This window comes from Halorhabdus amylolytica (assembly GCF_004944975.1).
GTDB classification, from domain to species: Archaea; Halobacteriota; Halobacteria; order Halobacteriales; family Haloarculaceae; genus Halorhabdus; species Halorhabdus amylolytica.
The window spans coordinates 305,116-419,180 of record NZ_SPQG01000001.1; the positions used below are offsets into that span (position 1 = coordinate 305,116).

A 114,065-nucleotide genomic window follows, 5' to 3' on the forward strand; every position below is an offset into this window, starting at 1 on the left:
CGTCTTCGAACCGACCGACGACGACGCGGAGGGACAATCTCGATACGTCGTCGACGGGGATAGCGACGTCCTCGCTGCCGCCGAACAGTTCGATCGGACGCTGTCGAAACAGCTCGCCGACTGATCGACGAGCGATCGAAAGGGCCGGACCAGACTGTATTACCGCTGAATCAACGACTTTGTGTCTAGGGCGAGAACGTCGTATCGTCATGACTGCGCTCGACTCCGAACGCGAGGCCATCGAACGCGGCGAAGTCGCACCGGCCTTCGAACTCCCCGGGACCGACGGCGAGACGCACGCGCTGGCGGACCTCGACGATCACGAGGCCGTCCTGGTGGTGTTCACCTGCAATCACTGTCCGTACGCGAAGGCGAAGTTCGACCCGCTGAACGAACTGGCCGCCGACTATGACGATCTGGCCGTCGTCGGGATCAATTCCAACGATAGCGAGGAGTACCCCGACGATTCCTTCGAGAAGATGGTCGAACTCGTCGAGGACGGCACCATCGCCTACGACGCCTATCTACGAGACGAGTCCCAGGAGGTCGCCCGCGCCTACGGCGCGGTCTGTACGCCGGACCCCTTCCTGCTCGAAAACGACGATGGCGAGTTCCGCCTGGCCTATCACGGCCGCATCGACGACGCGATGAGCCCCGACGAAGAGCCCGAGACCTTCGAGATGCGCGATATCGTCGAAGACCTGCTGGCCGGCGAGGAGATTACCCGGGAGTTCCGGCCCTCGCGTGGGTGTAACATCAAGTGGAAGGACGGCAGCGTCCGACCCGAGTGAGAAAGACGGCAGCGTCCGACCCGAGTAACGGTCGATGGTAGCGTCCGACCCGAGAAACAGTCCTTAGCTCCTGACTAGCGGCCCGGACTCACGGGACAACCGTTTTCTCGCTGCCCCGCGAGTGCCAGAGCATGGCGCAGCGGCTCCCGTACGTCCTGGTCGCTTTCGCTGTCGCGAGCGTGCTCGGTGCTCTCGTGATCGGGCGGATCGACGTACCGTGGCTGGCCACCGGAAGTGAGACCCTCCTGGTCGAGGGGCTGACGGTCGTCGCGATCCTCTCCGGGGCGCTAGGCAGCTATCGGCTCGTCCTGGGCTACCTCTCCGCCCATGCGGTCGATAAACGTCGTCGCCACGACGGCCGCAACGTTCTCCGGCTTTCCTTCGGGATCATCACGACGATCGCGACGCTGGGCGCGCTGACCGATCAGTGGGTCGGCATGCTCGTCTCGCTTGGCGTCGTCGGGTTCGCGGTCACTTTCGCCCTCCAGCAGCCGCTGTTCTCGCTGATCGGCTGGTTTTACATCCTGGTCAACCGCCCCTACCAGGTCGGCGACCGGATCGCCATCGAGGACACCCGCGGCGACGTGGTCTCGATCGGCTTCTTCGTCACGGAAGTCTGGGAGATCGACGGCGACCTCGTTTCCACGAACCAGCCCTCGGGGCGGATCGTCACCGTCCCCAACAGCGTCGTCCTCTCCAGTCACGTCGTCAACTTCTACGGCGAGGGTGTCCCGTACGTCTGGAACGAGCTATCCATGCAGGTGGCTTACGAGACCGATCTCGAATTCGCGACGGGCGTGATGATCGAGGTCGCCGACGAGCACCTCGGCGAGGAGATGGCACGAGAGATCACGAACTATCGCGACCGCCTCGACGAGACGCCGGTCGAACTCGACGTGGTCGAGGAGCCGACGGTCAACGTCCGACAGGAGGAATCCTGGATCGAGTTGCGTCTCCGGTATCTCGTCCATCCGCGGCGGGGGACACGTGCTCGCAACGCGATGTACGAGACGATCCTCGAACGGTTCAACGACAATCCCGACCGTGTGGCCTTCCCGGTCAGTCGAAGTCGATAAGTCGCCGGTCATGACGACACACACCGGGCCGGTGATGAGAGGGACTGGGACGTTCACTACCGGGCGAACGTGAGGGTGATCGACGCCGTTTTGCCGTGTCTGACCACACTGGGACGTATGCCCACAGTACCGGAGTGGATCGAACAGTACGCCACCGTCGTCGGCCCGGAGCCGGACGACGTCATCAGGGAGATGGACGAGTACGCAGAGCGGGAGGGGTTCCCGACGGTCGGCCCCGCGGTCGGCGGGTGGCTCTCTGTGCTCGCCCGCATGGTCGACGCCGAGCGTGTCTTCGAGTTCGGTTCGGGGTACGGCTATTCGGCGTACTGGTTCGCTCGCGCGCTCCCGACCGACGGCGAGATCGTCCTTACCGAGATCGACGCTGACGAACTCGATCTCGCCCGGGAGTATCTCGATCGCGGCGACTTCGGGGCGACGATCCAGTACGAACACGGCGACGCCCTCGACATCGTCGAGACGTACGACGGCCCCTTCGACGTGGTACTGATCGACAACGAGAAGACCCGCTACCGGGAGGCCTTCAAGGCGGTCCGCGAGAAAATCGCACCTGGTGGGATCGTCGCCGCCGATAACGCGATCGCAGGAGGATCGATCGACGCCGACGCAGTCCGGGAACTGCTCGTGGGCGAGCGCGAGAACGCGGGCAGGGCGTCCGAAGGCATCGCCGAGTTCGTCCGGGCCGTACACGGGGATCCGCGCTTTTCGGCGTCGCTGTTGCCGGTCGGTGAGGGCGTCGTGGTGGCGACCCGGATCGAGTGAACGTGCCGGGCGACTTCGCACCGATCCCGACGCCCGGCGGTGAAGGCGTCGTGGTGGCGACCCGGGTCGGCTGAACGGGGACAACCGCGTTCCGGTCGTGGGCCGATTCTCGCCGTTGAAAACTGCAGGTCAATGACTTATATGGGCGGGCGGGAAACAGGAGGGTAACGTCCAGCCCAGCCATGAGTCTGATGATCGATATCCGGAAGCTCGCGTTGTTCAACAAGATGGCCAAGGAGGGTGGCAATACGGTCGCCGACCACCTCAGCCAGATGACGGGGATGGAGACCGAAATGGAGATCACCAAGATCAACTTCATCGACGTCCCCGACATCAAGACCCACGTAGGCGACGAGAAGCAGATCGGTATCAGCATCGAACTCCAGGAGCCACCCCACGGCCACATCCTTTTCCTGCTGAACGCCGACAGTGCCAAGGATCTCGCTCGCGGGATGATCGGCGACATGGACGGAGCCGATCCGGACCAGGAGGGGTTCACCGACATGGAGCGCTCTGCCATCCAGGAGATCGGCAACATCATGACCTCGGGGTTCATCGACGGCTGGGCGAACGTCCTCGAAACGACGATCGACATCTCGACACCGACGTTCACCTACGGTCCCGGCAGTGGCATGGTCGACGATCTGGTCGGCGATCGGGACTCCGAGATGGCGCTGATGTTCGACTCACGGGTGCAGGCACTGGACTCGAACATCGACGTGAAGGTCTACACGTTCCCGGAACTGGATGAACTCGTCGAACTGATGGGTGCGATAGACGTCTCAGCTACGAACGGTTGAATTCAGGATCCGGAACTGTCTCGCTGTAGCGCCCCAACAACGAGGAACCGTATCGTATCGAGTGGGTCGGAAAAAGACGATGTATCGAACCGTCAGAGAGCCGTGTCGACTCAGGCCGTGACGGGGGACCGGACGTCGCCGATCCGCCCGCGATCGAGGCCCTGTCGACGGAGTTGTGCCGGGGTCACGTCCACCAGGCACGGGACGACGAGATCGACGCCCAGTTCCTCGGCCGCCGTGACGATCTCTTCGGCCGGGTCGCCGTGCCGACAGTAGCCCTCGACGGCGATCCCCCGGTGCTCCCCCTCCTCGACGAGCGAGCGCAGGTGGTCCCGGCCGTCGTCCTCGAAACAGTCGATCAGTACTTCGGCGCTACTCAGGGCCGGCTCCCCGTACCGCCGGGTATCCACGACGTAGAGCGCGTGGACCGTCGCGTCCTGTCGCCGGGCGAGATCGAACGCACGTTCGATCCGTTCGGCGGCCCGGTCTGTCCCGTCCGTCGGAATCAATATATGAGGCCCCATCCCTTGTTCACCATTCGTACTGTAGGTCGCGTGGGAGCATATACTTTGCGATTATTAATAATTAAGGTTTCGTGAGACAGAGCATCCGACGGTAGACCGGATCGATAGCTCCACCAGCAGTCGATCGCTTACGCCGCAGTCAACCGGATCGTTACCGTCGTTCCGTCCTCGGTGTCGAACGCCACCGTTCCCGCGTAGGCGTCGACGATGGTCCTGACAACCCACAGACCGACCCCGGTTCCGTGTTCGAGTTGAGTGATCTCTGCCCCCTCGGCGAGGGGTGCGAGTTCGTGTTCCGGGATACCGGGGCCGTCGTCGCTTACGCTGATCTCGACGTGGCCGTCGGTCTGAATGGCGGATACCAACACTGTGCCGTCGCCGTGGACGACGGCGTTCTCGACAGTCTCACGGAGGGCGTCTGCGAGCTTGTCATCGGCGCGTACCGCGACCGCCTCCGCCAGGTCAGTCTCGATCGTCGCCTCGGGATACGTCGCTGAGACATCCGTGACAACCGCATCGACCGTCTCCCGGAGATCGACGGCGCGTTCGTCGTCCGGGTCGTGGTCGATCGCGGCCTGGAAGTCACCCAGCTTCTCGTTCATTGACGCCAGCGACGTCGCCTTCCCCGCGATCGTCTGAGCCATGGAGCCGAGGCGATCGTCGCCGAGTTCCGAGGCGAGCGCCTCGGAGTTACCCAGCAACACCTGGGCGTCGTTGCGGAGGTTGTGCCGGACGATCCGGTTGAGGACGGCGAGTTTCTGTCGTTCCCGCGCCAGCTCGCCGACTCGGATCCGCCGGACGTCGGTGACGCCGATGAGGACGTGCGCCACGGCACTCACCCCGAGTACGTTCGCGATAACCGCCGCGGGCAACGACACCGACGGACTGGCGACGGCCAACACCAGTACCAGCCCGAGGACGACGACGCCCAGGGCGTTCCAGCCGGCGACCCTGAGGACGTGTTCCGTCCGGAGCCCCTCGAAGGCGAACAGAACAGCGCCGCCAGCCACCAGGACGAGACCGACGAGGCCGCCCAGCACGACCAGCCCGAGATCGTAGATCGACGGCGAACCGGCCCGGAACGCCGCGACGACGATCGCGAAGACGGCTACCCCGGTCGCGCTCACAGAGGCACTCGCGAGAAGCCGTCTCAGATCGAAGTTCATGCGAACGGTTCGATCGGTGCCGGCAAAACGCTGGCGACGCCGACATATCCACATCTCGTCAAGCGTCGTTGAGGGATCCGTCTGAAACGGAACGGACGCGAGCTGACAGACCGGGGCGATCGATCGTCTACTCCGGAGAGTGCCAATGGATGGTGATAAAAGTCAGAAGAAGCCGATAAAACCCGAATTCTGTCATGACGAGCATCGGTAGGGTTCGGAGAGATACTTCCCACGTGTGTACTATCATAATCATTCCACAATTGACACAAGCCAAACCCTTTTGTCCGGTCCGTCCCACCTTCATATACGGCACCAACGGGGCCGTTGATATCCAATGACAGAGCACGAACTCATCTGGCGAATCGCGGGTGGTTCCGGTGACGGGATCGACTCGACGAGCCAGAACTTCGCGAAAGCCCTGATGCGGGCGGGGCTAAACGTATTTACACATCGACACTATCCCTCCCGCATTCGAGGTGGCCACACGTACGTGGAAGTACGAGCAAAAGACGAAGAAGTAACGTCCCGGGGCGACGGATACAACTTTCTGTTGTCGCTGGGCGACAGCTTCGCGCGCAACCCCGCCGAAGACGCCTACTACGGCAACGAGGAACTGAAGCCCCTCTCGGAGAACCTCGACGAACTCCGTGAGGGTGGAATCATCGTCTACGACACGGGCCTGATCGACGAGGAGGACGTCGAAGACCTGAATCTAGAGGAGCGTGCCGAGGAGAACGACTGGCACGTCTACCCGATCAACCTCCGGGAGATCGCACGCGAACACGGTCGTGACGTCATGCGGAACACGGCCGGGGTCGGCGTCACCGCCGCGTTGCTGGGGATGGATGTCTCCTATTTCGAGGAGCTCATCACCCAGAACATGTCCGGAGACATTCAGGAAGACAACCTGAAGGTCCTCGACGACGCCTTCGAGCTCGCCGAGGAGTTCGAACACACCCACGACCTGTCAGTGCCGACGGGCGAGAACGAGCAGGAACTGGGATTGATGAACGGATCGAACGCGATCGCCTACGGGGCATTAGACGCCGGGTGTCGGTTCATCGCCGGCTATCCCATGACTCCGTGGACGGAAGTGTTCACGATCATGTCCCAGCACATGTCCGAGTTCGGCGGAATCGCCGAACAGGTCGAGGACGAGATCGCCGCCGCGGCGATGGCGCTGGGCGCGAGTCACGCCGGCGTCAAAGCGATGTCCGGCTCCTCAGGCGGCGGGTTTGCCCTCATGTCAGAACCGCTCGGCCTCGCCGAGATGACCGAGACCCCGGTCGTTCTCGTCGAGGCGATGCGGGCCGGACCGTCGACGGGCATGCCGACTAAACCCGAGCAGGGTGACCTAGAGCACGTCCTGTATACGAGTCAGGGCGACTCCAACCGGGTCGTCTTCGCCCCCGCTGGCGTCAAGGAGGCTTACGAGCAGACGCGGCTGGCCTTCGAACTCGCCTATGACTACCAACTCCCGGCGATCGTGGTCTACGACCAGAAGATCGAAGGGGAACTCAGGTCGGTCCCCGTCGAATTCTTCGATCGGGAACCCGATCCAGACGTCGGGAAGGTCCTCTCCGAGGAGGAAATCAAAGAGGCAGCCCACCACGAGTCGGGCATCTTCGAACGTTTCGACCCTGACGCAGAGGATGGTGTCAGTCCGCGGACTATTCCCGGTCAGAAGGGAGGGCGCCACCTCACGTCAGGCAACGAGACCAACCCGTACGGCCATATCGACGAGGACCCGGACAACCGCGTCGCCCAGATGTCTCGCCGGATGCAGAAACTCGATCGCATCCGTGAGGACCTCGACGAGAACGAGTCGTCCAATCAGGCCTATCGCGGACCCGAGGACGCCCAGTACGGGATTATCACCTGGGGCAGCCAGCAGGGGACGGTCTTCGAGGCCGTCGACCGACTCAACGACGAGGGCCACTCGGTGAAGGCCCTCGGCGTCAGCGACCTCATGCCCTACCCCGAAGCCGAGGTCACGGAGTTCGTAGAGAGCGTCGAGGAGGCCGTCGTCGTCGAGATGAACGCAAGTGGACAGTTCAAGGGCCTCACACAGAAGGAACTCGGTCGCTTCGGCGACAAACTCTCGAGTCTCCTGAAGTACAATGGCAACCCCTTCGAGCCGGCCGAGATCGTCGAAGGCTACGAGGCCATCGTCGAAGACGAACCGGCGGTACCGGGTGATTCCACTACCTTCGTCCCAGCGGCAGGTGACTGACAATGAGTGCATTCAGCGCAATCGGCGAGGATCGCGAGATCGACCGCGAAGAGTTCACCCCTGGGATCGAGCCCCAGGCGACCTGGTGTCCCGGCTGTGGGGACTTCAGCGTCCTGAAGGCGCTGAAACAGGCTCTCCCGGAAGTCGGCCGCAACCCCGAAGAGGTTGCTGTGTTCACCGGCATCGGCTGTTCGGGCAAGCTCAACAGCTACCTCGACAGTTACGGGTTCCACACGATCCACGGTCGGTCGGTTCCGGTCGCCCGTGCGGCCAAGCTGGCCAACCCGGACCTGGAAGTGATCGCCGCCGGCGGTGACGGCGACGGCTACGGCATCGGTGGCAACCACTTCATCCACACTGCCCGGGAGAATCACGACATGACGTATGTCGTGTTTAACAACGAGATCTTCGGACTGACGAAGGGACAGACGTCTCCGACCAGTCCCAAAGGTCACAAGTCAAAGACCCAGCCCCACGGCTCCGCGAAGGACCCGATCCGGCCGCTGAGTCTCGGACTCACAGCTGGCGCCTCCTATATCGCCCGGACGGCCGCGGTCAACCCCAACCAGGCGGCGGAGATTCTGGCCGAAGCGATCGAACACGACGGGTTCGCTCACGTCGACTTCCTGACACAGTGTCCCACCTGGAACAAGGACGCCAAGTCCTACGTCCCATACACTGACGTTCAGGAATCTGACGAGTTCGACTTCGACATCACCGACCGCGAGGAGGCGGCCCAGATGATGTACGAGGTCGAGTCCAAACTCTACGAGGGCGAGGTTCTCACCGGTCGGTTCTACGTCGACGAGGATCGCCCCTCCTACACTGAAGAGAAGAAAGCCACCGGCGAGATGCCCGAGGAGCCACTCGCCGAGCGGTACTTCGACGAGGACGCCGAGTGGGAACGCAGCTACGACCTGCTCGAACACCACACCTGAGCCCAGCGCGATCGCGAGCGACAGGAAGCGGTGAGGGCTTTCACGTTCGGAAGGTATTTTTCGACGTAACGAAAAAGTAGATCCATGAGCGCCGAAGCGACGGCCGAGCGTATACTGGACGTCTTAGAGGACGACGCCCAGGCCTCTTACGCCGAGATCGCAGACCGGGTTGGTGTCTCGAAGCCGACGGTCCGGAAGTACATCAGTCAACTCGAGGACGAGGGTGTCATCGTCGGGTATTCGGCGGACGTCGACCCGAAGAAACTGCCCGGCGAGAGCATCGCAATTGTCGGGATCGACGTCGAAAGCGAGGCCTACGTCGAGATGACCCGCGCCCTCAAGGAGGTCGAAGCCATCGAATCGCTGTACACCTCAAGCGGCGATCACACGCTGATGGCCGAGGTCCGGGGGGCCGACGGTGACGCACTGGGCGATGTCATCAACGACGAGATCGAAGCCCTCGAAGGGGTCGCGGCCGTCCATCCCTCGTTCCTACAGGAACGGTTGAAGTAACGGCCACCACGACCGAGCGCCGGACGAATGGTCCAGGAAGGTCGACACGACCGAACGCCGGGCGAGTGGCCCGGGAGAGTCCACACCATCAAGTGTCGGACGAGTGGCCTGGGAGAGTCCAAACGATCGAGTGTCGGATGGGGAGTTTTTAGGTGTTGTAGTCCCGAGAAACGGGACATGCACACCCTGCTGGTGGTGGGCTGTGGGTCCCTTGGCGAGACGTTGCTCGACGCGCTGGCCGAGCATCGGGGACGAACCGTCGTCGTTCTAGAGGAGGGTGGCAAGCACCTGAAATCGGAGGGTTCAGGCCTCAAAGTAATCGAGGGAGATCCTACCGACGCCGAGGTGCTCGGGGAGATCGAGGATGTCAGATCGGTGCTCGTGGCGGACGAGGACCCGTCACAGAATCTGACGGCGGCCAGAGTCGCCCGCGAGGTCCACCCCGAGGCGTTCTTACTCGCCTATGTCGGGAGCGAGACGACGGCCGACGCGCGGGCCGCCTTGCGGGACGTTGCCGACCGGATCGTCGATCCTCGTGAGGCACTGACATCGTACCTGACTGATCGCATCGGAACCGGCGGGACCTCGATACACGAACTGCGATCAGTGCTGGCCGATGTCGAGGGAGAACTCGCGATCGTCACGCACGACAATCCCGACCCGGACGCGATCGCCAGCGCGGTCGCGCTGGAGCGTATCGCCGAGCGGATGGGCTGTCCCGCTCAGGCGTGTTACTACGGATCGATCAATCATCAGGAGAACCGTGCGATGGTCAACCTGCTCGAGTACGACCTCCGGGCGCTCGACCCGGACGAGGACATTTCGGCGTTCGGCGGGTTCGCACTGGTCGATCACGCCCGGCCGGGGATCAACGACGGCTTGCCGGAAGGGACGGACGTCGACGTGGTGATCGACCACCATCCGCCACGGGGGCCGGTGGCCGCCCGGTTTACGGACCTCCGAAGCGACGTCGGCGCGACAAGCACGCTCCTTGTGGATTACTACCGCCGGCTCGGCGTCGAGCCCGCAGGTGACGTCGCGACCGGGTTGCTGTTCGGTATCCGGGTCGACACCGACGAATTCAGTCGCGAGGTGTCGGTCGCTGACTTCGAGGCCGGCGCCTTCCTGTTGCCCGAGGCCGACGTTGGGGCCCTGGAACGCATCGAGAACCCGAACGTGAGTTCCGCCACACTGGAGACGATTGCGGAAGCGATCATCAGCCGCCAGCGCTACGGATCGGTCCTGTTGAGCGGGGTCGGTCGGATCAGCGACCGGGATACGCTCGCCCAGGCCGCTGACCGCCTGCTCAATCTCGACGGCGTCACGACCACGCTCGTCTACGGGATCAAGGATGGGACGATCTACGTCTCGGCACGCGCCCGAGGGACCGATCTCGACCTCGGCGAGGCGTTGCGGGCGGCGTTCGATCAGGTCGGAAGCGCGGGCGGGCACGCGGACATGGCCGGCGCCCAGATCGAACTCGGAGTCATGGAGTGGGTCGAGGAGGGCGAGCAGTCACTCCGGGAGATCGTCGACGGACTCGTCACCGACCGGTTCCTCGAGGTCCTCGAGATGCATCCCTCGCAAATCTCGCTGGGTGCCTACGGGACAGGGGCCGACGCCGCCGTCGATCCACCGAGCGACGACTGGCCGATGGAGGGTTCGGGCGGACCCACCGACGACGACCGGCCGACGGACGGAGCGAACGTCCGGAAGGACGATCAGTCGACCGACGAACAGGCCGACGAGACCGACGGATATGGCGACGACAGTGGGCAGGAAGACGACAGTGGACAGGAAGACGGCAGTGGGCAGGAAGACGATGATGGACGAGAAGACGACAGTGGGCAGGAAGACGATGATGGACGAGAAGACGACAGTGGGCAGGAAAACGACAGCGAGCACCGGATCGGGGGCGCCGAGCCGAACTAGGGATCAGTTGCCCTGCGGGTGAGAGACGCCGGTCGAAGTGGATCGGCACGCTGGCGTGGGATTTTTCAACCGAGACCTCTTCAGCAACGACGATGGACAGTGCTGAGGACTCGCCGACCGTCGAGGAGTACATGACCCACGAGGTCGCGACGGTCGCTCCCGAGGACACGGTCAAAGCGGTAGCCAGACGGATCCGAGAGAGCGGCGATCACAGCGGCTTTCCGGTCTGTACCGACGGAGAGGTCCGTGGGTTCGTGAGTGCGAGTGATCTCTTACTCGCCGAGGAGACTGCGTCGATCGAGGACGTGATGTCCACCGACCTGATGGTCGCCCACCCCGAAATGGACGTCGACGACGCCGCCCGCGTCATCCTCCGGTCGGGCATCCAGCGGTTGCCAGTCGTCGACGATGATGGAGCGCTCGTGGGAATCATCACAAACACGGACGTTCTCCGGAGCCAGATCGAACGCGCGACGCCCGACAAGGTCGAACAGCTGATGGAGACCATCGAAGCGGTCCACGGCGTCGATGTCACCCAGGAGCGCCGGGTGGTTTCCCTCAATAAACTCACGCCGACCCAGACGAAGGTCTACGGCGACGAACTCGAAGGACGGATGTACGAGATCGAACGTGGACTCGCCGAACCGCTGGTCGTCATCGACAACGCCGGCGACCTCCTGCTTGCAGACGGCCATCACCGGACCACTGCCGCCTCGGAACTCGGTATCGAGGAGATGGAAGCGTACGTTATCGTCGTCGACGAATCGATCGACCTCGAGATGGAGAAGACGGCCATCGAGGAGGACTTAGAGTCGATCGAGGACATCACGATCGTCGACTACGCCCGCCACCCGCTGGTGGAGACGACCGAGCGACTCCAGGACGACGAATAATCCCACGCTGACGTCTCCGACCCCCGATACCAGGGAATCTCGCCTCTTTGGCCACGTTCATATTGGCGAGCGTACACGTGTTGGCCGTGAGTTTAACATGAACGAAGATGATGATCCAGTACTGGAAGCCCGGTTGCCGGACCAGGAGTACTATCGCCCGCCAGCGAAGTTCGTCGGGCAGGCCAACGTCACCGACCCCGCTGTCTACGAGCGTTTCGAGGCGTTCCCGGAGGGGTTCACGGAGTACGGCGAAGTGCTCACCTGGGAGGACCGCTGGGACGAGGTGTTCGACGGGAGCGATCCGCCCTTTTTCGAGTGGTTCGCCGGTGGTACGCTGAACGCCTCTGTCAACTGCGTGGACCGACACCTCGAGGAACGCAAGAACCAGGCCGCCCTGATCTGGGAAGGGGAAGGCGGAACGCAACGGACGATCACCTACCAGGACCTCCATCGACGGATCAACGAGATGGCAGCCACCCTCAGGGAGGTCGGTGTCTCCGAGGACGACGTGGTCACGCTGCACCTTCCGATGGTCCCGGCATTGCCGATCACGATGCTCGCATGTGCCCGTATCGGGGCCGTCCACTCGGTCGTGTTCGCGGGTTTCTCGGCACACGCCCTGGCCGACCGCCTCGAAGACGCTGACAGCGACGTCCTCGTGACGATCGACGGCTACTACCGTCGGGGGGAGTGGCTCGATCACAAGGAGAAGGCCGACGAGGCACTCGAAGAGTCTGGAACGGACGTCGAGACGACGCTGCTGTGGTCGCGACACGACGAACTCCACGAAGGCGTCGAACTCACCGGCGAGGACCCCTACGTCCTCGTCGACGACGTCCTCGCCGAGAAACGCGGCGCGCACGTCGAACCCGTCGCTCGCGACGCCGAGGACCCCCTGTTTCTGATGTACACTTCGGGGACGACGGGAAAACCCAAGGGCTGTCAGCACCGGACCGGGGGATACCTGGCCTACGCCGCGGGCACCTCGAAGTACGTCCTGGACATCGAGCCGACGGACACCTACTGGTGTGCGGCCGACATCGGGTGGATCACCGGCCACTCCTACATCGTCTATGGCCCGCTCGCCCTGGGCACGACCAGCGTCATGTACGAGGGTACCCCGGACTACCCCGATCGATCGCGGCTCTGGGAGATCGCCGAACGCTACGACGTCGACATCTTCCACACCTCGCCGACGGCGATCCGGCAATTCATGAAGTGGGGCGAGCAACACCTCGCCGGCCACGACTTCGACTTCCGGCACCTCACGACGGTTGGCGAGCCGATACAGCCCGAAGCCTGGCAGTGGTACTACGATCACGTCGGCGACGGTGATGCGGTTATCGTCGACACGTGGTGGCAGACCGAGACCGGGGGCCATCTCATCACGAACCTGCCCGCACTCGAGGACATGAAACCGGGCAGCGCGGGCCGACCCTGTCCGGGGATCGAACCCGCACTCTACGAGGACGACGGCACGCCGATCGAGCCCGAAAGCGGCCGGGCGGGCAACCTCGTGATCGAACGGCCGTGGCCGGGAATGCTCCAGACAGTCTACGGCGACGACGAACGGTTCATCGCCGAGTACTGGCAGCGCTTCTCCGAGACTGACAGCGACGACTGGCACGACTGGGTGTACGAGACCGGCGACGGTGCCGTCCACGCTCAGGACGGCTACTACCGGGTCCTGGGCCGGCTGGATGACGTGATGAACGTCTCGGGCCACCGCCTCGGGACGATGGAACTGGAAAGCGCTGTGGCGGAGGTCGAGGCGGTCGCGGAGACCGCCGTGGTCGCCCGCGAGGACGTCGAGCGCGGCCACGTCCCCGACGTCTACGTCGTGCTCAGAGAGGGCATCGAGGAGAGCGAGGACGTCCGCCGGCAGGTGATCGAGTCCGTCGAAGACGAGATCGGCGCGTTCGCCCGCCCCGATCGCGTACTGTTCGTCTCGGATCTGCCCAAGACCCGCTCCGGGAAGATCATGCGCCGCGTGCTCGAAAACATCTCCAACAGCGAGGATCTGGGCGACACGACGACGCTTCGAGACCCCTCGGTCCCCGACCGGATCCGCCAGCAGGTCCAGACGAACGGCGGCGAGTCACCGCGATCGTAGGGGCGACTCGACACGCGATCGAGGCTCACTCGCCACCCGGTTCGTGCGTGTCGAAACGCGCGGCGACATAGGAAACGGCGACCACCAACACGCCGACGGCGAGGCCGACCGTGACCATCCCGTAGACGGCCATACCGAACGCCGAGGCCGGTAACGGGAAGACGCCGAACAGGACGGGATCGACAACGTCCGGCCGCGTAGCACCCAGGATCGTACCCATCAAGCCCGCGATGGCGACCACGACGAGGTAGACGACCAGGACGACCCGTCGCCCACGGATTGCGGTGGTGACTGACACACCCAACCCTTCGTGCCGGAGCCGATTAGGCTTTTCATCCCGCGCTCGAAGAACACGTATGGAAGAGAAGGAACTGCTACTGGCGGCACTGGTCGCGATCGTACTGATGATGGGGATCGCCGCCTTCGTGCTGGTTCTCGGTTGAGAAGCGAGTCAAAAACAACCCGGCCGCGGTGGTCGACGACTACTGGTCGGCTTCCGCCTCGCCGCCGTCAGCCATCGCTTCTTCCTCGCCGCCGTCCGGCAGCGCGAGGCGGTCGGCGTTCCAGCCGAACTCACGGGTGAACAGCCCGTCGTTCTTGAGGTCCCAGGGGTCTTCGTCAGTGAGCGTCGGTGCTTCCAGCCAGGACTGGACGACGTTCCAGACGAATATGATCTGACCGATCAGGAGGATGACAGCCCCGACCGTCGCAGCCTGGTGGAGCAGCGTGATCGCGTCCAGCGGTGCGACGGCAGGATCGAACTCGTAGCTCGCGTATCGGCGTGGCATCTCCATGTACCCGAGCAACAGCATGGCGAAGAAGGTCACGTTGGTGCCGATCATCGACAGCCAGAAGTGCCACTTCGCCAGCGTGCGCTGGTACATCTTCCCGGTGAAGATGGGGAACCAGTAGTAGATGCCCGCGAACACCGCGAAGGCGATCGCGCCCATGATGATGTAGTGGAAGTGCCCGACGACGTAGTAGGTGTCGTGGAGGACGAGATCGACGGGGATCGAGGCCAGGAAGACCCCGGTCACGCCGCCGATGATGAAGTTCGAGACGAACCCGATGCAAAACAGCATCGGGGCCGCGAGTTTGATCCGGCCGTTCCACATGGTGGTGATCCAGTTGAACGTTTTCACGGCGCTGGGGACGGCGATCGCTAAAGAGACCGCCATGAACGAGGCCCGGAGACGCGGGTCGATCCCCGTCGAGAACATGTGGTGGGCCCAGACGCCGAAGGAGAGGACGCCGATGGCAAGCGTCGAGTAGACGACGAACTTGAAGCCAAAGAGCTTCCGTCCGGCGAAACGGGGGAGAATGTAACTGACCAGTCCCATCGGCGGGAGCACGAGGATGTACACCTCCGGATGGCCGAAGAACCAAAAGAGGTGTTGCCAGAGGATCGTACCGCCACCCTCACCGACCGCATAGAACAGCGTCCCGAGGTTCCGGTCCAGCAACAGCATGACGATCGCACTCCCGAGAAGCGGGAACGCGAAGAGGATAATCCCTGACTGGGTGAGCATCGTCCAGGAGAAGATGTCCAGGTTCGCCCAGTTGACGTCCTCACCGCGCTCGGTGAAGATTGTCACGATGAAGTTGATCGCCCCCATCGTCGCCGAGACGCCCGTCAGATGAAGCCCGAGCAACATGAGGTCCGCGCCGAGGTGGGCCTGTTCGACCGACAGGGGCGTGTACATCGTCCAGCTGGTCTGTGACGGGGCGATCCCCGGAATGAGGAAGCCGCCCCAAATGAGGAGCGCGCCGGGGGGCAACAGCCAGAAGGCGATCGCGTTGATCCGGGGGAATGCCATGTCGTCGGCGCCGATCAACAGCGGAATGAAGTAGTTACCAAAGGCCGCAATGATCGGCGTCCCGAACAGAAACAGCATGGTGATCCCGTGGCTCGTCAGGAAGGCATTGTATAGCTGGGGACTGATGACGTCGGAAGCCGGCGTCAACAGTTCAAACCGCATGACCATCACCATGAGGCCGCCGACTGCCAGCGATATCAGCGCGAAGACGCCGTACAGAATACCGATGTCCTTGTGATCGACGGTCGTAAGCCACCTGATCACGCCCGAGGGCTTCTCTCGGTGACCGTAGCCGCTCTCCTCGCCGACGGCGACGGCGCCGCCTGCCAGGGCCGTGTACCGCCGCCAGTCCTCGATCCGGGTGAGTAATGCGGCCACCCCGACGAGGACGAGCCCCATCAGCACCGTCAGCGCGAGCTGCTGTCCTGCCATGGGGAATTCTCCGGGAGGTTCCTACTAAAAGGGTGCGTTGTCGGCACCATTCTCTTATGGTCCCTTCCCCCGATAGCGGGGGTTATTTAGGTTCTAGCGAGGGAAGAACGAAAGCACTCGACCGAGAAGACAACAGAGGCCACTGGAGGGACTTAGACCGTGCGACAGGGACACATCCACTCGCCGAGGGCAGTCACTCCCGGGTCTCGGGCAGCACGCCCGGCGGTTCCTCGGGTTCGCCGTCGCGTTCGGCGTTGGCGACAGCCCGCCCCGCGTAGTAGGTGAGGACGGCGAGCAGGACGATCATCGAGCCGACGATCGCAAGCTGGAGGCCCGACGCCACGGGGTCGAAGCCGAAGGGACTGGCGAGGACGAAGGCGGCGAAAAAGAACACGAGGATGCCCAGGGGGATGACGTTGACCAGGAGATCGAGCAGCGTCTCGTGATCGAGCGGACCGATTTCCATGGTTGGCCGTTCGCCACAAACCGTAAATAGGCTGTTGAAACCGGAAATCGGGCCGACTCGCCGGTAGAGAACCGGCCGAACCGACTACGAGGAAACCACTTCGACATCATTCCAACAGATAGCCAACCAGACCGACGACAAGGAGAATCACACCAGCCCCGGCGATCGCGAGGCCACGGCCGACGATCCCACCGGGGTCACTCACGACCGCAAGGACGTCAAGCGTCGTCGGATCGACCTGCGTCCCGACGACCGCGATTCCGAGGACGGCGAAGGCGACGCCGAGACCCGCGAGCGGACGCCAGACGTCGGTGGCATAGTCCGATTCACGCAGGATCCCCGCCACGCTACCCGCCAGCAGCAACAACCCGCCGACTGCGACGGGATAGAGTCCGACGAAGATCCCGAGTTCCGAGAGGGCGAACCCGAGGGCGACGAAGACCGGCCACGGACTGGCACGGCGGTACCCTCCGGCGGCATCAACCTGCTCGCTCATGGGAGAGAATTGGGCCGGAGCCCGGAAAGGTCCATCGGAGCCGGTGGTCTCTCCGTCAACTATGGGCAACGAGGTAGCGAGCGGCCGGGAGGGGCGTCCTTCGATCGCGGGCGCAAAGTATATGCCGTGCATACGACTTGTTCAGGACAATGACCACACGCGCTATCGAGCGGGTCGACCAGTGGGAGACGCGCTCGTTCGGCGGCGGCTATCGGGGCCTGCAGGAACTCACAGGACAGGACTTCTCCGGCGTCGTCCGCTCGCCGGCCGGCACGCTCTGTATGCTCAACGGCACCGTCATCGGTGTCCTCAATGGGACCATCGAGGATTTCGAGGCCGCCGACGGGACGGCATACGAGGCACCGACGGCAGCGCTCCCACTGTTGATCGTGATGCAGGACCGCGGCGACGAGGTACGGGCGAAGTACTACACGGAGGAGACGCCGCTGTCGAAGGTCGACTCGACGCTCTCGGACGGCGGCTTTACCGGCTACATCGAACTCTCCGAGAATGTTCTCAGCGGGGACTACTACGTTGTTTATCACAGTGGTCGATCGATGAGCGTCGCCTTCGTCGGCAACAGCGGGCAGTTGCTGAGCGACGAGGAGGCCTTCGAGCGGGCCGATGACGAGGTGGGGATTTACAAAGTCCGGGCCGTCGACATCGACCCGATCGAGATCCCGGACTCCGAACCGCAAGCCACGGCAGCGTCGGACGCAAGCGACGTCACCGGCCAAGATCACTCGACCACGACGGCCGACGGGACGACGACGGATTCCGCCGAGGAACCGGCCGACAACGCCACCGAGAAGCGACCTGCGGACACGGACGAACCGACGACAGAGGCGACCCAACCGGACGCCGGGGAGTCCCATGGCGCAGCGACGAACGATACGGCGGTGGCCGAACCCGACGCCGACGAGGGAGCGGTTGCTGCGGAAGAAACCACCCCGGAGTCGACCGATGAACCCGATGGAGAGGCGACGGCCGACGAGGGACATCGGGACGCAACCGAACAGACAACCGCATCGACGAGCCACGGATCGGAGGCCAAGAGGGCCGCTACCCGGGAACGCGAAGGTGCCGACACCGCCAGGAGCGACGGCCCCGCGACCGCCGGGACGACGACCACACGGAAAGAGACCGAACGCACCGGGGAAAAGACAGGGAAACGGAAGTCGGCGGCAGAAGGTGTCGCCGGGACGGAGGAACGATCGCGCGAGCGTGATCGATCAGGGACCGGAGTGACAGTCGACGAAAAGGAAGTCGACTCGGCGGAACGCGAGCGGGAACCGACCGCGGACCGCCGTCCGGAGCCGTCGACGGGCGACCGGTCGACGGAATCCCAGACAGTGGGCGGATCGGCCCAAGGATCGGAGACGGGGAGTGCAGCCGACCTCGAGACACGGACGATTCCCTCGCTCGATCCGGACCGGACCCGGACCGAATCCACGGACCGGCCGTCGGGCCCGGCGACGGCCGCAGCGACGCAATCAGTGTCCCGATCGAAGTCGAAACCGAGTGATGAACCCCGTCCACGGAGTTCGGGGGCCGATGGGTCGACGGAGACGTCCCGCGAACGGGCGGACACCGGATCGACGACCGAACCACCCGGGGCAGAACCCGCAGCGACGGAAGATACGCCGACCCGGACGGAAGATTCGGATCGCGTGAACGCGACCGATGAGACCGACGACCGAGTTCGGGAACTAGAGGAGACGATCGACGAACGCGAGGAACGGATCGACGACCTCGAGACCCACCTGGAAAGTGTCCGAGAAGAATGCGAGGAGATCGCCGCCGAACGCGACGATATCAGGGCCGAACGCGACGAACTCATCGACGAGCGTGATGAACTAAAGGCGGAACTAGAACGGGTCCGCGAGGAACTGGCCGACCTCAGAGAGCAACGCGACTCGTTACAGACCCGGCTCGAAGATGTCGACGCTGACGGTGTCGCGGCCGAGACGCGACTCAGTCGGACGGAGGCGATGGACGGGACCGACCTGTTCGTCCGGTACGACTCGAAAGGCGAACCAACACTGAAGACGGCCCACGACAGTGGGGCGAGTCGGTCCGACGTCAACGCGAACCTCAACGTCGAGTACCACACTCAGTTCGAAGCCGACGGCGCGGTCGTCGCCGGCCAGCCCTTCGATGCGTTCCTCCAGGACACCCTCGAGTTCCGGTTCGTCTCCTGGCTCCTTCGCCAGTTACCCTTCGAGATCCGCGACACCGGCCACCACAAGGCCCTCTCGGATCTCTACGACGCCCTCCCGCGTATCGATCGGGCCGAACTCAACGGAGAGGCCACCGTCGAGTACACTGAAGAAGGCCAGACAAAGCGTACACAGGAGGCCTTCGACGTCGTGTTGCGTGACCGGATGGGCAACCCGCTCGTCGTCGCGAACTTCAACGACACTCGCGAGGCCGCCACCGAGGACGACATGCGTTCGCTCGTCACCTCGGCCACTCGGGTCGGAGAATCCAACGATTCGCTGGCCGGGGCGATGTACGTCACCGCGAGTTTCTTCGAACCGGCGGCTCTCGAAACCGCCTCCGAGTCGACCGGCGGCGGCCTTCTCAGCCGCGACAAGCGCGAGAGCTACGTCAAGGTCTCGCGCAAGCGGGGGTACCACCTGTGTCTCGTCGAGGCGCGTGACGAGCAGTTCCACATGGCTGTCCCTGAACTGTGAACTACCGCAAAAGCAGTCGACCTCAGCCCTCGATCTCCGCCGCGTCGTCGATCTTCATCCCCTCGAGCTTCTCGATAGTGTGATCGACCTTCTCGTCCAGATCGTCGACGAACTCCTCGGTCTCCTCGGTCGTGATCGCCCCCTGGCTCGAAGGCTCGATCAGGTTCTCCTCCTCCAGCACCCGCAGGGAGTACCGTACCTTGTGATGGGGGTATCCCGTCTCGTTCGACATCTTTACGATCCCGATAGGTTCGTTCTCGATAACCATCCGCAGAACTTGCAGATGTCGCTCCAGCATGTCCACTTCTTTCTCTAGCCTGTCTATCATGGCACGTGTTAACTTGTGTTCGGAGGTTTTAAAGGTTGTTGTCCGTCCGCGAAATATAGCAGTTCATTGTACACTGACCGGGAATATAACCCTTGCCATAGAGTGACTATCAGAGGAACATCCTCCTGGGGCGGTCGCCGAATTGGGGACCGTAATCTGTTTATCGGGGTGGGAGAAACTGGCGAACGATGACCGTTACGATCGTAGGGTCACAACTCGGCGACGAGGGCAAAGGCCGGGTCGTCGACCTCTACAGCGACGAGGCCGATGTCGTCGTCCGGTACCAGGGCGGCGACAACGCCGGTCACACGGTGTGTCACGACGGGGAGGAATACAAGCTCTCGTTGGTGCCAAGCGGCGCGATCAGAGGGAAGGTCGGCGTCCTCGGGAACGGGTGTGTAATCAACCCGCGGACGCTGTTCGACGAACTCGAGATGCTCCGCGACCGGGGACTGGACCCCGACGTCCGCGTCGCTCAGCGCGCCCACGTGATCATGCCGTTCCATCGCGTGCTCGACGGCATCGAAGAGGACGTCAAGAGCGAGGACGACCAGGAAGTCGGCACTACGGGCCGCGGGATCGGTCCGACCTACGAAGACAAGGCCGGCCGCCGTGGCGTCAGGATCGGCGATCTGCTTGATCCCGACGTTCTGCGCGAGCGACTGGAGTACATCGCCCCACAGAAGCGGGCCGTCGTCGAGGAGGTCTACGGACTCGATCCCGACGCACTCGAGGAGTATCCCGACGCTTTCGACGTGGATGCCCTCTTCGAGGAGTTCCGCGAGTACGGCCGCCGCATCGAACGCGAGGACATGGCGGTCAACGCCGGCGCGTACCTCAGCGACGCGCGCGAGGCCGGCAAGCGTCTCATGCTCGAAGGTGCCCAGGGGACGATCATCGACATCGATCACGGTAACTACCCCTTCGTCACCTCCTCGAATCCGACCGCGGGCGGGGCAACGGTCGGCACCGGTCTCTCGCCCGGCGTCATCGGCGGCGGCGAGGTCATCGGTATCGTCAAAGCCTACCTTACGCGAGTCGGCAGCGGTCCACTCCCGACGGAACTGGGCGGCGTTCCCGGCGACACGCCGGGTTACGACGGAGACCCCGAGAATCCACGGACTGAAAGCGAGGAACTCGCGACGGAGATCCGCGAAGCGGGCGACGAGTACGGCACCGTCACCGGCCGGCCGCGCCGGGTCGGCTGGCTCGACATGCCGATGCTTCGCCATGCCGCCCGTGCCAGCGGGTTCACCGGACTCGCCGTCAACCACGTCGACACCCTCGCGGGGCTTGACGAGCTCGAGGTCGCCAAGGCCTACGAACTCGACGGCGAGCGCTTGGAAACCATGCCCCCGACCACCGAGCGATGGGCCGACTGCGAGCCCGTCTTCCGGACCTTCGACGGCTGGAAGGAGCAAGACTGGGAAGCGATCGCCGAGGACGGGTACGACGCACTGCCGGCCGAGGCCCGTGCCTACCTGGAGTACGTCAGCGACGATCTCGATATCCCGATCTACGCGATCGGCGTCGGGCCATCGCGTGAGGACACGATCGTCTGCGAACGCCCATACTGATCGCCGGCGGAGCAGTCAGTTGTCGCTGTCCGGCCCGATCTCTCCGGATTCGATCATCGCTTCGAACGGATTGTCCTCGATAGTGAGGGGGAAGTCCACCCGCCCGCGCCGCCGGACGGACTCGTAGCCGCCGAAGATGATCTCCGCCGTGTTCAGCCCGTTGCGTGCCCGGAGTTCCGACTCCCGATCGCCCCCGAGCGCCTCGATCACGTCGTCGATCGCCCGCTGGTGGTAAACCGAGCCGTACTGGTACTCGTCGGACCCGGCGTCGTGGAGTCCTTCGCCGTCGATGTCGATCGTCTCCCAGGTCGCCGTGCCGGCCCGCCTGACCTCCAGCATGGGCCCGTCGTCGCTGTCGATCCGGATCTCGCCGTCGTCGCCGACGACGTGGAACGCGCCGCCGGCGAGTCCGTCGCCCTCGCCGGTGGCCATGATTGCTTGCACGCCGGTGTCGTACTCCCACTGGGCGAACATCTGGTTCTCCTGGTGCATGCCAAAGCGCAGGTCTTCCTCACGGTAGTCCAGTTGGGCGATCACCCACTCGGCCCGGGGTTCGCCAGCGATCATGCCCGCGAGGTCGATCGCGTGGGCTCCGGTGTCGTAGAAGTCTCCCCAGGAGATCTCGATACGCCGGAGATCACCGATCGCTCCGTCCGCGACGAGTTCTGTGGCGGAACGGAACGGCCGACCGAAGCGACGCATCCGGTGGAAGGTTAGCTGGGCGTCGGCACGCCAGGCCTCCTGGGCCATTCGCTGGGCGCCGGCCCACGTTGCGGCCATGGGCTTCTCGCAGTGGATCGCCTCGACGCCGCGGCGTGCGGCGGCCGCGACGAGATCCGTGTGGACTTCCGGAGGGACCGTGATAGAAACCACGTCGGGTTCGATCGCCTCGAACATCTCGACCGCGTCCGTAAAACGGGCGTCAGTGGGTAGCTCGAACCGATCACCGAACGTTTCGACGCGCTCGGAAACGAGGTCGGCAGCGGCGAGAAGTCGACAATCTTCGCGGCGCTCGTAAGCTTCGGCGTGACGATAGGCCATCGCGAAACTCTCGACAGTCGGGTTCTCGGGATCCGGGCCGGTGCCGACGATGGCGACATCGTATGGACTCATGGTATATCGGACAGAGAAGCGCCTGCGGTATTGGACTACCGGTCACCCCAGGTTGAGGGTGACGGAAACGGCCGTTGCCGAGCGGCACGCTTTTGCCGCGGGGGAATCAGGATTGGGGTATGCAGGAGGATCTGATGGACATCATCTGCTGTCCGCTGGACAAACACGACCTCGAACTCGACGTCGAGGAGCGCGAGGACGGCGAGATCGTCACGGGAACGCTTACGTGTACCGAGTGTGGCGAGACCTACCCGATCGAAGACGGTATCCCCAACCTCCTCCCGCCGGACATGCGCGAAGACGCTCCGGCCTGAAGCTTTTTCAACATTCCCTGCGGACAGTCAGATGTGCCCAGTCCGCTCCCCGTTCACGTCAACCGCGAGGAACTGCACGATCTGGCGGTTCCGGAGAGTTACGAGACGGTGGGGAGCTTCGAGATCAGGCTGATAAACCACGGCGAGCCCTCACACGTCCACCTCCACCTCGACGATTCACTGTCCTCGGTCGCTGCGATCGAGGCGACCAACCACTACGTCGACGGCGAGAGCCAACGCCGCGTGAGCGTAAATGTTCGTGAAGGGGCGTCGATCCGCGGGAAACTCAAGGTTGCTGTCGGGTACGGCGCGACGACGCGGTACGTTGACGTGGATATCAGCAAGCCGATCGAGACGACCCAATCGGTCGAGGTTGACGAGTCCCTGTCCCAGCCCCAGCCGAAGGAACCGGAAGAGTCCGGTGGGCCCCTCGAGAAAAGCCCGGCCCTGCCAGTGTTGTCACTCGCGGCCCTGGCGCTGTTGCTCGCTGTCAGCGCGGCCCTGCTGTTTCGACAGTTCGTCGTCGCGCTCGGTGCCTCGGTCGTATTCCTCGGCGTCGCGATCGCGCTGTACGCCCTCGTCGGTGATTGAGGGGACCGAGCGGCAAACTCGATTACGAGTCCTCGCCACGCTCGGTCGCCGGCAACTCCCCGTCTTCGAAGCGTTTCGCTCGCAAGTATCGCGCCCGATAGCGGTTGGCACCCTCGTCGAGGTCGGCCTCCCGAATCTCCTCGACGCGACCCTCGGCGACAGCATCGACGAGGTCATCGAGCTGTGCCTTCTCGCTGGGCGTCAACTCGAATTCGAAGGTCCGGGATCCCTCACGCTCCAGCTCGGTCCACTCCCTGGCGGCGGCGACGAACAGCGAACACGGCTCCCGACAGGGAAACACCCCCTCGCCACGAGGCACGTCAAGTTCCGTTTCCCCGTCCTCGTCCCACTCGCGACGCTTGAGACACTGTGAGTCGACACAACAGGCCTCGGCGGCCCACTCGAGTGCCTCGACGGGCAACTCGGAGACCGACCGGTAGCGACCAGTCTGTCTCTCTGCTGCCTCCCGATAGTGGGTCACGTCGAGGTCACCTTCCCGTTCGCGGTACCAGTTCTCGATCGTCGCCGGGTAGAAGGCCCCGACGACCTCAACAAGTGCGTCGGGTTCGAGCGCCGGGAACACCCAGCCCGTCCGTAGCGTGGGCGCGGTTCGCAACGGTCGGTACCGATCGCGGTCGTCACGTCTGGCGATCGCATCGACATCGTCAGGATCGTCGTAGGTCTGGAGGTCACTGACCGGGACGTCCCGGTCGTCGATGTGTCGGACCTGGTATCGGCGCTGGTCCTCGTCGGTCAGCATCGTCGTGATCAGCAATTCCCCCCACGTCCGGGCGATGCCGTCGACGAGGGCGTCGTAGCGATCCGGGACTGTGGCCCGGTCGGCGTCGTCAGTCGCGCCTTCGAGCCACCTGAGGAACGTACGTTCTGCGGGTCGCTGAGGGGCGGTCTCCCGCCAGTAGTACCAGTTCGTGACGTAGGGGACGAAGGCGTCGGGGACGACGTCGGGAGAATCATCGTCGACAGTCGTCTCCGCACCCTCGACCACGAGGTGGAGGTTCCCGTCGGAGAGACGGGCCGTCAAGCCGTCGTACTCGACGCCCTCACCCGCCGCCTCGCGCAGGGCCGCCACTGGCTCGCGCTCCATACCCGGTCGTGGGCGGCCGGCGGATAAAGCCCACCGCCACCGGCAGTTCGAACCCGGATCGAGGACAGGGAACTCGTCTGTGATCACCCGTGACGGTCTGATACTCTCTCAGACGTGATGGGGGCATCGTCACCTCGCTCGCGTAGCTGTTCGAGGGTGTCACCGACATCTGCGCCAGCGTCGACCGCGCGCTCGACGACGACCTCTGCGAGGAGAGATTCGGTTCCGACGGCGCCCGAGTACCAGATCCGGTGGCCATCGACGCTCGCCGGCGTCCCCCACCCGGTGCGGTAATCGTCGGTCAACCCCATGTCCTCGGGGATGTCCTCCTGGGTGTGATAGCCATCGGCGATAAAGAGGGGGACGACGACGATGTCTCGCGGGTCCCGCCCGCTCGAGTGGCCAGAGGCACTACGCACCTCGCCGTCCTCGCTGGCGAAATAGTCGGTGACGTCGTCGACTTCCGGTTCCTCGTCCATGAACAGCGCCTGGACCTCGTCGAAGCGCCCCCGGGCGCGGATCCGATCGGCGTGATACTCGACCGCCTTCGCCGAGTTTTCGTTACGCTCGGTGCCGTGACCGACGACAGCCAGTCCGACGCCGTCGCCCACGTCAGGATTACCCGTGACCGACTCGGCACGGCGGACGATCACGTCGCTCATCGCGTCGTGGGTCCCCACGGGCCCGCAGTAGTGGACGGTCTGACCGGTGTCGGCGGCAGAAAGGGTGGCCGAGACGGCACTGGTACCGTCGGAATCCCACCCGTCCCAGTCCTCAAGGCGGAACTCCCGGGGGATGACCTGCTCGGTGAAGTAGCCCTCGCTGACGAACAGCGGGACGAGGTATACCTCCTCGGACGAGACGGTCCGAAGCGCCTCCCGGAAGTGGGGCTGTTCCTTCCAGAACGCCGTCCGCACCGTGTCGAAGGCACCGGTCTCCCGGATCCGCCGGGCGTGTTCATGAGCCGGGCGGCTCGACTCGGGATTGAGGTGCGAGCCGTGAGAAACGACGACCAGGGCAGGCATGGTCGCGCTTTGGCCCAGCGTCGCCTTAGCCGTTGGCCTACTGGGGATTTATGCGACCGCCGAACACACGCGGGGATATGACCCTCGCGGAACAGGCACGGGAGGCGGTTCGGGCCCGGCCGTTCGTCCACGAGGCGCTACGGGCCGGTGTGATCAACTACTCCGCGGCTGCTCGGATGCTCGATGTCGGCGAGGAAGAACCGGTCGCCGCGGCACTCCGACGCTACGCCGCCGAACTGTCCGAGCGTGATATGCCGGCGCGCTCGGCCCGAGTGACGATACAAAGCGGCGTCGGTCGGACCGACGACCCGGAGGAACGCCTGCTGGCCGTCGGCGACGCGGCGTTCGCCTCCGGCGATGGACCGCTGACGGCCGTCCTCGTAAACGGCGACGTCGACGCGTGGCTGTTGACCCACGCGCTCGCCCGCCTGGACGCCGAGGACATCACCGTCGAGGCCGCTGGCGTCGCCGACGGGAGTCTCCTCGTGGTGGTCGAACGCCGGGACGGTCCCCGGACCGTCCAGTTCCTCGAAGAACTCGTTTAGCCAGCCCAACCCCCCAGGACAGCGCGGAGTCAGTCGACTCGTGACCGCGCGATCGGGGAACCACGTCGTTCGATCCGACGGATTGAAACGCTCGCCGCCGAACCTTCAGCCAATGACCCTGCGCGTGACGAACACGCTTTCGGGCGAAAAGGAGGTTTTCGAGCCACAGGACCCCGATGCCGTCACACTGTATTACTGTGGCCTGACGACCTCCGACCCGCCCCACCTGGGCCACGCCCGCGGGTGGGTCCACGTCGACGTCATGCACCGCTGGCTTTCGTGGCTGGGCTACGACGTCCACCACGTCGAGAACTTCACCGATGTCAACGAGAAGATCGTCGCCCGGGTCGGCGAGGACGGGGACAGCGAAGCCGATGTCGCCCGATCCTACATCCAGGACGTCATCAGGGACATGCGATCGCTGAACCTGAAACGCGCCGAGGTCTACCCCCGCGTCTCCGAGCACGTCCCCGAGATCATCGACCTCGTCGAGACGCTGATCGACCGGGGGTACGCCTACGAGGCAAACGGCTCGGTCTATTTCGACGTGACCGAGTTCGACGAGTACGGCGAGCTATCGAACCAGACCGTCGAGGAACTCGACGCCCAGGGTGATCCCGAGGAGCGCGGCGAGAAGCGCCATCCCCAGGACTTCGCCCTCTGGAAGGCCGACGGCGTCGACCCCGTGGACATCGAGGAACACCGCCATCCGGAGGCTGCGCCCGCCGAGGAGGCCTGCGAAACGGCCCAGACGTGGGATTCACCGTGGGGGGAAGGACGGCCAGGCTGGCACATCGAGTGCTCGGCGATGAGCATGACTCACCTCGATGAGACCTTAGACATCCACGTCGGCGGCCAGGACCTGGTCTTCCCCCACCACGAGAACGAGGTCGCCCAGAGCGAGGCTGCAACGGGCGAAACCTTCGCCAACCACTGGCTACACGTCGGTCTCCTGGAGACCAAAGCGGAGAAGATGTCTTCCTCGCTTGGCAACTTCGCCACCGTCGAGGAGGCCATCGCCGAACACGGCCTCGGCGTCGTCCGGACCTTCCTGCTGTCGACGGCCTATCACAGCCGGGCGACCTACAGCGAGGAGACGCTGGCCGAGGCCGAAGAGCGATTCGATCGGCTGCAGCGTGGTTACGAGCGCGCGGTCGAAGCCGCCGACAGCGTCGACGCGGCGACGAAAGTCGCGGACGACGATCTGCGGGAAGCTGTCGAAGACACGCACAGGGCCGTTCCCGAAGCGATGAACGACGACTTCAATACCCGCGAGGCGCTGGCCGCGCTCTTGGAACTGACAAACGCGGTCAACCGACACGTCGACGAGCGGGACGCCTACGACTATCGCGGGCTCCGGCGGGCGATCGAGGCCTACGAGGAGTTCGCCGTCGACGTGCTGGGCCTGCCGCTGGGTGGGGATGGGGGCGACGGCGGCGACGTCCGCTTGGCCGAGGAACTCGTCGAACTCGTTCTGGACGTCCGCGAGTCAGAACGCGAGGCCGGCAACTACGAGCGCGCCGACGAACTGCGCGACGAACTCGACACGCTGGGTGTCGACGTCGAAGATAGCGACGACGGACCGACGTATCGGTTGCCCTGAGGACAAATCGACGAGGCCCAAGCGCTCCGTAAATCAACAGGAGAGTCCCTTCCAGATCTCTTCTCCCAGTGCGAGAGTTCCGAGCAAGAGAACCGTTATCGTCCCATTGGAGATGAGGACAGCCGAACCAAAGGCGACGATCGCCACCATGGGAACGAGCACAAAGACGAGTCCAGTGATGGCGAGACGCGTTCCAGGCCCAAAGAACTGCGCTCCCGAGTCTGCGGGTGACTCACTGATTTCGACGCCCGCACGTCGAATATTGGCGAGTATTTCGGGAAGGTTCTCTCTCGATACGATAACCGATGACGGCGTCGTGAATCGGTCAACGAGTCCTGAGCGTCCACCGCTGACGCGGATGAGCGCTACGTCCCCGAACGAGTGAACGGAGGCAGAGACAACTGCATTCAGCTGTATCGTGAATTCCCGCCGACCGACAATCCCCGAGTCATCACCCTGGACAGCCCTGAGGATTCGCGTCGTGGAGTCCATTTCGACATGAGTTGTTGTGTACTGATAATAGCCAATGCTCCAGAGGGAAAGCGTCAGGAAGCCACAGAGCGGGATGATACCCGCAGCGAGCTGTGGTTCGATCGCGAATGCACCGAGAAGGATCGCAATCGGCAACACAGCGAAGAGCAACACCCACGACAGCACAGCGGGATACGCCGTGGCGAGCGCCAATCGCGTTGGCAATCCGAAGATCCCACGCAGATCGACGTCAGACACAGCCCTGACAGAGTCCGGCACCTCTTTTCGAGAGGACATCGTTATCGGAGATTCCCTCTCTTGGCAGCATTTATTCGGTACCTAGACATTATTTTGCAGTGAACTACCCTACCCTACTCGCTCACGGCTTTGGCCGTTCGCTCCTTGAGGGCAGGGCTTCCTGCTTCCACGACGCGCTTTGCAGACACCGAATTGGTGTCCGTAGGGAGCGCAGTCTCCACAGGCATTGATTCGGAGTGAACCACTCCTAAATCTTCAAGACCACGGGAAAGGATGTTCCATGCCGCGTTCGCGTCTCTGTCCGCTTCAAACCCACAGGAGGGACAGGAGTGTTCGCGCACCCACAATGGTTTGTCCGTCTTGACACCACAGGAGGCACACTCTTTCGTCGTGTCTTTCGGGTCAACCGCAACGAAATGCGTTCCTTCCTGTTCGCACTTGTATTCGAGCATTTGGAGGAACGTTCCCCACGCCGCACCTGCGCGGTTCCGCGAGTTGCCCGGCAGTTCAACCAGTCCCTTCGCGTCCAAGTCTTCCACAGCCACCAAGTGGTACTCGGTGGCGTAGTAATTCGACAACTTGTGGAGAAAATCACGACGCTTCCGCTTCAATTCGGCGTGGCGTTCAGCCACGACTTGCTGTTGTTTCACCCAATTCGCAGAGCCGTGTTCTTTCCGTGAAAGGTTGCGTTGAGCGCGTTCTACCCGCTCGCTCTCGTCGGACAGGTCAAGCGAGGCGACCGCCGTGCCGTCAGTGTCGTGAGCGTACTTGAGAACCCCTACGTCGATTCCGACGCATTTCTCGGGATTCGCTGGTTTCTCCGGCGTGGTTTCGTCCATGTCGATGCCGAAGGTAGCGAACCATTCGCCCGTGGCTTCTTGTTTGACCGTGACTTGTTTGATGGTCGCATTCTCGGGTAGATCTCGGGGGAGGTGAATCGGTATCTCACCGAGTTTGCTCAACCACAGGACAGGCCGACCACTCGTATTCTTGAGTTCGAAGCCGGACTGATTGTAGGTGAGCGACCGATACTCCCGAGGCGGTTTCCACTTGAGCATTCCTACGGCGCGTCCGTTCTCTTTCTGTGCTTTCAGCGTTGCGAGGTTGTCGTAGACGCGCTTGACGACCATCTGCAACACTTTCGAGTGAATGCCGTTCAGGTCATCCCACCACTCTTTGAGGTCGGGGAGCGTGTCCTGTACCTTGTAGCGAGCAGGAATCTCATCTCCCTCGTTGAGTTTGTAGAGGACGTGGTTGTACAGTTGCCTACAAGTATCGACGTGGTGGTGACGCGTCTCGGTGAGGGCTCCCGGTGGGTCGAGTCGATACTTGTAGTTGTAGTGCATCTATGACTCTCGTTGTTCGATAAGTTCGTCCAGTTTCTCTTGGACGAACGAAGAGAGACTCAAGTGGTTCTCCTGAATCCACTCCTCTTGGTCGTCACGGATGGAGATGTTCTTTCGCGTTGCCACACCATAATTTACACAAGTTGTGGAAATAAGGTTTGTGATTGGCGTGGGCCTGTGGGCCGGTCGTTGAAGGGTATATGTGAAATGATGACGGCGCTGTATCCCCTCCCTACTGCGTCCCCAGAAATCAAAGATTTCTGGTGTGCGAACGAGAGCTTCGCTCTCGTCAACGCTACTCGGTCGCTTCGCTCCCTGCGTTGCTCCTTGAGGAAGGGGACTTAGCGCCTTATTCCAGTTAATTGTGGGCAAAGTGTGACTCGACTGCACGATTATTCCTGTGATGGACACTCTGTGTGACCCAGTATCGATAATAATTCATACGAAGGAGAGTTTGATCCGGCTTAGGCTCTTAGTGTATACAAATAAGACTCGTTGACCAAAGATTAGCCCCGCTCAGGTCGGATAGTTACGCGATCAAAAGTGCCGTATCAAGTCCTAAGTGACATTACTCCAAAAACGAGAGATGATCGGCCTAATGATAAACCTGGCTTGGACGTGTGGGGCCGGCAACTACGAGCGCGCCGACGAACTGGCGGCGCTGGGTGTCGAGGTCGAGGATAGCGACGACGGGCCGACGTATCGACTACCTGAACAGTCTGAGTTGACATTACATCGTCTTCACGGAACTCGTTCTCAGTGACACGGTCGTATTCGGATCGTGTCACGACCGCCGGTAATAGATACACAGCGCGTGCAGCACGACAACTTACGCAAATCGAATCGGTAGTGGCACAATGGGGACGGTTGCTCCGACCCTCAAGCAATTTTGATGGTCCCTCTGAGAGCAGAATATTCTTGTAGTTCGGCTACTACGTTTTGAATGAATACGGGAGCAGGTCAACACCACGGTTCCGTGGTGCGTGGCCTGGGAAGGGCAGTGAGGTAGTGGCTCACGCCTGTTGACTCCCCAGTTGGTTTCTGGTGTCAATAACGTACTGAGAGACGTCTTCATCGTCAATACGGTTCTCGACAAGCGTCTCAAATTGTCGCTGTGACGAGACTCCTGCTGGGACGACTTCTTTGATCGCCTCGACGGCCATGAGTGCCCGCTGGCCGCGATTTGGTAACCCCCAAGCTGCTCGCGCTCGGATCGGTATCTCAGTTTGTCTGAAGAACCCGCAAATATCACCGACATCCAGGTCTGTCGATTTTTGTAGCCAGGGCTCAGCACCGGCATTGAGCAGTTCCTTCACGATATGGACGGACTGTTCTCTGTCGATGAATGAGGCGCTTACAACAGTCGGTATCCTCTCTTCGTGTATCCCGGTTTCGTCGATTGCAATTACCGACTCAAACGCCTGTCCCGGTGCTGTCGTCCCGGATAATTTGACAGGCGCGACCACAGTATATGCCGATGGGGCTCCAGTATAAACCTTTTACTCTGGAGGTGTTGTAGTCGGTCGCTATCTAGAGGGTCAGAGGGGTGCCTAACTGTGGCTCCTCAAGCCACGATACCACGGCGAAGAAGCGGTAGAGATCAGCAGGGGGAAATGAATTGTGGGCTGCTGTTGTGATGGACTCGCGCTCCATCTCTTGCACACGCAACAGCCACAATATCAGCTTCCCAATATGACGTTAGCGCGTCGATTTGGGACCTCAAAGGAACAGTTGGATCGCAACCACCACGCCGAGCGCGACGCCGAACAGAACGAACACGACGTTCTCCAGGTCGGGCGACCCGGCTTCGACTTCGGCCGAGAGGTCGAGCCACCCCTCCTCGTCTTCGCCGTCCTCGCCCTCTTCTAAGTCTTCGAGCGAGAACCGCCAGCCGTCATCGTCCTCAACCTCATCGACAGCATCCTCTTGCTCGGGGGAGCCCGCGGGCCTCTCGCCAGCCTGCTTGGCGTTGTCCTCGTCACCGATCTCTCCCACGTCATAACTCCACTCGTCGTCCTCGGACATACCAGAGATAGTCGGTCAGTCGGTTAAAGTGCTGTGCGTGTTCAGCGGATCTTCGATCCGAGCGGTGCGTCTTCCTGGGTCGTCAGCAGGTCGGCCTCCTCGCCAGCGGCCAACACCATCCCATTGGACTCGTAGCCGAACAGTTCGGCCTTCTCCATGTTCGCCAGCAGGACGACGCGGGTATCCGGAAGGGTCTCCACGTCGTGGAGTTGCTTGATCCCGGCGACGACCTGTCGGGTCTCCAATCCGATGTCGACCTCCAGGCGAACGAGGTCGTCGCTGTCCTCGATCGGTTCCGCTTCGACGATCTCGCCGACGCGAATGTCCAGTTCCTGGAAATCGTCGAAGTCGATCCGTTCCTCGGCGAGCGGTTCGAGATCCATATCGGCCCCCTCGCTCTGGGTGGACTCGTCGCTTTCGGTTTCGGTCTCACCCTCGTCGTCGGCTGTCGCTTCTGCAACCCGCTGTTCGAGTTTCTCGTTGAGTTCCGTGACGCGTTCTTCGGGGATCTTCTCGAAGAGTTCGGTCGGCTCGCCGAACTCGGCAGGCGGGTCTTCAAGGGCAGCCTCAACTGTCACGTCTGCCACTGAATCGTCCTCCCCGAGTTGATCCCAGAGCCGACCGGCCGTCCCCGGCGTGACGGGTTGGGCAAGTACGGCAACGGCCTTGGCGATCTGGACGCAATCTCGGATTACCGGCGCGGCCTCCTCGTCGTCTAAATTCCAGGGTTCGTTGCGCTGGATGTATTCGTTGCCGAAGCTTGCGAGATCGACTGCCGCCTGGGTGGCCTTTCGGATCGAGTAGTCGTTGACGCCGGCCTCGAAGGCCGTGACTGCTTCCTCAATGCGATCCTCGACTTCCGTCGAGAGGGCCACATCGGGCGTCCCCTCGTAATTCCGGTAGGCAAAGAGCAGCGACCGGTAGGCGAAGTTCCCGACTGTCCCGACGAGTTCACCGTTGACCCGCTCGCGGAAGCGATCCCACGAGAAGTCGATGTCGTCCTGAAAGCCCCCAACGGTCGTCAGATAATACCGCAGGAGGTCGGGGTGAAAGCCCTCGTCAAGGTACTCCCGCGCCCAGATCGCGCGATTGCGGCTCGTCGAGAAGGCGTCGCCGTCCAGACTCATGAACCCACTGGCGACCACAGCCCGGGGTTCGTTGTAGTCGGCGACGTGTAACATGGCGGGCCAAAAAATCGTGTGGTGCTGGATGATGTCCCGCCCGATGACGTGGATGATCTCGCCACTGTCGGGGCCGGCAGGCTCGTCGGCTTTCCAGGCTCCCTCCCAGTCGTAGGTCTCGGAACCGACCCGCTCTGTATACTGCTTGGTCGAGGCGATGTACTCGATCGGCGCGTCGACCCAGACGTAGAGGACGAGATCATCGCTGTCCTCGTCGTCGCCCGGATAGTCGAAGCCCCAGTCCAGGTCCCGGGTGATACACCAGTCCTGTAGGCCCTCCTCGATCCACTGGCGGGGCTGATTCCGGGCGTTCGGCGTCCCCTCCAGTCGATCGAGGAATTCGGAGAGGTAATCGGCGAGTTTCGAGACGGTGAAGAACTTGTGGGTGCGCTCGCGGTACTCCGCGGGGTTGCCCGAAATCTTCGAGACGGGATCCTCGATCTCGCCGGGTTCGAGGTGGCGGCCACAACCCTCGTCGCACTCGTCGCCCCGCGCCGTCTCGCCGCAGTAGGGACAGGTTCCCTCGACGTAGCGATCCGGGAGTGGCTGGTCCTCGGCGGGATCCCAGGCGACCTTGATCTGCTGTTCCTCGACGTAGCCCTCGCGCTCGAGGGCTTCGACGATCTCGTGGGTCAACTCGCGGTTGGTCTCCTGGTGGGTATGGCCGTAGTTGTCGAAGTCGACGGAAAAGCGCGGGAACGTCTCCTCGTACTGCTCGTGGTACTCCAGGGCGAACGCTTCGGGATCGATCCCATCCTGGATCGCCTGGACAGCGATCGGCGTCCCGTGCATGTCCGATCCGGAGACGAACGCGGTCTGCTGGCCGAGTTTCTCCAGAGCACGGGTCAATACGTCGCCACCGACGTACGTCCGCAGGTGGCCGATGTGCAGGTCCCCGTTGGCATAGGGCAACCCGCAGGTCACGACTGCGGGATTCTCGGTCGGGAACTCTTCGTGGCTCATGCTACGGTTTACCGTCAGTGGATTCATTAACGCGATGGTTTGGGCTCATTGTCGGCGAGGTTGAGTTCCGCGAGCGATCGGTTGACGATGCCGACGACGACCAGGTTATCCCGGGTCGCGCCGCCCGAGGAAGTCAGGGAGTAGAGTACGAGTCCATCGCGGCGATAGAAATCCACCCAGTGTTACAAACGGGAAACTCACGTAGAGGGCAAAAACGTTGCTCAGTCCGAGACACTGACGCCGCCGAAGGCGGCGAACCCGGTCACGACCAGATCTATCTCGTCATGGTCGCGGTCGCGTCGCTTGCGCTCGTCCTCAACCGCGCCGAAGACCGGCAGGACGTCCATCCGGACGTTCCACTCCGGCGGAACGGTGATCTCACACCCGCCGAAGAGGGCGGTCGTGTTGATCGTCGCCGGTCGATCCTCGATGTCCGCCTCCCGGAGGTCGAGGCTGACACCGCCAAACAGCGCCGTCAGGTCCGCCCCCTCGAAGGCTGCCGTCGTCGAGCGTTGCTCACTGCCCCCGAAGACCCCGACGGAGCTGATGAAGGCGTCGGCGACCCCCCGGGAGTGCGAGCGGAAGTGGCCGACGATGATCGAGATTCCGAACGCGACGACGAACAGCGGCCAGAACTGCGTGACTTGCTCGGCCGCGAGGTAGTCGAGTGTGAGCAGTTGCCAGGCGACGGCCACGACGACGACGGCGATCGGCCCGAAGAGGTTGGGGAAGTCACTGACGACCAGTGCATACAACCCCAGCAGGACGAACAGTGACGGGACGTACTGAAGCAGGATATCGGCGTCGTAGGCGTCGGTCGTCTCGGCCAGCAACGCGAGGCCGACGACGATCAGGATCGCCCCGAGGACGACCTGACTCTGAGGGTTCGACGGTTCATGGCGTCCCCGTCATCCGGCGAAGATATAAATGTATCTCGTCGAAAACGTCACGACCAATCGGCCGACGTGACGGCGCTTCGAGCGGATCCAGGCCGACGCACCGCTCCAAGGAGAATCCCTATGAGAACCGACGACCGCCCGGGGTTCACGGCGACAACGGCGAGGCCGACGCACCGCCCCAAGGAGAAGGCCTCTCAGAACAGCACGAACGCACCGCCCAAGACGCCGATCGTCACGAGGAGGCGGCCGACGCTGCCCGCGAAGGTCGCCGCCGCGAACTTGAGGTAGTTCTCTTCGAGAATGGTAAAGGCGTAAATCGAGATCGTATCGGGGAAGAAAGGAACCGACAGGGCCAGCGCGAGACCGACGTACCCGTACTGTCGGGCGAGTTGGACCGTCTTGCGCTCGGACCACTCGACGACGTCGAACCGGGACTGCTTGATCCGGCGGATAAGCGGGCCGTACTCCTTGGCCTCCTGGCCGATGTGAAACGCGAAGACGCTCCCGACGGCCTTGCCGAACCCGCTGACGAAGACGATTACCGCGAGCGTCAGATCGTACGGTAATCCCAACTGCATCTGCCCGGCGGGAGCGAGGACGACCTCACTCGGCAGGGGGAGGACGAACGCGATCAGGAACGAATAGATCGCGATGATGACCAGTCCGAGCGGACCTCTCGCGTGGCGGACCGAGTCCTCGAGGACGGTGTAGAGCCACGCCAGCAAGTCCCCAACGGCGCCGAGCAGATCGTGGATTGGACCCAGCAGGCCGAGAGCGATGTCGGCAAGCGGGGCGAGCGTGAGGGCGGCGATCACGGCAAACATTCCGAGCAGGGGGTCCTAAACTTTCATGTTTCGTCCTCGACGCTGTAACCAGTCCCTCTCGGAACGGCTCGGTCCGTATTCAGTACCAGTCGAGGTCGGCGACGAACGACCGCAGCATCGAACGCGTAACGTGGGGCATACAGACGATGCGCATCTCGCCCGAACCCGTCTTGGTGACGCGCCATCCCCGGTCGCGTAGCTGGGTGACCAGTTCCAGCGAGACGTCGGCCGCGATCAACGGCAGTTCCGGCCCGACGACGCGATACCCCCGTTCGCCGAGGCGCTCGGCCAGCCAGCGGGCGTTGCCCATCGAAGTGTGATACTGTTCTCGGTATCCCGCCGGCCACAGCGCCTCCATCGCCGCGACGGCGCTCGCGACGCCGGCCCCGCTGCGGGTTCCCGTCAGCGTGAACTGCGATTCGGACTCGAGATAGGGCGTGTCGATCGTCAATTCGTCCAGGTAGTCGGTCGAGCGAGCGAGAAAGCCACCGGCCGGGACCGCCGCCTGTCCGGCCTTGTGCGGGTCAATCGTCATCGTGTCGACTGCGGCGTCGCCGAAATCCCACTCGAAGTCGGCAAAGGGCAGGAAAAAGCCGCCGAATGCGGCGTCGACGTGCATGAGTGCGTCGGCGTCTTCCGCCAGGTCCGCCAACGCGGGGATCGGATCGACGTGGCCGTACTCGGTCGTCCCGGCGACGCCGACGACACCGACCGTGTCATGGTCGACGGCGTCGGCCATAGCGTCGACGTCAGCCCGATAGTCGGTCGTCCTGGCCTGCCGGACGTCGACGCCAAGCATCTCGGCTGCCTTCCGGAAGCTGAAGTGGGCGCTCTCGGGGACGACGATGTTCGGATCGTCCGTCTCGGCGCGGTTACGCGCGATGCGGACGGCCTGGATGTTCGCCTCGGTACCGCCGCTGGTGATGTACCCGGCCGGGTCGTCCAACCCGGCGACCTCGCCGAGCAACGAGACGGCCTCGCGTTCGAGGTCGGCGACGGTCTGGTACGTTCCCGGATCGCCGGGGTTGGTCGCGAGGAAGCGTTCGGCCGCCTCGCGAGCCGCGGGATGTGGGACGGTACACATAGAGGAGAGGACGCGATCGAATTCCTGCGGCTCGGCCCGCTGCATACCTACCTGTAGTGGACTGTCCGGTTTATCGGTTCCGCTCGTTCGGACGAACGTGACAACAGAAGACTCGTTCGTCGTTCAGGCCTCGATGATCTCGCCGTCCTCCGGATCCGGGACGGCGATCTCGCCACTCATCGTCGTCTTCGCCTGCCCGCCGACGCGGATCCCGTCCCCGGTTCGAACGCGAACGCGTCCCGGCCGGTCGAGAAAGTCACCCTGTTCACACCGGTATTCCGTCCCCTCAACCCCGCTGAAGCGTCGGAGGTACGCGCCGACGGCGCCACTGGCGGTCCCCGTCACCGGATCCTCGTTGACGCCCAGCGAAGGAGCGAACAGCCGACCGTGGACGGTCGACTCGCGATCCAGCGTGTCGAACGTGAACGCGTAGAGGCCGACTGCGCCCTCGGCCGCACAGAGGTCCTCGATCGCGCCGAGATCCGGCGTCACGTCCCCCAGCTGTTCGAAGTAGTTGACGGGGACGATCAGGAACGGCATGCCGGTCGAGGCACGCGCGACGGGGAGGTCCTCACCGACGCCCGCGAAGGCAGTCTCGGTCAGTCCGAGCACGTCCGTGAGTTCGTCGTAGCCGACGTCGACTGCACTCACTGACGGTTTGGACCCTTCGAGCCAGACCGTCCCGTCGGATTCGACTTCGACGGTCACATCACCGGACCCGGTCTCGATCGTGTACTCCCCAGCATCGACGACCGCCCGCTCGAACAGGCGGGCGTAGGCGGCCACCGTTGCGTGGCCACAGAGGTCGACCTCCTGCTCGGGCGTGAAGTACCGCAATTGCCGATCGGTGTCCTCGCTCTCCCGGACGAAGACCGTCTCGCTGGCGCCGAGTTCCGCGGCGATCGCCCGCATCTGGTCGGCTTCGAGTCCGTCTCCCTCGGGGACCACACCCGCCGGGTTACCCGAGAAGGGGTCAGTCGTAAACGCGTCGACGAGGTGTACCTCGCGTCGCTCGTTGTCGGTCATACCACGTGCTGGGTGGACCAGCCGAATATGCCTACCGACCGCGGACGGCCCCGTCGCGAGTCGAGTCGTTGCCGCTCGTCACGTCCCAGTCTCGGTCATCGCCAGCACGCGATCGGCCACGTCCTCGACGACCGCACGGGCGACGTTGTTCGGCCGGAAGTACTCCGCCGGTGCGGACTGGCCCTCGCCCGGCATGAACAGGTGGTTCAGATCGGGATAGGAGTGGAAGGTCACAGCCTCCCGATCGCCCAGGGCCGCCCGCCAGCGCTCGAAGTCGTCTATGGTAACCTGGTAGTCGCGTTCACCCTGGAAGATAGCGAGCGGGACCTCGAGAGCCTCGGCAGTCGCCACCTGATCGTACGCCTGAACGGTTCGCCAGAACGGCCGCCCACCGAGCCCGAAGACGACCTCGCCGTCCTCGATCGAGAGGTCCCGGACGCGGTCGACAATTCGCTCGATCTCCTCTAGTTGGGCCGCCTCCCTGTCGTCGAGTTTCCCGTCCAGCCGGGCCAAATACTCGTACTGGGCGGGGATCACGTCCAACAGCGGGCGGGCATTGGCCGCGAGCATGACCGCGCCGGCGATGGAGTCGTCGCGGTCGGCGATCCGCGGCGCGACCATCGCGCCGATGCTGTGACCGACGACGACTGTCCGGGACGAGTCGACGCGGGAGTGTTCGCGCAGTACGTCGAGCGCCGCCAGGGCGTCGTCGGTGACCTTCTCGTCGAGCGTGAGCGTGGCCAGATCGACGTCACAGGCAGAGGTCCGCTTGTCGTACCGAAGGACTGCGACGCCTCGGCTCGCGAGCCCCCACGCGAGGTCCGTGAAGGGCTTGTTCGGTCCGATCGTCTCGTCCATGTCGTTGGGTCCGGATCCGTGAACGAGGACGACACCGGGGATCGACTGCTCCCCCGAGGGGAGCGTGAGTTTCGCCGGGAGCGAGCAGTCGTCGGTCGCCCGGACGGTCCGATCGTGCTCCTCGAAGGTCGACTGATCGACGTACTCGGGCGGCGAATAGGACGCGTCGGGGGCTGGACGTCTGACGAACAGGCCAGCCATCTCGCCATCGCCCGTATACGACAGCCTGACAATCCGCTGGCCCGCGGTGAACCGGACGACGACGTCGACGACGTAGTACCCCTGTACCTGGCCGGACTCGACGGCCGTGACCTCGACGAACTGGCCGACTGTAGACGTCTGTTCCGTCCAGATCTGTTCGAGTCGGGCCGCGTCGAGCCGGGCCGCGAGTTCCTCGGTGAACGGATACTCCGCGAGGAGCCGATCGTACTCCCCGCCAGCCAACCCGGTGACGAACTCGTGACTTCGCGTTTCCAGGGTCTGCCCGGCGACGGGGGTCGTTGTTTCGGTAGCGGTCGCTGTCGACGTACCGTCTCCCGAATCAGAACAGCCGGTGAGAGCGACGCCGGAGAGGGTGACACACGCCTGGAGGAAGCGTCTGCGGGTTCGCATGTGGAACGATTCGACGCGAGACGTCATAAACAGGCCCCCGGGCTACAGCGTCTGAAGTCGAGAAGTATGTAAAGCCCTAATTGTCGGCGCAACCTGGGTCCGCCCGGTGACCACCTGAATGGCCGATCTGCCAGACGAGTTCCCCTGCACGATCGCTAACTGGGAATACATCTACGGCCTCTGCCGGGACGTCAGCGACGACGTGAAGGCTGACGACTTCGAGCCGGACGTGGTCGTCGCGCTGGCTCGCGGGGGATGGTTCGCTGGCCGGATCCTGTGTGACTTCCTCGGGCTGGACGACCTCACGAGCCTCAAGATCGAACACTACGTCGGCACCGCCGCCAAGGCCGACGAGCCGGAGGTCCGCTATCCCATGCCCGAGGGCTCGGTCGCGGGCAAGGATGTCCTGATCGTCGACGACATCGCCGATACCGGCCAGTCGATCGAACACGCCGACGAATACGTCCAGGAACGCGAGCCCAACGCCGTCCGGACCGCCACACTACAGCTACTCCAGACCAGCGAAGTCGAACCGGACTTCGTCGGCGAACGGCTGGCGGAGTGGACCTGGGTCGTCTACCCCTGGAACTTCATCGAAGACATGATCGATCTGATCGAAGGCGTCATGGAGAAGGCCGACGCCGATCGGTTCAGCGAGGAGGACGTCCGTTCGTTGCTGCGCTCGTACCACGGGATCGATCGCATGGAGATGGAGATCGCTCAACCCGACCGCATGGAGGAAGTGCTGACGGAGATGGAACGCCGGGACGTGATCGAGTATGTCGACGAGGACAGCTGGCGGCTGCAGTGACGGAGTATTTTTGACAGATCGGGTCGTGGGTCGGGCCATGCGACTCGGCGAGACAGACGTCCGTGCACTCGGACTCGGGACACTCCTGGCCGGGTCGATCACGTTCGTCCACGTCGCCGCCGGAACAGGCGGCATCGCCGCGAACACCACGCGCACGCTCGTGATGGCGATCGCGCTCGCGGCCGTGCCAGCCGGCGTCGCGGTCGGCCTGCGGACCAGGAGTTACGACCGGCCACTGATCGAGGGGGGATCGGCCGCCGTCTGCGGGACGGTACTGGGAGTGCTCGGCTGGGCGATCCTGCGCGCGGCCACCGTCGAGGGGCTGGCCCTCGCCTATCGGCTGGATATTATCTTCGTCGTCGTGGGGTACAACGGCCTGGTGTTCGCGGCCGTCTTCCCGTTCCTGTTTCTGGTCGGCGGGTACACGGCGGCGAGAGTGACCGAGTGGACGGCCCGCCCCATCGACGACGAGCTGACGATCGGCCGGTTCAGGTGACGCGCCGAACGGGGGCGCGACGGTGGTCGGCTGTGGCGCCGCGCCGATCCGAAGGGATTGTGACCCGGGCCGACCAATCCCCGGGACGTGTCCGCCATCTCGATCGACGCACTGCTTGGCATCTTCGCGACGGCAATCCTGCCGATCGTCGCTATCGCGGCCGCCGGGTTCGTACTGGGACGGAGCAAGGACGTCGACGCCGGGCCGCTGAACACGATCACGATCTACGTGCTGGTGCCGGCGCTGGTCTTTCACACGCTCGTGACGACACCGCTGAGCGGTGGGACTGTACTGTTGGTCGCCGTCGGCGTCGTCGCGTTCACCACCGTCATGGTACTTCTGGCCGGCGGCACGGGTCGACTCGCCGGTCGTACCGAACCGTTGCTGGGCGCGTTCGTCCTCGCGGGGGCGTTCTCGAACGCGGGCAACTTCGGCATCCCGCTTTCGGAGTTCGCCTTCGGTGCGACTGGCCGGAGCACGGCCGTCCTCTACGCGGCCGTCCAGGGGGTACTGCTGTACACGGTCGGCACGTACGTCGCCGCCCGCGGCAGCGCCAGCGCGTTCGCGGGCGTGAAACGCGCAGCCAAGATCCCGTTAGTCTACGCGGTCATCGTCGCGCTTGCCGTCCGCTGGCTCGGTCTCGCCCCACCAGTCGATTCGGCAGCCATGTCGACGCTCCAGCTGGTCGGGGACTCCTCGATCCCGGTCATGTTACTCATCCTCGGCATCCAGCTGTCGGGGACGAACTACGGGGCCGCCCTCCGTGGCGTGCTCGTCCCGAACGCACTGAAACTCGCTGTCGCACCAGCCGTCGGTGCTGCCATCGCGATGCTCTTCAGTTCGACGCTCGTTCCCCTCGGTTTCGAGAACCCGACCGTCGCGCGCGTGTTCGTCCTCGAATGTGCCGCCCCCTCGGCCGTGACACCGATCATCCTCGTTGGGGAATTCAGCGAACGTGGTGACGGTCCCGTCTCACCCTCCGAGTTCGCCAGCACGGCGATCCTGACCTCGACGCTGCTCTCGATCCCGATACTGACGGTACTGATCGCGCTCCTGCGGGCCGGTGTGATCGTCTGACTAGCGCCCGTCGTCGTGAACGTATTCCAGGGCCGTGTAGTAGCGATCCCGATCGAAGCGCTCGTCGAGTTCGGCCAGGCGTTCCCTGACACGCTCCGGGGTCATGCCTTGTGGTATCGTTTGTTGCCCACAACTATAACTATTTATCATAAAATATACGGCGACCGGATCATTCGGCGAGCGGAGTTTCGACCGAACCGGACGCCTCGGGATCTCTAAGCCAGAGGTCGCCGAACCAAGTGTCCTGCTGGAGGTCGACGCGGCCCTGATCGGCCAGGAAGAGCACCCCCAGGAACGTCTCGACACGCGAGCCGCCGATATCGTCGACCTCGGCGAACAGTACTTCCTCCCGACCTGCCTCGTAGTGCTCCCGAAGACTGGCCGCGACGGATTCGACGAGTTCCTCGACGTCCTCACCGTGAGTCCGGTCGGTCACGTCGGCGGCCGTCGGCTCTGCCTCCTCCCGGAAGTCGTCGCTCGCGTGGTAGTCAAGTTCCTGCGTGCCGCGCTGAAACCCCTGCGGGGACTCGCTAGTGTCGTACTCCCGGGAGTCCTTCCACCAGGTGTCGCGTTCGGCCTCCCGCAACTCCCGGACGAGTTCGTCCAGCGTCCGGGGCGTCCCCCTGGCGCGTTTGCGCTCGAGTCGGCGGTCCATCTCCTCGTCGAGCGCGTCGAAGGGGTCGGCTCCCGTACCCTCCCCCGGCCGTTCGGCGAAAGGGTCCGACTCCATCTCGGGTTCCGAATCCTCATCCGTGTCGTCCTCCAACAGCGCATCGCTCTTCATCCGCAAGAGGACACTCGCATAGAACAGCGCCCGGCCGGAGGTTCGCAGGTCAGCCTCGTCGAGGCGTTCGAGGAACTTATCGGTCACGCGGACGACATCGATGTCCCAGGGGTCGATCTCACCCTCCTCGGCCAGTGTGACCAGTACCTCGACCGGCTCGACCTCCTCCTCGCCCGGCGTCTCGATCGTCGGCTCGTCCGTTCCCCCAGCGTCCGATAGAACCTCCGTCCCGCCGTCGGGTCGTTCGCGTCCGTCGTGACCGGCAATGTCGAGTGGAACGTCGTCACTCATGGAGAAATCACCCCCACGCCCGGGGATCGCTTTCGCGATCCCACCACGTCAGTCATCCGCAGTCACCTCCGCACCCTCGCCCGTCAGGTCGATCCCGGTGACAGCACTGGCGTTGTCCTCGCCCATCGTGACGCCGATCGCCCGCTCGGAGCGTTCAAGCAACGCCGAGCGATGGGAAACGACCACGAACTGGGCGTCACCCGCGAACTCGTCGACCATCTCCCCGACCAGGTCGGCGTTGGCAGCGTCCAGGAACGCGTCGACCTCGTCCAGGGCGTAGAACGGTGCCGGATTGTACCGCTGGATCGCGAAGATAAACGCCAGCGCAGTCAGGGACTTCTCGCCGCCGCTCATCGCGTTCAGTCGCTGGATCGGCTTGTCGCCGGGCTGGGCCTTCATCGTGAGGCCGCCCTCGAAAGGATCGGCCTCGTTCTCGAGGTGAAGTCGGCCGGTCCCGTTCGAGAGTCGCTCGAAGATCTCCCGGAAATGGCCGTCGATCGCCTCGTAGGCCTCCATGAACGTCTCCTTCTTGCGGGCCTCGAACGTCCCGATCCGATCGCGGATCCCCTCGGCCTCCTCGACGAGCGTCCCGCGTTTGTCCTGAAGCTCGTCGAGGTCTGCCTCGACATCGTCGTACTCCTCGATGGCGAGCATGTTGACCGGCTCTAAGGCTTCCATCTCGGCTTCGAGTTGCCCGATCCGCGTCTGGACGACGTGGTGGTCGGGAATCTCCTCGGGGTCGTACTCGCCGACTTCGGCCTCCAGTTCGTCGATCTCCCACTCGAGGCGTTCGACGGTCTCGCGTTCGTCCGCGAGGTCGCTCTCGACGGCGTTGACCCGGTCCTTCTGCTCGTCGCGGGCTTCGCGAGCCTCGCCGAGGTCCTCACGCAGGTCCTCGCGCTGACCCTTCAAATCGGCGAGTTCCGCCTCCAGTTCCGCGACGGCGTCCTCCTTCTCGGCGAGGCGGGCTTCCTGCTCGTCGATCTCATCCTCGAGTTCCGCAATCCGCTCTTCCTGTGCCGCCTTCCGGTTCTGTGCGTCCTCGATCTCGTCGTGGAGGTCCTCGATGGCGTCCTCGGCGTACTGCTTTTCGAGTTGCAATTCGTTCAGACGTCCGTCCAGGTCCTCGAGTTCGTCCTCTCGTTCGTCGATCTCCTCGCCCAGCGACTCGGCCTCGTCGGTCAACGCGGGCAGCTCGGAGTCCTCGATCTCGCTCTCCAGGTCGGCGATCGTCGCCTCGATCCCGTCGATCTCCTCTTCGACGGTCTCGATCTCGGCCTCGATCCCGTCCATCTGCTCGGAGACCTCGGTACGTTCGGCTTCGATCTCCTCGAGTTCGTCCTCCAGCTCCGCGATCCGCTCTTCGGTCTCCTCGTACTCGCGCTCGCGTCGCTCGATCTCGGCCTGGATCTCCCGGAGCTGGTCGGCGGCCTCCGAGCGACGGTCACGGGCGTCCGCTAAACGCTCCTCGATGTCGGCCAACTCCTCGCGGAGTTCCTGACGATCGTCTTCGAGGTCGGTTATTCGCTCGGCGACACGCTGAAGGCGCCCCTCGCCACCCGAGAAAGAGTACCGCGATCCGCCGGAGGATCCCCCCGTCATCGCGCCGCTCTTCTCGACGAGGTCACCCTCAAGCGTCACCAGCCGGAACTCGCCCATGAGGTCCCGGGCAGTCTCCATGTTCTCGACGACCAGGGTATCCCCGAGCACGTAGCTGAACACGCCCGCGTAGCGCTCGTCGAAGTCGACCAGATTGTAGGCGAAGTCCACGACACCGGGGAGATCGGGGGGTGATGGCAGCGACCGCCGGTCCATCTCGGTCAGTGGTAGAAAGGTCGCCCGCCCGGCGTTGCGTGACTTGAGGTGCTCGATGCAACGCTGACCGACGCCGTCATCCTCGACAACGACGTTCGCCAGCCGACTGCCTGCGGCAGTCTCACAAGCACTCGCATACTCGGGGTCGACACCGCCGAGTTCACCGACTGGGCCGTGAACGCCCTCGATATCGGCCTTCCGGATCGTCGTCACTGCCCGGCTGTAGGACCCATCGCCGGACTGCTCAGCTCTGGCCTCGAGTTCGGCGTACTCCTGGCGGGCGGATTCCAGATCGTCCTCGATCTCTCCGATCTGCTCCTGTACGTCTCGTTTCTCGGCCTGGAGGTCCTCGACGACCCCGTCGATCGTCTCGCGGTTCTTCGCTGCCTTCTCCCGTTCGTCCTCCAGATCGTCGATCTCGGCCTCGAGTTCGGGCAGAGATTCGTGCTGGCTTTCGATGTTCGACTCGATCTCGCGTTGCTGGTTCGAACGCCTGCGGGCCTCGTCGAGCAAGCGGTCCTGCTCGCGCTGGAGGTCGTTTCGACGCTCCTTTGCGTCCTCCAGATCGGCCTTTTTTGCTTCGAGTTCCTCGCGGACCTCCTCGTATTCGGCCCCGACTTCCTCGATCTCCTCCTCGACGGCCGCCAGATCGGCCGCCAGATCGTCGATCTCGGCTTTCACCGAGGACTTCTCGACTTTGATCTCACGGACGTCGTCCTCGAGATCGTCGACAGTCTCCTGCTTGCGGTCGATCTCGACGAAGGCATTCCGACGGTCAGTCTCGGCGGCTTCCCGTTTCTCCTCCGCACTCCCGATCGCGTCCTCCAGCCGCGCGATCTCGCCTTTGATCTCCTCGATCTCGCGTTTGAGCTGTAGTTGTTCGTCCTCGCCCTTGCGCTCGATCTCGGCGTTCAGTTCTTCGAGTTCGTCCTCCAGGCGGACGACCCGCCCCTGGCGCTCGTCGAGTTCGCGCTGCCGTGTTGCGAGTTCCTGTTCCAGTTCCTCGACCGACTCGCGAACGTCGGCGAGGTCCTCGCGCTTGTCCTCGAGTTCGGCAGCCTTCTCGTAGTTCTCGAACTCTCGCTTTTCGTCTCTGAGTTCCTGGTATTCTAAGGCCGTCTCGCGTTCGTCCTCGAGTTGTTCGAGGCGGTCTTCCTTCTCTGCGATCCGGAGTTCCGCCTCGTCAATGCGGTCCTCGACGACCTCTAACTCCTCGAAGGCCTGGGCCTTCTTGGCGTCGAACTCGGCGACGCCCGCGATCTCGTCGATGATCTCCCGGCGAGCGCCAGCGGTCATGTTGATGATCTCGGTCACGTCGCCCTGCATGACGACGTTGTATCCCTCGGGGGTGACTCCAGCCTGGGCGAGCAGGTCCTGGATGTCCCCGAGGTTGACCGACCGGCCATTGATGTAGTAATAGGAGTAGTAGTTGTCCTCGGTCTCCTTCACCCGGCGTCTGATCTCGATCTCGTCGACGTCACCGACGTTCTCGCTGCCGGCCGCGTTGACGACCTGCGATCGGGTGAGCGTCCGATCTGAGTTGTCAAGAACGACCGAAACGCTGGCCTCGCGTTCCCCGTCCGGGCGCTCACCGTCCTGATGGCCGGGATTGTAGATGAGATCGGTGAGTTTCTCCGCGCGGATACCGGACGTACGAGTCAGTCCGAGCGCGAAGAGGATCGAGTCGACGATGTTGGACTTCCCCGACCCGTTGGGACCGCTGATGGTCGTGAAGTCCTCGTAGAAGGGGATGCGTGTCTTACGCCCGAAGCTCTTGAAGTTGTCCAGGACGACCTCTGTGATGTGCATGGGGTTCGACGACTCCTCCCTCGATCCAGGCACCCGTTGGACCTCAGGCGATGATGATGTCCGATTCGCTCTCTCCGTCGTCAGTGACCTCGGCCCCCTGGGACTTATCGCCTTCGGCCGACTGCTCGCCCTCGGGATCGCGTTTCTCGGCACCCGCGTCCCGTTCGAGGTCGACCGGATCCTCGAAACCGATATCGGCGTCGACCGCGTTCTCGAGTTCGCGCAGCCGAACCTTACACTCGACGAGTTCGTCGGTGAGCCCTTCGACGGTCGCTTCCAGGTCCTTGACTTTCGATTCCAGTTCCTCGACGCGGTTGCCGCTCATATGCCATTCACCTGGCTCCGCCCGCTTAAACCTACGTCAGACATTCACATCGTTTCTGATACGTCCTCGGGTGAGAGATGACGGAACTGTCAGGTCGCGCGTCGGGAATTTTTTACCGACCGAAGCGAATTCAAGTAGGTATGTGTGTAGAGACAGGGCCTCCATCATGATGGACGGTGGGCCGATCCGCGTTCTCGTCGTCGACGATAGCGAGTTCTTCGCCGAAGTGACCGCCGAGACTTTAGAGTCCGAACACGGGTTCGAGACGTTCGCCCGGGAGAGTGCCCGGGACGGGATCGAGTTCCTCAGGAACGAGCGGATCGACTGTATCGTCAGCGATTACGAGATGCCCGAACGGAACGGCCTCGAGTTCCTCGAAACTGTTCGTGAGACGATCGACGAGGACATCCCGTTCGTTTTGCTCACCGGCCGGGGCGACGAGGAGGTAGCGAGCGAAGCGATCGCGTCCGGCGTCGACGACTACTTCCTGAAACTCGACGTCGTCGAGGACGAGGAGTACGGTCGACTCGCAAACCGTATTCGGAGCGCCGTTAGCGAGAACCGTGCCCACCAGAAGTACGAACTCCTGGTCACGACGTCACCGGACGGGATCGCACACGTGGCGAGCGACGGAACAGTACTCACGGCGAACCCGGCTCTGGCGGCCGACGCCGGCTCCGAACGCGAGGAGATCATCGGCAGTACCCTGCCGGAACTCTTCGGCGCAGTCGGGGAGAAACGTCTCGAGACGGGGCGGACCGTGATCGCCGAAAACGAGCCCGAACGGACCGAGGACGTCTTCGAGGGAAAGCACTTCCACAACATCATCGTCCCGGTCGACTTCGACAGCGATCGCGACACCTTTCAGCTCATTTCCCGGGACATCACCGAACGCAAGGAACGCGAGCGGGAGCTACAACGGCAGAACGAACGACTGGAGAAATTCGCCAGCGTGATCAGCCACGATCTCAGGAACCCGCTTGAAGTGGCCCGGGGGTCTGCCGAGTTGATCGCCCAACAGTGTGACGATCGGGAAGCGATCGACCGGATGGACCGTGCACTGTCGCGGATGGACCGGCTGATCGACGACATTCTGACCATTGCCCGACAAGGGGAGGCTGCCCACCAGCCCGACGCGGTCGATCTCGCCCACCTTGCCGACGAGGCCTGGACGAACGTCAAGACCGACACTGCTCGGGTCGATATCACCGACGTGGGAACGATCGAGGCAGATCCAAGCCGGCTACAGGAGCTATTCGAAAACCTCTTTTGTAACGCCGTACGTCACGGCGGCGAGGACGTGACGGTCCGTGTCGGTGCCCCTGATCACGGGGCGTTTTACGTCGAAGACGACGGTCCCGGAATTCCGGACGACCGGCGGGACGACGTCTTCGAGCTGGGCTACTCGACGGCGGAGGAGGGTACCGGCATTGGACTGTCTATCGTCCAGCAGATCGCGTCCGCTCACGGATGGGACGTCGATATCACCGAGGGAAGCGACAGCGGGACCCGATTCGTATTCTCCGACGTCACGTTCTTCGGGTGAGAACCGTCCGGCGGCATCGGACCGCCATTCACTCGACGGATCGCCCCAAACACGTGGCGGACTGGGGACACAGATCAGTGAACTGGGTCGTTTCCTGAATCGACTCTGGAATTGCTTCCCGGGCGACCGGTTCGTATCCCCGCTGTCTGAAGAAACCACTCGCCGTCGTCAGGAGGAAGATCGTTTCGATGCCCGCTTCGCTCAGCCGGTCTTCGAGTCGTTCACAGAGCGCCGACCCGTGCCCCTGGTTGCGCTTCTCCGCGGGCACCACGATCGATCGAAGCAGCGCCTCGGTCCCGTAGCGCTCGTAGCCACCGACGCCGAGCAACTCGTCGCCGTCGACGGCCACGAACAGCCACACCGGTGACTCCCCGAGGTCCGATGCGGGCAGATCGTTCGCCCGAAGAAGCGCCGCAATACGCTCCCGTTCGTCGTCGGTCGCCGGCCGCACACTCATCGACGCCTCAGCCATCCGCGTCCCCCACACCGTCGGGTTTGCGGGCCTCGATCCGCGCCGAGGCGACGTACTCGCGGGGGTCGCGCTCGGGGTGCCATTCGCTGATGAACTCGTCGTCGTCCGTCGGTTCGATCGAGACATCGATGAACCCCGCCTCGCCGAGCATCGCTTCGAGTTCCGTCGGTGGGGCCGCATCGCCGATGCAGGCCGACACTGACTCCGGGTCGATCCGAAGGTCCTCGGGTAACTCCGCCGTCCGGACGACGTCAGAGATAGCCAGACGACCGCCCGGTCGGAGGACCCGAGCGGCCTCCCGGAATACCTGTGATTTGTCGGGCGAGAGATTGAGGACGCAATTGGAAATAATCACGTCGACCGCCTCGTCGGCGACGGGCAAGTGTTCGATCTCCCCGAGGCGAAAGTCGACAGTGTCGTCTCCGCGGTCGCGTGCGTTCTCACGTGCTTTCTCAACCATTTCGGGCGTCATGTCGACGCCGATGACCCGCCCATTGGGACCGACTGCGTCGCTCGCCAGGAAACAGTCGAACCCACCGCCCGAACCCAGATCGAGGACCGTCTCGCCCGCCTCAAGGCTCGCGATCGCCGTGGGGTTGCCACAACTCAGTCCCATGTTCGATGCATCGGGCACTGTCTCCAGTTGGTCGTCCGAATAACCGATATCGCGTGCTCGCTCCGCCGCGTCGGTGGTTCCGCTCGCGCCACAACACGACGAGTCTGTCGCTCCGTCACCGGCGTCCCGGGTTTCGGCGTCCGTCCCACCACCGCAACATCCACCGCCAGCCGTCCTATCGCCGCGGGATTCCTCCTCAGCCACGTCTCCGTATCGCTCGCGCACTGCCCGACGCTGCTCGGAGGGACTCAACTCGTCAGTGTCGTCAGTCGAGGCCTTCTCACTCATCGACCGATCGCACCTCCTCGATCGTTTCGAGCAGGCGGTCCGCCCTGTCGGTCGACGCGTAGTACCGCCAACGTCCCTCTTTCCGGCGGTCGAGAAGCCCAACGTCGGTGAGCCGGGCGAGGGCCTGGCTGATCGCTCCCTGGCTGACGTCCAGGGCAGCCTCGATCTCACAGACACAGACCTCTCCACCCGCAGCGATACACTGTAGCGCCTCGTAGCGGGTTCCGGACCCGACCGCGTCCAGCAGTTCGAGGTCAGCAGCCACTTCGTCGGCGGAGAGTCCATGTTCGACTGCGGTACAACAGGCCGCACTGTCACGACCCTCCTCGCCCGTTTCCGCCGTCGCTCCGCGATCCATCTTAGTAAACTCTAATATTAGCATACGCTTATATGTTCCGTCCGGCCGATCGCATCCTGGCCGCCCGGGTCGTTAGCCTTTAGCCGCCCCGCGGCCAACCGCTGGCAATGACTGCTCAGGCCACCCAGCAACGGGATCTCACGGTCGTAATCGGGCTGGAGGTTCACGTCCAGCTCGAGACGGCGACGAAGATCTTCTGTGGCTGTTCGACCGATCTCGAAGACGCCGAGCCCAACACCCACACCTGTCCGGTGTGTCTCGGTCTGCCGGGATCGTTGCCGGTGCTCAATGAGGGTGCCGTCGAGGCCGCCGTCAGGATCGGCAAGGCTATCGACGCCGATATTCCCGAACAAACCCGCTTTCACCGGAAGAACTACTACTATCCCGACCTGCCGAAGAATTTCCAGATCAGCCAGTACGACGCCCCAATCTGTGCGGACGGTGAACTCGAATTTTCCGTCGAAGGCGAGCGCCGCACGGTCGGGATCGAGCGCGCCCATCTCGAAGAGGATCCGGGAAGTCTCCAGCACCAGGGCGGGAACATCGACACGGCCGATTACACCCTCGTGGACTACAACCGTGCCGGCGTCCCCCTCATGGAGGTCGTCACCGAGCCGGACTTCCGTGACGCCACGGAGGTCCGAGCGTTCCTCGCGAAACTGGAGGAGGTCCTGGAGTACCTGGGCGTCTTCGACGCGACGCGGGACGGCTCGCTCCGGATCGACGCCAACCTCTCGCTGGTCGACGCCGCGGACGTCGCCGAGGACGGCTCAATCGACGACGACGTGCTCGCCGATGCTAACCGCACGGAGGTCAAGAACATCTCCAGCCACAAGGGCGCACAGAAGGCACTGGCCTACGAGGCCCAACGCCAGAAGAACGCCGTCGAGCGCGGTCGCGAGGTCGAACAGGAAACCCGTCACTGGGACGAGTCCCGCGGGATCACGGTCTCGATGCGCTCGAAGGAAGAAGAGAAGGACTACCGGTACTTCCGGGAGGCCGACCTCCCGCCCCTGGAGGTCAGCCACTGGAAAGAAGAACTCTCGATCCCCGAGTTGCCGGACGCCCGTCGCGAACGCTTCGGGGACGAATACGGCCTCAACGAGGAAGCCGCTTCGAAGCTCACCACGACCAAACAGGTCGCGGACTTCTATGAGGACCTGGCCGCGGAGTTCGATCCCGACCTCGTGGCAACCTGGGTGGCCGACGAACTGCTGGGCGAACTCAACTATCGCGACATGGCGATCACCGACGTGACGGATCGACTCGACGAGATCGAACGCCTCGTGGAACTCGTCGCTCGCGAGGAGATCACCGCCAAGAACGCACGCGAGAGCGTTCTCCGGGGAATGCTCGACGACGGCGACGACCCGGACACGATAGTCAACCGAGAGGGACTGGGCAAGACCGGCGGCGACGAACTCCAGGGTGCCGTCGAGGAAGCTATCGACGAGAACCCTGACGCCGTCGCCGACTACCACGACGGGGAGGGCGGCGCGATCAACTTCCTCGTCGGTCAGGTGATGCAAAAGACCGGTGGGAGTGCGGATCCCGGTGACGTGAACGAGTTGTTGCGGGCCGAGCTAGAGGAGTAGTACCGAGCGCGAGCGTAGCGAGGCTCGAAGGAAGTGAGAGCCTCGAACTGCGAACGGCGTAGCCGTGAGCGCAGTGAGTGCTCGGCTTTTTTCGTCCAGATTTTTCAAGGAGAGGTGCCGGAGCGGAGCGACGGCACCCGACGAAGAAAAAGGTGGGGTGACGTGAACGAGCTGTTGTGGGCTGAGCTAGAGGACTAGATCCCGAGCCACTCGTCGACGCGGACTTCGTAGCCGTTCGACCGGCAGAACTTCGCAGCTTCCCGGCGAACTGCCCGGGAACCTGGGAGTTTCCCTTTCTCGTCGATCTGCTCGACGATCCAGTCCGTGATCGCGGCGAGCCCCTCGTCGTCATCCGCGTCGATCGCCGCGAGAGCCTCCAAAGTCTTTCTATACGCATCACGTCGTGAGCCGCCGAAATCAGCGTCCTGCAGTTCGGCACTCGCCTCGATGATCCGTTTCATCGCCGCGGCGACAGTCGGCCGCTGGACCTGGACGCTGACCGCCGCCGGGGAGTCGAACGTCTCGGCGTCGGTTTCCGGCAGCAGTTCCGCGAGTCGGTAGGTTCCCTCTGGCGACACAATCTCGCGATCGCCGACCGCTTCGACCACGTCAGCCGCCGTCGTCGGGAACGGAAGCGTTTCGAGTTCGTCCTCCAACTCGCCGAGTTCAGTCGCCTCGATCGACGGCTCCGGTTCTTCACGCCGCCTCAGTTCCGTCTCGAGTTCGCGCTCGCGCTGTCGTCGCTCCTCGTCGTGGGCCTGTTTGTCCCGGCCTCGCTTGTCGTCTGCCATTCCAGACTGTTGGGTCTGCGGGCGGATAGATTTGTTGGGAGTGTTTAAATATTATAAGAGTTTGACGTTCGGACTACCATGCACTATTCAGACAGTTCCGAAATTCCGTCTTCCCGAACGAGTATACATTTTCCCACCAAAAGTGGGAGCATGGTAACGGTAGACTCGAAAGGGAGGATCGTCCTCCCACAGAAGGTTCGGAACCGTCTGGGAATCACTCCCGGCAGCGAGGTAGAAGTCCACGAAGAGGGAGGGAAAGCAATCGTCGAACCGGAGGACGATCCGGAAGCGATAATCCAGCGCATGGATCGACTCGTCGAAGAGACGGCTTCCGAACGTGGAGAGACGAAACCGATCGACGGAAGTGTCGATCCGATCGCCAAGAAACATAGAGACGCCGTTCGACGAGGGGCTAACGGGGACAGCGATGAGTGACGTGGACGGCCCGTACCTCTTTGACGTCGGTGTAATCGCTCTCGCACATACGGAAGCACCAGTCCGCGACGCTGCGCTTTCTTCCGTTCGGGATGCCATCACCGGCGACATAGATGCCATCGTTCCGTACCCCGCCGTATTCGGCGCACACACAGTGCTCACGACGTACTACGGACGATCGAACGCCGAAGCGTCCAGACTGCTGGAGAACTTCATAGACGCAAATCGAATTCACTGGTCCGATCGACTGCCGGAGACGCTCGTCAGCGATAGTTTGGATAACGCACGAACGGCAAAGATTGGCGGCTGGGATGGATATTACGCCCAGGCTGCGATTGAGGAAGGAGCAAACACACTTCTGACCATCGACGACGACTTCGAACGGTTTGACGAGCTCGACACCGAAGTGATTCTTTCGTCCGCAGAGTTCCGCGAATTGAACGCGTTTCTGGAACAGTGACTCCCTATCGTATCAAACTGTACTCTCTGGAAACGCCTGACTGTGAGTGTGCTCTATAGAGACTACCTCACGGGCGCAAGCGTGCGTCGCGTGCGCGCCTTGTCCTACTCCCGTCTTGCGATTACGCGCCGAAAGACATATGAGACGCTCTCCGCGTAGCAGGGCACAATGAGTTCCCAACCTGTCGGTGGTGATCGGGCGTGCGCCTGATCGTCACCGAGAAGGACAACGCCGCCCGGCGGATTGCCGAGATATTGAGCGGCGATTCAGCGAGTGCCGAGCGACGGAACGGCGTCAACGTCTACCGGTGGGGTGGCCAACGCGTCGTCGGTCTCTCGGGGCACGTCGTCGGCGTGGACTTCCCGCCGGAGTACTCCGAATGGCGAGACGTCGAACCAGTCGAGTTGATCGACGCCGATGTCGTCACGACGCCCACGCGGGAGAATATCGTCGCGACGCTGCGCAGTCTGGCCAGGAAGGCCGACGAGGTCGTCATCGCGACCGACTACGACCGCGAGGGCGAACTCATCGGCAAGGAGGCCTACGAGTTGATCCGCGAGGAGACCGACACGCGAGTCGAGCGCGTGCGCTTCTCCTCGATCACCGAGCGCGAAGTCAAGGAAGCGTTCGAGAACCCCGACGAGATCGACTTCGACCTCGCGGCGGCGGGTGAAGCCCGCCAGATCGTCGACCTGATCTGGGGTGCGGCGCTGACGCGCTTCCTCTCACTTTCGGCCAAGCAACTGGGCAACGACTTCATCTCGGTCGGCCGGGTCCAGAGCCCGACGCTGAAGCTGATCGTCGACCGCGAACGCGAGATCGAGGCCTTCGATCCCGACGATTACTGGGAGATCGTCGCCGATCTCGCGAAAAACGGTCAAGGGTTCGAGGCCCAGTACTTCTATGACGACGACGGCAGCGAGGCCGAGCGAATCTGGGAGGAGAGTACGGCCGAGGCGGCCTACGCCGATCTCTCCGAGTCCAGGGTGGCCACTGTCACCGAGGTCCGCCGCCGGACGCGGACCGACGACCCGCCCGCGCCGTTCAACACGACCGCGTTCATCTCGGCGGCGAGTTCGCTCGGATACTCCGCCCAGCGCGCGATGTCGCTGGCCGAGGAACTGTACACCGACGGCTACCTGACCTACCCGCGGACGGACAACACTGTCTATCCGGATGATCTCGACCCCGCGGAACTGTTGGGTGCCTTCGAAGGCAGTTACGAGTTCGGCGACGACGCGGAGTCTCTGCTCGCCCAGGCGGAGATCGATCCGACCCGTGGAGAGACAGAATCGACAGACCACCCACCGATCCACCCGACCGGCGAACTTCCCGATCGTGACGAGATCGGCGCGGACGCCTGGGAGATCTACGAACTCGTCGTCCGACGCTTTTTCGCGACCGTGGCCGAGCCGGCGACCTGGGCGCACCTTCGGGTCGTCGCGGACGCTTCGGGGCGGTCGCTGAAGGCTAACGGCAAACGCTTGCTCGAAGAGGGATACCACGCGGTCTATCCCTACTCCTCGGCCGGCGAGACCGTCGTGCCCGAGGTCAGCGAGGGCGACGAACTGTCGATCGAGGACGTCGAACTCGAAGCCAAACAGACCCAGCCACCACGGCGCTACGGCCAGTCGCGGCTCATCCAGCACATGGAAGAGATGGGTATCGGGACGAAGGCCACGCGACACAACATCGTCGAGAAGCTCTACGACCGGGGATACGTCGAGAACGATCCACCCCGGCCGACGAAACTTGCAGAGGCAGTCGTCACGGCTGCCGAGGAGTACGCCGATCACGTCGTCAGCGAGGAGATGACCGCCCAGCTAGAGACGGACATGACCGCCATCACCGAGGGCGAGGCAACCCTGGAGGAAGTGACTGAAGAATCCCGGGAGATGCTCGGCGAGATCTTCGAGGAGCTACGTGCATCACGTGAGGAGATCGGCGAGTTCCTCCAGGAGTCGCTGAAAGCCGATCGGACGCTCGGGCCCTGTCCGGAGTGTGGCGAGGACCTGTTGATCCGACGGAGCCGACAGGGTTCGTATTTCGTCGGTTGTGACGGCTTCCCGGAGTGTCGGTTCACGCTCCCGTTGCCAAGTTCCGGCGAGCCCCAGGTGATGGACGAGACCTGCGAGGAACACGATCTCCGGCACGTCAAGATGCTCGCGGGTCGGGACACGTTCGTCCACGGCTGTCCACGCTGCAAGGCCGAGGAAGCCGACGAGAGCGAGGACGAGGTGATCGGGGACTGCCCCGAGTGTGGAGGGAGCGCTGCGCCGGAGGGACAACGAAAGGGAGACGGCGAAGCCGCCGAAGGGGAAGGGGGCAAACTCGCGATCAAACACCTTCGATCGGGCTCGCGACTGGTCGGCTGTACGCGCTATCCCGACTGTGACTACTCGCTGCCGCTGCCCCGTCGCGGAGAAATCGTCGTGACCGACGAGACCTGCGAGGACCACGATCTGCCACACATCGAGGTCCACGATGACAGTGACGACCCCTGGGAACTGGGCTGTCCGATCTGCAACTACAAGGAGTTCCAGGCGCGCAACGCCGTCGAAGACCTGGAAGATCTCGACGGAATCGGCCCGGCGACTGCCGAGAAACTCGAAGACGTCGGCGTCGAGGCACCCGAGGACCTCCAGGACGTGGATCCCGACGCCGTCGCCGGCGACGTCCAGGGTGTCAGCGCTGATCGAATCCGGGAGTGGCAGACCGAACTGTCGGCTTGATTCTGCACGCTGTCTGAATCAGTAGGCCGATCGTCCGAACACACCGCGTGTACTGACGATCAGTACACGACGCGCTGGAGGAGACGACCGATCAGTCCGGGCTGTCCGTCGCTTCCCGGGTGCAACACGAGAGCGTTCCCGCGCTCCGCGACGTCGACCCCGGGACCGTCACGCAGGACCGCGCCACCGGTATCCGCAACGACCACGATGTCAGCGTCCTCCGTCGCACGAACGAGTGCGGCCGCGTCGTCGTCGCTCTCGACGATCGCCGATTCGGTCAAAACCGAACAGAGATCGGCCATCTCGGCGTGATATTTGTCGACTGAATCACGCCGTTCCTGCGTCGCATCCGGTGTGATCCCGTGGACGAGTTCGATCGTCGCGTTACGGGCCGTCGCGAGTAGGTTCGCTATCCGGACCTTCTCGGGATCGAACGGCCCGCCGTCGTCGACCAGGGCAATACGATCGATCCCGTCGAGGCTCTCGGCGTCGACTCCCAGTACGTCGAACGAGCGGTTTGGCCCGAAGATGACGTCCGAAAGTCCCTCGGTGAAGGTCGGGCCGGATTCGTCGACGACGACCAGATCGTAGCCGTGGAGGTCGGCGACGTTTGCCACTGTCCGGTCGACGTCGTGGCTGACGATCTCGCCGTACTCGACGGGGACGCCGACATCCTCTGCGAGCGCAGCCGTCCGTTCCTCGAATACCTGATCAGCCGTCGAGAGCGTTGACTCGGCGTACGACAGCGGCGTCTGGTCGGGCACCTGATCGAACTGGACGACGGTCACTGTCCCGTCCCGGGCGCGAGCAACCGGGATCGCCACGTCCAACAGTCGTTCCTCGGCGGCCGCCGTCGTATCCTCGGTGAGAGCCACGAGCACGTCTGACTCATCGGCGTCGTGACAGACCGACCGGGTCTCCTCGACGGCCCGCCGGTCGATATCACGTCGAATCGCGTCAGTGAGTGCGCCTTCGCGGGCCACGTTGCGGTGAGCGTACGCAAAGTACCAGCCGACGCTGCCGACGATGATCACGATCGCACCGACGAACGCGATCAGCCCCATCTGGGTGAGCAAGACGAGTCCACCGACCACGCCAAAGCCCTGCAGCCAGGGGTACAGCGGGGACTCGTAACTGGGATCGTAGGCGATGTCGCTCTCCCGGAACGCGATCAGGGCCACGTTGATCAGGACGAACACGAGGATCTGGAACGCGCTCGCGAGTTTGGCGATGTCCATGATCGGAACGAACGCGATCAACGCCAGCATGACCAGACCGGTCAGCGTGATCGCGGTGATCGGCGTTCCGAACCGGTCGCTGACCGTCGCGAACGTCGGCGGTGCGAGGTCGTCGCGACTCATCGCGAAGGGATACCGCGAGGAAGAGAGCAATCCGGCGTTTGCAGTACTGATCAACGCGAAGATCGCGGCGACGATCACCGCGATGACACCGGGCGTGGACATCGTTGCCTGAGCCACGTCAGCGACCGGCGTGTTCGACCCGACGATCCCCGCCGGATCGACGCCGACGATCACTGCGACGACGAGCACGTACAACAACGTCGTGAAGGCAAGCGACCAGATCATCCCGCGCGGGATGATCCGGTCGGGATCCTCGATCTCCTCGGCGACACTCGCGATCTTCGTCACCCCCGCATAGGAGACGAAGACGAATCCTGTCGCCTCAAGGATACCGCCGGCTCCCGAGCCCAGGAACCCGTCGAAGGAAGCAGTTTGAATCGAGCCGAGGCTGCCGCCGACGAACCAGGCCATCGCCGCCAGCATGACGCCGACGATGATAACCTGCAGGCGCCCGGTCTGTTTGGCCCCGAGGAGGTTCACGAGGATGAGTACGGCCGCAAGGGCCAGTGCCACCGGCTTGATCGGCAATTCGAAGTACAGCAACAGATACGGGACACCGCCGACGAGTGCCAGGGCACCCTTAAACGAGAGAGCAAACCACGTTCCGATGCCCGCGATCGTTCCGAGTAGCGGTCCCATCCCACGTTCGATGTAGAGGTACGTCCCGCCGGCTTCCGGCATCGCTGTCGCCATTTCGGCCTTGCTGAGAGCCGCCGGTAGCACGACCAGTGCGGCCAGGACGTACGCCAGTACCACTGCTGGACCGGCCATCTTCAGTGCGAGCGCCGGCAGGATGAAGATACCGCTGCCCACCATCGCACCGATACTTATCGCCAATACTGACAGTAATCCGAGATCTCGTTCGAGTTCTTTCGGCATCGTAGCTTAGAGAGGTTCCAGCGTTTCCTGGACGGTCCGGTCGTACAGATCCACGGGAGTGATTGTTTCCGTCGCGATTCCGTCGAAGGCAACTTTCCGGTCTGCATCGTTGACCCGAGCGATGACGGCCTCGACGTCGTGGCCGACGCGGAAGTGCTGAGCGATGAGCAGGTTCGTCGAATCACGGTCGGTGGCGACGATGGCGACGTCACCTGACAGTTCATCGTCGCCGAGACCGGCATCGAGCGACGTTACGTGTGTCGAAAGTCCGGCCCGGTCGGCCAGGCGATGTTGCTCCCGACGGTCCGTGACAAAGACAACCGATCGCGACTCGTCCAGTCGTTCGGCCAGTACTCTGACATCGCTCGTCGTGCCGACGACAATGACCTCACTCGGTGCCGCCCCTGGTTCGGTCATCCTGGCGAGCACGCTCCTGGGAGGCCCGACGGTTCGGTGACCGATACATCTCCGCGATCGAACACGACAGCCGTATCGTAGTGATCCATACATCCACCCATTATTCACGGAGCGCCATAAACTAGGCGGTTATATTGACGTTCCGTCAATATATGATGGCAAATATGGCCCTTTCGCGTCTAAAGATGGTTAGAGAAGATAAGATACAGTCCATCTGTAGTCGATCTCTGGACGATCCGGAGGGCCGGTCCATACCGACCGTCCGCTATCCGCAGTCAGGGCAGGATGGCGAGAATAGCCAGGAGAAGCCGCTCAATTAGTTACTCCTCAAGGGCGAATCCTTTGAACGGCGTCTCGTATTCGTTGCGGATGATGTCCTCGTCCTCGATCGTGAGCCCGATTTCGTCGAGTTCGCGGCCGATCCGGCTCAGGTCGTCACCGTCAAGGCCAACAGCCTCGATGTGGATGTTTCCGACGCCGGTCATGACTTCCCGGACGGCGACGACACCGTCGACCTCCTGGGCCCGTTCGGCGAGTTCCTCACGGTCGGGGACGGGTGCCGTACAGATGATCAGCGTGTGCAACTGCAGGCCCGTGCTCTCGTAATCGACCTCGGTGTGGTAACCCGCGATGACGCCGTCCTCCTCGAGACAGTTGATCCGGGTCCGGACAGTGCTCGGCGCGACGTCCATTCGCTCGGCGATAGTACTCGTCGACATCTTACGGGCGTCGTCCTGGAGTGCATACAGGATCGCTTTGTCGAGGTCGTCGAGTTCGTGAGCGGCCATTGGGGATCATTGCGCCACCCGGAACAGAAACGTTGTGGTCCAAGCGTCCCGGGCGGGAGAGGATAGTCACCACCTGATCAAAGAGCGCCCGTCGGAAAGGAGAATAAGTGGAGTTTAATCCCCAGCCCGAAAATGAACCGACACATGCACGATCGAACGTACGCCGCAGACGCCGAGCCGGGTGACACCGCAACTGTCGCCGGCTGGGTCCACGAGATCCGGGACCTGGGTGGTATCGCCTTCCTGATCCTTCGAGATACGACCGGGAAGATTCAGATCAAAATCGAGAAGGACAATCTCGATGAGGACCTCGTCGAGACAGCCCTCGACGTTCACCGCGAGAGCGTCCTCCGGGTTGAAGGCGACGTCGAAGAGGAAGAGCGCGCGCCGACTGGCGTCGAGATCACGCCCGAGGACATCGAGGTGATCGCCCCCGCCGATCCCGAACTGCCGCTCGATCCGTCCGGGAAAGTCGACGCCGAACTCCCGACGCGACTGGACAACCGGACGCTGGACCTCCGCAAGCCCGAGGTGAAGGCCATCTTCGAGATCCGCGCCGAAGTCCTGCGATCCGTCCGGGACGCTTTCCGGAGTCTGGACGCCACGGAGATCAACACGCCGAAGATCGTCGCGACCGGGACCGAAGGCGGGACGGAACTGTTCCCGATCACCTACTTCGGCCAGGAAGCGTTCATGAACCAGAGCCCCCAGCTGTTCAAGCAGCTGATGGTCGGCTCCGGCTTAGAGCGGGTCTTCGAGATCGGCCCGATCTTCCGCGCCGAGGAGCACAACACGCCCCGACACCTCAACGAAGCCACTTCGATCGACTTCGAGTCGGCCTTCTACGATCACACCGAGGCGATGGACGCCTGTGAGACGGTCGTGAAAGCTGCCTACGAAGGCGTCGCCGAGAACTGCGCCGAGGAACTTGAAACGCTCGGGCTGGATGAGACGTTCACGGTCCCCGAGGGCGACTTCCCACGACTCACCTACGAGGAAGCCATCGAACGGATCAACGCGACGGGCGAACTTGACGACGTACTCGTCTGGGGCGACGACCTTCCGACCGAGGGCGAACACGCTCTGGGGCAGGAAGTCGGCGAGCACTACTTCATCACCGACTGGCCAAGCGAGATCAAGCCCTTCTACATCAAGGATCACGACAACGATCCCGAACTCTCGACGGGTTTCGACATGATGCACCCCTCGATGGAACTCGTCTCGGGCGGCCAGCGTGAACATCGTCACGACCACCTCGTCGAAGGGTTCGAACAGCAGGGCCTGGATCCGGGTGCCTTCGAGTACTACACCAAGATGTTCAACTACGGCATGCCGCCCCACGCCGGCTGGGGACTGGGTGGCGAACGGCTCGTCATGACGATGCTCGGCCTGGAGAACATCCGCGAGGCGGTCATCTTCCCGCGAGATCGGCAGCGTTTGTCGCCTTAGGCGAGGCCGAACGAAATGAGGCCTCGAAACGCGAGCGGGAGCGAAGCGACACGCGAGCGGCGACAAACCTGCGAGCCAGCGAGACGAACGAAGTGAGTCTCGCAGGATCGCCAGCGACTCTCTCCGTAGCGTCGCTCGATCTCACAGCGGTCAGAGATCGCCGATCGCCTGCGCCCGCAACTCGCCCGTCAGGTGTAAGCCGTGGCTGTCGATCCGGCGGACGATCCGCTTGGCCTGTGTTGTTTTGAGGTACTTGTCCTCGCTGGCGGCCCGGACGACGGTTCCAAACGTCCCGGTCACTGTCGCGCCAAGTCCCTCGGCAACCGTGCGCAGGCGACGGTCGTCGACGACAAGCCCGATCGTCGGTTCGTCCGCCGACGACTCCTCGTCCATGGCCGCCAACACCGGCTCCAGCAGACGGCTTTCGATCACCGGCTCCGCGACGCCGACGATCCTCGTCGCCTGCCCTTCGTGCTCGGTGTCGACGGCCTCGCGGGTCGCTGCGCCGTCGGCGAGCAGCTTCTCCATGTTGGTCTTCGCCGGTTCGGTCGAAACCTGCTCGGCGACGATCTCGGGGACGACGATCTCGCCCTCGAAGGCACCGAGAAGATCAGTCTCGCCGACCGTTCCGAGCGCGGTCAATGGAGCCGGTCCCACATAGATTCGGGTCATAGGTCCGCCGCGGCATCGACCTCGCGTTCCAAGTCCTCGCGAGTCAACTGGATAGTCAGATTCCGCTCGCGCGCAACTGCCAGCCACTCGGCGACGGTGACGTCCGCCAGCCGAGCAGCCTCGGCGAGGCCAACGTCGCCCGACTGGTAACGCTCGACGGCGACGCGAACCCGCAGGTCCGAAAGGCCCTCCCGCAGGGCCTTCCTGATTGTCGTGCTTCGATCCTCCTCCAGAAGATCCGCGACTGATTCCAGTTCTGTCTTCTCCGCCTCGGAGAGACGGACGCTGACTGACGGCATGTATACGGCCGAAGACAACGTAAACACACATCAATCTGGCGACTTTCCGGGCGCATCCCGAAGGATTCTACCGGGAGGGCGTCGAATCCCCAGTGATGACCGACGAGGCGACGGCGTTCGTCCCGGGCCACGTCACGGGCTTTTTCACCGTCGATCGAACCGACGACCCGACGACGACGGGGTCCCGTGGCGGTGGCCTGACACTCACCGACGGAGTGCGGGTGACGGTCCGACCGGCCGAGGAGACGACAGTCGTCTTAGAGGATGTCGGCGTCGAGATCGATGCCGTCGATCGGGTGCTTGACGCCCTCGGCGTGGAGGCGACGGTGATCGGCGAGACCGATCTGCCGATCGGGGCCGGCTTCGGCGTCTCGGGGGCGATGGCCCTGGGAACGGCGCTCGGGGCGAACGCGGTCTTCGAGGGAGAGCTCTCGACGAGCGAACTCGTGACGATCGCTCACGGCGCGGAGGTACAGGCGGGCACCGGGCTCGGTGACGTGGTCGCCCAGGCTCGCGGGGGAATAGTACTTCGACTGGAGGCCGGCGGACCGGGGACGAACGATCTGGACGGGATTCCGGCCCGACCCCCGATCGAGTATCTCACGCTCGACGAACTGGACACGGCCGACGTGATCGGCAGCGACACCGACCGGCTCTCGGCTGCGGGTGCCGACGCCCTCTCGCGAGTGGTGAACGAACCGACTGTCGAGCAGTTCATGTACGCTTCCCGGCGGTTCGCCCGTGAGGCCGACCTGTTGACGGCCGAGGTCCGGAACGTGATAGAGGATGTGACGGCTGCCGGGGGTGAAGCATCGATGGCGATGCTCGGCGAGACGGTGTTCGCGGTCGGTACCGGCCTCTCCGAGGCCGGATACGACCCCGACGTCTGTCGGGTCGATCCGACCGGCGGGACGCTGGAAGTCGAGAACGGCGAGGAGCAGGGCGAACTGCTAGACGATCCTGACGGGAACGAACAGTAGCGACGTTTTTCACCCCCGAACTCCGATCAGGATCCATGAGCGAGGTCGACGTTCCGGACAGTCACCCGCGTTACGAGTCGCTGTTGACCCGGCACCGAATCGAGGAAGGCGTCGAGAAGGGCATCACCAGCCGACAGGGGCTGATCGCCCAGGGTCGCGGGGAGGCCTTCGACTATCTGCTCGGCGAGCGGACGATCGACAGCGCCGAGGGAGCCGAGCGCGCCGCGGCTGCCCACCTCCTGCTGGCCGATCACCCCGTCCTCTCGGTGAACGGCAACGTCGCGGCACTGGTCCCGGCGGAAATCGTCGAACTCGCCGAAGTGACGGACGCCGACCTGGAGGTGAACTTGTTCAATCGGACGGAAGAACGGATCGAAGCGATCGCTGAGCATCTCCGCGAGCACGGAGCGGGCGAAGTGAAGGGACTGACTGCCGACGGCCGGATCCCGGGACTCGATCACGAACGCGCGAAGGTCGACGCCGACGGGATCGGCGACGCGGACGTGGTCGTGGTGCCGCTGGAGGACGGCGATCGAGCCGAAGCCTTGGGAGAGATGGGCAAAACCGAGATCGTCGTCGACCTGAACCCGCTGTCGCGGTCCGCACAGGTTGGGACCGTCCCGATCGTCGACAACGTGATCCGGGCGGTCCCAAACATAACGGCCCACGCCCGCGAATTGCAGGGGCAGCCGGAGACCGAACTCCGGACGATTGTCGACGAGTTTGACCCGGACACCGCTCTCGAAGCCGCCGAACGGGCGATCCGGGATGGCGACGTCGACATCGGCGAACAATAGCGTCCAGTCCGAGCCGGCATCGGGTCGGCGCGACGGCCGGTGTGTTTAGGTGGACGCGTGCGGAAGGGGACGTATGAGTCTGGAAGTCGACGTGCGGAAGCTGGACCTCTTCAACAAGATCGCCAGAGAGGGATCCGAAACCGTCTCGGACCACCTCGATCAGATGGCCGGCGTCGAGACCGAGATCGCCGTCTCGAAGATCAACTTCCTCGATATCGAGGACGTCCGGACTCACATGGGCGACGGCAAACGCGTGGGCATTTACGTCGAACTCACCGAACCGCCATACGGGTACGTCCTTTTCATGCTCGGCCCGACAGAGGCCAAACAGCTGGCAGGGATGCTCGTCGGCGACGTCGGCGACGAGGGGAGCGAGGGAGAGGGATTCACCGACATGGAGCGCTCTGCAATCCAGGAAGTCGGCAACATCATGACGAGTGGATACATCGACGGCTGGGCGAATGTACTGGATACCACGATCGGCATGTCAACGCCGTCGTTCGCATACGGGCCGGCCGGTGGCATCGTAGACAAGATGGGCGGGTGGCCGGACGAAGACATCGCATTCGTGATCGACTCGAAGCTCACTGCCAGCCAGGGTGACGTCGCGCTGACGATCTACACGTTCCCGAAGCTGGTCGAACTGGTCGACCTCATTCAGGACATCGACGTCTCGACAGTCGTCGGGGAGGACACGACCCCTTCCTCGGACATCGCCGACAACGCGTGAGAGGATCTGTAATTCGTCCGACCGGATTCGAAACCGACAACCGGATCGTCACCCTAGGGCTGTCAGTCCCCGATGCCCCCTACCCGTAGCGATTCCGAGACCTGTCCCGTCTGCGGCGAACCCTACGACCAGCGGATCGTCGTCGCCCGCGGCGATCAGTGGGGTGACCTCTACGCCGGACCCCCGCTCTCGTTCTTCCGGAAGTACCGCCGGCGGTGTACAGCCCGCGAGGACGTCGAAACCGGCGAGACACTCGCCGAGAGGGAACGTGCCGTCTACTTTCACGGCAAACGACACAGCTACTGACGACCGCGACCGTCAGCAGCCGATGACGACCGCGACCGTCAGCAGCCGATGACGACCGCGACCGTCAGCAGCCGAAGCGGAGCCTTCAATGGGGCCGCCTCCCTGGGCATAGGCAGTGCTGGTCGAACTCCTCGATGCTTCGCTGCTGGACCCCTTCGCGGTGATGAACACGGTTGGTCTCGTCGCGTTCGCCCTGGTCGGGGCGGCCAAAGGCATCCGTGAAGAGTTCGACATCTTCGGTATCGGCGTGGTCGGGCTAGTGACAGCTTTCGGCGGCGGTGCGACGCGGGATGTGCTGGTCGGGCGGACACCCCTGGCCTTACAGAACCTCGGCGAAATGGGGCTTGGCGTCCTTGGGGTCTCGCTGGCTCTGGGGCTGAGTGTCCTACTCCAATCGCCGGACGAACACCCGATCACGCTCGTCGCCGACGCGATCGGGCTGGCCGCGTTCGCGACCGCTGGCGCGATCGTCGCGACCGAGGCTGGCGTCAACGCCTTCGGCGTCGTCACCGTCGCGACGATCAACGCCGCCGGCGGGGGGGCCTACGCTGACGTCCTGTTGGATCGCTCGCCGTTCATCCTCTTTGATGACTTCTACGCCAGTTGTGCGGTCCTGGGCGGGACCACCTACTGGCTGTTGACGATACTGGACACGTCGGCCAGTCTCACCGCCGCCGGTTGTGCCGCGATGGTCGTCGGGACGCGCCTGCTTGCGGTCAACTACGGTTGGGAACTCCCGACAGCCCAGACCCTCGGACTCGCCCGGAAGCGGATCGGCGAGTAGGAACGCAGTGCTTGCTGCAATCACTTCCTCGAACATCGACGAGAACTATCTCCGCCATCGAAACACACTTCATTAACCAAGTGGTACCACTTAGTGGTATGAGCGACGCAAAGTTCGACCAGTTCAGCGATGTCGGCGAGGCGGAGGTAACGCGTGCGATCGGCCAGGAGTGGACCGAGGAGTTCATGGACTTCTCCGACAGCGACGTGATCATCGTCGGGGGCGGCCCGTCGGGGCTGATGGCGAGCAAGGAACTCGCCGAACGGGGCGTCCAGACGATGGTCGTCGAGAAGAACAACTACCTCGGCGGCGGGTTCTGGCTCGGTGGATTCCTGATGAACAAGGTCACTGTCCGGGATCCCGCCCAGCAGGTGCTCGACGATCTCGACGTCGATTATAAGCGTTCCCAGGACAGCGAGGGACTGTACGTCGCCAACGGTCCGGAGGCCTGTTCGGGCCTGATCAAGGCAGCCTGTGACGCGGGTGCGAAGATGCAGAACATGACGGAGTTCACCGATATCGTGATCCGCGAAGACCACCGCGTCGGCGGGATCGTCATGAACTGGACGCCCGTTCACGCACTGCCCCGCGAGATCACTTGCGTCGACCCGATCGCCGTCGAGGCCGATCTCGTGATCGACGCGACGGGCCACGACGCGATGGCCGTCAAGAAACTCGACGAGCGGGGCGTTTTGAACGCGCCGGGCATCGAGGATTCGAAGACCAACGCCGGCATGGACCAGACCGACGAGGACACCTACGGCGCGCCCGGCCACGACTCGCCCGGCCACGACTCGATGTGGGTCGGCGAGAGCGAGGACGCGGTTGTCGAACACACTGGTCTCGTCCACGACGGTCTCATCACGACGGGCATGGCCACGGCGACGACCTACGGCCTCCCGCGGATGGGCCCGACCTTCGGTGCCATGCTGCTGTCGGGCAAACGCGGTGCCCAGATCGCACTCGACGAACTCGGCGTCGACGCCGAGCCGGTCGACATGACGACGCAGGCACCCGCTGACGACTAACGCGATCAAGTGCCCTCCGTACGGCTCCGCCCGCAGTCGCGGCGAGCAACGACGTTAACACGGCCCCGGACGAGCAATGGACATGAACGTCCTCGTCACCGGCGCGACGGGTGGCATCGGAAGCTGGGTCCTCGACAGTCTCGCGGCCGACGGCCACGCTGTCGTCGGCGTGGACCTGCGTCGGCCATCAGGCGAGCGTACCAACGCGCGCTTTCTCGCGGCCGATCTGACCGATCACGGCCAGGCACGCGAATTGATCCAGACGACCCGGCCGGATGCAGTGGTCCACTGTGCGGGCATCCCCAGAATGGGTGAGCGCCCGGGAACGGAGACGTTCCGCGTGAACGCGATGGCCGCTTACAACGTGTTCGTGGCCGCTGGGACCGTCGACGCCGACGTAGTCTACACCTCGAGTGAGAGTCTCTACGGGATGCCCTACGCCGACCCGCCGTTCCTGCCGGACTATCTGCCCATCGACGAAGCGCACCCGAAGCGCCCGGAAGACCCGTATGGCATCTCGAAGTTCGTGAGCGAACACCTCGCTCGCATGGCCGTCCGGAAATACGATATCTCGGTCGCCTCGCTGCGGCCGTCGTGGGTGAACTACCCCGGCGACTACGACCTGACAGCAGTCCGTGACGGGTTCGACCCAAAGACGGCAGACCGATCTGGCAACTTCTGGTCGTATATCGATATCCGTGACGTCGTCTCGCTCGTCGAGGCGGCGCTTGAAGCCGATATCGACGGCCACGAGGCCTACCTCGCCGTGGCGGCGGAGAACTACCTCGGTCGACCGACGACCGAAACCATCGAGACAGTGTTCGGTGACCTGCCGGACCGCTGTGCGCTGGAGGGCGAGGAAGCCGCGTTCTCGACCGCGAAGGCCCGGACGGATCTGGGCTGGGAACCCGCTCACTCCTGGCGTGAGGCCGAGGACCAAGAGCCCATCGGTCCGGCGTTCGTCTGACAGGAGCAGTCGTCGGTTCCGGACCGAAACGACGCAACCACCCCGCCACGACGGACCGTCGGATCGAATCGATCGCGTCACGCGCCCCTGAGAGAAATGATGGCCGGTCCGCAACTCGTTTTACCGAGTGGTACCACCTTTAAATATGGTCGAAGAGGTCACCTTATATCGGGCACCGACGACGGAAGCGGATGCCGATTCGATCGCCGAGTGGCTGGCCGAACGGGTCGATGCCAGCGTCAGCGTCCGGGACCGATTCCTCTCGCGATTTGCCGACGACGCCCTCCCAAAGGCGTTCGCGGCGGCCAGGGTGCTCGACCCATACGATCCCGAGACGGGTAACACGATGCTCGGGATCGTCCGCTACGAGCAGCGCGTACTCGAACATCCCGAGCGGGCTGGGGGCGTCCTCTACGACGGTCTGGCTGTTCAGCAGGCACTGTGGGGCCGGCTCCCAGCCGAGGAACGCAGTCTCGACCATCTCCACGTCCCGTTGGTCGATCGCGTCCTCGGAACGTGGGGCGATCACGATGGGCGCTGGCACAAGCGCGTGAACGTCCTCGGGCAGCCGGCACTGGTGTCAGTCCCCGGGCTCTACGAGGCCCCAGCAAAACCCGAATACTACTACAAGGAACAGCAGAAACACGCCATGCTATCGGGAGATACGCCGCCACGGGAAGTACTGGAGAACGAAGTCGAGGGCGAATTCCTGGTCGCGGACGATCCCCGGACGACCGAGGCACTGTGTGGGTACGCCCTCCAGGCCTACCACTACCTCGAAACGGGTGAAGAATTCTGTGAGGAACCCGGTTGTCGGCTCTCGAACCCGCATCGTCAGCCGGACGTTATCGAGGCACAGCTCCGCGATCCGCCCTTCTGTGACCGTCACGCCGAACGCTATGCCGTCGGAACGGCCCACCCCTGAGACGACAGTCACCCCGATAGGGCGGACAAGCGTTCCACTCCGTCGCTTCCGAAGACCGGCAGTTACGCGAGTCGCCCGGCGGTCAGACGGAGAAAGCCGAACCCGAACGCCACCCGGTTCGACTCTTTGGCGAGTCGCTCCACCTCGCTGTGTGCTGTTCGGACCCGCCGCCCGAGTTCGATCGCAGGAGAGGCCGGTGTGGTCCGGCTTGCTGGCGCAGTCAGGCGCGTGAACGCCCGAAATACAGCGTTCAAAGGTATCGCTGCCGGTCGATCGCTCGGCCCGGCGTCCAGCAGCGCGATCCGACCAGCCCCTCCAAGCAGTCGGAGCCATTCTTCGACGACCGCATCCGGGTCGTCGAACATGCCCACGACGAACGACGCGAAGACGGCGTCGACGTCGCCGTCGATCGGCGGGGCTGTTGCGTCGCCGTGAACGAGGTGGACGTTCTCCCATCCACCACGCTCGATCCGCTCGCGGGCGTAATCGAGCATTCCCGACGTCAAATCCAGACCGATCACCTGACCCGAAGGTCCGACGCGTTCACGGAGCAACGGCAGGTTCGCGCCGGTCCCACACCCCATCTCGACGACTGTCTCGCCGCCCGCGAGATCAAGGGCGTCGACCGCCCGGCGACGCCACCCACGGACGGGCGGCGCATTCCCAATCAGATCGTACGGACCCGCCCAGCGATCGTAAAACCGCTGGATCGGCCCGACGTCGGTCATGTCAGACGAGGTCCCGCGCACGCGAGGCGACCGTCGGCGCGTCGGGACCCAACAGGTAGACGATCGGTTCGACGCCGAACCCGCCGGTCTGGTAGAGGACATCCGCCTCGGTCACGCCATCCGCGTCAGTGAGGGCAGTTCCAAGAGCCGCATCAGCGTCGAATTCGACGGTCGCGTATCCCGCCTCGTCCAGCCTCTCGATCAGTTCGGGCTCGTAAGCGACGTTCAGCATCGCCCGGGCGTCGTTGCCCTGCTCGCGTGCGGCCAGCAACATGCCCGCGACGTGTTCGCTGACACCGAACTCCGGGTCGCCAGGAACCGACGCGCGTCCTTTCACGTCGAGGATCCGACCCGGAACGGCCGCCACGTCGTCGATTCCCGCTGCCTCGGGGAGACACTCGACGAGGTTCGCGCCGACCGCAGGGATCAGCCCGGCGAACCCGCTGGTATTCTCCAGTATTCCCAGTCCACGGCGGACCGACGAACGGACTCGCTCGGACTGGCGGACCCGACTCTCGGGGTCGTGGATCGCGATCGGTCCCCCATGTTCCGCAAGTGGGGGGAACGCTTCTTCGTGAAGTTGGGCGAGCAGATCTCCCTCCTCTAGCTGGCGAACGAACACTTCCGCCTCCGCGAGCGCCTGGGTGCGACTGATCTCGCCGTCGGCCAGCCCGTCGGCCAGTCGGCCGACCAATTCCTCGAGGCGCTGGTCGGCCAGCAGTTCCTCGTTGCGCTCGACCTCGCCGTGGGCGTACTTCGAGACAGCGCTCTGGCTGATCCCCAGCAAGTCGGCGACCTCACGCTGAGTGAGGCCCCGATCTCTGAGACGCTCGGCGAGCAGCGAGCGGAAGGTCGGCAGGAACTCCTCGACGACGATCTCCTCGATGAACTTCATCGTCCACCCCCGACGGTGTCGACGCGTCCCGTCGTGACCCGCCCCGTCATTGCTCGCCTCCGAACTCGTACTCGTTTCTCGCCGACTGTCTGTCGACAATGAACGTCGTCATTGTTCGCCTCCGAACTCGTTGTCTCCCTGTATCTTCGAAGCCTGTGGCCCGGTCTGGTCCTGATACTTCGAACCGCGGTCGACGCCGTAGGGGCGTTGGGCCGGCGAGGTAAGCCGCGTAAAGATGACCTGAGAGATGCGCATGTCCGGCGTCAACGAGACCGGGGCGGTTCCGAGGTTCGAGAGTTCGAGCGTGATTTGCCCGCGGTATCCCGGGTCGATGATCCCAGCTGTCGCGTGAATGACAACTGCAAGTCGGCCCATAGAAGATCGACCTTGAACGTGGGCGATGAGATCGGGTGGGATCTCGACGCGTTCCTTGGTTGTCCCGAGTACGAAGTCGCCGGGATGGAGAATGAACTCGCCGCCCTCTTCGACGACAGTCTCTTCGACGTACTCGTCGACCTCCTGTTCGCTGTTGGGGTGGATGCAGGGAATGTTCGTCCGCTGGAATTCCAAGAACTCACGGCCGAGTCGCAGATCGATACTCGCAGGCTGGACCTGCAAGTCGGGATCGTCCAACGGCTCGACGACGAGATCGCCCGCCTCCAGACGCGCCAGGATGTCCCGATCGGAAAGGATCATATCGACCTCTGAGTCCGGGCGCGAATAAAACACCACGGTTATTCCCAGCCGATCGACGCCCCGCGAGGCTCGAAACGTCGATTCGGAGGATAGAAAGGTAGTTACAGACGCCCCCCGTCCGGGGATCTATGAAACAGGCGATCGTCGCGCGGGCCGACCTGAACATGGGCGCAGGCAAGCTCGCCGCCCAGGTCGCCCACGCCTCGCTTTCGGCCTACGAGGACGCCGATCGACGGGATCAAAGCGAGTGGAAAGGAGAAGGCCAGAAGAAGATCGTCCTCCAGGCGGACGGCGAGTCACAGCTGTTCGAACTGGCCGACGTCGCCGAGCGCGAGGGGATCGCCCACGCGATCGTCCGGGACGCCGGTCACACTGAACTCGAACCGGGCACCGTCTCCGCGCTGGCGATCGGGCCTGCGCGCGACGATCTGATCGACCGCGTAACCGGCGACCTCCCGCTGTACTGACCGCATCGGCTCGACCGCTTTCAATCCCCCTACTTATCTCTTACTGAAGCCTTTATGTAGCACGTGCCCTAACTCGCAGTGAACGCACGAGACTATGCAAGGAAACCAGCAACAACAGGCCTACGATCGCGGAATCACGATCTTCTCGCCGGACGGTCGGCTCTACCAGGTCGAGTACGCACGCGAGGCCGTCAAGCGCGGCAGCGCGAGCGTCGGCGTTCGGACCGAGGAGGGTGTCGTCCTGGCGGCGGATCGACAGACTCGTTCACCCCTGATCGAGCGCGATAGTATCGAGAAGACGCACAAGATCGACGACCACATCGCCATTGCCAGTGCCGGTCACGTCGCCGACGCGCGCAAGCTCATCGACTTCGCGCGCCGACGCGCCCAGGTCGAGCGCCTGCGATACGACCAGCCGATGGGCGTCGAACCGTTGACGAAGGCTATCACCGACACGATTCAGGATTTCACCCAGACCGGCGGCGCACGCCCGTTCGGCGTCGCGCTGATCGTCGGCGGCATGGAGGACGGCGAGCCCCGTCTCTTCGAGACTGATCCCTCGGGAACGCCCTATGAGTGGCAGGCGCTGGCGGTCGGCGGCGGCCGCGAGGAGATCCAGACGTACTTCGAGGACAACTACGAGGACGGACTGACCTTAGAGCAGGGCGTTGGCCTCGCGCTGGAGGGCCTCGCCGAACCCGACGACGGTGGGCTCAACCCCGACGGTGTCGACCTCCAGACTGTCGACGAAGAGGGCGTCCTGGGCGTGAGCCAGGACGTAATCGAGGACCACCTCGAAGAGCGCGACTTGCTCGGAGGTGACGACGAATGAACCCCGACCTGAACATGAACCCCCACGACGACGGAAGAACCGATCCCTACTCACCGGAACTCGGCGAAATCACAACCGAAGAGAGCGACAGCGAGAACGTGACGAAGACCGGCACGACGACCGTCGGTCTCGCCACGGACGAGGGCGTCGTGATCGCGACCGATCGCCGGGCGAGTCTCGGCGGTCGGTTCGTCTCGAACAAGAACGTCGTCAAAGTCGAGGAGATTCACCCGACGGCGGCCATGACGCTCGTGGGCTCGGTCGGCGGCGCCCAGTCGTTCATCCGGACGCTACGCTCGGAGGCTAGTCTCTACGAGACGCGCCGGGACGAACCCATGAGCATCAATGCCCTGGCGACGCTTGCGGGCAACTTCGCCCGCGGTGGCCCGTTCTTCGCGATCCACCCAGTCCTCGGCGGCGTCGACGACGAGGGCACCCACGTCTACACGATCGATCCCGCTGGCGGCGTCATGGAAGACGACTATGCCGTCACTGGCAGCGGAATGCAGGTCGCCTACGGGACCATCGAGGGCGAATACGATCCGGACATGTCTGTCGAGGATGCACGCGAACTCGCAACGAAAGCGGTCCAGGCCGCAAGCGAGCGCGACACCGGCTCCGGCAACGGTCTCGTGATCGCCGAGATCACCGACGAGGGCATCGAGATCGAGGAGTTCGACGCGCTTGAGGACGCGCTATAACGCGACGAGATCCGGTTCCGTTTCTGTCGACACGGACTGTGGCCCGCCGAAGTGGCTCTGTGCGGATCACGTTCGTTCGTTGCGCAACCACCGCGTGAGACGTGAGACGAGTCCCAGGTTCCGTTTCGCCATGATGACTGTACTCTCGGCGCCCCGACCGACAGTCTCCGGGATCGCGCCGAAGACGAGCTGTGAGAGCAAGCTCTCGCGGGACGAGCCGATCACTGTCAGGTCGTGGTCGGCCGTCCGCTCGACGATCGCCTCGGCGACGGCGTCCGATCCGACGACTGTCGTCGAGACGACCAGCTCGCCATCGTCGATCACTGCCCGGGCGCTCTCGAGGCGGGTCTCGGCATCCCCTTCATCGTCGTCAGGTGACCGGACATAGAGCAACTCGATCGCGGCGCCGGTCTCGCGGGCGATCGCGGCCGCGACCTCGGCCGCGAAGGCGGCGTGTGGTCCGCCGGCGGTTGGAACAAGGATCGAGTCGATCTCGCCGGCGGGGCCGATCCGCTCGACGAGGACGTCACAGTGGCCGTTGAGAACGACGTCGTCGACGTTACTCCCGAGGACGTAATCCGTCCGCCGGCCGCGGCTCCGCCACCCCATGACGACGAGGTCGACGGCGTGTTGCTCGATCGTGTTGTGGATGGCCCGGGAGACGTCGTGGCCGATCCGGATCGTCCCGTTGACCGGCAGGTCCGGCGCTGTCCGCTCGACGTAGTCGACCGCGTCGTCGATCAACCCGCGCTGCTCGTCGACGAACGCCCGCCCCTCCGAGAGCGGGGTCTGGTGGGGGACGGTGACGACGGTCATCACTTCGAGTTCGGCCTCGCGGTCGCGAGCCATGTCGATCCCGGTCCGGAGGAGCTGGGTTGCGTTGTCCGGGTTGGCGATCGGGACGAGGACGCGCTCCTCGCGCTCGACCGGCGCGCGCTCTTCGAGAACCGTGGGCGTCTCCGCTTCGCGTTTCTCGGCCTCTTTCGGCCGGGAGTAAGCGTAATAGACGACCAGTCCGAGCGTCATCCAGACGGCGGTCGCACCCAGCGCGAAGAGGCCGTGATTGCTCGTCCCGATTCCGAAGGCCTCCAGCCCAAGCGCGTAGACGAGAAACGGCAACAGGAGCACCTGCAGTCCGATCCCGATGAGGGGCGGCCACGGCAGGTACGGGACTTCGTAGGTGCGTGGCAGGTCCGGGTGGGTCTTGCGCATCCTGATGAGCGTCCAGTTGACCTGGACGAACAGCAGGATGAACATGATGTCCGCCGATGCGGCGACGGCCTCGATCGGCAACGCGACGGCCATGACGGCGATGAACACGGCAGACAACAGGATGGCCCAATGGGGCGTCCGCCGTTCGGCGTGGATCCGCTGGAAGATCCGCGGGAGTGCGCGATCCCGCCCCATGGCGAAGGACACCCGCGAGGAGGAGTAGACTGTCGCGTTGAGCGCGCTCATCGTCGCCGTCAGCCCGGCGAACAGCAACAGGACGACGCCGTAGGGGACGAACTGGCCGGCGGCCTCGATGATCCCGAGTTCACCGAGTCCGCCCAACAGTTCCCAGGTCGGGACGGTTGCCGGCGTTCCCGTGACGCCGGTCGCGCGCTCGACCAGATGGGTCGTCGGCTCGATACAGATACTCGGCGATCAGTTGCTGGGGATTCTCCATGGTATTGACGCCGATTTGCTTGAATAGATCCATGTGGTTGGGGTTATGTACAACCGACAAAATCGCGGGGATCTCAAACTCTTGGGCTAGCAGGCAAACCATCACGTTCGTCGCATCTTGATCGGTGGTCGAAATAATAGCGTCAGCTTGCTCTGCTCCGGCGTCCTCGAAGGTGTTTTTGACTGTGGCGTCAGCCGTGAGCACCATACAATCAAACTCGACCGCGATCTCGTCGGCCTTCTCTGAGTCCTTTTCTATCAGACAACTTCGTTTCCTGAGCGAGTTGCGATGTCGATCAGAGGTGTTCCGATATCGCCTGCGCCGACGATGATGATATACATGTTGCTGACTGGTTCTAAGAGGATCGACTGCCGGTATTGGAGTCTACTACTGACTGTTCGACGGGTCCGAGGAACTCCCAATGAAGAGATTCAGAGCCGCCCACGTGGTTCTCAATCGTCACATTGTAGAGGGTGGGTTGGTTCGAATCTGGTAGTTCTTGGACGACGAGAAATCCATCATAATGTGGGTCAAGACGGACAATTTTACCGGGAGATTCTTCTCGGATACGATCTGCTGTCTCCTGTTGATCCTCAGTTAATTCCATGATGACCTCCAAGTGTGTACACTCTACCTTCAGCACGTGAGAGCGGGCCAGCAACACTGTCCGGTCCTGGTTGATTGGAAATATCTATCGTCGGCCGGTAACCAGTCCTAGCTTCCATGCAATTTCTCCCACTGTTCGACACATTCTTCGCATAGGTACCCCGTGAATCCATCAACCTCGTACCGCTCCGTCGGTTTATCAGCCCCACATCGTTCACATTTCATGGGTTATCGGTTATGGACAGGGCGTTTCCCAACCCTGGACACCAACGCCCAGTGATAGCAACGATCTGTATCGTGTGTGGCTGTTTGGGCACTCTTCATCGTATCCGACATTACGCTTCATCTCCCGTGGAGAATGCCACAACAGGATGGTGACTTTCCGTGACCAGTCGGTACGAGGTATTTTCGGTCAAAAGCTGGTGGAGGCGGTTTTTCGGGCGAGGGGAGAACCCGATTGCCGATACCTCAAGTTCGTCAGCGGCGGCGACGATCTCTTCGATCGTATCGGACCCATAGCGGAGTTCACGTCTGATTTCGGGACCATCTTCGAAGTAGTCCTCGACATAGTCGAACAACTCTTGGGCTTCTTGTTCGAGGGCTTCGGGAGAGGCTGGGTCCAAATATCCATCTGTCTGTACAATAACGTGGACGATCGTGATCGTCTCGACCCCAGAATCGAGGTACTGATCTAGAGCGTCACACGTCTGTTCCGCATCATCCACGTTTGCAACAGGAACAAGGAGGTGAGTGAAGTCTGGTTGGCTCATTGGTGATCAACAACTGGTATCGTCGTTCTTGGTGTACCCATACACTCGAATCAAAAATATATTTGGGTAATTCGATTGGTTCCGTTATATTAGGGTGAAGAGATTACGATTCGTTTAACCACGTGATCTTGGACCCTTCTCCGCTAAGACGGGCATTGCCTGACCAAAACTGGCCATCCCACCGTGTGGATTGACTGCCAGAGAGCGGAAACTGGAATCCAAATATAAACCTAAATGGCGTTCCGCTGGCACGGTATAAATATGGGAATTGGGATCGATTCAATCGATAAACGAATCCTGTACCACCTGGCCAGGGAAGCCCGACACACGTCCGCTCCGGATATTGCGCAAGACGTGGATTTATCGGCACCTGCTGTCCGCAACCGGATCAGTCGTCTCGAAGACGCTGGAGCTATCCAAGGGTATCATGCTCACATTGATTACGGGAAGGTCGAAAGCCGACTGACGAACCTGTTCATGTGTAGTACCGCCGCCACAGATCGACAGCGGTTCGCTCAACGCGTCCTCGGTGTTCCCGGTGTCGTCCACGTGCGTGAAGTCATGACCGGGCGCGGTGATCTTCGAGTCAAAGCGGTCGGGTCCGATCAGGACGACCTCATGCGGATCGCACAGGATATCACCGCATTGGGCGTCGAAATTGACGACGAGGATCTCATCCACCGCGAGTACTTTCGTCCGTACGCGCAGTTCGGCCCCGAGGAACGAGACGATGTTTCACCAGTGACTGGCGTTGCGGATCTCGCCGGCGACGCGGACGTCGTCGAGATCGCCGTCGGAGAGAACGCGCCGGTCGCTGGACTTACCCTCAAGGAGGCCGGAGACGAAGGACTGCTGACGACAGATGTGCTGGTCGTGACTATAGAGCGCGGCGACCGAGCCATTACTCCGAAGGGCGAGACGACAATAGAGAGTGGCGATTTCGTGACAGTTCTATCGAGAACCGGCTTCTCTGACGAGACGCTGACGATGTTCACTGGCAAGTGATTCGCCCTCGAACAATGACAGAGTTCGGTGGCGAAATGAGACTATTGGCGATTGATCAGCCGGTGTATCCACCAGTTCTGCACGTGATCGACCGGTAATCAGCTATCTAAACCCGTCGCACGTGCTCCCTTCCCGATCCACTTGCGGAGAAACTCTTTGATCGCTGACGCTACTGGCCGGTGTTTCCGGACCATGAGCACCTCGCCATCGAAACCCTCCCCGATCGTTTCAGGAATGTCTCCGAACAGAGCACGCCGAAGAATTCCCTCTCCTGCAGCACCGATGATGATCGAATCATAGTCCTCCTCGCCAGCGTAGTCAAGTATGGACTGGACAACGTTCGATCTCGTTTCGACGGCGAGGTCGACAGCAATACCGGCGTCAGCCAGCGTTTCCTGTCTCCGTTCGAGGGACTCATACGCTTGTTCAGTGTCGCCTTCAGTTGCAACGTGGAAGAGCGTCACATCGGCGCCGTCTTCCGCATACGCCGTCGCGATGGCCGTCGCGAGATCCTCGTTCGGACCACCAGCAGTCGGAACAAGGACCCGTTCGGACTCCGTCGTGCCGTCGGTCTTCATGACGGCGACATCGCATTCAGCGTTCTCGACGACCGTGTCGATGGTCGAACCCAGCGCGTAGTCGGATACGCGCTTGCGCTGGCCCCGCCACCCGAGCAAAACGAGATCGCTGTCGCGCTGATAGGCGATGTTGTTGATACTCTTTGCGACGTCGTGGCCGATGGTGACGGTCTGGTGAACTGGAATATCGTCGGGCGCGTATTGCATTGCCTCTGCAAGCAGGTCGCGCTGTTCGTCCGCGTATTCTCTCCCCTCCGAGAGAGGCGTTTGGTCGGGGACGGTTGCAACACTGGTCAGCAGCACCTCACCGTCCTCGTGGCGAGCAATAGCGCTCGCTACGCGGATCAGTTGTTCCGCGTTTTCGGGATTCGCTATCGGAACCAACACCTGGTAGCCGCGATCTTCGGGCGCGCGTTCTTCGGCTATCAGACGGGTCTCCTCCTCGGCTTCGGTCTCCCGAACGCGACGTTGTGAGTACAGGAAGAAGATCCCAATGCCGACGAGGATCCACGCGATGGCTCCGTACCAGGCCAGCGGGCTGTAGTTGAAGAGGTAGACCGCAAGGGCGAGCTTCGTCAGGATTCCAATAATAGGGACGTACGGGAAGTACGGCATCACGTATCCGTAGTCGATCTGATCTCCCCACTTGCGCCGGATGACGATCGCGGCGTAGTTCACCTGGAGGAACAAGAGGAGAAACATCACGTCAGTCGCAGCCGCGACGGCTTCGATCGGGAGTGCGACAGCCATGAAAATAATGAGGCCACCAGACAGTGCGGTCGCGATATACGGAGTCTGTTTCTCCGGATGGACCTCGCTGAACGCGTCCGGGAGGACGTGATCTCGGCCCATCGCGAACGAGACACGTGTCGAGGAGTACGTCGTCGCGTTCAGTGCGGACAGCGTCGAGAACACACCAGCGACGAGAATGACAAGCGTCCCGAAGGGCATGATCTGGCCGGCTGCCCGCGCAAGCCCGAGTTCACCGAGATGGCCGAGGAGCTCCCAGACGGCGGCGTCTTCGATGCTTCCCGGGATCGGTGGGAGATTTGTCGCACCATGAGCTCCGCTGGCTGCCCCCTCCTGGGCCATCCCGAAGAGTTCAGGCGTCACTTCGACTGCGCCGATGAGAACGATCGCCACGAGCATGTAGATCGTGACGACCACCGACATCGAGTAGAACACCGCCTTCGGAACTGACTTCTTGGGATTGACGACCTCTTCACCCGACTGGACGATGATCTCGTAGCCCTCGAACGCGATGAAGGTCAACCCCATCGCGATGAACACGCCGCCGAAGTCACGCGGCAGAAACGGCCTGAATCGGTCGGTTGCCTCCGCCGGGTGCCCGAAGATATAGCCGAAGCCGAACGCGATGAGGACGATAATGACGGTTACCTTCACCATCGTCACGATGTTGCCGGCGAGGCCGGTCTCTTTGGCTCCACGATAGTTGATGTACGCGAAGAGCGCGCCCGCGAAGACGGCAAAGAGTTTCTCCGGGCCGAACGAGACAAAGAGGAGATCTACCGGTTCGAAGAGGTGGATGCCGAAATAGTCCGTCAGCAGCAGGTGGACGAATGCGCCGAACCCAAGCGTGTACAGCGATCCGGCGACTGCGTGAGCGAACCAGGACATCCACCCCGCGAGGAACGCCTGTGAACGACCCAGCGCTTCGCGCACCCAGAGATAGCCACCGCCAGCCTCCGGGATTGCGGAGCCCAACTCCGCATAGACCATCCCGGTGAAGATCGTGATGAAGCCGTTGAACGCGAAGGCTATCACGAGCCCCGGCCCGGCCTGTCCGGCAGCAAGCCCAGTCAAAACGAAAATCCCGGCACCGATCATGGCGCCGATACCGATCATTGTGATATCGAACAGCGAAAGATCCCGGGCCAGTTCGTCACCGTGGTCGTGTCCCGGGAGCCCACTCTCTTCACTCATCTGAATCCCTCCCGCTTTGGTCAGCTAGAGGTCCCTTGTTGTACGTTCCATCTGCGATGTGATCCACGACGTATTTCCCATGTATGACGGTGACTTGGAGGGCGACCCACGCAAGAAGGGTCAAGATTGCCCCCAGTACCAACGTGGACACCATGTCTATTCGTTTCCCCAAGCAGGTATTAAAAATTGCCATCTGAATAAGAAACTAGCTATTTAAAGTAGGTAGTTATTGTGGACTATCCTTCGGAAAACATTCTGTGAGGAAATGAGAAATCGCAGTGGTCAACAAGCTGCTGTGATGCACAACAGTCCAAAAACATCTGAAACCGTCAAATCTCATCGGTCAATGTGCACACGCGCTGAACGGCTGATTCGCCTTTCGCTGTATGAAAGAAAGGCACGCATGGAAATCATCCTCCGAAGTTGTGGTAACGTAAACGAGCAGTTCCGTCAGGAAGACGCCGAACGTGACGGCGTACAGCGAGCAAGCGACTGCGTGGGCAAACCAGCTCATCCAGCCGGCGAAAAAGCCGTTGGGGTCGACCAATGCCTCCTTGACCCAGAGATACCCGCCGCCGGCCTCGGGAAAGGCAGCCCCGAGTTCGGCGTAGGAGACGGCGGTGAACAGGGCGACGATCCCGTTGAGGACGAACGCGATCGTGAGTGCGGGACCGGCCATCCCGGCTGCAAAGCCCGTCAGCGCGAAGACGCCCGCGCCGACCATCGCGCCGACGCCGATGAACGTGATGTCAAAAAGGCCCATGTCCCGCGACAGCTCCGTTTCGACTGCCCCGGAGCTGTCTCCGGCATCGTGTGCCATACCGTCGAGGGTCGTCCGGCGGGACGAAAAAGCCACGGGTGGTCGCCGGTCCTCAGGACGGCGATCAGCACGTTCATGGTCGGCGACCGAATACGAAAGGCAACGTCGCATGCGCGAGGCACACCCTGTCGAACAAGCTGTCGGGATGGCATATTACGTCAGCGACAGCGACGGCGTCGGCGGGCAGCTCCGCCGCGAGCCGGCGGCCTTCGGCGTCCGTGAGATCGAGGCCTTCGACGTCGAGCCGATCGACGCCGAGCGCGGCGCGTACCCGCACGTCGTCTTCCGCGCCACGCTCGCGGGCTGGGACACCAACGACTTCGCGAACGTCCTCTCCGATCAGCTGGGAATTAGCCGCGAACGCGTCTCCTGGGCCGGGACGAAAGACAAACACGCCCGGACGACCCAGCTGTTCTCCGTCGCGAAGGTCGATCCCGCTGGTCTCGAAGCCATCGATCTCTCAGACGTCGAGATCGATATCCTGGGTCGGAGCGGCCGGCCGATCCTCTTCGGCGACCTGGCCGGCAACGCCTTCGAGATCGAGATCAGCGATCCCGACGCGCCCGGCAATCTCGATGCCGTCCTCGGCGGTCTCGCCGCGTTCGCCGGCAGCGCGTCCGGCAGTGGCGAGGACGACAGCTCGACCCGCATCGGCGTGCCCAACTACTTCGGCCAGCAACGCTTCGGCAGCCAGCGCCCGGTCACCCACGAGGTCGGCCTCGCGATCGCCTGCGGCGACTGGAAGGATGCCGTCCTCGCCTACGTCGGGAATCAACACGAACGCGAGCGCGAGGACACACGCGAGTCCCGGGCGTACGTTACGGAAACAGAGGACTGGCAGGGTGCACTCGATCGACTGCCCAAGCGCCTGGGCTACGAGCGGTCGATGTGCCATCGCCTCGCCGAGAACGGGGCCGAGGAGCCCGAAGACTTCCGGGCGGCCCTAGAGACCGTGCCGACGAACCTCCAGCAGTTGTTCGTCAACGCCGCACAGTCCTACGCCTTCAACCGGATCCTCTCGGCCCGACTGGAACGTGGGCTGCCCTTCGACGAGCCAGTCGCTGGCGACGTGGTCTGTTTCGCCGACAACGACGCCCCCGACGGCCTCGAACTGCCAGACACCGACCGGGTCCAGCGCGTGACTGCCGAGAACGTCGGGACGATCCGTCGCCACTGCGAGCGCGGGCGGGCGTTCGTGACCGCGCCGCTGCTCGGAACGGAAAGCGAACTCGCTGATGGTGAGCCGGGCGAGATCGAGCGGGCAGTCTTCGACGATCTGGGGATCAGTCCGACCGACTTCGACCTCCCCGGAGAGTTCCACTCTGAGGGGACGCGACGGGCGATCCTGTTACGGACGGAGCTCTCCGTCGAGCGTGAGCCGCTGACCCTCTCGTTTGCACTCCCGAAGGGCTCGTACGCGACGGTTGTCCTCCGGGAGATCACCAAGAGCGATCCGGCGGACCTCTGAGCGGTCACTTACCGTTCTCTGACATCTTTCTTCGCTCTATAGCGATTCGTAATTGAGCGAAACGCTCTTAAACGAATCAGTTGAAGAATACGACATGGGGGAACAACCGAGCGATCTCGAAACCGTCCGCAGTCGGCTCAACGTCGTCACTCAGGAGACGCGGTTCTCGTTGCTGCAGGACATTTTGGGCCATCCCAACGGGTTGCCGACGCTGAAAGAACTCGACTACGTCAATCCCTCGAAGAGCCGGACGACGATCCGTCAGCACCTCGAGGAACTTGTCGACGCCGGGATCGTCGAGGAGGTACTTCTTCCCGAGGACCGCCGACGCAACGACCGCCCCTACAAGTTCTACGGTCTCAGCGAGGAGGGACGAGCGTTCTTAGAGGAGCACAAACTGCTTCGGGCCGAAGACACGCTGCGGGAGATCTACAATCGCGTCGAGAAGACCGACGAGATCGAACGGTACGAGGGCGCGCCGCGACCCGAGTGGTGAGCGATTACATCCCGGATTCGACGTTCGACCCGGCGACACTGGCAAGTGGTTTTTACTTGTGGCCGTCGACACCCCCATGATGCCGGACGAGCAGGCCGAAGCGGCAGGCCCGATCGACGCGTTCCGATCCTTCTTCGCACTCCGACGGGATGTCCTCGTCCTCTCGCTGGCAATGTTCGCGTTCAGCCTGGGCTTTCAGATGACCAGTCGGTATCTCCCGGAATACATGACTGCACTCGGAGCATCGGGATTCGTCGTCGGGCTCTACGGCACGTTCGGGAACGTCATCTCGGCGGTGTTCCCCTATCCCGGCGGCGCGATTTCCGACCGGATCGGGTCGCGATATGCGCTGACGCTGTTCGGCGCTCTCTCGACGCTCGGGTTCGCCGTCTGGCTGGTCGCCGGGCAGTTCGACGCGGTCGTCGTCGGTGGGCTGACAATCGAACCCTGGATGTGGATCTTCGTCGGCCTGGTCTTCGCCCAAGCCTGGAAATCGTTCGGCCTCGGTGCTTCCTTCGCCGTCGTCAAGCAGGCGACCGAGCCCTCGCGGCTGGCGGCCGGGTTCGCGAGCACAGAGACCTTCCGCCGGGTGGCCTTTCTCGTCGGCCCGGTGCTCGCGGCTATCCTGATCGACCTCCAGTGGAATGTCCCCGTCCTCTCGCCGATTCTCGGACAGATGGGCGACTCGTTCGCGACGAACTTCCAGTACGTCCTGCTGGTCGGGGTTATCTTCGGCGCGCTCGGCACGCTCATCCAGCACTGGCTGTACGACGCGAGCGAGGACACGATCGGCGGTTCGTTTGCCGGCGTCGAGCAGATCCGGGCGGACCTCCGGGCGATGCCCGCCGAGTTGCGACCGCTGCTGGTCGGCGACACGCTGGTCCGGTTCGCCAACGGCATGGTGTACGTCTTCTTCGTGCTCGTGGTCACGCAGTTCCTCGAAGTCGGCTTCGACGCCTCGGTCGCTCTCTTTGGAACGTCCTACAGCGTCACCCTCTCGCCAGCGGCCTTCTTCGGGTTCCTGCTCGGTGTCGAGATGCTGGTCGCGTTGCTCGTGATGGCTCCCGCGGCGAAGGCTGCCGAGTACGTCGGCCTCAAACCTGTCGTCGCGCTCGGCTTTGCGGTATACGCGATCTTCCCGGTCGTGCTCATCTATGCGCCTGCCACGTCACCCGCGATGATCGCCGTCTTCGCGTTCTCGGGACTACGCTTCGCGGGGCTGCCCTCCCACAAGGCGCTGATCGTCGGGCCGGCCGAGGCCGACGCCGGCGGCCGGGTCACTGGGACGTACTACCTGCTGCGGAACACGATCGTCATCCCGAGCGCGGCCATCGGCGGCTACCTCTGGGATTACGTCAGTCCGGAGATCGCGTTCACGCTTGCGGCGGCGATCGGTGTCCTCGGCACGGGATACTTCCTCGTCTTCGGCGAGGAATTCAAAGCGTATCGATAGCCGTCCTCCCTCGACCGCACCCGCGGATCGTCCCGCTTATTCGGCGCGAGCCCCGACCCGAGGATGATGCAGTGCCGGCAGTGTGCCGCCGAACTCGACCGCCCCGGCGACTACTGTCTGGTGTGTCACACCGCGAACGCGGACGTGGTCGTCCTCGACCTCGACCGGGAACGCGCACGGGTGACGACGATCGACGACGACGCGGTGCTCGGAACGCGCGTGGTCACCACCACGCCGGAGGAGGGAGAGCTGACCCGCATGGAAGTCCGGAACTTCGCCGGTCAGATCGTCGACGAGGTCCACCGCAAGCGGCCCGAAGAAGTCTACGTCACCGGGGATCGAACAATCATCGACGCCGTCCGGGCCCAACTCCACTACGAGTGTTACCGCGTCGAAGGCGACGATCCCGTCGAACGCGTCATCGAGCGTCGTGGTGAGCCTGCCCTCGAAGTCGTCGAGGCCAGTACGGCCGAGAAGATCGGCGGCACCCACTCGACGCTGATCGGCGACCGCGACGGCAAGCGCGCCATCGAGACGGTCGCCGACCACCCCCACGTCAAGAAGATCATCCCGGGGCCGATCGACGCCAGCGGGTCGAGCGCCCGCGGCGGCGTCCGGGCGAAGGCGACCCGGGCAGATCAGGGCGGCAACGTCCGACTCCTCATCCGGGACGGCTCCAGCGTCCAGGAGAACCGCGTCGTCACGACCGCCGGCGATCGGGAGCTCGGCGAGCACGTCCGGGCGGATCTCAACGAGGCCTTGCGGGAGGCCGACCTGGCGGAGTGACGTCAAAGCGAGATCGGAGACGACCGACTCAACAGGTTTATTTGCGCGCTCGCGTGACAGGATAGTACTATGGCCGAACGAGGAGAGACCGGCAGCGCCGGCCGGTTCGGCGCGCGCTACGGGCGGGTTGCCCGACGTCGCGTCGCCGAGATCGAGGAGGACATGCGCGACGAACACGAGTGTCCCGAGTGCGGGCGCGAACGCGTCTCGCGGCAGGGAACCGGCGTCTGGGAGTGTGGCTACTGTGGCTACACGTTCACGGGCGGTGCCTACAGCCCCCAGACTCCGGGCGGTCGGACCGCCGAGCGGTCGATCCGCGCGGCGCTCGCCGAGACCGCGGACGAGGAGGAGTGATATGGCATACAAGTGCTCGCGTTGCAAACGGGACGTCGAACTCGACGAGTACGGCGGCGTCCGCTGTCCCTACTGCGGGCACCGGGTCCTGCTGAAGGAGCGCTCCCGGGACGTCAAAGAGATCGACGTCGAGTAACCGACCGGTTTCGATCGGATGGATCACGAGGCCGTTCTCGCGTTCGATTACGTCGACCCCGACAGCGCCCGTCTCGTCGAACGCAGTGTCGCCCGGGAGGTCGGCGAGATCGGCGGCGACCGGACGCGGACCCGACTCGACCGGACGGACGCCACGCTGACGCTGACTGTCGAGGCGTCGGACTTGGTCGCCCTTCGCGCCGGGCTGAACACCTGGTCCGGACTCGTCGCCGTCGCCGAAGAGTGTGGCGGTGTACTGTCCGATCCCCCCGATCACTGATACGGACTGCTGTAACTGTTTACCGGTACGACCGCCCGCACTCGGGGGGTCGATATCGAAATGACTTACAGCAGTCCGTATGAGCGACCGCCGGCATTCCGTCGTCCAGTCACGGCTTCCCGGGCGGCAGTTTTATACACTAATTAGACCATTCCGGTGATACGATGGCGGGACAACGACGGACCACGTGGAACCTGTCCTGGACAGTCACCGCGGGGTTCGTCGGAGGGGTGATCGCGTACCTGGCCGGGTTCGCAGTGATCTACCTGCGCAAGGCTGGAACGTTGCCCGACGACGGGCTCGGGACGATCGGCGAACTCAGCGGGATCGGCGCGATGATCGACCTACCCAGCACCTGGCAGGTCGTGGGGTGGCTCTACTACGCCGCCCACAACGTCGACATCGTGATGGCGGTGTCAGGACTGGGCCGATCCGGGATGGGGACACTTCCACTTACGGAAGGCATCCTCTGGGAACGGTGGTTCGCGCTCCTGCCGGTCGTGACGCTACTGACGGTGGGATTCTCACTCGCGTTCCTCGCGTCAGTCCCGGACGTGTGGCGCGGCTTTCTCTCCGGGAGTTCGATCGCGCTGGGGTACGCCCCGATCGCCGTCGCGGGCGTGATCGTGACGACGTGGAATCTCTCGATAAGCTACGGCGGCCTGTCCGCAAACGGGGCGATCAGGCCGGATCCCTTCGGAAGTGTCCTCCTGGTTGGTGTCCTGTATCCGGTCGTCCTCGGCGGGGTCGGTGGGGCCATCGCGAGTGTGATCGACGGCAGGAGGGACATTGATTGAGGCCGGGCGGAAAACAGTGATCCCGTAGCAACCAAAGGGTGGGTTTTTCAGTACGGATCACGAGTTTCGGATATGCAGGGAAATCTGCCACCTGAAGCACAGGAGAAGCTCGAAGAGTTGCAGGACCTCCAGGAGACGGCCCAGCAGGTCGCCCAGCAGAAACAGCAGGCCGAGACCCAGCTGACCGAGGCCCAGAACGCCCTCGAAACGCTCGAGGACGTCGATCCCGACACCGGGATGTACCGAGAAATCGGCGAACTCCTCGTCGAGACCGACTACGACGAGGCCGAGGCCGACCTTTCGGAAAAGGTCGACAACCTCGAGGTGCGCGTCGAGACGCTCGAGAAACAGCAACAGCGCGTCGAAGAGCAGTTCGAGGAACTCCAGGAGGAACTCCAGGAGATGCTCGGCGGCGGTGGCGGTGGCGCACTCGGCGGCGGTCCCGATGTCGGTCCGGGCGCCGGCGGGGCATGAGCGAGGACGCGAGCACCGAGCCGAGCGACGAGACCGTCGTCCAGACCGCCGCGGAGGCCGCAGAGGATGTCGTCTTCTCTCGGTTCGACCGTTCGGAAGTCGACGATCTGGACGTGACGGTGACCTTCGAGGACGGCACACTCGAAGTAGATGTCTATCTCGATGCGCCGGACGGACGGGCGGATACGGAACGGATCGCCGACGATGCCGCGCTGGCCGCTCGCTCAGCGGTCGACGACCTCTTTCGCGAGTGACCCGGCGGTTGTCGACGATCTCTTTTCCGAATGAGTCAGTGGCGAGCGTCGCTCCTTTCTGTGGAGATCAACGATCGTCGACCGGCGCGGCGCGATCCTCGGCGCGGTCGTCGATGAACCCCGTCCGGAAGCCGATCCAGGCCAGGACACTGATGAACAGGATGGGCGGGAGGATCATGAACCCCCACAGCGGGTCGAGTCCCCAGAACAGGAGCAACAGGAGGTCCGCGAGGCCGAGCGCGAGAAACGGGGCCACCGCTTTCAGCGCCTGGGCGCGGTCGTACTCGCGCTCCGGAACGGGATCGCTCATCGGGTCAAGTTGGCGACCTGGAGCCAAAAGGACGACGACAGCGGAAAACGGGAGGGCGGATCGTCGAACAAATCCGTCGTCACGAGGGAGACAGCGTCTTCCTGGCGACGACGCGTCGTCGGGGGAGTACTTTTCACCTCGCACGTCCAACATCACGGTATGGAACACGAAGCGACGATAGAGGGGGTCGGCGTGGGTGTCGGTGAGGACGGCTCGGGGGCGCCAGTGGTCCTGCTACGTGCCCGCGAGCAACTCGTCCCTATCTTCGTGAGCGGCGATCAGGCGCAGTCGATGCAACTCGCCATCGAGAACGAGCCTTTCGAACGGCCCCTGACTCACGATCTGTTGATCGAGATGATCTCCGAGTTCGGTGCCGCGATCGACCGGGTCCGGATCGACGACCTCTCGGACGGTACGTTCTACGCGAAAATCGACGCCGAGCAGTACGTCGAGGGATCACGAAAGAATGCCGTCTTCGACGCCCGCCCCAGCGACGGGATCGCGATCGCCCTCCGGGAGGACTGCCCGGTCGTCGTCAGTGACGAGGTGATCGATCAAGCCGGACGACCACCCGAGGCGTTCGAACCCGACGACGAACGGGAACTCGATGTCGACGACCCCGACGCCCTCGACCCATCCGACCTCCGAGCCGACGACCCAGAAGAATCGGACGATCCCGACGAATTCGATTTTTGAAGGGGTGGCTGGCAACGGAAATCACGGCGGCCCGTCGCGGGCCGAACGTGACAGTACCACGACACACTCCAAACAGAGTCAATCAGAGCAGATGACGCTCGGTGATTTCGGGTTGAAACCCACTCGCAGTGATTAGCTGGCATTCTCACGCAGGGAAGCCTCGCCGTGAATGGCGCGGAGGACGTCACTTCCGTCCGCCACTGTTTCCTACCGACGGACAACGCACACTGTTTTGATCGTATTTGAAACCGCCAGAAATATATCCTGATTTGTTCTAATTATATTTGAAATGGTGGTCGCACAGTGACGCCAGTCGAACTCCTCGTCGAAGTGCTTCGAGCAGGGATCGACGAGACGCTGTCGTACCTGACATTGCACGTCATCACATGCCTGGTGCCGGCGTTTTTCATCGCCGGTGGGATCTCGGCCGTGTTGTCGGACCACTTCGTGACGAAGTACCTGAGTGCGGACGCGCCGAAACTGCACGCCTACTCGATCGCGTCGGTCTCTGGCGTGGCGCTTGCGGTGTGTAGTTGCACGATCCTGCCGATGTTCGCCGGCCTCTACAGGAAGGGCGCGGGGATCGGTCCCGCGACGGCCTTTCTGTTCTCGGGCCCGGCGATCAACGTCCTGGCCGTGGTGTTCACCGCGAGTGCGCTGAGCCTCCCGCTCGGTGGGGCACGTGCATTCTTCGCCGTGTCGATGGCCGCTGCCATCGGCCTGACAATGGCCTTCGTCTTCGGGAGTAACGACGGGAACGAAAGTGTCGAAACAAATCCGGCGATGACCGACGGCGGACACGTCACCGACCGTCGCCCGACATGGGTGACCGCCGGCTTCTTCGGCACACAGGTCGCGATCCTGCTGATCGCCGCGACGGGGCTGCTGACCTGGGCGATCAAAGCGCCGTTGCTCGGCCCGCTGTTCGCCGTGCTCGGTTATTTGCTGTGGACCAAATTCGATCGTAGCGAGATCGACGAGTGGCTCCAGGAGACGTGGTTCTTCACGCGGACGATCTTCCCGCTGTTGCTCGCCGGGACCTTCGTTATCGGCATCATCGGCGCGGTCGCAGCCATCGCCCAGGGGATGGGGCCCTTAGAGACGATCACGAGGGGTGGCGAGACGTTCGTCGCCCACCAGGTCGCACCGGGCTTGCTCACCCAGGGCATCTTCGGCGAGACGACCGTGCTGTCAGCCGGTCTCGGGTCGGTCATCGGCGCAATGCTGTACATGCCGACGCTGCTGGAGGTGCCGATCGTCGGCTCGCTGTTCGGATACACCAACGGCCTGATGGCCGACGGCCCGGCACTGGCGCTGCTGTTGGCCGGTCCGTCGCTGTCGCTGCCGAACATGCTGGTGATCTGGAAGACCATCGGCACGAAGCGAACGGCGTTGTACGTCGGTCTCGTCGCCGTCTCGGCCACCATCGCGGGCCTGATCTGGGGCCTGCTGATCGTCTGATGTATCGAGACCGAACCACAACAAAAGCCAATCCACACTACCCATGAAAATCGAAGTCATCGGCCCTGGCTGTCCCAGGTGCCAGCAGACCGCACAGAACGTCGAAGACGCACTCGAAACCATCGACGGCGTCGATGCGACCGTCGAGAAGGTCGAAGCACAGATGGAGATCATCGACCGCGGCGTGATGCACACGCCCGCCGTCGCTGTCGACGGCGAGATCGAAACCGAGGGGGACATCCCGGATGTCGACCAGCTGGTCGATATTCTCCGGTCGGCGTGACGTGGCCGTCGGAAGAGGCTCGTCAGGCGAAGCTGCAGATACTGATTTGTGTCTGGGTCCCGTTCGTCCGGCAAACAAATGTCCTCAGGAGCGAACGATTACCGGGTCGACCCCGGAATGATGGCCGATCTGGAATCGATCGTCGCGGAGAGTGACCTCGAGGCAGCCCTGGACATCTTCGAGGCGCTCTCCGACGAGCGTCGCGTCCTCGTCATGCGATTGCTCGACGAGTCCGAGCTATGTGTCTGTGATCTCGTCGCCATCTTCGACATCGAGTATTCGAAGCTCTCCTATCACCTCAAGGTACTCAAAGAGGCAGGACTGGTGACTGCGGATCGGGACGGCAATTATGTGACCTATCGGCCGACCGAGTGCGGCGAGGACGTCGTCGACGTGATCCGGCAATTCCTCTGATAGATCCGTTCGGATCGGCGGCACACACGGTATCCCGCCGCGTTTCTCAGTACGTCTGGACGGCGTCATCAGGTTCTCGGTGCTGTTCGGATCGGCCAGCGAGATCGTCGATCGGAACGGGAAAGGTGAACTCGACGCCGACGTGACCGCCAACCGCCCGGCGTTCGAGGACCGTCGAGAGGTCGCCGACACTCAGCAACGTCACGAGTGCCGGGACCACGAGCAACGCGGGAAGCTGTTTGAGTCGCTCAAGCCCTTCCCCGAGTGCCCCACCGATGTCAGTCACGACTCGACCCCCGGGTTCGTCTTCGAATAGTGCGAGCGTCGGTGTCGACCTTTGGAGGGCATCGTCGCAAGCGGCACACGCCACCGAGGAATATCTTTCCACTTCGAGAACGTTATCCGACCACCGGCTCGACACCGAGGGAACTGCCTAGTCGGCAGCCCCGAACAGTTCTTCGAACAACTCGTGGACGTTTTCCTCGACCTGCTCGCGGATGTCACGAACAGTCTCGGGATCCTGCCCGTCGGGATCGGGAAGCGCCCAGTCGCGAACCTCGACATCGGCGTCGAGTTCGAGCGTCGAACAGCCCATCGTTGCCACAATGTCACAAGCGTTGAGTTCGTCCGTCGAGATCGACCGTGGCTCCCGGTCTGCGAGGTCGATCCCGACCTCGTCCATCGTTTCAATCACCTCGTCGTGGACTGCCTCGGCCGGGTGGGTCCCGCCGGTGACGATTGCTACCGCGTCTTCGAGCCCGCGATGCTCCCGCTCGCGCTCGGCGAAGGCCGTCGACATCTGGCTGCGGCCGGCGTTCTGGACGCAAACGAAGCCCAGTCTCGTGACGTCTTCCGTCATCGAGTAGTGACAGTGCCCCGTCCAAGGAGTAGATTACTATGTCCGTTATATACTGCTCCATAGCGTCGCCTGATTGGAGCCGACTGCTCACTCATAGGTGACAGCCGGCGCCCCGAACGGTTCTCCAAGCACCGAGGAGAGTGTCTCGGCGGCCCCCACGAGCGGCGACTCCGTGGGCGCCGAGAGCGGATCGGCGCTACTCCAGGCGTACCGAATCATCCAGTCGGAATCGACGACGAAGACCGCCCGCTTCGGGACGCCCGCGTGTCCGCGGAAGTCGTCGTGGACGACGTCGTAGGCGTCGGCGATCGTGGCGTGCAGGTCCGACAAAAGCGGGATCTCGATACCGTGGGTTTCGGCGTACTCTTCGTGAGCGAAGAGACTGTCCGAGGAGATGCCCCACACCACTAGATCGTCGCGATCGAGCCACTCGCTGGCGGCGACCAGATCCGGCGTGATCGTCGGCACGAAATCGACTGGATACCACAGCAGTAGCGCCGCACGCCCCCCTCCCAGGGGGTCCATCAGGTTGTAGTAGTCCGGCTGGCCGTCGACGATTCCCGGCAGGGAAAAGTCCGGAGCCGTCGAACCGTCTTCGATCATAGAACCTACTCGGAAGAGCGTTCCCAAGAGCCTGCCGTCCGGGCGCAACCGTTGTCGATCGACCACGACGGGTCCGCCGCGACCGGAACGTTCTCCGCGACCGAGCCGTACGTTCGGATATGTACGAGGCCGTCGTCTTCGACAACGACGGCGTACTGGTGGAGTTGACGGAGCTAGACCTGCACCGGCGCGCCGCCCGCGACGCGTTCCAGCGCGTCGGGGTGTCCGATCCCGACGACGAACACGTCGAGGCAATGAGCATCGGCGTCACCGTGCCGAAACTCGAAGTCGTCTGTGATTACTACAGTCTCGATCCCGACCAGTTCTGGCGCGAACGCGACAGTCTGATGGCCCGCCGCCAGCAGGACGCTATCCGCCGCGGTGAGAAGGGTGTCTACGAGGACGTCGGGACGCTGGACGCGCTGGATCGACCCATGGGGATCGTGAGTTCCAACCAGCAGGCGACCGTCGAGTTCGGCCTGCGGACCTTCGACCTCGCCGGGCACTTCGAGACGATTCACGGCCGAGGGCCCGCCGTCGAGAGCCTCCGACGCAAGAAACCCGACCCCTATTACCTCCGGCAGGCACTGGCGGATCTCGGAACGACGGATGCGCTGTACGTCGGCGACAGCGAGACAGACGTCCAAGCGGCCCACGCAGCCGGGATCGATGCGGCGTTCGTCCGCCGACCCCACCGCGCGGACGAGGAACTATCGGTCGAACCCGAGTACGAGATCGACGATCTCACGGACCTCCCAGCTATTCTCGACGGCGAGCGGCCGGCGAGTGACTGAGCGCACGACGGACCGGACAGCGCGTCTCATACGGATTACTCTAACTGTTTACCGCTGCGACCGCCCGAAAGAGGACGGTCGATGCGGAAATGACTTAGAGTAATCCGTATCAGGAGCCGCCGGAGACGAGGTGCAGGCCGACGATGCCGACGACGATCGTTCCGATGAAGAAGATCCGCGCGAGGGTGGCCGGTTCGTCGAAGAGGACGATCCCGAGGGAGGCGGTCCCGACGGCCCCGATTCCGGTCCAGACCGCGTAGGCGGTCCCCACGGGGAGTTCCTTGACAGCCTGGGCCAGCAGGACCATGCTGATTACGAGTGCGACGGCGGTCCCGAGCGTCGGTAACGGCTTCGAGAGCCCGTCGGAGTATTCCAGTCCGATCGCCCAACCGATCTCGAACAGTCCGGCCACAAACAGGATCCACCAGGACATCACCTCCCGGCTAGTCCGGTCCAGCATCTAAACACAGTGATCCATTCCAAAGGTCCAGCAGCTGAACACAGTGATCCATGCCGAAAACATTCATTTGGTCAGTCGTTCGTTCAGAAGACAAGCGCTAAGGACTGCCACAACGATATCTTTGCGTGCAACGATTGAGGAGTCGAGTAGCGTCACGACAATGAAGACAGGTAGCCCCTCAGGTCTTCTGGCGATCAGTCGGCCTGGATCTTGCTGAGGAACGAACGAGCACGCCAGACAGGTGCCTCTCATGCAGGAACTCCGCGTCACGGTCGCGTTTGCTGCTGCCAGCATCTCGCTTCTGCTGGCGATCTACGCGTTCGTCGTCCGCTGGCATCGGCGTCCGAGCAAGACGCTCGCGGCGTTCGGCGTACTGATGCTCGGAACGACAGGATGGGCACTCACCACGGGATTGGGTGACGTCGCACCGACCGCCGACGGGATGAAACTGTGGCTCCATCTCGAACAGGTCGCCATCGTCCTCGTCCCCGGCGCGTGGTTCGCGCTCGCACTGTCGTATACGGGCCGCGAACAGTGGCTCACCCGCGAGACAGTCTCTCTTCTCGCCGTCGAGCCGATCGTGACGTTGCTGGTGACGGCGAGTGATCCGTGGCACGGCCTCATGTGGGCCGAGACGACCGTGGCGACGACCGGAGCCGGAGTGCGATATCTCGAATACACCTTCGGCGCGTATCACTACGTCCATCTCTTGTATTCCTACACCCTGATCCTGGCGAGTGTCGGTCTGTTCATGTGGATGGTGTTGACCTCCGATCGACTCTATCGCCGCCAGTCGGTCGCGCTGACGATCGGCGTACTCGCCCCGCTCGCGACGAACGTCCTCGGCGGCAGTGGGCAACCGTGGGACGTGCTGTTCACGATGCCGACTGGATTGACGATCGCGGGATTGGCACTTGGGTATGCTATCTTCCGCTTTCGACTGTTGGACGTCGTTCCGGTCGGTCGCGCGACCGTCATCGAGAACATGCGTGACGGGTTCGTCGTCCTCGACGAGGACGGTCGAATCGTCGATCTGAATCCAGCCGCACGCACGCTGGCTGGTGACGACGCGATCGGCAGACACGCGAGGACGGCACTCCCCGAGATGGCACAGCTGTTCGAAACCACCGGCCCTGAGGGTCGGACTCACGACGACATCGTCGTCGAGACCGACGAGGGACAGCGCTTCTTTACCGCTCATCTCTCCCCGCTCCGGGACGATGACCACCTCGGACGACTACTGACGATCCGTGACGTCACGGACAATCGACGTATCGAGAAACGGTACCAGGCACTCATCGAGAACGCATCCGACATCATCACGGTCGTCGATCACGAGAGCACGCTCGAATACGTCAGCCCGTCGATCGACCGTGTTCTCGGGTACGATCCGGAGACACTCCTCGGACAGTCACTGCTCACGTACGTTCACTCGGACGACCGCGACCGAGTCGGAAACGCGCTGGAAACGATTGGCGTCGATAACAGTACCGTTCGATTCGAATATCGGGTCGAAGACGCGACCGGTTCCGTCCGGGTCGTCGAGTCGGTCGGGCAAGACCTCACCGAGAACCCGTTCGTCCAGGGGATCGTCGTTCATACCCGTGACGTGACCGAGCGACATCGACGGGAACAGGAACTCGAACGGGCCAACGAACACCTCGAAACGTTCGCGAGTGCGATCAGCCACGATCTCCGAAACCCACTCAACGTCGCAGCGGGGAACCTCGAACTCGCGCGGCTGGAAGGGGACGAAGAATACTTCGAGAGCGTCGAGAGCGCCCACGAACGGATGGAGACACTCATTCGGGATCTACTCACGCTCGCGAAGCAGGGCCAGACCGTCGCCGAGACGGACACACTTGACCTCGGGGCGGTCGCAACCGACGCCTGGGAAACTGTCGAGACGGCCCGAGCGACACTCGACGTTCGGGAAACAGCCACCATCGACGCCGATCGAAACCGGCTCAGGCAGTTGTTCGAGAACCTCTATCGGAACGCGATCGATCACGCCGGTGAGGACGTAAAGATTCGCGTCGGGACGTTCGAAGACGGGTTCTTCGTCGAAGACGACGGTCCGGGAATCCCGGACGAACACCGCGAAGACGTATTTCAAAGCGGGTACACCACCAGCGACGATGGAACCGGGTTCGGCCTCGCAATCGTCCAGAACATCGTCGACGCTCATGGCTGGTCGATCCGGGCGACCGAAAGCGGATCCGGCGGAGCCCGCTTCGAAATCGAACAGGTCGAACCTCACTCGTTGTCGACCGAACCAGCGGAGTCCTCACAACGGGAGTGACCGATCGTTGGACCCGTATCGCTGCAGGATTATCTGCTGGTGTGAAGTCCGTGTGCAGAGCGCCGCGTTTCACTCCGCGTGACCGGACGGAACGGAGCGATGGTTTTTGTCCACCGGTGAGACGGGGCTCCACGGACACTGCGAGCGGGCGGCGAGGCGGTTGACAGTCGCCTCGAATTCACGGCGCGACGCGTAGTGTTTGACTGCTGGCGAAGCCGGTGGCTGAGCCAGCAGGTGTTTTTGGTCCAGATTTTTGCAAGCGGGGGTCGCCAGCGGCGACCCCCCGCAGTAAAAAGGTGGTCTCTCAGTCGTCAGCGACCAGCGGCTCAGTTTCCGTCTCGACCAGGCGGTCGATGGCCTCGACCATGGCCTCGACGGAGGCCCGGGTGATGTCGGCGTCGCTGCGGGCGACTGTGACCGAGCGGTCGCCGCGGGACATCTCGACTTCGACGGTGACGACGGCATCAGTCTGGCCGGTGATGGCGTCGACGTGATAGGAGTCGAGACTCCAGTCGACGGCGTGACCGAGGGCGGCCTCGACGGCGTTCATCGCGGCGTCGACGGGGCCATCGCCGACCGAGGCCTCGGTGCGTTCCGCACCGTCGATGACGATCGTGACGCTCGCGGTCGGCGTCCCGCTACCAGCGACGGTCTTCAGGTCGAGGAGTTCGATCCGGCGCTCGCGGTCGCGGTCCTGGACATCCTCAGCGATCGCGAGCAGGTCGGCGTCGGTGACGCGCTTGTCGCGTTCGCCGAGTTCCTTGACGCGCTCGAAGACGGCGTCGAGTTCCGCGTCGGAGACCTCGACGTCGTGTTCCTCGAGGGCGGCGGCGACCCCGGCTCGACCGGCGTGTTTGCCCAGCGCGAGGCGGCGTTCCCGACCCACCTTCTCGGGCGGGTAGGGCTCGTACATCGCCTCGTCCTTGAGCGTCCCGTCAGTGTGGATGCCACTCTCGTGGGTGAAGGCGTTCTCGCCGACGACAGCCTTGTTTGGGGCCAGCGGGATGCCCGTCCTGTTGGCGATCAACTGGGCGAGGTCGTAGGCCTGCGTGAGGTCCATCGTCTCGACGCCATAGCCGTGATCGAGGGCGATGGCAACCTCCTCTAAGGCGACGTTGCCGGCCCGTTCGCCGATGCCGTTGATCGTCCCGTGGACCAGGTCCGCACCGGCAGCCAGCGAGACCAGGGCGTTGGTCACCGCCAGCCCGAGGTCGTCGTGGGTGTGGGTACTCGTCGGTCCGAGGTCGGCAAGCCGGGAGACGGCGTCCAGCGTCCGGTCGGGCGTAGCGTGGCCGACCGTGTCGGCGTAACAGACCCGATCAGCACCAGCGTCGAGGGCTTCGGCCATGAGTTCCTCGAGAAAGTCCAGATCGGCGCGAGAGCCGTCCTCGCCGATCACCTCGACCCAGAGGTCGTGATCGGTCGCGTACTCCACGAGCGCAGCGGTGTCGGCAACGACATCCGTGCGGGTCGTACCGATCTTGTCCTCGATGTGGCGGTCGCTGGCCGGGACGACGAGGTGAACGCCGTCGACGCCCGTCTCCATCGCGAGATCGACGTCACTCTCGACGTTGCGGGCGAAACTAGTGACCGTCGCGTCCAGATCCAGATCCGCCACGCGACTGATCGTCTCGCGCTCGCCCGGTCCGGTGACGGCACTGCCGGCCTCGATCACGTCGATGCCGGCGGCGTCGAGTTCGCGGGCGATGTGCGCTTTCTCCTCGGGGGACAACGACACCCCGGGTGCCTGTTCACCGTCTCGAAGCGTCGTATCGAGCAAACCGACGTTCGTCAGCGACTCGAGTGGCTGGGTCGCCGGGTGCTCGCCGAACAGTCCTGACAAAATTCGGTCCTCGCTACGTGAGGAGAATTTCGCGCCCAGCCGCCTTGCGGCGACTTCCTCTATCCTCGCTCGTCGGGTATTCCGACATTGTACCCGGAGAAATGTTCTCGACGTTCATGAAGATATTGGTCCCGGCGGAGCGTGACGGCGTCCCACAGGCGGTCGGAGTCACTTGACCTCGTCCTCGAGGAAAACCCGATCGCCCGTCGAGACGTTACGGGCGACTCCCGGCGGTAACTCGATCACACAATCGGCCTTCGCCAGGCCGAAACCGAGCCACGAGCGGAGCGTCTCGACTCGCTTGACGTGCCCATCAACCAGCCAGAGCACGTCGATCGACGTCCGGACGAACAGCATGTCGATGTCCCGGCGGCCGACCCCCTCGAAGGGAAACACGAGCGCGAACCCCTCCGGGAGCGACGATCGAAACCGGAGTCCGCGGAGCTTTGCCAGGGCGCCCTCGGCGACCGCAACGTCGGTCGCCAGAACCTTCCGGTCGTCTCTGTCCTCACCGTTATCCCCCGACTCGTGGACGACACGCATGTCGGGTCGTACAGCGGGTACGGACTAACCCCTTTGGGACGCCGGTGTACTTTTGGCGGGGCTTGTCCTAGGCAGATTTGCATGGAGAAGACGGACGCGGGGACGACCGTCGGCGTCGAGGATCCCGACGCGTACGTCGAGCGGTGTGACCACTGCACCGACGAAGGTCGGTGTCGGTTCGCGGTCGAGCACGGCGATCGCGATCGGGACTTTGCGGACAAATTGAGCGCAACGGATTTCCGCTGTCCCGTCGTCGGCGACCCGGAAGAGACGGGATTGACAGGGCCGTGGGACTGGGTGGATTGTCCGCACATGCGGGCGCGAAACCGCCAGCGAAAGTGTGTCCGGTGTGGACTCGAAGAACGGCGTTCCGCCCATACCGACGACCGACCGCTGCTGGAGGAACACCACCTCTCCTATGCCGACGACGAACCCGATCACGCCGACGGTCCGACCCCGACCGCGAGTGACGGGACGGACACGCAGGTGAGCCACGAGATCACGGTCTATCTCTGTCGGTGGTGCCACGCCAAGGTCCACGACTCCTGGGCGTCCCTCGACGACCCCGCATCCCCGGATCCCGAAGCGCTGGCCGCCAAAGAGCGACGTCGGAGTCGGGAACAGGCCGAACTTGACTTCGAGTCGGCGGCGGAACGGCACGAAAACGGGTAACCGACGTGTTCGAGGCGTATACGGGACAGGGAGTGGCAGGCGTTCCGATCGACGGAGTTTTCAAACGAGATAATCAGGTGCGTATCCCTAAGTGACACGTCGGCGAATCCGTCAAGTTGTAGAGGATGTACGCGACCAAGCGGGCACTCGGGATCAATTACGTGACTGGGACGGGCGTCGTCTTGAGTGTCCTTTTCGTCCCGGCCCTGACCCGCGGGACGTCCGCCGCGACGACGAGCGTGGCGGTACTTGGGCTGGTCGCAGCGATCGGTCTGACCGCTACCGGTGTCTGGCTTCGGGCCTGTCGGTTGCAAGGTGAACAAGTGTGGCGGGTCGCAGCACACGTGGGGCTCGGTATCGGGATATTGACGGTGACTGACTTCCTCTTCGTGGGGTTCGGAGCCGTCGCAGATCACGAGTCGACAGGGTCGGCACTCCTCGCCAGTTCGATCGTCATCGGAGGTGCCGGCGGGGCCCTCCTGGGGATCGCCCGGGAGTTCGAGCGGTCGACGCGGACGCTCACCCAGAGCACCGAAGTGCTCTCCCGAGCGCTGCGACACAACCTCCGAAACGATCTGACCGTAATTCTCGGGCAACTCGACGAACTCGAATCGGAGGTCTCGGGAACGACGCGCGAGCACGTCATATCGATCCGTCGAAAAGTAGACGAGATCGCGGAACTGTCCGAACAGGCCCAGCAGATCGAGGTCGCCGTCACCGGCGAGGGGCGTCGTCGCCATCCGGTCGACGCGGTCGAGATCGTCGAGCGCCGCGTGCGAGCCACCAGGGCGGCCAATCCCGGAGTCCGTTTCGAGACCGATCTCCCAGAGACGGCGTGGGTTAGCGCCGACTGGATGCTCGAAACCGCGATCGAAAACGTCCTTGAGACGGCCATCGCCAACGGCGGGAGCGAGACGGTCCTGCGGATCGACGTCGAACACCTCGGTCCCAGATCGACGGTCGTCCGAATCGTCGACGCAGGCGGCCATCTCCCCGCCGCCGAGATCGAACCCCTCAACTCGGGGACCGAAACGCCACTCCAGCACAGCGAGGGACTCGGTCTGTGGCTCGTCAACTGGATCGTCGAGGGATTCGGCGGGACCCTCGAACTCGACCAGTTCGAGGACGTCTGTGTCGTGACTCTGCGTTTGCATCGGGCCATCCCGACTCGACAGCAACGGGGCGAAGTCAGTAGCGAACGGAAAGACAGGCCGGAGAGAAACACACAGGAAGACGAGTGAAAAGCGAACGAAGGGAAAGGAGGAAGGAAGGAGACGCACAGGAAGACGAGTGAGAAGCGAACGAGAGGAAAGGAAGGGAGGAAGAAGACGGGAGAGAAGCGAGTGGGAACAAGGAGCGTGACGGGGTGACCGCGTACGTCGGGTCCTGGCGTGTTCCGGGTTTGGCCCGGCGTTTCAGGGGATATTTATCCGGGAGGACGCTACCGCTCTCCATGACCCGGATCGACGTGATCGACAACCACGGTCAGTTCACGCACCTCGAACGGCGGGCGTTGCGCGACATCGGCGTCGAGGCCGACCTCGTCGAGAACACGACGCCCCCGTCCGAGATCGATGCCGACGGGCTGGTCCTCTCGGGCGGCCCCTCGATGGATCGGATCGGCAACTCCCCGGAATATCTCGATCTCGACGTGCCGATCCTCGGGATCTGTCTCGGGATGCAGCTCATGGCCGCGGAACTCGACGGGACGGTGGGGTCCGGCGATTACGGCGGCTACGCCGACGTGACGGTCGAGATCCTCGAAGAGACGGATCCGCTCGTCGGCTCACTGGCGCCCGAAACCCGCGTATGGGCGAGTCACGCAGACGAAGTGAAAGAGGTGCCGACGGGCTTCGAGCGGACCGCGACCTCCGACGTCTGTGCGGTCGAGGCGATGAGCGACACCGGTCGGGATCTCTACGGTGTCCAGTGGCACCCAGAAGTGGCACACACCGAGGAGGGCGAGGCCGTCTTCGAGAACTTTCGCACGGTTTGTGAGTGAGCAGCGGTGAGACAGTTTTAACCCCTTCGGGGGATCCAGTCGTAGCAATGACGGCCACGCAGGGCGATCTCGCCGGACTCTCGCGATACATCTTTCGCGCGCCACGATGGTACTCCTCGATCACCTTCGCGCTGTTTATCGCCGCGCTCACCGGCCTGGCAGCGTTCGACTCGCGATACATCTTAGAGGACGCCTGGCAGGGGGTCTTCTACATCGGATTGCCGACCCTCCTCGCCGGCGTCCTCACACCTCCGATCGACCGGAAGCTGGGCGGCCAGCTGACGCCCAACCGGGCGTCGTTGCTCGCACTCGGCTGTGAGCTGCTCGTCATCGGCGTGTTGACCGGCGCGAGTGTGATCGCCGCCCTCACGCCGCTCGGTCAGATCTTCGTCTTCGACGCACTGTTGTTCGCGCTGGCGGCGATCTTCGCCTTCCGGCTGTTGATCGTCATGGCGATCTCGCGTCACAGCCTTCCCGTCGCGGCGATCCCCGCGAGCGTCCAGACCGTCGCCGCCGCCGTCCTCCTGTTCGTCTACAGCGGGACGATGCGCTACCTCGAGATCGGCGGCCCGCTGACCCGTTCGTACCTCTCACGTCCGGACGAAGCTCCGCCGGAGTTGCTCGTCATCCTCCCCGGGGACTTCGTCCTGCTCGCCGTCCTCTGTGTCCTCTACGCCGCCACAGTCTGGCTGTTCCTGGTCGTGATCGACCGCCCCTGGCGACGCAGTCTCGGCGTCAGCGCCCTGGACTTCCTCCGGGGGTTCATCGGACACATCGCCGAAGGATCCCGCGAACTCGAGGACTTCTTCGAGGAGATCGGCGAGGAAGCGCTGGTCCCGGTAACGGTTCTGGCCTTCCGGCGCCCGGACGGCACCGAGAAGGCCCGCTTCGTCCTGCCGATGATCCATCCCGGGCCGATGGGCGAGATCGGGGGCGGCAACCTGCCCCTGCGAATCGCCGAGGCGGCCGATGGGCTCGGCTTTCCGCCCCACGCAACCGCCGGCCACGACTTCAACCTCGTCACCGAACGTGAGGTCGAGACGATCCTCGACGCGGCCGAACGTGCCCACGACCGAATCGAGTACGGGGAGAGAGCAACCCCTGGCGAACGTCTCGAGGAAGGCGAGGCGACGCTGATCGGCCAGGCCTTCGGCGACGACGCCCTGGTGACGGTCACCTTCTCGCCCGGGTTCGCCGACGACATCGAGTACGCCGTCGGGCTCTCGGCGCGCGCCGAGGGGCACGCCGGACACCTGGAGGACGTCCTGCTGATCGACGCCCACAACTGTAACAATGGCCTCGACGGACCCAACCTGGGACACGTCGTCCCGGGCGGCGAACGATCATTCGACCTGATCCACGGCGCCGAACGCCTCGGCGAACGCCTCGCGGACGCCGAGCAAGGGCCTGTCCGGCTCGGCATCGCAGCCGACGAAACGCCCTGGGACCCACAGGAGGGGATCGGCCCGCTCGGAATCCGGGTCGCCGTCGTCGAGGTCGACGGTCACTCGACGGCCTACGTCCTCATCGACGGCAACAACATGGAGCCGGGGCTACGTGAGCGCATCATCGACGCCGTCGAGGACGTCGATCTGCTGGAAGTGCTGACCTCGGACACCCACATCGTCAACACCGTCGAGGCCGAGAACCAGGTCGGCGGCGCCATCCCCGAGGACGATCTGGTCGCGCTGATCGACGATCTGGTCGGGGACGCACTCGACGATCTGGAGTCGGTCGAGGCCGGCATGGCCAGCGAGCAGGCCGAAGTGACGGTCTTCGGCAATGATCGAACCGAGACGCTCGCGAGTACGGCCAACGCCGTCGTCTCGATGGGCGCGGCCATGGCCGGTCTGTTCATCGCCGTCGTCGTCGCTGTCAGCCTCCTCCTGTTTCTGCTGACGTGAGCCTAGAAACGGAGCGTTTCACTCGTCGTATCGTGCCGTCAGAAACACCGAGGGAGCGATGTCAACTACCCCACCCTACTTCGCTTGTTGAGGGTCCCGTCAGACGTGGTCTGACGACGTGCAGGCCGTGGGACTGCACTGGGGCTTGTCCATGAACTCGGCCTCGAACCCGTCCGGGTGAGCGGTAAATCCACCACTCGGCGTCACTGTTCCAGACTTCAGGGCAAGTTGACTGTTACCCGTCCGCCGAGACGACTGTTGGCCCCGACGGACGTACCGTAATCCGATGTTCTTCGCCGTCGCAAAGTCACGCAGTGACTTTGCTGCCCGCCGGATGTAATCCGGCGACCGCATTATAGTCCGCGTTCGCCTCCAAATCGCACTTCTGACACCGAAAGTCGCTACGGGTCTGGCGATTCTCGTCAGCCGTGAAGCCACACTCGGCACACCGCTTGGAAGTGTATGCCGAACCAACCTGTTTTACCTCGATGCCTTCTACTTCGGCTTTGTACTCCACCTGTTCATACAACGTTCGGAACGCCCATCTATGTCCCCACGATGCCCCAGTGTGGTCGCGGATGTGGGCTAGATCCTCGAAAGCGATTATATCGCACTCGTGGCGGAGTGCTTCATCTACAATGGCGTTTGATGCCCGGTGGAGTACGTCACGCACGTATCGAAGTTCCCTATTACTCGACTGTTCAAGTGTTCGGTGAGCGCTCCGGGTGCCGGTTTGTTGGAGGCCAGCGCGCACCTTTTCGAACTCGCGGAGATTGTGGGTTAACTCCCGCCCGCTGAAGAAGTAGGCAGTACTTGTGACGGCGAGGTTCTCGATGCCGAGGTCAACCCCGAGGACCGTTCCGTCCTCGGCGGTGTTCCGCTCGGCATCGGTCTTGTGTCGGCGGAAGCCGATATGCAGGAAGTAGTCGCCATCACGGGCGGTGAGCGTGCTTTCCGTGACGCTCCATTCGTCCGAGTCGAGGTACTCCCGTTGGTAGCCATCATCCGATTCGGGGAGAGCAAGTTCACACCGGACACGACTTTCTGTTGTGGAGAGCGACACCGAATCGTCGTCAAACAAAGTCATCGTTCGGGCGTCGTACTTTACCGTCGGGGCGGTGAAGGATGGCTTGCTCACCTTCTTGCCGTTCAACCGGCGTTCGATACAACCGGTGATGGCCTGGGCGGCCTGGTGGGTGGCGAGAATCGCGTGCTGACTCCCGAGGTCGGTGTGTTCGCGCACGTCGTCGTAGGCAAGGGGCTGTACGTCGCGTTTTGTGTTATACTTGCCCCACGCCATGTCGGTGGCAATCTGGCAACCACGCCTCCACTCGGAGATTGTCTCTTCGAGGAGATCGCGTTGCTCGTCCGTGACTTCAAGACGTGTGATTGCCGTCCGACGCACGTAGTCGTCTGCCACGTATCTAATGTAGTTGCATAAGTATTTATAAGATTTCATTCCTGACTTATCTGAACGCGCTCTTCCCTCCCTCCTCACTTGTCTCGCTCGTTCTTTTCTCGCGGGTGCAACGAAACGGTTTCACCACCTCAAAATCGCGTCGCTCCGCGCTTGGCTCGCGAGAAACGCCGAGGGGGAGATTTGAACTCCCGAGTCCGTGAGGACACCTGCTCTCGAGGCAGGCGCCTTGGCCAGGCTAGGCTACCTCGGCTCATCCGGTCATACTCCAGTGCCGTGTTTATCCGTTTCGATCTCTCGAAATGCCTAAGGACGGCCGGTGGCACCACTCCCCATGGACATCACCGAGGCCAGCGAGACCTGTAATCGCCTTCTGGCGGAACTCGAGTCGGCCGTCATCACCGATCGGGAGTTCCTCGAAACCGTTCTGCTGGGCGTGCTCGGTCGCGGGCACGTCCTGCTTGAAGACGTCCCCGGGACCGGCAAGACCCTCACCGCCCGGAGTCTGGCAGCGGCACTCGGCCTCTCCTTTTCGCGGATCCAGTTCACCCCTGACCTGTTACCCGCAGACGTGACCGGGACACACATCTACAACGAACGGGATCGCTCCTTCGAGTTCAGCGAGGGACCCATCTTCGCCAACGTCGTCCTTGCCGACGAGATCAATCGCGCGCCACCCAAGACCCAGAGCGCCCTCCTCGAAGCCATGGAGGAGACGCAAGTCACAGTCAACGACGACACCTACGACCTGCCTGAACCGTTCTTCGTCATCGCTACCCAGAACCCCATCGAGATGGAAGGGACCTTCGAGTTGCCCGAGGCCCAGGTCGACCGTTTCGCCGTCAAGACCGAAATGGGCTACCCCGACGAGGACGGGGAGATTGAACTCCTCCGGCGTCGACAGTCCCGCGAGGATCGCAGCCCCGCCGTCGAGGCGGTGCTCGACGCCGAGTCGGTGACCAGTCTCCGGACAGTCCCCGAACGGGTCCGTGTCGAGGAGGACGTCATGGCGTACATGGCAGCGATCACGCGGGCGACCCGCGAGCACCGGAACGTCGAGGTCGGCGTCTCGCCGCGGGGCACCCAGCGACTGTTCGAGATCTCACGAGCGCATGCGACACTCGTCGGCCGGGAATACGTCACTCCGGACGACATCAAGCGGGTCGCCCGGCCGGTACTTGCCCATCGGCTGATCCTCACGCCCGACGCGAAGGTCGACGGCGTGCCCAAACACTCCATCGTCGACCGCGTCCTCGATGACGTCCCGGTGCCGACGGTCTAATCGCAGGCGATCCTCGGACGGGATCGCCAGAATAACTCCGTGTCGACAGCCCGACCACAGACGCAGCCGTCGGGTAGCCGGCCTATGCGTCCCGACACGGATCTTGCCCGCTCGGAGCCCGAAGCGGCCGGGACGAAGCCGTCGGGTGGCCGTCCTATGCGTCTCGACGCCGAGCGTCCGTTCTCAGGTGCGCATCGAAAGCAACACGATCGCGCCACCACCAAGGAACAGCACGAGTGCGAGTAGGGGTTGACCACCCGTCACCGTGAGGTACGTCACGTAGACGCCGCCGATCGCGATCGCCCCGACGAGGGTCGAAGCTGCGGCATGGACGGCGATCGGTCGTCGGGTTTGCGCCTCGGTACCGAGCTGTTCGCCGACGCCGATTGTCTGTTCGCCGATGTCCCAGGCCAGGACGGCCGCGACCAGGCCGACGAGCACCAGTCCAGCCGACAACGACGAGATCCCGGCCGCGACGACAGCCCCGAACTGGAGCAACGATCCCAGACCGAGGACGCGACGGGAGCCCAGAAGAGTACCGATCACGACCACCACCGCCCCGACGACGGCGACGGCGAACGCGGTCGGAACCAACAGCAGGGCGAGCGCCGAGATACCGCTGGCGCTGCCGACCGTCGCAATCGCGACACGGGGTGGAGTCGTCTCGGGAATCATCACGACCACCGCCTCGCCGCGTTGGTGAGCGCCAGCGCAAGGGGTTCCTCGTCGTCCCAGTCGACGACGCGGACGTTCGACTGCCGGAGGCGCGAAAGGCGCACGGACCGCTCCAGACGTTCGAGTCTTCGACCGGGCGTGCCGCCCCCAGTCGCGTCGGGACTGAGCAGTGTGACTGGATACCCGCTGGCCTCTAGCTGGCGCACGATCTCGACGGACTCGTCGTCTGCGACCGGCGAAAACACCAGGAGTTGTGCGTCCCCGGGCAATCGTTTGCGGAGCGCGGCCAGATTGATGCGTACGTAATACGGCGTCTCGGGTGGTGATGGCGCGAACGACTCGTGGGACGCCAGAAGATCGTGTGCACGGGCCCGATGGGTGTGACCGGCCCCCGGTTCGAGCCAGCACCGCCGCGGCGACAGCGACGCCAGTCCGACCCTGTCGTCGGAATCGAGCAGTGCCGAAACGACCTTCGCGGCCGCGAGAACGCTCCGGTCGACCGCCGAGGCCGCCTCGTCGTCGGGGGCGACATAGGCCGATCGGCGCGCGTCGATCAACACGACCACGGTCGCCGAGCGCTCCTCACGGAACTGCAGTGTGGCTAGACCCTCGCCGCGGGCCGCCCGGTTCCAGTCGATACGCGTCAGCGGATCTCCCCGCCGGTACTCTCTGACCGAGTGAAACTCGATACCGCTGCCACCCACGTCCGTCAGGACACGACCAACATGTTTCGAGGTGTGTTTGCGCAACGGCACCGACAGTTCCAGCGCCGTCGAGACGTCGTACGTGACCGTCCCGTCGCCGTCGACGTCCGGCTTCGAGACGCGTTCGAGCGTCCCCGGGAGGTTCCGGGCGACGAGCGTCGGCGTCTCGAACTCGTGAGACCCTCGCACGGCTTCGATCGAATACGTGTAGGTCGTCGACGCACCCGGACGCAACGCTGTCCCGTGACGTGGGGTACCGTCGACGACAGTGACCCCGGCGGGCACTCCGTCGACGAACCGGAGGTCGGACTGGAAACTCTCGCCCACGTTCTCGATTTCGACGCGAACTGTCACGGACTCTCCCGGCCTGGGTTCGGTCGGCTCGAGCGTCCGCGTGATCGACAGCTCCGGATCTGGCGAGGGCCCGGCGACGACGTAGGCCCCAAACCCGGCCAGGACGCCGCCACCGAGCAGCAACGCAGGCCGGGAGAAGACGACTCCGAACCCGATGACCGACAACGCAAGCGCCGAGAGTCCCTTCCAGCGGTCGATCACCCATTCGCCGGGCGGCGTCGGCGACTTGGTTTCGGTGTGCGTCCCGTCGGCGGCGTCTGGATCACGCTCACCGTCGACGAGTCGAAAGAGTTCGTCGATCGCACGTTCGACGCGACGCCGGAACACCGATCTACCAGTGACGAACGAGGTAATCCGGGTTCGAATCGATAGGGATTCGTCCGCGTCGGTGAACAGCGCCGCCGCTACCGGATCGTCGGTCCAGGTTCCGTCCGCCAGTCGGTCCGCCACGTCGATGTTGTCGGTCGGTCGGTCGTCGAGAACTGCCGTGGTAACCGTCTCCACTCGCGAGCGGATCTTCGAACGTTGCTTGACGCACTCTATCGAATTACCCGTGCCACCTCGTAACATCGCGTCGAAGTCCGCCCCCGGGACCGAGACCGTCGAACGTTCCTCGACATCCGGAAGTGTCGCCGATTCGATAGACGTGACCAACCGGTCCCTCCAGCGTGTGGCGGCGATCACGAGTAACAGACCGCCGATCACGAACACGATGACGTACCCCGGGGAGAACCCCGCGCCCAGTTCCGGGGCGAGGATGACTGCGGTGCCTGCGAGAACCGCGAGCAGTCCCAGTCCACCGAGGACGCGATCGATGCCGATGGGAGAATCCCCGCTCTCGTCGTCCGGCCGGCGCGATCGGGTCTCGCTGACCCGACTCATCGTGACTCACCGGCGTACGCCGACTCGATCCGTCGCAACGCGTCTCTGGCCCGTTCGGCACGTGTCTCCGAGACCGGTTCGTCTCCATACCGGACGTCCTCGAACAGGCGCGTGAGTTCCCTGACGTCGTCGGGTGCCATGCCGGCCTCGATCGCCAGCTCGGCGAACTCCCCCGGCGTGGTCGATTCGCGCTTGGACACTTCGAGAGCGTCTGTCATCTCGATCCAGGCGCGATAGACGGCGTTCGCTGTCGAAACATCCGAGTCCTCGATGTCATCGGCCGCACGTCCGGCGGCCTGTCCGACGGACGCGAGCTCCTCGGTGTCCGACGCTTCGGGCTCGGGTGCTTGCTCGGGAGTGTCTTCGTCCGTCGAGAGCGCGAACAGGGCGATCAACGCGAGCAGGACGACCACGCCCAGGCCACTCAGCAACATCGGCGAGACGCTCCCGTCTCCCGCGGCTGGAACGCCGCCACCGCTGGGCCCGAACGAACCATTGCTCCCGACGGCCCCGAACCCACCGCTGGAGTTCGACGGAAATGAAACAGGCCCTAACAGCAACTGCGCGAGTACGGCCCCAAGCAGCGAGATGCCGACGATCCGGGCCAGATCACGGACGTCGAGCAGGATCGCGCCGGCGACGATCCCGGCGATCATGACGACGACGAATACGACGGTCAGGGCTGTAATGACGAACTCAGGGAGCTGGCCGCCGGGCGGTTCCTGGATCTCCGCCATACCGAACAAGCCGGAGGTATCATCCTCGACACCAATCACCCCGCTACTCGCCGCGGGGTTCGTCAGCGTCGCAGCCGCGAACGTGAGCGCGAGGGCTGCGAGTACCCCCACCACCAGGACTCCGGCCGTCCGACGATCGACTTGCACAGGCCGGGACTTGGCGACCGGTGATTGTGAGTGTTATCCCTGCCCGTACCCGCCGCCCCCCGGTGTCAGCACAGTGACGACGGTTCCGGCAGCGAGTTCGCGTGTCGTCTTCGCCGGTACTGGATCGCCGTCGATCAGGTTTCGGCCCGTCGTCCCGTCGCCGCCACCCGCTCGACCGGCCGGAGCATACCGGCGGCGTTCGGTGAGCAACGAGACTGTCGCCTCGCTCTCCAGACGGATCGACCGCCGGAGACCGTCTCCACCCTCCTGAGCACCGTCGCCGCCGCTCCCTCGCCTGATCGCGTATTCCTCGACGGTGAGGGGATACGTTCCCTCCAGCGCCTCGACCGGCGTGTTCTGCGTGTTGGTCATCCCGACCTGGACGGCGTCCATGCCGTCGGCGCCGGCCGTCGCTCCCCCGCCGCCGCCGATCGTCTCGTAGTAGGTGAAAGTCGGCGAGCCGATCACGAGGTTGTTCATCGTCCCCTGGCCGTCGGCCGGGACACGCTCGGGCGCGACTTCACTGATCGCCGCGAATACCACATCCGCGACTCGCTGGCTCGTCTCGACGTTGCCGCCCACGACGGCTGCCGGCGGTTCCGGGTTCAACAACGAACCAGCGGGTGCACTGACAGTAACCGGATCGTAGCAGCCCTGGTTCGGCGGCACGTCCGGATCGGTCACACACCGGACGACGAACAACACCGCACTCTTTGCGACCGATAGCGGCGCGTTGACGTTGCCGGCGACCTGTCCGGCCGTGCCTGAAAAGTCCACGTCCAGACGCTCGCCGTCGATCGTTACAGCCACCGCGATCGGGATATCCGTGTCTGTGATCCCGTCACCCTCGAGGACGTCACGCGCTTCGTAACGGCCGTCCGGCAGGGCGTCGATCTCTCCTTCGACGCGCTCACGGGAGTACTCGATCACCGCATCGAACGCCGTCAAGAGCTCCTCGCCGTGCTCGTCGAGCAACTCGTCGATCCGTTCGGCGCCGCGATCGTTGGCCGCCCGCTGGGCGCGCAGGTCCGCGCGGCGCTGTCGAGGATTGCGGACGTTCGCCAGCAGTAGATCCTCGACCTCGTCCCGTAGCTCGCCGGCGACCACGAGGCGCGTGGGCGGGATCCGCAGTCCCTCCTGGTGGACGTCACGCGCACCGGCTGGCATGCTCCCGGGTGCCATGCCACCCACGTCGGCGTGGTGGGCTCGGGACGCGGCGTAGGCCACGATCCGTCCGTCGCGCTTGCACGGCCCACCCGATCGTTCCGAGGCCCCGGGCGCCTCGTGGGTGATCGGCGAGACCATCGTCACGTCCGGGAGATGTGTCCCGCCGGCGAACGGGTCGTTCAGGACGAACACATCGCCGGGTTCGGGATCGCACTCGCGGACCGCCTCGACGGCATCGGGCATCGCTCCGAGGTGGACCGGGATGTGCTCGGCCTGTGCGACCAGCCGGCCATCGGCATCGAATATCGCCGTCGAACAGTCCCGGCGCTCGGCGATGTTCGGCGAATACGCCCCCCGGATCAACACGTCGCCCATCTCCTCGGCGACGCCCTCCAGTTGATTGCGGAGGATCTCCAGGTCGATCGGACCGAGGGCGTCGCTCATCGGTCGATACCTCCATCGAGGATCAGCGTCCCGCGATCGTCGACCGTCGCGTTCCAGCCCGGCGCCACGACGACCGTACTCTCCCCGCCCGCGATGATCGCCGGCCCCTCGACGAACGCTCCGGTGGAGAGTCCCCCGCGATCCAGCACCGGCGTCTCACGATACTTGCCCTCGAAGGAAACACCCCGTCTCGTCCGGCTGGCATCGCTGGACCCCGGGCCCGACAACGGCGGATCCTCGCCTGCGATCGTTGCGGTCGTCCGGAGCGTGACGAGTTCCACGGCCTCGTCGGGAAGTCGGTACCCCCTGGCGCGCTCGTGAGCGACGTGAAAGTGGTCTCTCATCGCTGCCGGATCGAACGGCTGGGTCGCCGGAACGGTCACCTCGTAGCTCTGGCCGGCGTACCGGAGATCGGCCTCGCGTTCGATCGTCGTACGTTCGGGTTCGCTCGCGTCCGTACGGACCCTCGCCACCAGGTCGTCGTAATGGTTCTCTATCGCCGTCACGTCGACCTCGTCGACGTCCGTCCGGTAGGTGCGGGCAGCGTCGTGTGTCTCGTCGGCTGCGAGCAGGCCGTACGCCGAGAGGACGCCGCTTGCCCGTGGAACGAGGACGCGCTCGATCCCGAGCCGATCGGCCAGCGCCGCGGCGTGCATCGGCCCGGCACCCCCGAAGGCGACGAGGGTAAACTCCCGTGGATCGTGACCGCGTTCGACGGTCACTGACCGGATCGTCCGTGTCATCGTCGCGTTAGTGACGCGATAGATTCCGCGGGCGGCTGCGATCGGACCGTCGAGTTCGGCCGCGTCGGCGAGGTCGGTCAGGACCGCCTCGGCGGCGTCGGCATCGAGGTCGAAATTCCCCAGCGATTCGCCACCGAGATAGCCCAGCTGGAGGGCGGCGTCCGTGACCGTGGCTTCGCTTCCCCCGCGTCCGTAGCAAGCGGGACCGGGTTCAGCTCCCGCAGATCGCGGACCGACACGCAACGCCCCGCCCTCGTCCACCCAGCCGACGCTGCCGCCACCGGCACCGACCGTCTCGACGTCGACCATCGACACGCCGACGGGTCGCTCGGCGATCCTCGCGTCGGTGGTACGCGCCACCGTCCCGTCGACGACCAGTCCCACGTCAGCCGAGGTCCCGCCCATGTCGAAGGTGACGAGCCGTTCCCCCGCAGCCACACTCGCCGCGCCGACGACCCCCGCCGCCGGTCCAGAGAGCAACGTGGTCACCGCACGCTCACGGACGGTCGCCGCGTCGGCGATCCCACCGTTGGACTGCATGACACGAGGCGTCGGAAGCCCGCGCTCGTCCGCCCGATCGATCAACCGACCCAGGTACGTATCGACGACTGGCGTCACGTAAGCGTCCACCGCTGTCGTCGCCGTCCGCTCGTACTCCCGGAACGTGCCGAGCACCTCGTGGCTCGTCGAGACCGACCACTCGCCTACCTCCCGGAGTATGGCCTCGACCGTGCGCTCGTTGTCGGGATGGGCATAGGCGTGGAAGAGACTTACCGCGACGCTCTCGACGTCGTCGGGGATGTCCGCGGCGAGTTCCCGCACGGCGTCAGGATCGACCGCACGCTCGATTCCCTCCGGAGTGGCACGTTCGTCGATCTCGACGCGTAACTCGGCCGGGATCAACGGTTCGGGCTTCCCCGCGTCGAGGTTGTAAAGCGACGGCCGGTTCTGGCGACCGATTTCGAGGACGTCCGCGAACCCCTCGGTCGTGACCAGCGCCGCCCTCGCTCCCTCCCCTTCGAGCATCGTGTTGACGGCCACCGTCGTCGCGTGTCTGAACCGGTCGACGGCCGCCACGTCGATTCCGGCCGACTCACAAGCCGTCTCGATCCCCTCGATGACGCCCTCGCTTTGCTCGTCAGTCGTCGAGACCTTGGCCGTCGTGAGCGTCCCGTCGACGATCAACACAACGTCGGTGAACGTGCCGCCGACGTCGACACCGAGCCAGATCCGCCCGCCCGCGTTCATGGCACCGGGTCCGAGGAGCGTCCGGTTAAACGCTTGGGCGTGAAAACGACTGTGTACACGCGAACGTCGTCGTGAGGAAGGCAAAATAATTAACAGAGATACCTACGTGAGAAATTAAATACCAAGCTCGCGTATCGGGAACTATGAGCGAACCAGGCCGCGAGACGGAGTACACTGTCGAGGACGTCACAGCAGTCTTTCGGGACCGCGAGGACTACGCCGAGCCACTGACCGCCAGTGAGGTCGCGGGGGAACTGGGTTGTTCCCGGCGGACGGCACTCAACAAGCTTCACGACCTCGCCGAGTCGACGGAGGTCACCAGCAAGAAGGTCGGCGGACGTTCGCGCGTGTGGTGGATTCCCGTCCACATCGATCAGTAAGCTCACGCCTGAGCGTCTCGTACAAGTTCGATCGCCAGCCGCGTGGCGTCGACGGCATCGTTCCCGAAGACGTAGGTGATAGGTTCGATGCCGAAGGCCCCCTCGTGGTAAATGACCCGCGGAACCTCATCGCGTTCCGCGAACGCAGTGACGAGGCGCTCGTGGCGGTCGTCGTAATCGGCGTCGAATTCGAGCGGGTCGATCCCGCGGTCACGGGCGGCCGCCAGCAACGTCTCGTCGGTCGTGAGGTTCAGCGCGGCCCGGACCGACGGGTCGACACGTCCGGCCGCCAGGATCGTCCGGGCGACGTGCTGGGAGCCGCCGAACTCCGGGTTCGCCGGAACGTCGATCCGCCCGCGCATCGCGTGGACGCGGCCGGGGACCGCCGCCACGTCGAGTTCGTCGTCGGCCTCGGGCAACGCCATGCCGACGTTCGTCCCGACGTTGGGGACGAACGCGACCATCGCCGTCTCGTCGGCCAGCAATCGGGTCGCCTTCCTGACGTTCGAGAGGATTGCCCGCTCGTCGGCGACCGCCTCGTCGTATCCACGCACACACAGGTCACAGCCCAGTCCCGCAAGCGCAGGGACTTCTTCCTCGTGGATCGCACAGATCGGTCCGCGATCCTCGAAGGCCCGGACCACCTCCAAAAACTCTCCCAGCGCCTCGTAAGCATCCATCGACCCATCTGCGAACCCGTCGGCGACACGGTCGACGGTCTCCTCCATTCGCGGGTTCCCGCTGAAACGCTTCTCGATGGCGACGTTGCCGCCGACGTACTTGCTCACCGCGGCCTGGGTGACACCGAGGTGTTCGGCGATCTCCTGCTGGGTGAGCCCCCGGTCGACGAGCTCTCTGGCGAGCATCGCCCGTGCCGTCGGCAAGAACCGATCGACGACGATCTCACTCGGGAATCGCATGCCGGGCGTTTCGACGCCGCCGCCTATAAGCACCCACTTCGGGATTCGAAAAGCGTGCCACGATATAACATTATATATGGTACCATAGGATTTATGCACCGGATATCGAACGACCGGCAAAACGTGAAACGGATCGGAGAACGGGGAGTGGACCGGAAAAACGGGGAGTGGACCGGAAAATAGGAAGGGAATTGGAGACCGGCGTCGACCGACCTCACCAGCGGTGGTGGACGTCCTCGTGGACGTATTCCTCGTAGATATCGCGGACCGCGCCGTGAATCTCATGGCTGAGGGAGTTCATCTCCGCGGCGTCGACGTTGTCGCGGATGTGTGCCGGCGAGGTCGAGCCCGGAATGACCGTCGAGACGGCGTCGTGATCGAGGATCCAGCGCAGGGCCATCTGGGCCATCGTCATCTCCTCGGGAACGTGCGGTTCAAGAGTTTCGACGGCGTCGATTCCCCTCTCGAAGGGGAGGCCGGCGAAGGTCTCCCCGCGGTCGAAGGCTTCGCCCTCGCGGTTGAAGTTCCGATGGTCGTTCTCGGGGAATTCCGTGTCGCGATCGATCGCACCGGTCAGCAGGCCTGAGGCCAGGGGCACGCGAACGATTACGCCCACGTCCTGTCGTTTGGCCTCCTCGAAGAACAGTTCCGCCGGACGCTGACGGAACATGTTAAAGATGATCTGGACCGTCTCGACGCCGGGGTATTCGATGGCCTTCAGTGCCTGCTCGACCTTCTCGACGCTGACGCCGTAATGGGCGATTTTCCCGCGGTCCTTCAGCTCCTCGAGCGCGTCGAAAACCTCGGGCTGATAGTAGACATCGTTGGGCGGGCAGTGCAACTGCAGAAGATCCAGCGTCTCGGTGCCGAGATTCTCGCGACTGCGATCGACGTACGACTCGAGGTTATCGGCGTTGTATCCCTCCGCTGTATGGGGGTCGAGTCGACGACCCGCCTTCGTCGCGACGACGACCTCCTCGCGGTCGTAGTCGTCTTCTTCGAGGACGGTCCCGATGTGTCGTTCGCTGGTGCCGTCGCCGTAGACGTCCGCCGTGTCGAGAAAGTCGATGCCCGCATCCAGCGCGGTGCGGACGACGTCCCGACCTTCTTCCTC

113 protein-coding genes, 1 tRNA gene and 4 pseudogenes (1 of these 118 running past the window's edge) are annotated in these 114,065 nt (G+C 63.5%); 60 read left to right on the top strand and 58 right to left on the bottom strand.

Annotation, left to right across the window (positions count from 1 at the left end):
* Positions 1–209 precede the first annotated feature (209 nt).
* From E3374_RS01560 to E3374_RS01575, 4 genes are all read left to right on the top strand, one after another.
* Positions 210–791, top strand: coding sequence for a thioredoxin family protein (locus E3374_RS01560; RefSeq protein WP_136687024.1), 582 nt, complete (start codon positions 210–212; stop codon positions 789–791).
* 131 nt (positions 792–922) lie between these two features.
* Positions 923–1,867 (top strand): mechanosensitive ion channel family protein, encoded by a 945-nt coding sequence (locus tag E3374_RS01565; RefSeq protein ID WP_136687026.1) that lies wholly within the window; start codon positions 923–925, stop codon positions 1,865–1,867.
* Positions 1,868–1,984: 117 nt separating this feature from the next.
* Positions 1,985–2,647: an O-methyltransferase gene (locus E3374_RS01570; protein WP_136687028.1), complete on the top strand. Its 663-nt coding sequence runs from the start codon at positions 1,985–1,987 to the stop codon at positions 2,645–2,647.
* Positions 2,648–2,829: 182 nt separating this feature from the next.
* Positions 2,830–3,447 carry a chemotaxis protein CheC gene (locus E3374_RS01575; RefSeq protein ID WP_169051747.1) on the top strand — a complete coding sequence of 206 codons (618 nt, stop codon included), beginning with the start codon at positions 2,830–2,832 and terminating at the stop codon, positions 3,445–3,447.
* Between the two features lie 110 nt (positions 3,448–3,557).
* On the opposite strand, the gene E3374_RS01580 is transcribed toward E3374_RS01575, so the two are convergent.
* Positions 3,558–3,971: a universal stress protein gene (locus E3374_RS01580; protein ID WP_136687030.1), complete on the bottom strand. Its 414-nt coding sequence runs from the start codon at positions 3,969–3,971 to the stop codon at positions 3,558–3,560.
* 128 nt (positions 3,972–4,099) lie between these two features.
* Positions 4,100–5,137 (bottom strand): sensor histidine kinase, encoded by a 1,038-nt coding sequence (locus tag E3374_RS01585; protein WP_136687032.1) that lies wholly within the window; start codon positions 5,135–5,137, stop codon positions 4,100–4,102.
* A 334-nt stretch (positions 5,138–5,471) separates the two neighbouring features.
* On the opposite strand from E3374_RS01585, the gene E3374_RS01590 reads away from it, so the two are divergent.
* The 6 genes from E3374_RS01590 to acs all read left to right on the top strand — a co-directional run bounded on the left by E3374_RS01590 (position 5,472) and on the right by acs (position 13,759).
* Positions 5,472–7,370 (top strand): 2-oxoacid:acceptor oxidoreductase subunit alpha, encoded by a 1,899-nt coding sequence (locus E3374_RS01590; RefSeq protein WP_136687034.1) that lies wholly within the window; start codon positions 5,472–5,474, stop codon positions 7,368–7,370.
* A gap of 2 nt (positions 7,371–7,372) precedes the next feature.
* Positions 7,373–8,308, top strand: a complete 936-nt coding sequence (locus E3374_RS01595; RefSeq protein ID WP_136687036.1) for a thiamine pyrophosphate-dependent enzyme — start codon at positions 7,373–7,375, stop codon at positions 8,306–8,308.
* An 84-nt stretch (positions 8,309–8,392) separates the two neighbouring features.
* A complete protein-coding gene (gene lrpA1 / locus E3374_RS01600; protein WP_136687038.1) occupies positions 8,393–8,821 on the top strand; it encodes an HTH-type transcriptional regulator LrpA1 in 429 nt (142 codons plus the stop codon).
* Positions 8,822–8,998: 177 nt separating this feature from the next.
* Positions 8,999–10,753, top strand: a complete 1,755-nt coding sequence (locus E3374_RS01605; protein ID WP_136687040.1) for a DHH family phosphoesterase — start codon at positions 8,999–9,001, stop codon at positions 10,751–10,753.
* Positions 10,754–10,845: 92 nt separating this feature from the next.
* The gene (locus tag E3374_RS01610) at positions 10,846–11,646 is read left to right on the top strand and encodes a CBS domain-containing protein (RefSeq protein ID WP_136687042.1); all 801 of its coding nucleotides are present in this window, start codon (positions 10,846–10,848) and stop codon (positions 11,644–11,646) included.
* Positions 11,647–11,743: 97 nt separating this feature from the next.
* A complete protein-coding gene (acs, locus tag E3374_RS01615) occupies positions 11,744–13,759 on the top strand; it encodes an acetate--CoA ligase (protein WP_136687044.1) in 2,016 nt (671 codons plus the stop codon).
* Between the two features lie 25 nt (positions 13,760–13,784).
* Here acs and E3374_RS01620 read toward each other — a convergent pair whose 3' ends face one another.
* From E3374_RS01620 to E3374_RS01635, 4 genes are all read right to left on the bottom strand, one after another.
* Positions 13,785–14,057 (bottom strand): DUF7520 family protein, encoded by a 273-nt coding sequence (locus E3374_RS01620; RefSeq protein WP_136687046.1) that lies wholly within the window; start codon positions 14,055–14,057, stop codon positions 13,785–13,787.
* 184 nt (positions 14,058–14,241) lie between these two features.
* A complete protein-coding gene (locus E3374_RS01625) occupies positions 14,242–16,008 on the bottom strand; it encodes a cbb3-type cytochrome c oxidase subunit I (RefSeq protein ID WP_136687048.1) in 1,767 nt (588 codons plus the stop codon).
* Positions 16,009–16,201: 193 nt separating this feature from the next.
* Complete coding sequence (locus E3374_RS01630) at positions 16,202–16,474, bottom strand: DUF6684 family protein (protein WP_136687050.1); 273 nt, start codon at positions 16,472–16,474, stop codon at positions 16,202–16,204.
* Positions 16,475–16,580: 106 nt separating this feature from the next.
* Positions 16,581–16,970, bottom strand: a complete 390-nt coding sequence (locus E3374_RS01635; protein ID WP_136687052.1) for a DUF7541 family protein — start codon at positions 16,968–16,970, stop codon at positions 16,581–16,583.
* 149 nt (positions 16,971–17,119) lie between these two features.
* Between E3374_RS01635 and E3374_RS01640 the strand changes: the two genes are divergently transcribed.
* On the top strand, positions 17,120–19,666 hold the full coding sequence (locus tag E3374_RS01640; RefSeq protein ID WP_136687054.1) for a DUF7527 domain-containing protein: 2,547 nt from the start codon (positions 17,120–17,122) through the stop codon (positions 19,664–19,666).
* Positions 19,667–19,688: 22 nt separating this feature from the next.
* Here the strand turns inward: E3374_RS01640 and E3374_RS01645 are convergent, their stop codons facing one another.
* Positions 19,689–19,994 carry a hypothetical protein gene (locus tag E3374_RS01645; RefSeq protein WP_136687057.1) on the bottom strand — a complete coding sequence of 102 codons (306 nt, stop codon included), beginning with the start codon at positions 19,992–19,994 and terminating at the stop codon, positions 19,689–19,691.
* A gap of 188 nt (positions 19,995–20,182) precedes the next feature.
* Here E3374_RS01645 and E3374_RS01650 point away from each other — a divergent pair, with 188 nt between their 5' ends.
* Positions 20,183–21,571 (top strand): adenylosuccinate synthase, encoded by a 1,389-nt coding sequence (locus tag E3374_RS01650; protein ID WP_136687059.1) that lies wholly within the window; start codon positions 20,183–20,185, stop codon positions 21,569–21,571.
* 15 nt (positions 21,572–21,586) lie between these two features.
* On the opposite strand, the gene E3374_RS01655 is transcribed toward E3374_RS01650, so the two are convergent.
* Positions 21,587–22,684, bottom strand: coding sequence for a Gfo/Idh/MocA family protein (locus E3374_RS01655; protein ID WP_136687061.1), 1,098 nt, complete (start codon positions 22,682–22,684; stop codon positions 21,587–21,589).
* Between the two features lie 119 nt (positions 22,685–22,803).
* On the opposite strand from E3374_RS01655, the gene E3374_RS01660 reads away from it, so the two are divergent.
* On the top strand, positions 22,804–22,998 hold the full coding sequence (locus E3374_RS01660) for a methytransferase partner Trm112 (protein WP_136687062.1): 195 nt from the start codon (positions 22,804–22,806) through the stop codon (positions 22,996–22,998).
* Positions 22,999–23,031: 33 nt separating this feature from the next.
* The gene (locus E3374_RS01665; protein ID WP_136687063.1) at positions 23,032–23,589 is read left to right on the top strand and encodes a DUF7524 family protein; all 558 of its coding nucleotides are present in this window, start codon (positions 23,032–23,034) and stop codon (positions 23,587–23,589) included.
* 22 nt (positions 23,590–23,611) lie between these two features.
* On the opposite strand, the gene E3374_RS01670 is transcribed toward E3374_RS01665, so the two are convergent.
* Positions 23,612–24,694: a DR2241 family protein gene (locus E3374_RS01670; RefSeq protein WP_136687064.1), complete on the bottom strand. Its 1,083-nt coding sequence runs from the start codon at positions 24,692–24,694 to the stop codon at positions 23,612–23,614.
* An 83-nt stretch (positions 24,695–24,777) separates the two neighbouring features.
* Positions 24,778–25,719: a CbiX/SirB N-terminal domain-containing protein gene (locus E3374_RS01675; protein WP_136687067.1), complete on the bottom strand. Its 942-nt coding sequence runs from the start codon at positions 25,717–25,719 to the stop codon at positions 24,778–24,780.
* Between the two features lie 77 nt (positions 25,720–25,796).
* Between E3374_RS01675 and E3374_RS01680 the strand changes: the two genes are divergently transcribed.
* Together E3374_RS01680 and cysS are read left to right on the top strand one after the other, a co-directional pair.
* Positions 25,797–26,264: a DUF7523 family protein gene (locus tag E3374_RS01680; RefSeq protein ID WP_136687069.1), complete on the top strand. Its 468-nt coding sequence runs from the start codon at positions 25,797–25,799 to the stop codon at positions 26,262–26,264.
* A 112-nt stretch (positions 26,265–26,376) separates the two neighbouring features.
* Complete coding sequence (gene cysS, locus E3374_RS01685) at positions 26,377–27,867, top strand: cysteine--tRNA ligase (protein ID WP_136687071.1); 1,491 nt, start codon at positions 26,377–26,379, stop codon at positions 27,865–27,867.
* Between the two features lie 33 nt (positions 27,868–27,900).
* On the opposite strand, the gene E3374_RS01690 is transcribed toward cysS, so the two are convergent.
* The 3 genes from E3374_RS01690 to E3374_RS17825 form a co-directional block, all read right to left on the bottom strand.
* A complete protein-coding gene (locus tag E3374_RS01690; protein ID WP_136687073.1) occupies positions 27,901–28,596 on the bottom strand; it encodes a hypothetical protein in 696 nt (231 codons plus the stop codon).
* 113 nt (positions 28,597–28,709) lie between these two features.
* Complete coding sequence (locus E3374_RS01695) at positions 28,710–29,942, bottom strand: RNA-guided endonuclease InsQ/TnpB family protein (protein WP_136687075.1); 1,233 nt, start codon at positions 29,940–29,942, stop codon at positions 28,710–28,712.
* Positions 29,943–30,068 (bottom strand): hypothetical protein, encoded by a 126-nt coding sequence (locus E3374_RS17825; RefSeq protein WP_282568419.1) that lies wholly within the window; start codon positions 30,066–30,068, stop codon positions 29,943–29,945. It abuts the gene before it with no gap.
* Positions 30,069–30,540: 472 nt separating this feature from the next.
* Here E3374_RS17825 and E3374_RS16990 point away from each other — a divergent pair, with 472 nt between their 5' ends.
* Complete coding sequence (locus E3374_RS16990; protein WP_169051735.1) at positions 30,541–30,705, top strand: hypothetical protein; 165 nt, start codon at positions 30,541–30,543, stop codon at positions 30,703–30,705.
* Between the two features lie 250 nt (positions 30,706–30,955).
* Here the strand turns inward: E3374_RS16990 and E3374_RS01700 are convergent, their stop codons facing one another.
* The 9 genes from E3374_RS01700 to E3374_RS01735 form a co-directional block, all read right to left on the bottom strand.
* Positions 30,956–31,408, bottom strand: a complete 453-nt coding sequence (locus tag E3374_RS01700; protein ID WP_136687077.1) for a hypothetical protein — start codon at positions 31,406–31,408, stop codon at positions 30,956–30,958.
* A 253-nt stretch (positions 31,409–31,661) separates the two neighbouring features.
* Positions 31,662–31,967: a DUF7312 domain-containing protein gene (locus E3374_RS17325; RefSeq protein ID WP_211194885.1), complete on the bottom strand. Its 306-nt coding sequence runs from the start codon at positions 31,965–31,967 to the stop codon at positions 31,662–31,664.
* 41 nt (positions 31,968–32,008) lie between these two features.
* Positions 32,009–34,111, bottom strand: coding sequence for a methionine--tRNA ligase (gene metG / locus E3374_RS01710; protein ID WP_136687079.1), 2,103 nt, complete (start codon positions 34,109–34,111; stop codon positions 32,009–32,011).
* Between the two features lie 26 nt (positions 34,112–34,137).
* Positions 34,138–34,287 carry a hypothetical protein gene (locus E3374_RS17330; RefSeq protein ID WP_211194886.1) on the bottom strand — a complete coding sequence of 50 codons (150 nt, stop codon included), beginning with the start codon at positions 34,285–34,287 and terminating at the stop codon, positions 34,138–34,140.
* Positions 34,288–34,332: 45 nt separating this feature from the next.
* Entirely contained in the window at positions 34,333–34,968 is a 636-nt protein-coding gene (locus E3374_RS01715) for a LiaF transmembrane domain-containing protein (RefSeq protein ID WP_211194896.1), read from the bottom strand.
* Between the two features lie 236 nt (positions 34,969–35,204).
* Complete coding sequence (locus E3374_RS01720) at positions 35,205–35,789, bottom strand: YqaA family protein (RefSeq protein ID WP_394347449.1); 585 nt, start codon at positions 35,787–35,789, stop codon at positions 35,205–35,207.
* Between the two features lie 124 nt (positions 35,790–35,913).
* On the bottom strand, positions 35,914–36,963 hold the full coding sequence (gene mfnA / locus E3374_RS01725; protein ID WP_136687085.1) for a tyrosine decarboxylase MfnA: 1,050 nt from the start codon (positions 36,961–36,963) through the stop codon (positions 35,914–35,916).
* A 78-nt stretch (positions 36,964–37,041) separates the two neighbouring features.
* Complete coding sequence (locus E3374_RS01730; RefSeq protein ID WP_136687087.1) at positions 37,042–37,944, bottom strand: PhzF family phenazine biosynthesis protein; 903 nt, start codon at positions 37,942–37,944, stop codon at positions 37,042–37,044.
* A 78-nt stretch (positions 37,945–38,022) separates the two neighbouring features.
* Entirely contained in the window at positions 38,023–39,414 is a 1,392-nt protein-coding gene (locus tag E3374_RS01735; protein ID WP_169051748.1) for an alpha/beta fold hydrolase, read from the bottom strand.
* A gap of 118 nt (positions 39,415–39,532) precedes the next feature.
* On the opposite strand from E3374_RS01735, the gene E3374_RS01740 reads away from it, so the two are divergent.
* The 3 genes from E3374_RS01740 to E3374_RS01750 all read left to right on the top strand — a co-directional run bounded on the left by E3374_RS01740 (position 39,533) and on the right by E3374_RS01750 (position 41,798).
* Complete coding sequence (locus E3374_RS01740) at positions 39,533–40,225, top strand: phosphoribosyltransferase (protein WP_136687091.1); 693 nt, start codon at positions 39,533–39,535, stop codon at positions 40,223–40,225.
* A gap of 37 nt (positions 40,226–40,262) precedes the next feature.
* The gene (locus E3374_RS01745; protein ID WP_136687093.1) at positions 40,263–40,721 is read left to right on the top strand and encodes a hypothetical protein; all 459 of its coding nucleotides are present in this window, start codon (positions 40,263–40,265) and stop codon (positions 40,719–40,721) included.
* 87 nt (positions 40,722–40,808) lie between these two features.
* On the top strand, positions 40,809–41,798 hold the full coding sequence (locus E3374_RS01750; RefSeq protein ID WP_211194887.1) for an AEC family transporter: 990 nt from the start codon (positions 40,809–40,811) through the stop codon (positions 41,796–41,798).
* A 169-nt stretch (positions 41,799–41,967) separates the two neighbouring features.
* On the opposite strand, the gene E3374_RS01755 is transcribed toward E3374_RS01750, so the two are convergent.
* From E3374_RS01755 to E3374_RS01765, 3 genes are read right to left on the bottom strand one after another with little or no spacing between them, the layout of a single operon-like run.
* Positions 41,968–42,873, bottom strand: coding sequence for a segregation and condensation protein A (locus tag E3374_RS01755; RefSeq protein ID WP_136687095.1), 906 nt, complete (start codon positions 42,871–42,873; stop codon positions 41,968–41,970).
* 48 nt (positions 42,874–42,921) lie between these two features.
* Positions 42,922–46,497 (bottom strand): chromosome segregation protein SMC, encoded by a 3,576-nt coding sequence (gene smc / locus E3374_RS01760; RefSeq protein WP_136687097.1) that lies wholly within the window; start codon positions 46,495–46,497, stop codon positions 42,922–42,924.
* Between the two features lie 43 nt (positions 46,498–46,540).
* Complete coding sequence (locus E3374_RS01765) at positions 46,541–46,822, bottom strand: DUF7518 family protein (RefSeq protein ID WP_136687099.1); 282 nt, start codon at positions 46,820–46,822, stop codon at positions 46,541–46,543.
* 142 nt (positions 46,823–46,964) lie between these two features.
* Between E3374_RS01765 and E3374_RS01770 the strand changes: the two genes are divergently transcribed.
* The gene (locus E3374_RS01770; RefSeq protein ID WP_248299368.1) at positions 46,965–48,368 is read left to right on the top strand and encodes an ATP-binding response regulator; all 1,404 of its coding nucleotides are present in this window, start codon (positions 46,965–46,967) and stop codon (positions 48,366–48,368) included.
* Between the two features lie 28 nt (positions 48,369–48,396).
* On the opposite strand, the gene arsN2 is transcribed toward E3374_RS01770, so the two are convergent.
* From arsN2 to E3374_RS01785, 3 genes are read right to left on the bottom strand one after another with little or no spacing between them, the layout of a single operon-like run.
* Positions 48,397–48,825: an arsenic resistance N-acetyltransferase ArsN2 gene (gene arsN2 / locus E3374_RS01775; RefSeq protein WP_211194888.1), complete on the bottom strand. Its 429-nt coding sequence runs from the start codon at positions 48,823–48,825 to the stop codon at positions 48,397–48,399.
* A 7-nt stretch (positions 48,826–48,832) separates the two neighbouring features.
* Positions 48,833–49,744 carry an arsenite methyltransferase gene (gene arsM, locus E3374_RS01780; protein ID WP_136687103.1) on the bottom strand — a complete coding sequence of 304 codons (912 nt, stop codon included), beginning with the start codon at positions 49,742–49,744 and terminating at the stop codon, positions 48,833–48,835.
* On the bottom strand, positions 49,737–50,102 hold the full coding sequence (locus E3374_RS01785; protein WP_136687105.1) for an ArsR/SmtB family transcription factor: 366 nt from the start codon (positions 50,100–50,102) through the stop codon (positions 49,737–49,739). Before E3374_RS01785 ends, arsM begins: the two co-directional genes overlap by 8 nt.
* A gap of 107 nt (positions 50,103–50,209) precedes the next feature.
* Between E3374_RS01785 and gatB the strand changes: the two genes are divergently transcribed.
* On the top strand, positions 50,210–51,697 hold the full coding sequence (gene gatB / locus E3374_RS01790; RefSeq protein WP_136687107.1) for an Asp-tRNA(Asn)/Glu-tRNA(Gln) amidotransferase subunit GatB: 1,488 nt from the start codon (positions 50,210–50,212) through the stop codon (positions 51,695–51,697).
* Between the two features lie 194 nt (positions 51,698–51,891).
* Here gatB and E3374_RS01795 read toward each other — a convergent pair whose 3' ends face one another.
* The gene (locus E3374_RS01795; RefSeq protein ID WP_136687109.1) at positions 51,892–52,488 is read right to left on the bottom strand and encodes a DUF5789 family protein; all 597 of its coding nucleotides are present in this window, start codon (positions 52,486–52,488) and stop codon (positions 51,892–51,894) included.
* A gap of 150 nt (positions 52,489–52,638) precedes the next feature.
* Here E3374_RS01795 and E3374_RS01800 point away from each other — a divergent pair, with 150 nt between their 5' ends.
* The 3 genes from E3374_RS01800 (at position 52,639) to E3374_RS01810 (ending at position 56,115) form a co-directional block, all read left to right on the top strand.
* On the top strand, positions 52,639–52,923 hold the full coding sequence (locus E3374_RS01800) for an AbrB/MazE/SpoVT family DNA-binding domain-containing protein (protein ID WP_136687112.1): 285 nt from the start codon (positions 52,639–52,641) through the stop codon (positions 52,921–52,923).
* Positions 52,916–53,383 (top strand): type II toxin-antitoxin system VapC family toxin, encoded by a 468-nt coding sequence (locus tag E3374_RS01805; RefSeq protein WP_136687114.1) that lies wholly within the window; start codon positions 52,916–52,918, stop codon positions 53,381–53,383. The genes E3374_RS01800 and E3374_RS01805 overlap by 8 nt, the downstream gene beginning before the upstream one ends.
* Before the next feature lie 200 nt (positions 53,384–53,583).
* Positions 53,584–56,115: a DNA topoisomerase I gene (locus E3374_RS01810; protein WP_136687116.1), complete on the top strand. Its 2,532-nt coding sequence runs from the start codon at positions 53,584–53,586 to the stop codon at positions 56,113–56,115.
* A 59-nt stretch (positions 56,116–56,174) separates the two neighbouring features.
* On the opposite strand, the gene E3374_RS01815 is transcribed toward E3374_RS01810, so the two are convergent.
* The 3 genes from E3374_RS01815 to E3374_RS01825 all read right to left on the bottom strand — a co-directional run bounded on the left by E3374_RS01815 (position 56,175) and on the right by E3374_RS01825 (position 59,560).
* On the bottom strand, positions 56,175–58,355 hold the full coding sequence (locus E3374_RS01815) for an amino acid permease (protein WP_136687118.1): 2,181 nt from the start codon (positions 58,353–58,355) through the stop codon (positions 56,175–56,177).
* A gap of 6 nt (positions 58,356–58,361) precedes the next feature.
* Positions 58,362–58,772 carry an NAD-binding protein gene (locus tag E3374_RS01820; protein ID WP_136687120.1) on the bottom strand — a complete coding sequence of 137 codons (411 nt, stop codon included), beginning with the start codon at positions 58,770–58,772 and terminating at the stop codon, positions 58,362–58,364.
* A gap of 320 nt (positions 58,773–59,092) precedes the next feature.
* Positions 59,093–59,560 (bottom strand): Lrp/AsnC family transcriptional regulator, encoded by a 468-nt coding sequence (locus E3374_RS01825; RefSeq protein ID WP_136687123.1) that lies wholly within the window; start codon positions 59,558–59,560, stop codon positions 59,093–59,095.
* A 144-nt stretch (positions 59,561–59,704) separates the two neighbouring features.
* Here E3374_RS01825 and aspS point away from each other — a divergent pair, with 144 nt between their 5' ends.
* Complete coding sequence (gene aspS / locus E3374_RS01830; protein ID WP_136687125.1) at positions 59,705–61,009, top strand: aspartate--tRNA(Asn) ligase; 1,305 nt, start codon at positions 59,705–59,707, stop codon at positions 61,007–61,009.
* A gap of 150 nt (positions 61,010–61,159) precedes the next feature.
* Here the strand turns inward: aspS and E3374_RS01835 are convergent, their stop codons facing one another.
* Together E3374_RS01835 and E3374_RS01840 are read right to left on the bottom strand one after the other, a co-directional pair.
* On the bottom strand, positions 61,160–61,681 hold the full coding sequence (locus tag E3374_RS01835; RefSeq protein ID WP_136687127.1) for a hypothetical protein: 522 nt from the start codon (positions 61,679–61,681) through the stop codon (positions 61,160–61,162).
* On the bottom strand, positions 61,678–61,980 hold the full coding sequence (locus E3374_RS01840; protein ID WP_136687129.1) for a UPF0175 family protein: 303 nt from the start codon (positions 61,978–61,980) through the stop codon (positions 61,678–61,680). The genes E3374_RS01835 and E3374_RS01840 overlap by 4 nt, the downstream gene beginning before the upstream one ends.
* A 95-nt stretch (positions 61,981–62,075) precedes the next feature.
* Here E3374_RS01840 and E3374_RS01845 point away from each other — a divergent pair, with 95 nt between their 5' ends.
* The 8 genes from E3374_RS01845 (at position 62,076) to E3374_RS01880 (ending at position 68,497) form a co-directional block, all read left to right on the top strand.
* Complete coding sequence (locus E3374_RS01845) at positions 62,076–62,960, top strand: pantoate kinase (protein ID WP_136687131.1); 885 nt, start codon at positions 62,076–62,078, stop codon at positions 62,958–62,960.
* Between the two features lie 35 nt (positions 62,961–62,995).
* Positions 62,996–63,757 carry a 4-phosphopantoate--beta-alanine ligase gene (locus tag E3374_RS01850; protein WP_136687133.1) on the top strand — a complete coding sequence of 254 codons (762 nt, stop codon included), beginning with the start codon at positions 62,996–62,998 and terminating at the stop codon, positions 63,755–63,757.
* A gap of 73 nt (positions 63,758–63,830) precedes the next feature.
* Positions 63,831–64,487 carry a chemotaxis protein CheC gene (locus E3374_RS01855; protein ID WP_136687135.1) on the top strand — a complete coding sequence of 219 codons (657 nt, stop codon included), beginning with the start codon at positions 63,831–63,833 and terminating at the stop codon, positions 64,485–64,487.
* Between the two features lie 72 nt (positions 64,488–64,559).
* Complete coding sequence (locus E3374_RS01860) at positions 64,560–64,793, top strand: hypothetical protein (RefSeq protein ID WP_136687137.1); 234 nt, start codon at positions 64,560–64,562, stop codon at positions 64,791–64,793.
* A 163-nt stretch (positions 64,794–64,956) separates the two neighbouring features.
* Positions 64,957–65,577, top strand: coding sequence for a trimeric intracellular cation channel family protein (locus E3374_RS01865; protein WP_211194897.1), 621 nt, complete (start codon positions 64,957–64,959; stop codon positions 65,575–65,577).
* Between the two features lie 98 nt (positions 65,578–65,675).
* The gene (locus E3374_RS01870) at positions 65,676–66,605 is read left to right on the top strand and encodes a sulfide-dependent adenosine diphosphate thiazole synthase (RefSeq protein ID WP_136687141.1); all 930 of its coding nucleotides are present in this window, start codon (positions 65,676–65,678) and stop codon (positions 66,603–66,605) included.
* Positions 66,606–66,687: 82 nt separating this feature from the next.
* Positions 66,688–67,572, top strand: a complete 885-nt coding sequence (locus tag E3374_RS01875) for an NAD-dependent epimerase/dehydratase family protein (protein ID WP_136687143.1) — start codon at positions 66,688–66,690, stop codon at positions 67,570–67,572.
* Between the two features lie 145 nt (positions 67,573–67,717).
* A complete protein-coding gene (locus E3374_RS01880; RefSeq protein ID WP_136687145.1) occupies positions 67,718–68,497 on the top strand; it encodes a DUF7001 family protein in 780 nt (259 codons plus the stop codon).
* A gap of 62 nt (positions 68,498–68,559) precedes the next feature.
* Here the strand turns inward: E3374_RS01880 and E3374_RS01885 are convergent, their stop codons facing one another.
* From E3374_RS01885 to dcd, 3 genes are all read right to left on the bottom strand, one after another.
* Positions 68,560–69,225, bottom strand: coding sequence for a class I SAM-dependent methyltransferase (locus E3374_RS01885; RefSeq protein WP_136687147.1), 666 nt, complete (start codon positions 69,223–69,225; stop codon positions 68,560–68,562).
* 1 nt (position 69,226) lies between these two features.
* Entirely contained in the window at positions 69,227–70,120 is an 894-nt protein-coding gene (locus E3374_RS01890) for a thiamine-phosphate synthase family protein (protein WP_136687149.1), read from the bottom strand.
* A gap of 108 nt (positions 70,121–70,228) precedes the next feature.
* Entirely contained in the window at positions 70,229–70,816 is a 588-nt protein-coding gene (dcd, locus tag E3374_RS01895; protein ID WP_136687151.1) for a dCTP deaminase, read from the bottom strand.
* A 128-nt stretch (positions 70,817–70,944) separates the two neighbouring features.
* On the opposite strand from dcd, the gene pth2 reads away from it, so the two are divergent.
* The 3 genes from pth2 (at position 70,945) to psmB (ending at position 72,816) form a co-directional block, all read left to right on the top strand.
* Entirely contained in the window at positions 70,945–71,283 is a 339-nt protein-coding gene (gene pth2, locus E3374_RS01900) for a peptidyl-tRNA hydrolase Pth2 (RefSeq protein ID WP_136687154.1), read from the top strand.
* Between the two features lie 94 nt (positions 71,284–71,377).
* Positions 71,378–72,115 (top strand): archaeal proteasome endopeptidase complex subunit alpha, encoded by a 738-nt coding sequence (gene psmA, locus E3374_RS01905; RefSeq protein WP_136687156.1) that lies wholly within the window; start codon positions 71,378–71,380, stop codon positions 72,113–72,115.
* Positions 72,112–72,816 carry an archaeal proteasome endopeptidase complex subunit beta gene (gene psmB / locus E3374_RS01910; protein ID WP_394347448.1) on the top strand — a complete coding sequence of 235 codons (705 nt, stop codon included), beginning with the start codon at positions 72,112–72,114 and terminating at the stop codon, positions 72,814–72,816. Before psmA ends, psmB begins: the two co-directional genes overlap by 4 nt.
* 66 nt (positions 72,817–72,882) lie before the next feature.
* On the opposite strand, the pseudogene E3374_RS01915 reads toward psmB, so the two are convergent.
* The 3 genes and pseudogenes from E3374_RS01915 to E3374_RS01925 all read right to left on the bottom strand — a co-directional run.
* A pseudogene (locus tag E3374_RS01915) lies at positions 72,883–74,448 on the bottom strand (amino acid permease); the annotation flags it as partial.
* Positions 74,441–74,826: pseudogene (locus E3374_RS01920) on the bottom strand (potassium channel family protein); the annotation flags it as partial. The pseudogenes E3374_RS01915 and E3374_RS01920, both read right to left, overlap by 8 nt.
* Positions 74,827–75,426: 600 nt before the next feature.
* Positions 75,427–75,861 carry a universal stress protein gene (locus tag E3374_RS01925; RefSeq protein WP_136687160.1) on the bottom strand — a complete coding sequence of 145 codons (435 nt, stop codon included), beginning with the start codon at positions 75,859–75,861 and terminating at the stop codon, positions 75,427–75,429.
* Between the two features lie 261 nt (positions 75,862–76,122).
* Between E3374_RS01925 and E3374_RS01930 the strand changes: the two genes are divergently transcribed.
* Positions 76,123–76,866 (top strand): Lrp/AsnC family transcriptional regulator, encoded by a 744-nt coding sequence (locus E3374_RS01930; protein ID WP_136687162.1) that lies wholly within the window; start codon positions 76,123–76,125, stop codon positions 76,864–76,866.
* Between the two features lie 98 nt (positions 76,867–76,964).
* Here the strand turns inward: E3374_RS01930 and E3374_RS01935 are convergent, their stop codons facing one another.
* Together E3374_RS01935 and E3374_RS01940 are read right to left on the bottom strand one after the other, a co-directional pair.
* A complete protein-coding gene (locus E3374_RS01935) occupies positions 76,965–79,388 on the bottom strand; it encodes an amino acid permease (protein WP_136687164.1) in 2,424 nt (807 codons plus the stop codon).
* A 436-nt stretch (positions 79,389–79,824) separates the two neighbouring features.
* Positions 79,825–80,208, bottom strand: a pseudogene (locus E3374_RS01940) (APC family permease); the annotation flags it as partial.
* Between the two features lie 109 nt (positions 80,209–80,317).
* Here E3374_RS01940 and truD point away from each other — a divergent pair.
* The 10 genes from truD to E3374_RS01990 all read left to right on the top strand — a co-directional run bounded on the left by truD (position 80,318) and on the right by E3374_RS01990 (position 86,705).
* Positions 80,318–81,676 carry a tRNA pseudouridine(13) synthase TruD gene (gene truD, locus E3374_RS01945; protein ID WP_136687166.1) on the top strand — a complete coding sequence of 453 codons (1,359 nt, stop codon included), beginning with the start codon at positions 80,318–80,320 and terminating at the stop codon, positions 81,674–81,676.
* Positions 81,677–81,770: 94 nt separating this feature from the next.
* A complete protein-coding gene (locus E3374_RS01950) occupies positions 81,771–82,172 on the top strand; it encodes a helix-turn-helix domain-containing protein (protein ID WP_136687168.1) in 402 nt (133 codons plus the stop codon).
* Between the two features lie 79 nt (positions 82,173–82,251).
* On the top strand, positions 82,252–83,625 hold the full coding sequence (locus E3374_RS01955; protein WP_136687170.1) for an MFS transporter: 1,374 nt from the start codon (positions 82,252–82,254) through the stop codon (positions 83,623–83,625).
* Positions 83,626–83,691: 66 nt separating this feature from the next.
* Positions 83,692–84,411, top strand: a complete 720-nt coding sequence (locus tag E3374_RS01960; RefSeq protein ID WP_136687172.1) for a DUF2103 domain-containing protein — start codon at positions 83,692–83,694, stop codon at positions 84,409–84,411.
* A 69-nt stretch (positions 84,412–84,480) separates the two neighbouring features.
* On the top strand, positions 84,481–84,765 hold the full coding sequence (locus E3374_RS01965) for a 50S ribosomal protein L37ae (RefSeq protein ID WP_136687174.1): 285 nt from the start codon (positions 84,481–84,483) through the stop codon (positions 84,763–84,765).
* 1 nt (position 84,766) lies between these two features.
* A complete protein-coding gene (locus E3374_RS01970; RefSeq protein ID WP_136687177.1) occupies positions 84,767–84,901 on the top strand; it encodes a DNA-directed RNA polymerase subunit P in 135 nt (44 codons plus the stop codon).
* Positions 84,902–84,919: 18 nt separating this feature from the next.
* Positions 84,920–85,180, top strand: a complete 261-nt coding sequence (locus tag E3374_RS01975) for a KEOPS complex subunit Pcc1 (protein ID WP_136687179.1) — start codon at positions 84,920–84,922, stop codon at positions 85,178–85,180.
* 164 nt (positions 85,181–85,344) lie between these two features.
* Positions 85,345–85,977 carry a hypothetical protein gene (locus E3374_RS01980; RefSeq protein ID WP_136687180.1) on the top strand — a complete coding sequence of 211 codons (633 nt, stop codon included), beginning with the start codon at positions 85,345–85,347 and terminating at the stop codon, positions 85,975–85,977.
* A gap of 72 nt (positions 85,978–86,049) precedes the next feature.
* Positions 86,050–86,451, top strand: coding sequence for a prefoldin subunit beta (locus E3374_RS01985; RefSeq protein ID WP_136687182.1), 402 nt, complete (start codon positions 86,050–86,052; stop codon positions 86,449–86,451).
* A complete protein-coding gene (locus E3374_RS01990; protein WP_136687184.1) occupies positions 86,448–86,705 on the top strand; it encodes a DUF3194 domain-containing protein in 258 nt (85 codons plus the stop codon). The genes E3374_RS01985 and E3374_RS01990 overlap by 4 nt, the downstream gene beginning before the upstream one ends.
* 67 nt (positions 86,706–86,772) lie before the next feature.
* Here E3374_RS01990 and E3374_RS01995 read toward each other — a convergent pair whose 3' ends face one another.
* Positions 86,773–87,015 (bottom strand): hypothetical protein, encoded by a 243-nt coding sequence (locus tag E3374_RS01995; RefSeq protein ID WP_136687186.1) that lies wholly within the window; start codon positions 87,013–87,015, stop codon positions 86,773–86,775.
* Between the two features lie 159 nt (positions 87,016–87,174).
* Between E3374_RS01995 and E3374_RS02000 the strand changes: the two genes are divergently transcribed.
* The 4 genes from E3374_RS02000 (at position 87,175) to E3374_RS02015 (ending at position 89,869) form a co-directional block, all read left to right on the top strand.
* Complete coding sequence (locus E3374_RS02000; RefSeq protein ID WP_136687188.1) at positions 87,175–87,711, top strand: bifunctional nuclease family protein; 537 nt, start codon at positions 87,175–87,177, stop codon at positions 87,709–87,711.
* Between the two features lie 303 nt (positions 87,712–88,014).
* The gene (locus E3374_RS02005; protein WP_136687190.1) at positions 88,015–89,172 is read left to right on the top strand and encodes a permease; all 1,158 of its coding nucleotides are present in this window, start codon (positions 88,015–88,017) and stop codon (positions 89,170–89,172) included.
* A 43-nt stretch (positions 89,173–89,215) separates the two neighbouring features.
* Positions 89,216–89,455, top strand: coding sequence for a thioredoxin family protein (locus E3374_RS02010; protein WP_136687193.1), 240 nt, complete (start codon positions 89,216–89,218; stop codon positions 89,453–89,455).
* 78 nt (positions 89,456–89,533) lie between these two features.
* A complete protein-coding gene (locus E3374_RS02015) occupies positions 89,534–89,869 on the top strand; it encodes an ArsR/SmtB family transcription factor (RefSeq protein ID WP_136687195.1) in 336 nt (111 codons plus the stop codon).
* Positions 89,870–89,915: 46 nt separating this feature from the next.
* Here the strand turns inward: E3374_RS02015 and E3374_RS02020 are convergent, their stop codons facing one another.
* From E3374_RS02020 to E3374_RS02030, 3 genes are all read right to left on the bottom strand, one after another.
* Positions 89,916–90,155, bottom strand: a complete 240-nt coding sequence (locus tag E3374_RS02020; protein ID WP_136687197.1) for a hypothetical protein — start codon at positions 90,153–90,155, stop codon at positions 89,916–89,918.
* A 147-nt stretch (positions 90,156–90,302) separates the two neighbouring features.
* Complete coding sequence (locus E3374_RS02025) at positions 90,303–90,728, bottom strand: arsenate-mycothiol transferase ArsC (protein WP_136687200.1); 426 nt, start codon at positions 90,726–90,728, stop codon at positions 90,303–90,305.
* 87 nt (positions 90,729–90,815) lie between these two features.
* Positions 90,816–91,331: a redoxin domain-containing protein gene (locus E3374_RS02030; RefSeq protein ID WP_136687202.1), complete on the bottom strand. Its 516-nt coding sequence runs from the start codon at positions 91,329–91,331 to the stop codon at positions 90,816–90,818.
* Positions 91,332–91,450: 119 nt separating this feature from the next.
* Here E3374_RS02030 and E3374_RS02035 point away from each other — a divergent pair, with 119 nt between their 5' ends.
* Positions 91,451–92,125 carry an HAD family hydrolase gene (locus E3374_RS02035; protein ID WP_136687204.1) on the top strand — a complete coding sequence of 225 codons (675 nt, stop codon included), beginning with the start codon at positions 91,451–91,453 and terminating at the stop codon, positions 92,123–92,125.
* A gap of 109 nt (positions 92,126–92,234) precedes the next feature.
* On the opposite strand, the gene sugE is transcribed toward E3374_RS02035, so the two are convergent.
* Complete coding sequence (sugE, locus tag E3374_RS02040) at positions 92,235–92,558, bottom strand: quaternary ammonium compound efflux SMR transporter SugE (protein ID WP_136687436.1); 324 nt, start codon at positions 92,556–92,558, stop codon at positions 92,235–92,237.
* A 277-nt stretch (positions 92,559–92,835) separates the two neighbouring features.
* Between sugE and E3374_RS02045 the strand changes: the two genes are divergently transcribed.
* On the top strand, positions 92,836–94,887 hold the full coding sequence (locus E3374_RS02045; protein ID WP_136687207.1) for a histidine kinase N-terminal 7TM domain-containing protein: 2,052 nt from the start codon (positions 92,836–92,838) through the stop codon (positions 94,885–94,887).
* Positions 94,888–95,191: 304 nt separating this feature from the next.
* Here the strand turns inward: E3374_RS02045 and E3374_RS02050 are convergent, their stop codons facing one another.
* Together E3374_RS02050 and E3374_RS02055 are read right to left on the bottom strand one after the other, a co-directional pair.
* Entirely contained in the window at positions 95,192–96,730 is a 1,539-nt protein-coding gene (locus E3374_RS02050; protein WP_211194890.1) for a (R)-citramalate synthase, read from the bottom strand.
* Positions 96,731–96,898: 168 nt separating this feature from the next.
* Complete coding sequence (locus E3374_RS02055; RefSeq protein WP_136687209.1) at positions 96,899–97,273, bottom strand: DUF192 domain-containing protein; 375 nt, start codon at positions 97,271–97,273, stop codon at positions 96,899–96,901.
* Positions 97,274–97,354: 81 nt separating this feature from the next.
* On the opposite strand from E3374_RS02055, the gene E3374_RS02060 reads away from it, so the two are divergent.
* The 4 genes from E3374_RS02060 (at position 97,355) to E3374_RS02075 (ending at position 101,851) form a co-directional block, all read left to right on the top strand.
* On the top strand, positions 97,355–97,945 hold the full coding sequence (locus E3374_RS02060; protein WP_136687211.1) for a DUF7097 family protein: 591 nt from the start codon (positions 97,355–97,357) through the stop codon (positions 97,943–97,945).
* A gap of 125 nt (positions 97,946–98,070) precedes the next feature.
* The gene (locus tag E3374_RS02065; RefSeq protein WP_136687213.1) at positions 98,071–99,186 is read left to right on the top strand and encodes a sensor histidine kinase; all 1,116 of its coding nucleotides are present in this window, start codon (positions 98,071–98,073) and stop codon (positions 99,184–99,186) included.
* 212 nt (positions 99,187–99,398) lie between these two features.
* Positions 99,399–99,947 (top strand): GMP synthase subunit A, encoded by a 549-nt coding sequence (locus tag E3374_RS02070; protein WP_136687215.1) that lies wholly within the window; start codon positions 99,399–99,401, stop codon positions 99,945–99,947.
* Between the two features lie 47 nt (positions 99,948–99,994).
* A complete protein-coding gene (locus E3374_RS02075) occupies positions 99,995–101,851 on the top strand; it encodes a DUF2070 family protein (RefSeq protein ID WP_136687217.1) in 1,857 nt (618 codons plus the stop codon).
* A gap of 99 nt (positions 101,852–101,950) precedes the next feature.
* Here the strand turns inward: E3374_RS02075 and E3374_RS02080 are convergent.
* Positions 101,951–103,271, bottom strand: a pseudogene (locus E3374_RS02080) (RNA-guided endonuclease InsQ/TnpB family protein).
* Between the two features lie 165 nt (positions 103,272–103,436).
* Positions 103,437–103,521 (bottom strand) — tRNA-Ser (locus E3374_RS02085).
* Between the two features lie 81 nt (positions 103,522–103,602).
* Between E3374_RS02085 and E3374_RS02090 the strand changes: the two genes are divergently transcribed.
* Entirely contained in the window at positions 103,603–104,550 is a 948-nt protein-coding gene (locus tag E3374_RS02090; protein WP_136687219.1) for an AAA family ATPase, read from the top strand.
* Between the two features lie 183 nt (positions 104,551–104,733).
* On the opposite strand, the gene E3374_RS02095 is transcribed toward E3374_RS02090, so the two are convergent.
* From E3374_RS02095 to E3374_RS02115, 5 genes are read right to left on the bottom strand one after another with little or no spacing between them, the layout of a single operon-like run.
* Positions 104,734–105,225, bottom strand: a complete 492-nt coding sequence (locus tag E3374_RS02095) for a DUF7519 family protein (RefSeq protein WP_136687221.1) — start codon at positions 105,223–105,225, stop codon at positions 104,734–104,736.
* On the bottom strand, positions 105,225–107,165 hold the full coding sequence (locus E3374_RS02100; RefSeq protein WP_136687223.1) for a DUF58 domain-containing protein: 1,941 nt from the start codon (positions 107,163–107,165) through the stop codon (positions 105,225–105,227). Before E3374_RS02100 ends, E3374_RS02095 begins: the two co-directional genes overlap by 1 nt.
* Positions 107,162–108,049 carry a DUF4129 domain-containing protein gene (locus E3374_RS02105; protein ID WP_248299370.1) on the bottom strand — a complete coding sequence of 296 codons (888 nt, stop codon included), beginning with the start codon at positions 108,047–108,049 and terminating at the stop codon, positions 107,162–107,164. Before E3374_RS02105 ends, E3374_RS02100 begins: the two co-directional genes overlap by 4 nt.
* 33 nt (positions 108,050–108,082) lie before the next feature.
* The gene (locus E3374_RS02110) at positions 108,083–109,660 is read right to left on the bottom strand and encodes a hydantoinase B/oxoprolinase family protein (protein ID WP_136687225.1); all 1,578 of its coding nucleotides are present in this window, start codon (positions 109,658–109,660) and stop codon (positions 108,083–108,085) included.
* Complete coding sequence (locus E3374_RS02115) at positions 109,657–111,651, bottom strand: hydantoinase/oxoprolinase family protein (RefSeq protein WP_136687227.1); 1,995 nt, start codon at positions 111,649–111,651, stop codon at positions 109,657–109,659. Before E3374_RS02115 ends, E3374_RS02110 begins: the two co-directional genes overlap by 4 nt.
* A 143-nt stretch (positions 111,652–111,794) precedes the next feature.
* On the opposite strand from E3374_RS02115, the gene E3374_RS02120 reads away from it, so the two are divergent.
* Positions 111,795–112,031, top strand: coding sequence for a helix-turn-helix domain-containing protein (locus E3374_RS02120; RefSeq protein ID WP_136687230.1), 237 nt, complete (start codon positions 111,795–111,797; stop codon positions 112,029–112,031).
* 2 nt (positions 112,032–112,033) lie between these two features.
* Here E3374_RS02120 and E3374_RS02125 read toward each other — a convergent pair whose 3' ends face one another.
* A complete protein-coding gene (locus tag E3374_RS02125; RefSeq protein ID WP_136687232.1) occupies positions 112,034–112,951 on the bottom strand; it encodes a thiamine-phosphate synthase family protein in 918 nt (305 codons plus the stop codon).
* Between the two features lie 214 nt (positions 112,952–113,165).
* A protein-coding gene (locus E3374_RS02130; protein WP_136687234.1) for an aldo/keto reductase crosses the window boundary here: on the bottom strand, positions 113,166–114,065 show its 3' portion. 96 nt of this gene lie beyond the right edge of the window; only the last 900 of its 996 coding nucleotides appear in the window; the start codon falls outside the window, past its right edge; the stop codon is at positions 113,166–113,168.

Coding starts and splice junctions, on each gene's coding strand:
- E3374_RS01570 (WP_136687028.1), top strand. CDS start 1,985: ATGCCCACAGTACCGGAGTGGATCGAACAGTACGCCACCGTCGTCGGC.
- E3374_RS01885 (WP_136687147.1), bottom strand. CDS start 69,225: ATGACCGACGTCGGGCCGATCCAGCGGTTTTACGATCGCTGGGCGGGT.
- E3374_RS02000 (WP_136687188.1), top strand. CDS start 87,175: ATGGAACACGAAGCGACGATAGAGGGGGTCGGCGTGGGTGTCGGTGAG.
- E3374_RS01820 (WP_136687120.1), bottom strand. CDS start 58,772: ATGACCGAACCAGGGGCGGCACCGAGTGAGGTCATTGTCGTCGGCACG.
- E3374_RS01975 (WP_136687179.1), top strand. CDS start 84,920: ATGGATCACGAGGCCGTTCTCGCGTTCGATTACGTCGACCCCGACAGC.
- E3374_RS02060 (WP_136687211.1), top strand. CDS start 97,355: ATGGAGAAGACGGACGCGGGGACGACCGTCGGCGTCGAGGATCCCGAC.
- E3374_RS02035 (WP_136687204.1), top strand. CDS start 91,451: ATGTACGAGGCCGTCGTCTTCGACAACGACGGCGTACTGGTGGAGTTG.
- E3374_RS01625 (WP_136687048.1), bottom strand. CDS start 16,008: ATGGCAGGACAGCAGCTCGCGCTGACGGTGCTGATGGGGCTCGTCCTC.
- E3374_RS02070 (WP_136687215.1), top strand. CDS start 99,399: ATGACCCGGATCGACGTGATCGACAACCACGGTCAGTTCACGCACCTC.
- E3374_RS01815 (WP_136687118.1), bottom strand. CDS start 58,355: ATGCCGAAAGAACTCGAACGAGATCTCGGATTACTGTCAGTATTGGCG.
- aspS (WP_136687125.1), top strand. CDS start 59,705: ATGCACGATCGAACGTACGCCGCAGACGCCGAGCCGGGTGACACCGCA.
- E3374_RS01800 (WP_136687112.1), top strand. CDS start 52,639: ATGGTAACGGTAGACTCGAAAGGGAGGATCGTCCTCCCACAGAAGGTT.
- pth2 (WP_136687154.1), top strand. CDS start 70,945: ATGAAACAGGCGATCGTCGCGCGGGCCGACCTGAACATGGGCGCAGGC.
- E3374_RS01875 (WP_136687143.1), top strand. CDS start 66,688: ATGAACGTCCTCGTCACCGGCGCGACGGGTGGCATCGGAAGCTGGGTC.
- E3374_RS02045 (WP_136687207.1), top strand. CDS start 92,836: ATGCAGGAACTCCGCGTCACGGTCGCGTTTGCTGCTGCCAGCATCTCG.
- E3374_RS01670 (WP_136687064.1), bottom strand. CDS start 24,694: ATGGAGCGCGAGCCAGTGGCGGCCCTGCGCGAGGCGGCGGGTGAGGGC.
- E3374_RS01880 (WP_136687145.1), top strand. CDS start 67,718: ATGGTCGAAGAGGTCACCTTATATCGGGCACCGACGACGGAAGCGGAT.
- E3374_RS02120 (WP_136687230.1), top strand. CDS start 111,795: ATGAGCGAACCAGGCCGCGAGACGGAGTACACTGTCGAGGACGTCACA.
- E3374_RS01955 (WP_136687170.1), top strand. CDS start 82,252: ATGCCGGACGAGCAGGCCGAAGCGGCAGGCCCGATCGACGCGTTCCGA.
- E3374_RS02095 (WP_136687221.1), bottom strand. CDS start 105,225: ATGATTCCCGAGACGACTCCACCCCGTGTCGCGATTGCGACGGTCGGC.
- E3374_RS01650 (WP_136687059.1), top strand. CDS start 20,183: ATGACCGTTACGATCGTAGGGTCACAACTCGGCGACGAGGGCAAAGGC.
- E3374_RS02015 (WP_136687195.1), top strand. CDS start 89,534: ATGTCCTCAGGAGCGAACGATTACCGGGTCGACCCCGGAATGATGGCC.
- E3374_RS01845 (WP_136687131.1), top strand. CDS start 62,076: ATGACCGACGAGGCGACGGCGTTCGTCCCGGGCCACGTCACGGGCTTT.
- E3374_RS01980 (WP_136687180.1), top strand. CDS start 85,345: ATGGCGGGACAACGACGGACCACGTGGAACCTGTCCTGGACAGTCACC.
- E3374_RS01680 (WP_136687069.1), top strand. CDS start 25,797: ATGACCCTCGCGGAACAGGCACGGGAGGCGGTTCGGGCCCGGCCGTTC.
- E3374_RS01695 (WP_136687075.1), bottom strand. CDS start 29,942: ATGCACTACAACTACAAGTATCGACTCGACCCACCGGGAGCCCTCACC.
- E3374_RS01765 (WP_136687099.1), bottom strand. CDS start 46,822: ATGAGCGGCAACCGCGTCGAGGAACTGGAATCGAAAGTCAAGGACCTG.
- E3374_RS01935 (WP_136687164.1), bottom strand. CDS start 79,388: ATGAGTGAAGAGAGTGGGCTCCCGGGACACGACCACGGTGACGAACTG.
- lrpA1 (WP_136687038.1), top strand. CDS start 8,393: ATGAGCGCCGAAGCGACGGCCGAGCGTATACTGGACGTCTTAGAGGAC.
- E3374_RS02025 (WP_136687200.1), bottom strand. CDS start 90,728: ATGACGGAAGACGTCACGAGACTGGGCTTCGTTTGCGTCCAGAACGCC.
- E3374_RS01855 (WP_136687135.1), top strand. CDS start 63,831: ATGAGTCTGGAAGTCGACGTGCGGAAGCTGGACCTCTTCAACAAGATC.
- E3374_RS01960 (WP_136687172.1), top strand. CDS start 83,692: ATGCAGTGCCGGCAGTGTGCCGCCGAACTCGACCGCCCCGGCGACTAC.
- E3374_RS01585 (WP_136687032.1), bottom strand. CDS start 5,137: ATGAACTTCGATCTGAGACGGCTTCTCGCGAGTGCCTCTGTGAGCGCG.
- E3374_RS01965 (WP_136687174.1), top strand. CDS start 84,481: ATGGCCGAACGAGGAGAGACCGGCAGCGCCGGCCGGTTCGGCGCGCGC.
- E3374_RS01890 (WP_136687149.1), bottom strand. CDS start 70,120: ATGAAGTTCATCGAGGAGATCGTCGTCGAGGAGTTCCTGCCGACCTTC.
- E3374_RS01805 (WP_136687114.1), top strand. CDS start 52,916: ATGAGTGACGTGGACGGCCCGTACCTCTTTGACGTCGGTGTAATCGCT.
- E3374_RS01610 (WP_136687042.1), top strand. CDS start 10,846: ATGGACAGTGCTGAGGACTCGCCGACCGTCGAGGAGTACATGACCCAC.
- E3374_RS01850 (WP_136687133.1), top strand. CDS start 62,996: ATGAGCGAGGTCGACGTTCCGGACAGTCACCCGCGTTACGAGTCGCTG.
- E3374_RS01865 (WP_211194897.1), top strand. CDS start 64,957: ATGAACACGGTTGGTCTCGTCGCGTTCGCCCTGGTCGGGGCGGCCAAA.
- cysS (WP_136687071.1), top strand. CDS start 26,377: ATGACCCTGCGCGTGACGAACACGCTTTCGGGCGAAAAGGAGGTTTTC.
- E3374_RS02030 (WP_136687202.1), bottom strand. CDS start 91,331: ATGATCGAAGACGGTTCGACGGCTCCGGACTTTTCCCTGCCGGGAATC.
- E3374_RS01930 (WP_136687162.1), top strand. CDS start 76,123: ATGGGAATTGGGATCGATTCAATCGATAAACGAATCCTGTACCACCTG.
- E3374_RS01970 (WP_136687177.1), top strand. CDS start 84,767: ATGGCATACAAGTGCTCGCGTTGCAAACGGGACGTCGAACTCGACGAG.
- E3374_RS01630 (WP_136687050.1), bottom strand. CDS start 16,474: ATGGAAATCGGTCCGCTCGATCACGAGACGCTGCTCGATCTCCTGGTC.
- E3374_RS01730 (WP_136687087.1), bottom strand. CDS start 37,944: ATGACCGACAACGAGCGACGCGAGGTACACCTCGTCGACGCGTTTACG.
- E3374_RS01745 (WP_136687093.1), top strand. CDS start 40,263: ATGCGACTCGGCGAGACAGACGTCCGTGCACTCGGACTCGGGACACTC.
- truD (WP_136687166.1), top strand. CDS start 80,318: ATGCGCGAGGCACACCCTGTCGAACAAGCTGTCGGGATGGCATATTAC.
- E3374_RS01655 (WP_136687061.1), bottom strand. CDS start 22,684: ATGAGTCCATACGATGTCGCCATCGTCGGCACCGGCCCGGATCCCGAG.
- E3374_RS01675 (WP_136687067.1), bottom strand. CDS start 25,719: ATGCCTGCCCTGGTCGTCGTTTCTCACGGCTCGCACCTCAATCCCGAG.
- gatB (WP_136687107.1), top strand. CDS start 50,210: ATGACTGCTCAGGCCACCCAGCAACGGGATCTCACGGTCGTAATCGGG.
- E3374_RS01575 (WP_169051747.1), top strand. CDS start 2,830: ATGAGTCTGATGATCGATATCCGGAAGCTCGCGTTGTTCAACAAGATG.
- E3374_RS01985 (WP_136687182.1), top strand. CDS start 86,050: ATGCAGGGAAATCTGCCACCTGAAGCACAGGAGAAGCTCGAAGAGTTG.
- E3374_RS02115 (WP_136687227.1), bottom strand. CDS start 111,651: ATGAACGCGGGCGGGCGGATCTGGCTCGGTGTCGACGTCGGCGGCACG.
- E3374_RS02055 (WP_136687209.1), bottom strand. CDS start 97,273: ATGCGTGTCGTCCACGAGTCGGGGGATAACGGTGAGGACAGAGACGAC.
- E3374_RS01660 (WP_136687062.1), top strand. CDS start 22,804: ATGCAGGAGGATCTGATGGACATCATCTGCTGTCCGCTGGACAAACAC.
- dcd (WP_136687151.1), bottom strand. CDS start 70,816: ATGATCCTTTCCGATCGGGACATCCTGGCGCGTCTGGAGGCGGGCGAT.
- E3374_RS01560 (WP_136687024.1), top strand. CDS start 210: ATGACTGCGCTCGACTCCGAACGCGAGGCCATCGAACGCGGCGAAGTC.
- E3374_RS01735 (WP_169051748.1), bottom strand. CDS start 39,414: ATGCGAACCCGCAGACGCTTCCTCCAGGCGTGTGTCACCCTCTCCGGC.
- psmA (WP_136687156.1), top strand. CDS start 71,378: ATGCAAGGAAACCAGCAACAACAGGCCTACGATCGCGGAATCACGATC.
- E3374_RS01590 (WP_136687034.1), top strand. CDS start 5,472: ATGACAGAGCACGAACTCATCTGGCGAATCGCGGGTGGTTCCGGTGAC.
- E3374_RS01860 (WP_136687137.1), top strand. CDS start 64,560: ATGCCCCCTACCCGTAGCGATTCCGAGACCTGTCCCGTCTGCGGCGAA.
- arsM (WP_136687103.1), bottom strand. CDS start 49,744: ATGAGTGAGAAGGCCTCGACTGACGACACTGACGAGTTGAGTCCCTCC.
- E3374_RS16990 (WP_169051735.1), top strand. CDS start 30,541: ATGATAAACCTGGCTTGGACGTGTGGGGCCGGCAACTACGAGCGCGCC.
- E3374_RS01635 (WP_136687052.1), bottom strand. CDS start 16,970: ATGAGCGAGCAGGTTGATGCCGCCGGAGGGTACCGCCGTGCCAGTCCG.
- E3374_RS01645 (WP_136687057.1), bottom strand. CDS start 19,994: ATGATAGACAGGCTAGAGAAAGAAGTGGACATGCTGGAGCGACATCTG.
- E3374_RS01605 (WP_136687040.1), top strand. CDS start 8,999: ATGCACACCCTGCTGGTGGTGGGCTGTGGGTCCCTTGGCGAGACGTTG.
- E3374_RS02110 (WP_136687225.1), bottom strand. CDS start 109,660: ATGAGCGACGCCCTCGGTCCGATCGACCTGGAGATCCTCCGCAATCAA.
- E3374_RS01595 (WP_136687036.1), top strand. CDS start 7,373: ATGAGTGCATTCAGCGCAATCGGCGAGGATCGCGAGATCGACCGCGAA.
- E3374_RS01925 (WP_136687160.1), bottom strand. CDS start 75,861: ATGAGCCAACCAGACTTCACTCACCTCCTTGTTCCTGTTGCAAACGTG.
- E3374_RS01835 (WP_136687127.1), bottom strand. CDS start 61,681: ATGACCCGAATCTATGTGGGACCGGCTCCATTGACCGCGCTCGGAACG.
- metG (WP_136687079.1), bottom strand. CDS start 34,111: ATGAGCCACGAAGAGTTCCCGACCGAGAATCCCGCAGTCGTGACCTGC.
- E3374_RS01795 (WP_136687109.1), bottom strand. CDS start 52,488: ATGGCAGACGACAAGCGAGGCCGGGACAAACAGGCCCACGACGAGGAG.
- E3374_RS01990 (WP_136687184.1), top strand. CDS start 86,448: ATGAGCGAGGACGCGAGCACCGAGCCGAGCGACGAGACCGTCGTCCAG.
- psmB (WP_394347448.1), top strand. CDS start 72,112: ATGAACCCCGACCTGAACATGAACCCCCACGACGACGGAAGAACCGAT.
- E3374_RS01640 (WP_136687054.1), top strand. CDS start 17,120: ATGACCACACGCGCTATCGAGCGGGTCGACCAGTGGGAGACGCGCTCG.
- acs (WP_136687044.1), top strand. CDS start 11,744: ATGAACGAAGATGATGATCCAGTACTGGAAGCCCGGTTGCCGGACCAG.
- E3374_RS02010 (WP_136687193.1), top strand. CDS start 89,216: ATGAAAATCGAAGTCATCGGCCCTGGCTGTCCCAGGTGCCAGCAGACC.
- E3374_RS02090 (WP_136687219.1), top strand. CDS start 103,603: ATGGACATCACCGAGGCCAGCGAGACCTGTAATCGCCTTCTGGCGGAA.
- E3374_RS01870 (WP_136687141.1), top strand. CDS start 65,676: ATGAGCGACGCAAAGTTCGACCAGTTCAGCGATGTCGGCGAGGCGGAG.
- sugE (WP_136687436.1), bottom strand. CDS start 92,558: ATGTCCTGGTGGATCCTGTTTGTGGCCGGACTGTTCGAGATCGGTTGG.
- E3374_RS17325 (WP_211194885.1), bottom strand. CDS start 31,967: ATGTCCGAGGACGACGAGTGGAGTTATGACGTGGGAGAGATCGGTGAC.
- E3374_RS02125 (WP_136687232.1), bottom strand. CDS start 112,951: ATGCGATTCCCGAGTGAGATCGTCGTCGATCGGTTCTTGCCGACGGCA.
- E3374_RS01785 (WP_136687105.1), bottom strand. CDS start 50,102: ATGGATCGCGGAGCGACGGCGGAAACGGGCGAGGAGGGTCGTGACAGT.
- arsN2 (WP_211194888.1), bottom strand. CDS start 48,825: ATGAGTGTGCGGCCGGCGACCGACGACGAACGGGAGCGTATTGCGGCG.
- E3374_RS01950 (WP_136687168.1), top strand. CDS start 81,771: ATGGGGGAACAACCGAGCGATCTCGAAACCGTCCGCAGTCGGCTCAAC.
- E3374_RS01740 (WP_136687091.1), top strand. CDS start 39,533: ATGGCCGATCTGCCAGACGAGTTCCCCTGCACGATCGCTAACTGGGAA.
- E3374_RS02075 (WP_136687217.1), top strand. CDS start 99,995: ATGACGGCCACGCAGGGCGATCTCGCCGGACTCTCGCGATACATCTTT.
- E3374_RS01755 (WP_136687095.1), bottom strand. CDS start 42,873: ATGAGTGACGACGTTCCACTCGACATTGCCGGTCACGACGGACGCGAA.
- E3374_RS02065 (WP_136687213.1), top strand. CDS start 98,071: ATGTACGCGACCAAGCGGGCACTCGGGATCAATTACGTGACTGGGACG.
- E3374_RS02100 (WP_136687223.1), bottom strand. CDS start 107,165: ATGAGTCGGGTCAGCGAGACCCGATCGCGCCGGCCGGACGACGAGAGC.
- E3374_RS01995 (WP_136687186.1), bottom strand. CDS start 87,015: ATGAGCGATCCCGTTCCGGAGCGCGAGTACGACCGCGCCCAGGCGCTG.
- E3374_RS01565 (WP_136687026.1), top strand. CDS start 923: ATGGCGCAGCGGCTCCCGTACGTCCTGGTCGCTTTCGCTGTCGCGAGC.
- E3374_RS01580 (WP_136687030.1), bottom strand. CDS start 3,971: ATGGGGCCTCATATATTGATTCCGACGGACGGGACAGACCGGGCCGCC.
- E3374_RS01825 (WP_136687123.1), bottom strand. CDS start 59,560: ATGGCCGCTCACGAACTCGACGACCTCGACAAAGCGATCCTGTATGCA.
- smc (WP_136687097.1), bottom strand. CDS start 46,497: ATGCACATCACAGAGGTCGTCCTGGACAACTTCAAGAGCTTCGGGCGT.
- E3374_RS01840 (WP_136687129.1), bottom strand. CDS start 61,980: ATGCCGTCAGTCAGCGTCCGTCTCTCCGAGGCGGAGAAGACAGAACTG.
- mfnA (WP_136687085.1), bottom strand. CDS start 36,963: ATGCAGCGGGCCGAGCCGCAGGAATTCGATCGCGTCCTCTCCTCTATG.